Source organism: Streptomyces sp. NPDC034103 (assembly GCF_055575395.1).
Genome location: NZ_JBVISS010000017.1, coordinates 1 through 109,411 on the forward strand (window position 1 = coordinate 1; position 109,411 = coordinate 109,411).

Annotated in this window: 114 protein-coding genes (1 of these 114 cut by a window edge); 66 read left to right on the plus strand and 48 right to left on the minus strand. The window is 70.4% G+C overall.

Features of this window, described 5'->3' with window-relative positions; genetic code table 11:
* Positions 1-170 precede the first annotated feature (170 nt).
* The 3 genes from hemB (at position 171) to ACZ56U_RS32635 (ending at position 3,649) form a co-directional block, all read left to right on the plus strand.
* A complete protein-coding gene (gene hemB, locus ACZ56U_RS32625; RefSeq protein WP_469087532.1) occupies positions 171-1,169 on the plus strand; it encodes a porphobilinogen synthase in 999 nt (332 codons plus the stop codon).
* A 367-nt stretch (positions 1,170-1,536) separates the two neighbouring features.
* Positions 1,537-2,730, plus strand: a complete 1,194-nt coding sequence (locus ACZ56U_RS32630; protein ID WP_469087533.1) for an aminotransferase-like domain-containing protein — start codon at positions 1,537-1,539, stop codon at positions 2,728-2,730.
* A gap of 70 nt (positions 2,731-2,800) precedes the next feature.
* Positions 2,801-3,649: an arylamine N-acetyltransferase family protein gene (locus tag ACZ56U_RS32635; protein ID WP_469087534.1), complete on the plus strand. Its 849-nt coding sequence runs from the start codon at positions 2,801-2,803 to the stop codon at positions 3,647-3,649.
* 27 nt (positions 3,650-3,676) lie between these two features.
* Here ACZ56U_RS32635 and ACZ56U_RS32640 read toward each other — a convergent pair whose 3' ends face one another.
* Positions 3,677-4,453: a DUF4253 domain-containing protein gene (locus tag ACZ56U_RS32640; RefSeq protein ID WP_469087535.1), complete on the minus strand. Its 777-nt coding sequence runs from the start codon at positions 4,451-4,453 to the stop codon at positions 3,677-3,679.
* A 191-nt stretch (positions 4,454-4,644) separates the two neighbouring features.
* On the opposite strand from ACZ56U_RS32640, the gene ACZ56U_RS32645 reads away from it, so the two are divergent.
* Entirely contained in the window at positions 4,645-5,982 is a 1,338-nt protein-coding gene (locus ACZ56U_RS32645) for an RNA polymerase sigma factor (RefSeq protein WP_469087536.1), read from the plus strand.
* On the opposite strand, the gene ACZ56U_RS32650 is transcribed toward ACZ56U_RS32645, so the two are convergent.
* Positions 5,979-6,164 carry a DUF397 domain-containing protein gene (locus ACZ56U_RS32650; RefSeq protein ID WP_469087537.1) on the minus strand — a complete coding sequence of 62 codons (186 nt, stop codon included), beginning with the start codon at positions 6,162-6,164 and terminating at the stop codon, positions 5,979-5,981. The two genes, ACZ56U_RS32645 and ACZ56U_RS32650, sit on opposite strands and share 4 nt — an antisense overlap.
* Positions 6,161-6,988 (minus strand): helix-turn-helix domain-containing protein, encoded by an 828-nt coding sequence (locus ACZ56U_RS32655; RefSeq protein WP_469087538.1) that lies wholly within the window; start codon positions 6,986-6,988, stop codon positions 6,161-6,163. Before ACZ56U_RS32655 ends, ACZ56U_RS32650 begins: the two co-directional genes overlap by 4 nt.
* 113 nt (positions 6,989-7,101) lie before the next feature.
* Here ACZ56U_RS32655 and ACZ56U_RS32660 point away from each other — a divergent pair, with 113 nt between their 5' ends.
* Positions 7,102-7,527 carry an ATP-binding protein gene (locus ACZ56U_RS32660; protein WP_469087539.1) on the plus strand — a complete coding sequence of 142 codons (426 nt, stop codon included), beginning with the start codon at positions 7,102-7,104 and terminating at the stop codon, positions 7,525-7,527.
* Here the strand turns inward: ACZ56U_RS32660 and argS are convergent, their stop codons facing one another.
* Positions 7,528-9,291 (minus strand): arginine--tRNA ligase, encoded by a 1,764-nt coding sequence (gene argS / locus ACZ56U_RS32665; protein ID WP_469087540.1) that lies wholly within the window; start codon positions 9,289-9,291, stop codon positions 7,528-7,530.
* 294 nt (positions 9,292-9,585) lie between these two features.
* Between argS and lysS the strand changes: the two genes are divergently transcribed.
* Positions 9,586-11,319: a lysine--tRNA ligase gene (gene lysS, locus ACZ56U_RS32670; RefSeq protein WP_469087541.1), complete on the plus strand. Its 1,734-nt coding sequence runs from the start codon at positions 9,586-9,588 to the stop codon at positions 11,317-11,319.
* Positions 11,320-11,399: 80 nt separating this feature from the next.
* Here the strand turns inward: lysS and ACZ56U_RS32675 are convergent, their stop codons facing one another.
* From ACZ56U_RS32675 to ACZ56U_RS32685, 3 genes are all read right to left on the minus strand, one after another.
* Positions 11,400-12,650 carry a DUF2637 domain-containing protein gene (locus ACZ56U_RS32675; RefSeq protein ID WP_469087542.1) on the minus strand — a complete coding sequence of 417 codons (1,251 nt, stop codon included), beginning with the start codon at positions 12,648-12,650 and terminating at the stop codon, positions 11,400-11,402.
* Positions 12,651-12,776: 126 nt separating this feature from the next.
* Positions 12,777-13,664, minus strand: coding sequence for a DUF3558 family protein (locus ACZ56U_RS32680; protein WP_469087543.1), 888 nt, complete (start codon positions 13,662-13,664; stop codon positions 12,777-12,779).
* Positions 13,665-13,772: 108 nt separating this feature from the next.
* Positions 13,773-14,567 (minus strand): DUF3558 domain-containing protein, encoded by a 795-nt coding sequence (locus tag ACZ56U_RS32685; RefSeq protein WP_469087696.1) that lies wholly within the window; start codon positions 14,565-14,567, stop codon positions 13,773-13,775.
* A gap of 184 nt (positions 14,568-14,751) precedes the next feature.
* Here ACZ56U_RS32685 and ACZ56U_RS32690 point away from each other — a divergent pair, with 184 nt between their 5' ends.
* A complete protein-coding gene (locus ACZ56U_RS32690; RefSeq protein ID WP_469087544.1) occupies positions 14,752-15,945 on the plus strand; it encodes an RtcB family protein in 1,194 nt (397 codons plus the stop codon).
* 41 nt (positions 15,946-15,986) lie between these two features.
* Here ACZ56U_RS32690 and ACZ56U_RS32695 read toward each other — a convergent pair whose 3' ends face one another.
* Both ACZ56U_RS32695 and ACZ56U_RS32700 read right to left on the minus strand, forming a co-directional pair.
* Positions 15,987-17,243, minus strand: a complete 1,257-nt coding sequence (locus tag ACZ56U_RS32695) for a GNAT family N-acetyltransferase (RefSeq protein ID WP_469087545.1) — start codon at positions 17,241-17,243, stop codon at positions 15,987-15,989.
* A gap of 25 nt (positions 17,244-17,268) precedes the next feature.
* Positions 17,269-18,045, minus strand: coding sequence for an SDR family NAD(P)-dependent oxidoreductase (locus ACZ56U_RS32700; RefSeq protein ID WP_469087546.1), 777 nt, complete (start codon positions 18,043-18,045; stop codon positions 17,269-17,271).
* A 136-nt stretch (positions 18,046-18,181) separates the two neighbouring features.
* On the opposite strand from ACZ56U_RS32700, the gene ACZ56U_RS32705 reads away from it, so the two are divergent.
* The gene (locus tag ACZ56U_RS32705) at positions 18,182-18,616 is read left to right on the plus strand and encodes an ester cyclase (protein ID WP_469087547.1); all 435 of its coding nucleotides are present in this window, start codon (positions 18,182-18,184) and stop codon (positions 18,614-18,616) included.
* A gap of 15 nt (positions 18,617-18,631) precedes the next feature.
* Here the strand turns inward: ACZ56U_RS32705 and ACZ56U_RS32710 are convergent, their stop codons facing one another.
* Entirely contained in the window at positions 18,632-18,967 is a 336-nt protein-coding gene (locus ACZ56U_RS32710; protein ID WP_469087548.1) for a YnfA family protein, read from the minus strand.
* A 96-nt stretch (positions 18,968-19,063) separates the two neighbouring features.
* Here ACZ56U_RS32710 and ACZ56U_RS32715 point away from each other — a divergent pair, with 96 nt between their 5' ends.
* Positions 19,064-19,528, plus strand: coding sequence for a hypothetical protein (locus ACZ56U_RS32715; RefSeq protein ID WP_469087549.1), 465 nt, complete (start codon positions 19,064-19,066; stop codon positions 19,526-19,528).
* A gap of 126 nt (positions 19,529-19,654) precedes the next feature.
* Entirely contained in the window at positions 19,655-20,128 is a 474-nt protein-coding gene (locus tag ACZ56U_RS32720) for a MarR family winged helix-turn-helix transcriptional regulator (RefSeq protein ID WP_469087550.1), read from the plus strand.
* Here the strand turns inward: ACZ56U_RS32720 and ACZ56U_RS32725 are convergent.
* Entirely contained in the window at positions 20,125-20,547 is a 423-nt protein-coding gene (locus ACZ56U_RS32725; RefSeq protein WP_469087551.1) for a winged helix-turn-helix transcriptional regulator, read from the minus strand. The two genes, ACZ56U_RS32720 and ACZ56U_RS32725, sit on opposite strands and share 4 nt — an antisense overlap.
* 123 nt (positions 20,548-20,670) lie before the next feature.
* Between ACZ56U_RS32725 and ACZ56U_RS32730 the strand changes: the two genes are divergently transcribed.
* The 6 genes from ACZ56U_RS32730 to ACZ56U_RS32755 all read left to right on the plus strand — a co-directional run bounded on the left by ACZ56U_RS32730 (position 20,671) and on the right by ACZ56U_RS32755 (position 26,838).
* The gene (locus ACZ56U_RS32730) at positions 20,671-21,579 is read left to right on the plus strand and encodes an NADP-dependent oxidoreductase (RefSeq protein ID WP_469087552.1); all 909 of its coding nucleotides are present in this window, start codon (positions 20,671-20,673) and stop codon (positions 21,577-21,579) included.
* A 382-nt stretch (positions 21,580-21,961) separates the two neighbouring features.
* The gene (locus tag ACZ56U_RS32735; protein WP_469087553.1) at positions 21,962-23,050 is read left to right on the plus strand and encodes an LLM class flavin-dependent oxidoreductase; all 1,089 of its coding nucleotides are present in this window, start codon (positions 21,962-21,964) and stop codon (positions 23,048-23,050) included.
* A gap of 31 nt (positions 23,051-23,081) precedes the next feature.
* On the plus strand, positions 23,082-23,810 hold the full coding sequence (locus ACZ56U_RS32740) for an FMN reductase (RefSeq protein ID WP_469087554.1): 729 nt from the start codon (positions 23,082-23,084) through the stop codon (positions 23,808-23,810).
* A gap of 117 nt (positions 23,811-23,927) precedes the next feature.
* Positions 23,928-24,650: a response regulator transcription factor gene (locus ACZ56U_RS32745; RefSeq protein ID WP_469087555.1), complete on the plus strand. Its 723-nt coding sequence runs from the start codon at positions 23,928-23,930 to the stop codon at positions 24,648-24,650.
* Positions 24,651-26,063 carry a sensor histidine kinase gene (locus ACZ56U_RS32750; RefSeq protein WP_469087556.1) on the plus strand — a complete coding sequence of 471 codons (1,413 nt, stop codon included), beginning with the start codon at positions 24,651-24,653 and terminating at the stop codon, positions 26,061-26,063.
* 343 nt (positions 26,064-26,406) lie between these two features.
* The gene (locus ACZ56U_RS32755; protein ID WP_469087557.1) at positions 26,407-26,838 is read left to right on the plus strand and encodes a hypothetical protein; all 432 of its coding nucleotides are present in this window, start codon (positions 26,407-26,409) and stop codon (positions 26,836-26,838) included.
* 143 nt (positions 26,839-26,981) lie between these two features.
* Here ACZ56U_RS32755 and ACZ56U_RS32760 read toward each other — a convergent pair whose 3' ends face one another.
* Both ACZ56U_RS32760 and ACZ56U_RS32765 read right to left on the minus strand, forming a co-directional pair.
* Positions 26,982-27,668 carry a hypothetical protein gene (locus ACZ56U_RS32760; RefSeq protein ID WP_469087558.1) on the minus strand — a complete coding sequence of 229 codons (687 nt, stop codon included), beginning with the start codon at positions 27,666-27,668 and terminating at the stop codon, positions 26,982-26,984.
* A gap of 250 nt (positions 27,669-27,918) precedes the next feature.
* Positions 27,919-28,803, minus strand: a complete 885-nt coding sequence (locus ACZ56U_RS32765; protein ID WP_469087559.1) for a LysR family transcriptional regulator — start codon at positions 28,801-28,803, stop codon at positions 27,919-27,921.
* 79 nt (positions 28,804-28,882) lie between these two features.
* Here ACZ56U_RS32765 and ACZ56U_RS32770 point away from each other — a divergent pair, with 79 nt between their 5' ends.
* The 4 genes from ACZ56U_RS32770 (at position 28,883) to ACZ56U_RS32785 (ending at position 31,675) form a co-directional block, all read left to right on the plus strand.
* Complete coding sequence (locus tag ACZ56U_RS32770; RefSeq protein ID WP_469087560.1) at positions 28,883-29,821, plus strand: EamA family transporter; 939 nt, start codon at positions 28,883-28,885, stop codon at positions 29,819-29,821.
* A 161-nt stretch (positions 29,822-29,982) separates the two neighbouring features.
* Positions 29,983-30,666, plus strand: a complete 684-nt coding sequence (locus ACZ56U_RS32775; RefSeq protein ID WP_469087697.1) for an NAD(P)-dependent oxidoreductase — start codon at positions 29,983-29,985, stop codon at positions 30,664-30,666.
* 207 nt (positions 30,667-30,873) lie between these two features.
* A complete protein-coding gene (locus ACZ56U_RS32780) occupies positions 30,874-31,233 on the plus strand; it encodes an SCO4225 family membrane protein (RefSeq protein ID WP_469087561.1) in 360 nt (119 codons plus the stop codon).
* A gap of 76 nt (positions 31,234-31,309) precedes the next feature.
* Positions 31,310-31,675 (plus strand): SCO4225 family membrane protein, encoded by a 366-nt coding sequence (locus ACZ56U_RS32785; protein ID WP_469087562.1) that lies wholly within the window; start codon positions 31,310-31,312, stop codon positions 31,673-31,675.
* 102 nt (positions 31,676-31,777) lie between these two features.
* Here ACZ56U_RS32785 and ACZ56U_RS32790 read toward each other — a convergent pair whose 3' ends face one another.
* Together ACZ56U_RS32790 and ACZ56U_RS32795 are read right to left on the minus strand one after the other, a co-directional pair.
* Positions 31,778-32,725 carry a DMT family transporter gene (locus ACZ56U_RS32790; RefSeq protein WP_469087563.1) on the minus strand — a complete coding sequence of 316 codons (948 nt, stop codon included), beginning with the start codon at positions 32,723-32,725 and terminating at the stop codon, positions 31,778-31,780.
* A gap of 291 nt (positions 32,726-33,016) precedes the next feature.
* Positions 33,017-33,454, minus strand: a complete 438-nt coding sequence (locus ACZ56U_RS32795; RefSeq protein WP_003974483.1) for a hypothetical protein — start codon at positions 33,452-33,454, stop codon at positions 33,017-33,019.
* Positions 33,455-33,949: 495 nt separating this feature from the next.
* Here ACZ56U_RS32795 and hemL point away from each other — a divergent pair, with 495 nt between their 5' ends.
* The 7 genes from hemL (at position 33,950) to ccsB (ending at position 41,650) form a co-directional block, all read left to right on the plus strand.
* Positions 33,950-35,266, plus strand: coding sequence for a glutamate-1-semialdehyde 2,1-aminomutase (gene hemL, locus ACZ56U_RS32800; RefSeq protein ID WP_469087564.1), 1,317 nt, complete (start codon positions 33,950-33,952; stop codon positions 35,264-35,266).
* Positions 35,263-35,955 carry a histidine phosphatase family protein gene (locus ACZ56U_RS32805; protein ID WP_469087565.1) on the plus strand — a complete coding sequence of 231 codons (693 nt, stop codon included), beginning with the start codon at positions 35,263-35,265 and terminating at the stop codon, positions 35,953-35,955. The genes hemL and ACZ56U_RS32805 overlap by 4 nt, the downstream gene beginning before the upstream one ends.
* Positions 35,956-36,064: 109 nt before the next feature.
* A complete protein-coding gene (locus ACZ56U_RS32810) occupies positions 36,065-37,348 on the plus strand; it encodes a polysaccharide deacetylase family protein (RefSeq protein ID WP_469087698.1) in 1,284 nt (427 codons plus the stop codon).
* Positions 37,349-37,414: 66 nt separating this feature from the next.
* On the plus strand, positions 37,415-38,038 hold the full coding sequence (locus ACZ56U_RS32815) for a TlpA family protein disulfide reductase (protein WP_469087566.1): 624 nt from the start codon (positions 37,415-37,417) through the stop codon (positions 38,036-38,038).
* Position 38,039: 1 nt separating this feature from the next.
* Positions 38,040-38,813: a cytochrome c biogenesis CcdA family protein gene (locus ACZ56U_RS32820; RefSeq protein WP_469087567.1), complete on the plus strand. Its 774-nt coding sequence runs from the start codon at positions 38,040-38,042 to the stop codon at positions 38,811-38,813.
* Positions 38,814-38,816: 3 nt separating this feature from the next.
* A complete protein-coding gene (gene resB, locus ACZ56U_RS32825) occupies positions 38,817-40,532 on the plus strand; it encodes a cytochrome c biogenesis protein ResB (protein ID WP_469087568.1) in 1,716 nt (571 codons plus the stop codon).
* Complete coding sequence (gene ccsB, locus ACZ56U_RS32830; protein ID WP_469087569.1) at positions 40,529-41,650, plus strand: c-type cytochrome biogenesis protein CcsB; 1,122 nt, start codon at positions 40,529-40,531, stop codon at positions 41,648-41,650. Before resB ends, ccsB begins: the two co-directional genes overlap by 4 nt.
* A gap of 75 nt (positions 41,651-41,725) precedes the next feature.
* On the opposite strand, the gene ACZ56U_RS32835 is transcribed toward ccsB, so the two are convergent.
* The 3 genes from ACZ56U_RS32835 to ACZ56U_RS32845 form a co-directional block, all read right to left on the minus strand.
* Positions 41,726-42,175: a nucleoside deaminase gene (locus ACZ56U_RS32835; protein WP_469087570.1), complete on the minus strand. Its 450-nt coding sequence runs from the start codon at positions 42,173-42,175 to the stop codon at positions 41,726-41,728.
* 93 nt (positions 42,176-42,268) lie between these two features.
* Positions 42,269-43,723: an argininosuccinate synthase gene (gene argG / locus ACZ56U_RS32840; protein ID WP_469087699.1), complete on the minus strand. Its 1,455-nt coding sequence runs from the start codon at positions 43,721-43,723 to the stop codon at positions 42,269-42,271.
* Between the two features lie 98 nt (positions 43,724-43,821).
* A complete protein-coding gene (locus ACZ56U_RS32845) occupies positions 43,822-44,793 on the minus strand; it encodes a quinone oxidoreductase family protein (RefSeq protein ID WP_469087571.1) in 972 nt (323 codons plus the stop codon).
* Between the two features lie 94 nt (positions 44,794-44,887).
* Here ACZ56U_RS32845 and ACZ56U_RS32850 point away from each other — a divergent pair, with 94 nt between their 5' ends.
* The 3 genes from ACZ56U_RS32850 (at position 44,888) to ACZ56U_RS32860 (ending at position 46,959) form a co-directional block, all read left to right on the plus strand.
* A complete protein-coding gene (locus ACZ56U_RS32850; RefSeq protein ID WP_469087572.1) occupies positions 44,888-45,214 on the plus strand; it encodes an ArsR/SmtB family transcription factor in 327 nt (108 codons plus the stop codon).
* Between the two features lie 47 nt (positions 45,215-45,261).
* Positions 45,262-45,909 carry a hypothetical protein gene (locus tag ACZ56U_RS32855; RefSeq protein ID WP_469087573.1) on the plus strand — a complete coding sequence of 216 codons (648 nt, stop codon included), beginning with the start codon at positions 45,262-45,264 and terminating at the stop codon, positions 45,907-45,909.
* A 123-nt stretch (positions 45,910-46,032) separates the two neighbouring features.
* Positions 46,033-46,959 (plus strand): DMT family transporter, encoded by a 927-nt coding sequence (locus ACZ56U_RS32860; RefSeq protein ID WP_469087574.1) that lies wholly within the window; start codon positions 46,033-46,035, stop codon positions 46,957-46,959.
* Here the strand turns inward: ACZ56U_RS32860 and ACZ56U_RS32865 are convergent.
* Together ACZ56U_RS32865 and ACZ56U_RS32870 are read right to left on the minus strand one after the other, a co-directional pair.
* Entirely contained in the window at positions 46,904-47,812 is a 909-nt protein-coding gene (locus ACZ56U_RS32865) for a LysR family transcriptional regulator (protein ID WP_469087575.1), read from the minus strand. The genes ACZ56U_RS32860 and ACZ56U_RS32865 overlap by 56 nt on opposite strands.
* A complete protein-coding gene (locus ACZ56U_RS32870; RefSeq protein ID WP_469087576.1) occupies positions 47,812-48,135 on the minus strand; it encodes a PLD nuclease N-terminal domain-containing protein in 324 nt (107 codons plus the stop codon). Before ACZ56U_RS32870 ends, ACZ56U_RS32865 begins: the two co-directional genes overlap by 1 nt.
* A gap of 87 nt (positions 48,136-48,222) precedes the next feature.
* Between ACZ56U_RS32870 and ACZ56U_RS32875 the strand changes: the two genes are divergently transcribed.
* The 8 genes from ACZ56U_RS32875 (at position 48,223) to ACZ56U_RS32910 (ending at position 54,873) form a co-directional block, all read left to right on the plus strand.
* Complete coding sequence (locus ACZ56U_RS32875; RefSeq protein ID WP_469087577.1) at positions 48,223-49,680, plus strand: menaquinone biosynthesis decarboxylase; 1,458 nt, start codon at positions 48,223-48,225, stop codon at positions 49,678-49,680.
* Positions 49,677-50,579 carry a menaquinone biosynthesis prenyltransferase MqnP gene (gene mqnP / locus ACZ56U_RS32880; protein WP_469087578.1) on the plus strand — a complete coding sequence of 301 codons (903 nt, stop codon included), beginning with the start codon at positions 49,677-49,679 and terminating at the stop codon, positions 50,577-50,579. The genes ACZ56U_RS32875 and mqnP overlap by 4 nt, the downstream gene beginning before the upstream one ends.
* Before the next feature lie 106 nt (positions 50,580-50,685).
* Positions 50,686-51,375: a UbiX family flavin prenyltransferase gene (locus ACZ56U_RS32885; RefSeq protein ID WP_469087579.1), complete on the plus strand. Its 690-nt coding sequence runs from the start codon at positions 50,686-50,688 to the stop codon at positions 51,373-51,375.
* 80 nt (positions 51,376-51,455) lie between these two features.
* Positions 51,456-51,917 carry an Lrp/AsnC family transcriptional regulator gene (locus ACZ56U_RS32890; RefSeq protein WP_391240051.1) on the plus strand — a complete coding sequence of 154 codons (462 nt, stop codon included), beginning with the start codon at positions 51,456-51,458 and terminating at the stop codon, positions 51,915-51,917.
* A gap of 74 nt (positions 51,918-51,991) precedes the next feature.
* Positions 51,992-53,155: an aminofutalosine synthase MqnE gene (gene mqnE, locus ACZ56U_RS32895; RefSeq protein ID WP_391240048.1), complete on the plus strand. Its 1,164-nt coding sequence runs from the start codon at positions 51,992-51,994 to the stop codon at positions 53,153-53,155.
* A gap of 46 nt (positions 53,156-53,201) precedes the next feature.
* Positions 53,202-53,723, plus strand: a complete 522-nt coding sequence (locus ACZ56U_RS32900) for a GNAT family N-acetyltransferase (RefSeq protein ID WP_469087580.1) — start codon at positions 53,202-53,204, stop codon at positions 53,721-53,723.
* Between the two features lie 139 nt (positions 53,724-53,862).
* A complete protein-coding gene (locus tag ACZ56U_RS32905) occupies positions 53,863-54,162 on the plus strand; it encodes a DUF4229 domain-containing protein (protein ID WP_391240042.1) in 300 nt (99 codons plus the stop codon).
* A 60-nt stretch (positions 54,163-54,222) separates the two neighbouring features.
* Entirely contained in the window at positions 54,223-54,873 is a 651-nt protein-coding gene (locus ACZ56U_RS32910) for a TetR/AcrR family transcriptional regulator (protein ID WP_469087581.1), read from the plus strand.
* On the opposite strand, the gene ACZ56U_RS32915 is transcribed toward ACZ56U_RS32910, so the two are convergent.
* Positions 54,855-55,724, minus strand: coding sequence for a MaoC family dehydratase (locus tag ACZ56U_RS32915; RefSeq protein ID WP_469087700.1), 870 nt, complete (start codon positions 55,722-55,724; stop codon positions 54,855-54,857). The two genes, ACZ56U_RS32910 and ACZ56U_RS32915, sit on opposite strands and share 19 nt — an antisense overlap.
* Positions 55,721-56,986, minus strand: a complete 1,266-nt coding sequence (locus ACZ56U_RS32920) for a 3-oxoacyl-ACP reductase (protein WP_469087582.1) — start codon at positions 56,984-56,986, stop codon at positions 55,721-55,723. The genes ACZ56U_RS32915 and ACZ56U_RS32920 overlap by 4 nt, the downstream gene beginning before the upstream one ends.
* Positions 56,987-57,075: 89 nt before the next feature.
* Between ACZ56U_RS32920 and ACZ56U_RS32925 the strand changes: the two genes are divergently transcribed.
* Together ACZ56U_RS32925 and ACZ56U_RS32930 are read left to right on the plus strand one after the other, a co-directional pair.
* The gene (locus ACZ56U_RS32925) at positions 57,076-58,347 is read left to right on the plus strand and encodes an acetyl-CoA C-acetyltransferase (RefSeq protein ID WP_469087583.1); all 1,272 of its coding nucleotides are present in this window, start codon (positions 57,076-57,078) and stop codon (positions 58,345-58,347) included.
* Between the two features lie 220 nt (positions 58,348-58,567).
* Positions 58,568-60,487, plus strand: coding sequence for an AMP-dependent synthetase/ligase (locus ACZ56U_RS32930; protein WP_469087584.1), 1,920 nt, complete (start codon positions 58,568-58,570; stop codon positions 60,485-60,487).
* A gap of 129 nt (positions 60,488-60,616) precedes the next feature.
* Here ACZ56U_RS32930 and ACZ56U_RS32935 read toward each other — a convergent pair whose 3' ends face one another.
* On the minus strand, positions 60,617-61,543 hold the full coding sequence (locus ACZ56U_RS32935; RefSeq protein ID WP_469087585.1) for a LysR family transcriptional regulator: 927 nt from the start codon (positions 61,541-61,543) through the stop codon (positions 60,617-60,619).
* Between the two features lie 228 nt (positions 61,544-61,771).
* Here ACZ56U_RS32935 and kstD point away from each other — a divergent pair, with 228 nt between their 5' ends.
* The 3 genes from kstD to ACZ56U_RS32950 all read left to right on the plus strand — a co-directional run bounded on the left by kstD (position 61,772) and on the right by ACZ56U_RS32950 (position 65,678).
* Complete coding sequence (kstD, locus tag ACZ56U_RS32940) at positions 61,772-63,508, plus strand: 3-oxosteroid 1-dehydrogenase (RefSeq protein ID WP_469087586.1); 1,737 nt, start codon at positions 61,772-61,774, stop codon at positions 63,506-63,508.
* A gap of 180 nt (positions 63,509-63,688) precedes the next feature.
* A complete protein-coding gene (locus ACZ56U_RS32945; protein ID WP_469087587.1) occupies positions 63,689-65,041 on the plus strand; it encodes a PE-PGRS family protein in 1,353 nt (450 codons plus the stop codon).
* Positions 65,042-65,075: 34 nt separating this feature from the next.
* A complete protein-coding gene (locus ACZ56U_RS32950; RefSeq protein ID WP_469087588.1) occupies positions 65,076-65,678 on the plus strand; it encodes a hypothetical protein in 603 nt (200 codons plus the stop codon).
* Positions 65,679-65,697: 19 nt separating this feature from the next.
* Here the strand turns inward: ACZ56U_RS32950 and ACZ56U_RS32955 are convergent, their stop codons facing one another.
* Genes ACZ56U_RS32955 through ACZ56U_RS32965 form a run of 3 tightly spaced genes read right to left on the minus strand, consistent with a single transcriptional unit; the run spans position 65,698 to position 67,387 of the window.
* Complete coding sequence (locus ACZ56U_RS32955) at positions 65,698-66,357, minus strand: class I SAM-dependent methyltransferase (RefSeq protein ID WP_469087589.1); 660 nt, start codon at positions 66,355-66,357, stop codon at positions 65,698-65,700.
* Between the two features lie 41 nt (positions 66,358-66,398).
* Entirely contained in the window at positions 66,399-66,713 is a 315-nt protein-coding gene (locus tag ACZ56U_RS32960; protein WP_469087590.1) for an AzlD domain-containing protein, read from the minus strand.
* Entirely contained in the window at positions 66,710-67,387 is a 678-nt protein-coding gene (locus ACZ56U_RS32965; protein ID WP_469087591.1) for an AzlC family ABC transporter permease, read from the minus strand. Before ACZ56U_RS32965 ends, ACZ56U_RS32960 begins: the two co-directional genes overlap by 4 nt.
* 54 nt (positions 67,388-67,441) lie before the next feature.
* Here ACZ56U_RS32965 and ACZ56U_RS32970 point away from each other — a divergent pair, with 54 nt between their 5' ends.
* The gene (locus ACZ56U_RS32970) at positions 67,442-68,014 is read left to right on the plus strand and encodes a helix-turn-helix domain-containing protein (RefSeq protein WP_469087592.1); all 573 of its coding nucleotides are present in this window, start codon (positions 67,442-67,444) and stop codon (positions 68,012-68,014) included.
* A gap of 122 nt (positions 68,015-68,136) precedes the next feature.
* Here the strand turns inward: ACZ56U_RS32970 and ACZ56U_RS32975 are convergent, their stop codons facing one another.
* A complete protein-coding gene (locus tag ACZ56U_RS32975; protein WP_003992177.1) occupies positions 68,137-68,340 on the minus strand; it encodes a cold-shock protein in 204 nt (67 codons plus the stop codon).
* A 287-nt stretch (positions 68,341-68,627) separates the two neighbouring features.
* Here ACZ56U_RS32975 and ACZ56U_RS32980 point away from each other — a divergent pair, with 287 nt between their 5' ends.
* The 3 genes from ACZ56U_RS32980 to ACZ56U_RS32990 all read left to right on the plus strand — a co-directional run bounded on the left by ACZ56U_RS32980 (position 68,628) and on the right by ACZ56U_RS32990 (position 76,036).
* A complete protein-coding gene (locus ACZ56U_RS32980; RefSeq protein WP_469087593.1) occupies positions 68,628-69,476 on the plus strand; it encodes a menaquinone biosynthetic enzyme MqnA/MqnD family protein in 849 nt (282 codons plus the stop codon).
* A gap of 31 nt (positions 69,477-69,507) precedes the next feature.
* Positions 69,508-71,346, plus strand: a complete 1,839-nt coding sequence (locus ACZ56U_RS32985) for a serine/threonine-protein kinase (RefSeq protein WP_469087594.1) — start codon at positions 69,508-69,510, stop codon at positions 71,344-71,346.
* A gap of 214 nt (positions 71,347-71,560) precedes the next feature.
* On the plus strand, positions 71,561-76,036 hold the full coding sequence (locus tag ACZ56U_RS32990) for an FtsK/SpoIIIE domain-containing protein (RefSeq protein WP_469087595.1): 4,476 nt from the start codon (positions 71,561-71,563) through the stop codon (positions 76,034-76,036).
* Between the two features lie 49 nt (positions 76,037-76,085).
* On the opposite strand, the gene ACZ56U_RS32995 is transcribed toward ACZ56U_RS32990, so the two are convergent.
* Genes ACZ56U_RS32995 through ACZ56U_RS33005 form a run of 3 tightly spaced genes read right to left on the minus strand, consistent with a single transcriptional unit; the run spans position 76,086 to position 78,480 of the window.
* Positions 76,086-76,676 carry a hypothetical protein gene (locus ACZ56U_RS32995; protein ID WP_469087596.1) on the minus strand — a complete coding sequence of 197 codons (591 nt, stop codon included), beginning with the start codon at positions 76,674-76,676 and terminating at the stop codon, positions 76,086-76,088.
* Positions 76,677-76,688: 12 nt separating this feature from the next.
* Positions 76,689-78,152: a hypothetical protein gene (locus ACZ56U_RS33000; RefSeq protein ID WP_469087597.1), complete on the minus strand. Its 1,464-nt coding sequence runs from the start codon at positions 78,150-78,152 to the stop codon at positions 76,689-76,691.
* Positions 78,145-78,480, minus strand: a complete 336-nt coding sequence (locus ACZ56U_RS33005) for an SAV_915 family protein (RefSeq protein ID WP_469087598.1) — start codon at positions 78,478-78,480, stop codon at positions 78,145-78,147. Before ACZ56U_RS33005 ends, ACZ56U_RS33000 begins: the two co-directional genes overlap by 8 nt.
* Before the next feature lie 70 nt (positions 78,481-78,550).
* Between ACZ56U_RS33005 and ACZ56U_RS33010 the strand changes: the two genes are divergently transcribed.
* Positions 78,551-78,853, plus strand: coding sequence for a hypothetical protein (locus ACZ56U_RS33010; protein WP_469087599.1), 303 nt, complete (start codon positions 78,551-78,553; stop codon positions 78,851-78,853).
* A gap of 99 nt (positions 78,854-78,952) precedes the next feature.
* On the opposite strand, the gene ACZ56U_RS33015 is transcribed toward ACZ56U_RS33010, so the two are convergent.
* Positions 78,953-79,213 (minus strand): WXG100 family type VII secretion target, encoded by a 261-nt coding sequence (locus ACZ56U_RS33015; protein WP_469087600.1) that lies wholly within the window; start codon positions 79,211-79,213, stop codon positions 78,953-78,955.
* Between the two features lie 206 nt (positions 79,214-79,419).
* Between ACZ56U_RS33015 and ACZ56U_RS33020 the strand changes: the two genes are divergently transcribed.
* Positions 79,420-79,677 (plus strand): WXG100 family type VII secretion target, encoded by a 258-nt coding sequence (locus ACZ56U_RS33020; protein ID WP_469087601.1) that lies wholly within the window; start codon positions 79,420-79,422, stop codon positions 79,675-79,677.
* 38 nt (positions 79,678-79,715) lie between these two features.
* The gene (locus ACZ56U_RS33025; protein WP_469087602.1) at positions 79,716-80,555 is read left to right on the plus strand and encodes a hypothetical protein; all 840 of its coding nucleotides are present in this window, start codon (positions 79,716-79,718) and stop codon (positions 80,553-80,555) included.
* Between the two features lie 68 nt (positions 80,556-80,623).
* Here the strand turns inward: ACZ56U_RS33025 and ACZ56U_RS33030 are convergent, their stop codons facing one another.
* From ACZ56U_RS33030 to ACZ56U_RS33065, 8 genes are all read right to left on the minus strand, one after another.
* Complete coding sequence (locus ACZ56U_RS33030) at positions 80,624-81,436, minus strand: hypothetical protein (RefSeq protein ID WP_469087603.1); 813 nt, start codon at positions 81,434-81,436, stop codon at positions 80,624-80,626.
* Positions 81,417-81,749 (minus strand): hypothetical protein, encoded by a 333-nt coding sequence (locus ACZ56U_RS33035; protein WP_469087604.1) that lies wholly within the window; start codon positions 81,747-81,749, stop codon positions 81,417-81,419. The genes ACZ56U_RS33030 and ACZ56U_RS33035 overlap by 20 nt, the downstream gene beginning before the upstream one ends.
* Before the next feature lie 19 nt (positions 81,750-81,768).
* Positions 81,769-83,262 carry a C2 family cysteine protease gene (locus tag ACZ56U_RS33040; RefSeq protein WP_469087605.1) on the minus strand — a complete coding sequence of 498 codons (1,494 nt, stop codon included), beginning with the start codon at positions 83,260-83,262 and terminating at the stop codon, positions 81,769-81,771.
* Complete coding sequence (locus ACZ56U_RS33045; RefSeq protein WP_469087606.1) at positions 83,262-83,624, minus strand: hypothetical protein; 363 nt, start codon at positions 83,622-83,624, stop codon at positions 83,262-83,264. Before ACZ56U_RS33045 ends, ACZ56U_RS33040 begins: the two co-directional genes overlap by 1 nt.
* Positions 83,625-83,824: 200 nt before the next feature.
* Positions 83,825-84,451 carry a hypothetical protein gene (locus ACZ56U_RS33050; RefSeq protein ID WP_469087607.1) on the minus strand — a complete coding sequence of 209 codons (627 nt, stop codon included), beginning with the start codon at positions 84,449-84,451 and terminating at the stop codon, positions 83,825-83,827.
* Between the two features lie 13 nt (positions 84,452-84,464).
* Positions 84,465-85,097, minus strand: coding sequence for a hypothetical protein (locus ACZ56U_RS33055; protein ID WP_469087608.1), 633 nt, complete (start codon positions 85,095-85,097; stop codon positions 84,465-84,467).
* 38 nt (positions 85,098-85,135) lie between these two features.
* The gene (locus tag ACZ56U_RS33060; protein WP_469087609.1) at positions 85,136-87,121 is read right to left on the minus strand and encodes a hypothetical protein; all 1,986 of its coding nucleotides are present in this window, start codon (positions 87,119-87,121) and stop codon (positions 85,136-85,138) included.
* Positions 87,122-87,171: 50 nt separating this feature from the next.
* Positions 87,172-87,504, minus strand: coding sequence for a hypothetical protein (locus ACZ56U_RS33065; RefSeq protein WP_469087610.1), 333 nt, complete (start codon positions 87,502-87,504; stop codon positions 87,172-87,174).
* 406 nt (positions 87,505-87,910) lie between these two features.
* Here ACZ56U_RS33065 and ACZ56U_RS33070 point away from each other — a divergent pair, with 406 nt between their 5' ends.
* The 5 genes from ACZ56U_RS33070 (at position 87,911) to ACZ56U_RS33090 (ending at position 91,767) form a co-directional block, all read left to right on the plus strand.
* The gene (locus ACZ56U_RS33070) at positions 87,911-88,483 is read left to right on the plus strand and encodes a hypothetical protein (protein ID WP_469087611.1); all 573 of its coding nucleotides are present in this window, start codon (positions 87,911-87,913) and stop codon (positions 88,481-88,483) included.
* Between the two features lie 77 nt (positions 88,484-88,560).
* Positions 88,561-89,325: a hypothetical protein gene (locus ACZ56U_RS33075; RefSeq protein ID WP_469087612.1), complete on the plus strand. Its 765-nt coding sequence runs from the start codon at positions 88,561-88,563 to the stop codon at positions 89,323-89,325.
* A 114-nt stretch (positions 89,326-89,439) separates the two neighbouring features.
* Positions 89,440-90,699 (plus strand): mucin-2, encoded by a 1,260-nt coding sequence (locus ACZ56U_RS33080; RefSeq protein ID WP_469087613.1) that lies wholly within the window; start codon positions 89,440-89,442, stop codon positions 90,697-90,699.
* A 79-nt stretch (positions 90,700-90,778) separates the two neighbouring features.
* A complete protein-coding gene (locus ACZ56U_RS33085; RefSeq protein ID WP_469087614.1) occupies positions 90,779-91,324 on the plus strand; it encodes a hypothetical protein in 546 nt (181 codons plus the stop codon).
* Positions 91,325-91,515: 191 nt separating this feature from the next.
* Positions 91,516-91,767, plus strand: coding sequence for a hypothetical protein (locus ACZ56U_RS33090; RefSeq protein WP_391239954.1), 252 nt, complete (start codon positions 91,516-91,518; stop codon positions 91,765-91,767).
* A 91-nt stretch (positions 91,768-91,858) separates the two neighbouring features.
* Here ACZ56U_RS33090 and ACZ56U_RS33095 read toward each other — a convergent pair whose 3' ends face one another.
* From ACZ56U_RS33095 to ACZ56U_RS33130, 8 genes are all read right to left on the minus strand, one after another.
* Entirely contained in the window at positions 91,859-92,695 is an 837-nt protein-coding gene (locus ACZ56U_RS33095; RefSeq protein ID WP_469087615.1) for a hypothetical protein, read from the minus strand.
* A gap of 75 nt (positions 92,696-92,770) precedes the next feature.
* The gene (locus tag ACZ56U_RS33100; RefSeq protein ID WP_469087616.1) at positions 92,771-93,349 is read right to left on the minus strand and encodes a hypothetical protein; all 579 of its coding nucleotides are present in this window, start codon (positions 93,347-93,349) and stop codon (positions 92,771-92,773) included.
* A gap of 47 nt (positions 93,350-93,396) precedes the next feature.
* Positions 93,397-94,572, minus strand: a complete 1,176-nt coding sequence (locus ACZ56U_RS33105) for a hypothetical protein (RefSeq protein ID WP_469087617.1) — start codon at positions 94,570-94,572, stop codon at positions 93,397-93,399.
* Between the two features lie 95 nt (positions 94,573-94,667).
* Entirely contained in the window at positions 94,668-95,252 is a 585-nt protein-coding gene (locus ACZ56U_RS33110) for a hypothetical protein (protein ID WP_469087618.1), read from the minus strand.
* A 54-nt stretch (positions 95,253-95,306) separates the two neighbouring features.
* Positions 95,307-96,392 carry a hypothetical protein gene (locus tag ACZ56U_RS33115; RefSeq protein WP_469087619.1) on the minus strand — a complete coding sequence of 362 codons (1,086 nt, stop codon included), beginning with the start codon at positions 96,390-96,392 and terminating at the stop codon, positions 95,307-95,309.
* Positions 96,383-97,054: a hypothetical protein gene (locus tag ACZ56U_RS33120; protein WP_469087701.1), complete on the minus strand. Its 672-nt coding sequence runs from the start codon at positions 97,052-97,054 to the stop codon at positions 96,383-96,385. Before ACZ56U_RS33120 ends, ACZ56U_RS33115 begins: the two co-directional genes overlap by 10 nt.
* Before the next feature lie 214 nt (positions 97,055-97,268).
* Complete coding sequence (locus ACZ56U_RS33125) at positions 97,269-97,610, minus strand: hypothetical protein (RefSeq protein WP_469087620.1); 342 nt, start codon at positions 97,608-97,610, stop codon at positions 97,269-97,271.
* Complete coding sequence (locus ACZ56U_RS33130) at positions 97,607-97,834, minus strand: hypothetical protein (RefSeq protein WP_469087621.1); 228 nt, start codon at positions 97,832-97,834, stop codon at positions 97,607-97,609. Before ACZ56U_RS33130 ends, ACZ56U_RS33125 begins: the two co-directional genes overlap by 4 nt.
* Before the next feature lie 164 nt (positions 97,835-97,998).
* Between ACZ56U_RS33130 and ACZ56U_RS33135 the strand changes: the two genes are divergently transcribed.
* A complete protein-coding gene (locus tag ACZ56U_RS33135) occupies positions 97,999-98,292 on the plus strand; it encodes a winged helix-turn-helix domain-containing protein (RefSeq protein ID WP_469087622.1) in 294 nt (97 codons plus the stop codon).
* A gap of 20 nt (positions 98,293-98,312) precedes the next feature.
* Here the strand turns inward: ACZ56U_RS33135 and ACZ56U_RS33140 are convergent, their stop codons facing one another.
* Complete coding sequence (locus tag ACZ56U_RS33140; RefSeq protein ID WP_469087623.1) at positions 98,313-100,358, minus strand: hypothetical protein; 2,046 nt, start codon at positions 100,356-100,358, stop codon at positions 98,313-98,315.
* 505 nt (positions 100,359-100,863) lie between these two features.
* On the opposite strand from ACZ56U_RS33140, the gene ACZ56U_RS33145 reads away from it, so the two are divergent.
* From ACZ56U_RS33145 to ACZ56U_RS33190, 10 genes are all read left to right on the plus strand, one after another.
* Positions 100,864-101,580 (plus strand): hypothetical protein, encoded by a 717-nt coding sequence (locus ACZ56U_RS33145; RefSeq protein WP_469087624.1) that lies wholly within the window; start codon positions 100,864-100,866, stop codon positions 101,578-101,580.
* A 17-nt stretch (positions 101,581-101,597) separates the two neighbouring features.
* Positions 101,598-102,467: a hypothetical protein gene (locus ACZ56U_RS33150; protein WP_469087625.1), complete on the plus strand. Its 870-nt coding sequence runs from the start codon at positions 101,598-101,600 to the stop codon at positions 102,465-102,467.
* On the plus strand, positions 102,464-103,771 hold the full coding sequence (locus tag ACZ56U_RS33155; protein WP_469087626.1) for a CpaF family protein: 1,308 nt from the start codon (positions 102,464-102,466) through the stop codon (positions 103,769-103,771). Before ACZ56U_RS33150 ends, ACZ56U_RS33155 begins: the two co-directional genes overlap by 4 nt.
* Before the next feature lie 2 nt (positions 103,772-103,773).
* Positions 103,774-104,745 (plus strand): type II secretion system F family protein, encoded by a 972-nt coding sequence (locus ACZ56U_RS33160; protein ID WP_469087702.1) that lies wholly within the window; start codon positions 103,774-103,776, stop codon positions 104,743-104,745.
* On the plus strand, positions 104,742-105,665 hold the full coding sequence (locus ACZ56U_RS33165) for a type II secretion system F family protein (RefSeq protein WP_469087627.1): 924 nt from the start codon (positions 104,742-104,744) through the stop codon (positions 105,663-105,665). The genes ACZ56U_RS33160 and ACZ56U_RS33165 overlap by 4 nt, the downstream gene beginning before the upstream one ends.
* Before the next feature lie 37 nt (positions 105,666-105,702).
* On the plus strand, positions 105,703-105,954 hold the full coding sequence (locus ACZ56U_RS33170) for a hypothetical protein (RefSeq protein WP_361532167.1): 252 nt from the start codon (positions 105,703-105,705) through the stop codon (positions 105,952-105,954).
* A 41-nt stretch (positions 105,955-105,995) separates the two neighbouring features.
* Positions 105,996-106,433, plus strand: a complete 438-nt coding sequence (locus tag ACZ56U_RS33175) for a TadE/TadG family type IV pilus assembly protein (RefSeq protein ID WP_391239911.1) — start codon at positions 105,996-105,998, stop codon at positions 106,431-106,433.
* A complete protein-coding gene (locus tag ACZ56U_RS33180) occupies positions 106,434-106,856 on the plus strand; it encodes a TadE/TadG family type IV pilus assembly protein (protein ID WP_469087628.1) in 423 nt (140 codons plus the stop codon).
* On the plus strand, positions 106,853-107,320 hold the full coding sequence (locus tag ACZ56U_RS33185; protein WP_469087629.1) for a Tad domain-containing protein: 468 nt from the start codon (positions 106,853-106,855) through the stop codon (positions 107,318-107,320). Before ACZ56U_RS33180 ends, ACZ56U_RS33185 begins: the two co-directional genes overlap by 4 nt.
* A gap of 223 nt (positions 107,321-107,543) precedes the next feature.
* Positions 107,544-109,411, plus strand: the 5' portion of a protein-coding gene (locus ACZ56U_RS33190) for a BTAD domain-containing putative transcriptional regulator (protein WP_469087630.1). 1,099 nt of this gene lie beyond the right edge of the window; only the first 1,868 of its 2,967 coding nucleotides appear in the window; its start codon is at positions 107,544-107,546; its stop codon lies beyond the right edge, outside the window.

Below are 109,411 nucleotides of genomic sequence, written 5' to 3' on the forward strand. Positions count from 1 at the left end.
CCGATGGGGGTCTGGGGGCGCAGCCCCCAGGGTTTGGGCGGGGTTGAAGGGGCAGCGCCCCTGGGGATGGGACGGGTAGGGGCGGCGGGGGCGAGGAGGGCTCGGGGGGCGTCCCGGCGGCCGACGTTGCGTCGGTAAAGGGGGGTGGGGGGCGGGCGTAGCGTAGGGGGATGACGACGTACGGAACCTTTCCCGGCAGTCGGCCGCGGCGGCTGCGGACCTCTCCTGTCATGCGACGGATGGTGGCCGAGACCCGGTTGCATGCCGCTGACTTCATCCTTCCCGCGTTCGTGCGCGAGGGGATCAGTGAGCCGGTGCCGATCGGGGCCATGCCGGGCGTGGTGCAGCACACCCGGGAGAGCCTGAAGAAGGCCGCTGCCGAGGCGGTCGAGGCGGGGATCTCCGGGATCATGCTGTTCGGGGTGCCCGAGGAGTCCAAGAAGGACGCGCTGGGGACGCCGGGGACCGATCCGGACGGGATTTTGCAGGTGGCGCTGCGGGATGTGCGGGCCGAGGTCGGGGACGAGCTGTTGGTGATGTCCGATCTGTGTCTCGACGAGACCACCGACCACGGGCACTGTGGGGTGATCGACGCGTCGGGGCGGGTCGACAACGACGCCACCCTGGAGCGGTACGCCGAGATGGCCCAGGTGCAGGCCGATGCCGGAGCCCATGTCGTCGGGCCCAGCGGGATGATGGACGGGCAGGTCGGGGTCGTCCGCGACGCGCTCGACCAGATCGGGCGGGAGGACGTGGCGATCCTCGCCTACACCGCGAAGTACGCCTCCGCCTTCTACGGGCCGTTCCGGGAGGCCGTCGGGTCCTCGCTGCGGGGGGACCGGAAGACCTATCAGCAGGACCCCGCCAATGTGCGGGAGTCGTTGCGGGAGTTGGCCCTCGATCTGGAGGAGGGGGCCGACATGGTGATGGTGAAGCCTGCCGGGCCCTATCTCGACATCCTGGCGCGGGTCGCCGACTCGGTGGACGTGCCGGTGGCCGCCTATCAGATCTCCGGCGAGTACTCGATGGTCGAGGCCGCCGCCGAGAAGGGCTGGATCGACCGGGACCGGGCCATCCTGGAGACGCTGACCGGGATCAAGCGGGCCGGGGCGCAGAACATCCTCACCTACTGGGCTGTCGAGGCTGCTCGGATGCTGGCGGCTCGTTAGGTCCTGCCGGCACGGTCGTGGAGGTTGACGGGCCTTCGTCCCTCAGGCCCTTGCCGTCCTCGCAGCCCGTGAGGGTGAGGGCCAAGGTGAGGGTGAGGGGGACTAGGAGGGTGGCCGGGGCCTTCGGCCTCTTCAGGCGTGGGGTGGGGGTGGGCATGGGGGCTCCGTGGGTCGGGCTTTCGGGAGTGGCCTCAGCCTGGGGGTGGGTGGGTTCGATCGCCATACGTGGGCGGGGATTTGGGACGGGGTGGGGATGAGAGGGCTCTGACCTGCGGGGATTTTCCGTCCCGGGGGAGGGGTGTGGGACGTGTGTCCCGGATTCTGGAAACCTGCTTGTAGGCGGCACTTATTTTTTTAGGGTGCTGGCATGACATCTGCTGCTGTCTCCGCGCCTTCGCTCGCCTCCCGGGTCCGGTCCGTCGGGGGGTCGGCGGTGCGGGAGATTCTCGCCGTCACCTCGCGGCCCGAGGTCGTCAACTTCGCCGGCGGGCTGCCCGCTCCCGAGCTGTTCGACCGGGAGGGGGTCGCGGCCGCGTTCCGGTATGTGCTGGAGGAGATGCCGGGGCAGGCCCTCCAGTACTCCACCACCGAGGGGGAGCCCGGGCTGCGGGAGGCGCTGGCCCGGCGGATGAGCGGGAGGGGGCTGGTCACCGGGGGTGAGGAGCTGCTGGTGACCACCGGGTCGCAGCAGGGGTTGTCGCTGGTCGCCGCCGCGCTCGTCGAGCCCGGGGACTGCGTGCTCGTCGAAGACCCCTGTTATCTGGCCGCACTTCAGGTCTTCGGGCTCGCCGGGGCCCGGGTCGTCGCCGTGCCGGGGGACGCCGAGGGGCCGGACGTCGAGGCCCTGGCCGAGCTGGTGCGGCGGGAGCGGCCCAAGCTGTTCTACACCGTGCCCACCTTCCAGAACCCCAGCGGACGGACCATGTCCGCCGAGCGGCGGGCCGCCGTCGCGGAGGTGGCGGGGCGGTGGGGGGTGTGGATCGTCGAGGACGATCCGTACGGGGAGCTGCGGTTCGATGGAGTACGGCTGCCCTGGATCGCCTCCTACGAGGCGGCGGCCGACCGTACGGTGCTGCTCGGCTCCTTCTCCAAGGTGATGGCGCCGGGGCTGCGGCTGGGCTGGCTGCGGGCGCCCGCCGAGGTGCGGCGGGCCTGTGTCGTGGCCAAGCAGGCCGCCGACCTGCACACCCCGACCGTCAACCAGCTGGCCGCCGCCCGGTATCTGACGGACCGGGACCTCGACGCGCACGTGGCCCGGGTCGCGGGCGTGTACCGGGAGCGGCGGGACGCCATGCTGGCGGGGCTGGCGGCGGCCCTGCCGGAGGGGGCCGTCTGGAACCGGCCCGAGGGCGGCATGTTCCTGTGGGCGCGGCTGCCCTCGGGGTACGACACCACCGCCCTGTTGCCCGAGGTCGTGCGCCACGACGTCGCCTATGTGCCGGGGGCGCCCTTCCACGCGGGCGAGGCCGACCGGACGACACTGCGGCTCTGCTTCGTCACCGAGACGCCGGAGCGGATCGCGGAGGGGCTGCGGAGGATGGGTGTGGGCCTTCGGTCCTAGGACTCAAGGAGGGGTGCGGTTGGGGCCGGGGGCTGCCGACGAGGTGGGGCCGTGTGCCTAGGGTTGAGGCATGTCCGACACAGTGGAGTTCGACCTCGACGCGTACCTCGGCCGGATCGGGTGGGAAGGGAGCAGGGTCCCCGACGCGGCGACCCTGCGGGGGCTGCACCTCGCGCACGCGCGCACGATCCCCTTCGAGAACCTGGACGCCGTGCACGGTACGGCGCCCTCGCTCGAACCCGGTGATCTGCTGGAGAAGCTGGTCCGCAGCCGGCGCGGGGGCTACTGCTACGAGCACAACACCCTTTTCCTGACCGCCCTGGAGGCACTGGGCTTCGGGGTCACCCGGCTGTCGGCGCGTGTCCTGGTCGGTGATGACGGGTTGCTCAGCCGTCCGCGCACTCATATGACCCTGCTGGTGGAGGCGCCGGGGGAGACCCGGCCCTACCTCGCCGACGTCGGCTTCGGGGCGGTCGGCGCGCTGCTGGAGCCCATCCCGGTGGTGTCCGGTGAGGAGTTCGAGGGGGCGGGCCGGCGGCACCGGTTGGCGCGGGTCACGCACCGGGGGCCGCTGGACCTGTGGGTGCTGGAGGCCTTCGAGCCGGGCCCGGCGTGGGAGGGCGGTTGGCGGCGGCAGTACGCCTTCACGCTGGACCCTGCCGAGGCGCCCGACTTCGAGGTGTTCAACTGGTTCGTCGCGACCAGCCCCCGATCGCCGTTCACCCAGCGCCCGTACGTGCAGCGTCTGGACGGTGACCGGCATGTGCTCCTGTCCGGCCGCGAGTTGATCGTGACCTCCCCCGACGGCACCGTCAGCAAGCGGGAGGTGGCCGAGGAGGAGGTCACGCGGCTGCTGGCCGAGGAGTTCGGGATCGATGTCCCCCCGGACCGGCGGAGCGGCGCCCTCCGGTCCCGCTAGGACATCCCCGGTCCCTCCAGGGCCTCCTCAGTCCCACCAGAAGGACCAGACCGGCTGGTCCGGCAACTGGCGGGCGGCGTAGGCCTCCAGGGTCGGGTCGGGGCCCTGCCAGATGGTGTCCGGGCAGAACGCGAAGTGCTCGGCGGCCACCGCCTCCGCCTCGGGGAGCGTCCTTGGCGGGGCCGCGACGGAGAGCACGAGGTGGTCGAAGCCGAGCGCCACGACCCGGATGCCGAAGCGGTCCTCCCAGGAGCGGAGCACCGAGCTCAGGTGTGCCGTGTCCTGGTCGTGGTTCACCGCGCCCGACCAGCCGAGCACCGTCGGGATGTCCGCGCTGTGGCGGGCGGGGACCAGGGCCAGGCGGGGTTCCTTGAGCGGGCCGCCGCCGGCGCAGAGACCGTCGGCGATGCCGCTCGCCACCGCGTCCGGGTCGGCGACGGACGCGGGGGTCGGCTCCGCCAGGCCGGGCCAGGCGCCCTCCTCTTCCGTGCCGCACGCCTCCCAGTAGTCGGCCAGCACCTCCTCCGGGTCATGGTCACCCGGATAGGACATCTCGCCCGGCATCAACTCCCATTCCGCAGGGCCCCCATGGCCCCGCCCGGTGTCCACCAGCACCGGCAGCAGACCCACCGCGCGCGCCGCCCGCCGGAGGGCGGACCAGGTGCCCGGGGTCGCCTGGGCGTCGGCCAGCCAGAGCAGGGGCTCGGACCAGGGGCCCTCGACGGTCATGTCGATCAACTTGCCCGGCGGGAGGGCGAGACCGAGGTCGGCCAGCCTCGGCAGCGGGTTGGGGAGCGTTGCCATGGCGACGACTGTAGGGGCCGCCACTGACAACGGCCCGCGAAGATCTCGCGACCCGTGGTGCACGTGGGGCGCGTGGGGCCGGGGATTGCCGTAGTCGTCCTGTCCGGACAGGAGTTGAGGTTACGGTGGGCCAGACGCCGTGCGCGGGAACGGGCACGCTGCCAGTGTGACCCCGACCGGAGGGAGACGGCGTGAAGGATGCGGGCCCGCCGGTGGACGAGGCCGGGGACTCCAGGGAGCCGCTGCCGGTCGGCGGGGGCGTGGGGGCCCCGCGGGAGCGGGGCGGGTATCCGTCGTACGGTCTGTCGTCCGAGGACGAGGAGGCGTTCGGCCGCTTCTACCGCGCCTGCGTGCCGAGGCTGACCGCGTATCTCGTCCACCAGGGTGCGCCGGTCGACCGGGCCGGTGAGTTCGTGCGGGACACCATGATCGGGGCCTACCGGCAGTGGCGGGACATCAAGTCCCCCGCGAGCTGGGCCTACCAGGTCGCCTACCAAGAGTTCCTGCGGCACGTCATGCGGGCCGAGGAGGGGCCGGGGGAGGGCCCGGAGGAGAAGAGCCCGGTCGAGAAGGGGCCCGCGGCCACCGGCCTGCCGCACGGGCCGGAGGCGGCCGAGGCCGGGTCACGGAAGCGGCGCGGACACGGCGGGGCGCTCGACCGGCTGTCCCGGTTCCTCGACGTGGACGCGGGGCTGCGCGAGGTGCGGGCGCTGGCCCGGGGGGCCGAGGACGCCGAACGCGGCCCGGGACTCGCACCGGACGTCGAGGGCGGCACGGCGGACCCCGGTACGGAGGGTCCCGTGGCGTCGCGTTGGCCGGCGCAGGCGGATGTCGCCGGGACCCTGCGCGCGCTCCCCGCCGAGCGGCGGCTGGCCCTGCGCAAGGACCCCGTGATCGCCGCCTGTGTCGTCGGTGAGCTGCTCGTACGGGCGCTCGTCCTCGTCGACGACCTCTCCCAGGACGCCGAGGGCGACCACGGCGAGCGGTACGCCGGACTCGCCCAGGACTTCGCCCGCGCCCGCAACTTCGACCTCGACGCCGCCCCCACCCGCGAGGTCCGGTCCGTCCTCGCCCTCGCCAGCGTCTTCGCCCGCGCCCTCGTTCACGACCTCGGCCGTGCCGCCCTGCGCCGCGACCATGCCGTCGAGGTCGCCGCCGCCCTCGACGAAGCCGCCCGCTCCCGCAACGCCGGCCGGGTCCGGGGCCTGGAGCTGGACGTCCGTCCCCTCGCCGACGCGGTCGCCCTCGAAGCGGCCCACCGCCTCGGTCTCGCCGCCCCGGAGGACCTCGTCCTCGCCCTCCTCGACGGCGCGCTGGACGACTTCACCGACGCGGACCTCACCGCCGCCCGCCCCAACGACCCCGCCCTGACCGGCATTCACTGGTCCGAGGGGACCAAGTGGCCGCCGGGCACGGACATCAAAGCCCTGCGGAAGCGGTCCGCGGAGACGGCGCCCTTCTCACGCGTGTACGTACTGGGACGCCGACCCGGAGGAACGGGCAGCGCGGGGGCGGGAGTTCGGGCCTAGACGACCGGGGTGGCGGCGAGGAAGGCCGTCCAGGCCGTCGCGTTCACCTGGAAGGTGGGGCCGTCGGGCGTCTTGGAGTCGCGGACGTGGACCGTGCTCTCGGCGTGGGCGACTTCGAGGCATTCGCCGCCTTCGTCGCTGCTGTAGGTCGACTTGAACCACTGAAGTGCCTCGGTCCTCATTGCTCTCCTAGCAGACGGTCCAGCAGGCCCTTCGACTCCAAGGGGGACAAGGCCTGTGCTCGCAGCATCGCATACTTGCGCGCGAGCCTGGACACCTCATCCGCGTCGGAAACCCACTGGCTGCCGCGTTGGCCTTCGATGTAGGCCAAGTGCTGGTGGTCGGGGGTTTCCAGGAGCACGAAGGGGCCCGCGAGCCCTGCGTGGGAGGGGCAATCGTAAGGCAGGAACTGGAGCGCCACACAGGGCAGTTCGGCGCACGCACGCAGGTGGTGGAGCTGTTCCTCGCGGACCTGAGGTCCTCCGATGCCCAGGTTCAGTACGGGCTCCCAGATGACGAAGCTGAGCGTCGGCGGGCTCTTGCGGTGCAGGATCTCCTGCCGTTCGACGCGCGCCACCGTCTTCGGCTCGATCTCCTCTTCGTCGTATGCCGGAACCCGCTCCCGCAGCACCGTCTCCGCGTACGCCCGCGTCTGGAGCAGGCCCGGCAGCACCTGGTTGGCATACAGGGACAGCGCGATCGCCTCCCGCTCATGCTCCATGTACAGCTCCGCCCACATCGGGAACTGGTCGATCTCCGGCAGGTTCGCCACTCCCACGGACAGCATCCCCTTGGTCTGGAGCGCGTCGTCCAGGCGGGCAGCGAGGTCCGGTTTGAGGGCCCTTCTGCCCTGCTCGATCGACGCGAGTGTCTCGTCGTCGACCCGTACGAGTTCGGCCAGGGCGGCTTGCGTGTAGCCCGCGACGCGGCGAGCCGCGCCCAGTTGCTTGCCCAGCATCTTCATCGAGGTCAGGTTCTTCGGCCGCGGCGGCTTCTTCGCGCTCATGCTGGTCTCAATCCCCCAGGGCACCCGTACGTCACCGGGGGAGAGCCCGTACAAAAAAACTGTACGGGTCCACTCGCTGCTGCCGACCGGTGACCCTGCGCGACATTCTTCCCGTGAACGACGACAGTCAAATCCCCTACCAGCGAGATCAGTTCTACGCCCGGGACCGCCGTTCCGTCGCCGCGGCCAGGCGGTTCGCCCGGTGGTCGCTGACGTACTGGGAACTGGCCGACTGGGAGCGCGCCGACGACGTGTCGCTGTGTGTGAGCGAACTGGCGACCAACGCGCTCGTGCACGGCGTGCCGCCGGGACGGGGGTTCCTGCTGCGGGTGCGCTACGACGGCTCTGTGGTGCGGGTCGAGGTGCACGACAGCGGGGGCGGGGAGCCGTACGCCTCGGAGCTGCCCGGCGACGGCGAGGGCGGCCGCGGGCTGTTCCTGGTCGCGGCGCTCGCCGACAAGTGGGGCGTGGGACAGCGCGACCCCGGCAAGGTGGTGTGGTGCGAGTTCGTCCACCCTGCCGGGGTCGCGCTCACCTAGTCAGAGCTTCTCGGGCGTCCGGATGCCCAGCAAGGCCATGCCCTGGTGGAGCGTGCGGGCGGTCAGGTCGCACAGCAGCAGCCGGTTCTCCACGATCTCCTGTGCCGGGCGCGGCTTGATCACCGGGCACTGGTCGTAGAACGAGGTGAACAGCGACGCCAATTGGTACAGGTACGCCGCCAGCTTGTGCGGCGCGTACTCCGCCGTCGCCTCCGCGAGCAGCTCGCCGAACGCGTCCAGGTGCAGGCCCAGGGCCCGCTCCGCCGGGGCGAGTTCGAGCTCCGGGTGGGCGACGGGGTCCGCACCCTCGGCCTTGCGGAGGATCGACTTGATCCGGGCGTACGCGTACTGGAGGTAGACCGAGGTGTCGCCGTTCAGCGAGACCATCTGGTCCAGGTCGAACTTGTAGTCACGGTTCGGCGAGGTCGACAGGTCCGCGTACTTCACGGCGCCGATGCCGACGTACCGGCCGTTCTCGACGATCTCCTCCTCGGTCAGGCCCACCTTCTCGGCCTTCTCGCGGACCACGGCCGTGGCGCGCTCCACGGCCTCGTCGAGCAGGTCCTCCAGGCGGACCGTCTCGCCCTCACGGGTCTTGAACGGCTTGCCGTCCGCGCCCAGCACGGTGCCGTAGCCCATGTTGTGCGCGGTGACCTCGTCGGTCAGCCAGCCGGCGCGGCGGGCCGTCTCGAAGACCATCCTGAAGTGCAGGGACTGGCGTACGTCGACGACGTAGAGCAGCGAGGTGGCGTGCAGGTCGACGACACGGTTACGGATCGCGGTCAGGTCGGAGGCCGCGTAGCCGAAGCCGCCGTCCGCCTTCTGCACGATCAGCGGGACCGGCTGGTCGTCCTTGCCGCGGATCTCGTCGAAGAAGACCACGAGTGCGCCGTCGGAGCGTTCCGCGACGCCCATCTCCTCCAGGAGGCGGGCGGTCTCGGGCATGCCGTCGTTGTAGGCGGACTCGCCGACGATCTCGTCGTCCCGGATCTCCATGTCCAGCTTCTCGAAGACGGAGTAGAAGTAGACCTTCGACTCGTCCACGAACTGCTGCCAGAGCTCCAGCGTCTCCTTGTCGCCGGACTGGAGCGCGACGACCCGCCTGCGGGCGCGCTCCTTGAACTCCTCGTCCGCGTCGAAGACGGCGCGCGAGGCCTTGTACACCCGGTTCAGGTTCGACATGGCCTGCTCGCCGTCGACGTCGTCGGCCGGGGCCAGCTCGCCGGGGTGCTCGAACAGGTACTGGATGAGCATGCCGAACTGGGTGCCCCAGTCGCCGATGTGGTGCCGGCCGATCGTCCGCTCGCCGGTGAAGTCGAGCATGGAGCGCAGGGCGTCGCCGATCACCGCCGAGCGGAGGTGGCCGACGTGCATCTCCTTGGCCACGTTGGGCTGGGCGTAGTCGACGACGGTGACGCCGGGGTTGTCCTTGAGGGGGACGCCGAGCCGGTCGCCGTCGGCGGCGCGGGCGGCGAGCGTCTCGATGATCGCCCTGTCGGTGAGGGTGATGTTGAGGAAGCCGGGGCCGGAGACCTCGACGTCCTTGATCACGTCGCCGGTGGTGATGCGGGCGACGACGTCCGTGGCCAGCTCGCGGGGGTTCGCCTTGTTCTTCTTGGCGAGGGCGAGGATGCCGTTGGCCTGGTAGTCGGCCCGGTCGCTGCGTCGGAGGAGCGGGTCGACGTCGGTCCCCGGCAGGACGGCGGAGATCGCGGACGTGAGCTGCTGCTCTACGGAAGCGGTGAGGGACTTGACCGAGGCCATGGGTGTGGGTGCCGTTCTGGTCGGGGCCGGATTGACAGTGCCCGTCAGTATCCCACGGGGTCGCAAAGGGGTTTTTCGGTATCGATGCCGGGTGCGGGTCCGGTGGGGGCTTGTCGCGCCCGCGCGGCGGAGCCGCATATCGATGCAGCCCCGCGCCCCTGAGTAGGCGGCTGCGCCGCCTATCGGGGGGTGGGGGCTGATAAGGCGTTTTCCTTGTTGCCGGGCTTGCTGGGAGAATGGCCGGGTCGGCCGGAGACCGTACCGGCTGCTTCAGGAGAAAGAAGGACGTGCCCCGTGGCTCAGAGCACCGAGACCACCGACTGGGTCTCCCGTTTCGCGGATGAGGTCATCGAGGAGTCGGAGCGTCGGGCCCCGGGCAAACCGGTCGTCGTCGCCTCCGGCCTCTCGCCCTCCGGGCCGATCCACCTCGGGAACCTGCGCGAGGTCATGACCCCGCACCTGGTCGCCGACGAGATCCGGCGCCGCGGCCACCAGGTCCGGCACCTGATCTCCTGGGACGACTACGACCGCTACCGCAAGGTGCCGGCCGGCATCGCGGGCATCGACGACTCCTGGGCCGAGCACATCGGCAAGCCGCTGACCTCGGTGCCGGCGCCGAAGGGGTCCGCGTACCCGAACTGGGCCGAGCACTTCAAGGCCGCCATGGTCGAGGCGCTCGCCGAGCTCGGGGTCGAGTTCGACGGGATCAGCCAGACCGCGCAGTACACCTCCGGGGTGTACCGCGAGCAGATCCTGCACGCCATGCGGCACCGCGGGGACATCGACGCGATCCTCGACCAGTACCGGACCAAGAAGGCTCCCGCGAAGAAGCAGTCGCAGAAGCCCGTCGACGAGGCCGAGCTGGAGGCCGCGGAGGGCTCCGGCGCCGCGGACGAGGACGACGGCTCCTCCGGCAGCGCCGGATACTTCCCGTACAAGCCGTACTGCGGCAACTGCGAGAAGGACCTGACGACCGTCACCGCGTACGACGACGACAGCACCGAGCTGACGTACACCTGCGACGCCTGCGCCTTCTCCGAGACCGTCCGGCTGAACGAGTTCAACCGCGGCAAGCTGGTCTGGAAGGTCGACTGGCCGATGCGGTGGGCGTACGAGGGTGTCGTGTTCGAGCCCAGCGGTGTCGACCACTCGTCCCCCGGGTCCTCCTTCCAGGTGGGCGGGCAGATCGTCGGGATCTTCGGCGGCCAGCAGCCCATCGGGCCCATGTACGCCTTCGTGGGCATCAGCGGCATGGCGAAGATGTCGTCGTCCAAGGGCGGCGTGCCGACCCCCGGCGACGCGCTGCGCATCATGGAGCCGCAGCTGCTGCGCTGGCTGTACGCCCGCCGCCGCCCCAACCAGTCCTTCAAGATCGCCTTCGACCAGGAGATCCAGCGGCTGTACGACGAGTGGGACAAGCTGGACGCCAAGGTCGCCGACGGGTCCGCGCTGCCCGCCGACGTCGCCGCGCACTCCCGCGCGGTGCGCACGGCCGGCGGCGAGCTGCCCCGGACCGCCCGGCCGCTGCCGTACCGGACGCTGGCCTCCGTCGCGGACATCACCGCCGGGCACGAGGACCAGGCGCTGCGCATCCTCAGCGAGCTGGACCCCGCCGACCCGCTCACCTCCCTGGCCGAGGCCCGGCCGCGGTACGACAAGGCCGAGGCCTGGATCAACACGCACGTGCCCGCCGACCAGCGGACCATCGTGCGCGACGAGCCCGACACCGAGCTGCTGAAGTCCCTGGACGAGGCGTCGGCGGAGTCCCTGCGGCTGCTGCTGGAGGGGCTCGCCGACCACTGGTCGCTCGACGGGCTGACCCACCTCGTCTACGGCGTGCCCAAGGTGCAGGCCGGGTTCTCCGCGGACGCGACGCCCAAGGAGCTGCCGCCGGAGATCAAGACCGCCCAGCGGACCTTCTTCGCGCTGCTCTACCACCTGCTAGTGGGCCGTGACACCGGTCCCCGACTGCCCACGCTGCTGCTGGCGGTGGGCCAGGAGCGGGTGCGGAACCTGCTCGGGGCGTAGGCGCCGGTCCTTCAACGACGACGACGGGGGCGCCCGGTGGTTTCACCGGGCGCCCCCGTCGTCGTACGGGAGGGTGCTGGTCAGGCGATGTGGTCCTCTTCCAGCTCCGCGTTGTAGCGGTTGGTGAAGCGGTTGACCATGCGCTTGGCCTCGTCCGGCGGGAGCAACAGGCTGAACTCGGCCTCGACGTTCTCGCTGAACTCACGCGGCGTGGGGTAGCCGCTGCCGCTTATCGACTTCTTGAAGACCTGGTAGTAGGCCTCCTCGTCCGGCTCCGGGCTGCCGCCGCCCTCGCCGAGCTCGCGCGTGCGGCTCGGGCTCACCGGGATGGGAAAGCTGCCGGTCTCCTCCGGGGAGGGCTCGGCGTACGTCGGCTGCTGCCGTTGCTGGTACTGCTCGGCCTGCTCTTGTTCCGCGTACCACTGGGCGTACTGGTCCGGGTCGTACGCGGGGTCGTAGTCGCCCTGGTACTCGATCTGCTGAGGAGTCTGGAACCAGGGGCTCTCCTCCGGGACCGGCTCGTACTCCGGCTCGGGAGCCGGAGCGGGTGCCGGGGCCGTCTGCCGCTGCGGGGCGGGCGGCGCCTCCACGGCCCGCTGCGGGGCCGGGGCCGCGACCTCCGCCTGCGGCGGCGCCGGCGGCAGCAGCGCGGGCTCTATGCCCGCCGCCGCCAGACCCGCCGGGGCCGTCTGTGCCAGCGGGACGCCGTAGCGGGCCAGGCGCAGCGGCATCAGGGACTCCACCGGGGCCTTGCGGCGCCAGGCACGGCCGAAGCGGGAGCGCAGCCGCGCCTGGTAGACCAGCCGCTCCTGCTCCAGCTTGATGACCTGCTCGTAGGAGCGCAGCTCCCACAGCTTCATGCGGCGCCACAGCAGGAACGTGGGCAGCGGGGAGAGCAGCCAGCGGGTGAGGCGGACGCCCTCCATGTGCTTGTCGGCGGTGATGTCGGCGATCCGGCCGATCGCGTGCCGGGCGGCCTCCACCGAGACCACGAACAGGATCGGGATCACCGCGTGCATGCCCACACCGAGCGGATCCGGCCAGGCCGCCGCGCCGTTGAAGGCGATCGTGGCCGCCGTCAGCAGCCACGCCGTCTGCCGCAGCAGCGGGAACGGTATGCGGATCCAGGTCAGCAGGAGGTCCAGGGCGAGCAGGACACAGATGCCCGCGTCGATACCGATCGGGAAGACGTAACTGAAGTTCCCGAAGCCCTTTTGCAGGGCCAGTTCACGGACCGCCGCGTAGGAACCCGCGAAGCCGATGCCGGCGATGATCACTGCGCCGAACACGACCACGCCGATGAGAACGCGGTGCGTCCGAGTCAGCTGCATTGGCGCGGCCACCCGTACTCCCCTCCCCTTGCGTGTTGTTGCGCGCAACAGAGTGGCACATGCGTGCGGCGCACGGATGGCCGGTAGTGGACGTCAGCCTTCCGGCGGTCCCTCGCAGCCCGGTCGTCAGGCCTTCTTCGCAGCCGAACTGGACGGGGAGGCGGACGCCGAGGGGGACTTGGAGGGGGACGCCGAGGGGGACTTGGAGCCCGACCCGGAAGCGGACTCCGACGGCTTCGCCGAACCGGCCGTGCCGCCGCCCTCGTTCGCCTTGGTGACCGAGGCCACCGCCTCCTTGGCCGCCTTCTTCACCAGCTTCGCCAGGCTGTCGGCGCTCGGCGACTTGTCACCGGCCAGACCGGCGCCGTTGTAGTCGATGGTGACGACGACGTTCTCGACGCGCGTGACCAGCGTCTGCTGCTTGAAGGTGCCTTCCTTCTTCTTCAGCTCGTACGTCACCAGCGTCGCCGCCTCACCGGTACCGGTGACCGGCGCGGCCTTGGCGTCCTTCGCGCCCTCCACCGCCTGGGCGTCCTGGACCTGCTTGTCGAAGTACTCCTGCGCGAGCTTGTCGCCCTCGCCGCGGGTGGCGTCCGAGTCGAAACGGAGCAGCGAGACGTTCAGCCAGCGGAACTGGGAGCCCTTGACGCCGTTGTTGTCCAGGCTCGACCAGGAGCAACTGCCGCGCGTCGCCACATCATCCGACGTGCCCTGCTTGCCGGACTTGGAGGCCTTCGGCACGAGATCGCCGAGCGTGTCCTTCGACAGGGTGTCGCACGCGTCCGGCAGCGAGCTGTACGCCGCCGCCTGCACGGTCGGCGACGGGCTCGCGGAGACCGAGGTCTCGGCGCTCTTCGCGCCGCCCGCGTCGTCCGAACCGGAGTCCGAGGAACATCCGGCCGCCACCAGCATCACCGGGACTGCGGCCGCGCCGAGAAGAACGCGGTTGAGCCGGTTCGTGCGCTTGCCACCGTTGTCTCGCTGTGCTGCTCGCTGCATGGTTCCTTCACTCATGACGCTGCTCGTGCTCCTGCGGTCGGACGGGTCCGAGGGGCCACGGTACGCGGTGGGACACCTGTGCGGCTCTGCTTCGCCTCCATTGCCGACCGGCCCGGGCGACCCTCAGCCGGCCAGTGCGTCCGCCAGCTGAGAGGCCAGTTTCCGTGCCCTGTCCTGCATTTCCTCGCTGTCCGGGACCATCCCGACGGTCGCCGGCTGCTCCTCGTAGGCGATCGTCACGATCACATTCGACGTGCGGAACGCCACAGTCACGGTGCGCTGGCGAGTCGTCGAACCGGAGCTGCTCAACGCGTCGTCGAGGTACGCCTCGTCGCCGAGGTCGTCCAGAAGACGCGGCTGGAGATCGGAGGGGGTGGCGCTGGGGGCGTCGTCGGCGGTGGAGGAGGGGGACGCGCTCGGGGTCGCGGAGGAACTCACGTCGGACAGGACCGACTCCGAGGTCACGGGCTCGGGGAGGTCGGCGGCCTCCTGCATCTGCCCGAACAGCGCCTCCGCCTGGCTGTCGTCGCTCACCGCGGTGTCGTACGAGACCACCCGCTCCAGATCGACGAGCAGCCGGTCCGTGGCGTCCGTGGACTCGACCTTCCAACGGCAGCCGACCTTGCGGTCCGTGTCGAAGGTGACCGTCGGCTCGCCCTCGTACGCCTTCTCGCGCTGCGTCTCGTCCGCGATCTGCGGGATGCCGGGCAGCAGCGAGTCGAGGGTGCTCTGGCCGACCGTGCGGCAGGGCTCCGGGAGCGTGCGGTACCGGCCGGGTTCGGCCACGGCGGACGCGGTGCCGGGGCCGCCGGGGTTGGCGTCGTCCTCGATGTCACCGCCGCCCGAGCCGCCGGAGCAGCCGGCCAGCAACGCGACGAGAAGCGCCGCGGCGCCGGGTACGTACGCCTTCCGCTGCACGGTCGGCTCCTCTCGGTGCTGAATCATCGGTGCTGGTTATTCGCTTGCCGCGCGGGGGTGTCCCCAGGGCACCATGTGTATCGCACGCACAGCCGTGGACGCCGGTCCGTTGTCCCTTTTGTTGACCCTGGCGCCGGTTTTGCGATTTAAGACTTTTGATCACATCCGGGGGAATGAGGACGATATGTCGTACGTGGAAATGCCGGGCGCGAAGGTCCCGATCCGTCTGTGGACCGACCCGGCGACCGTCGAGGACGTCGCCCTCCAGCAGCTCCGCAACGTCGCGACCCTGCCCTGGATCAAGGGCCTCGCGGTCATGCCCGACGTGCACTACGGCAAGGGCGCCACGGTCGGCTCCGTCATCGCGATGCAGGGCGCGGTGTGCCCGGCGGCGGTGGGCGTCGACATCGGCTGCGGGATGTCGGCGGTCAGGACGTCCCTCACGGCGAACGACCTGCCCGGGGACCTGTCCCGGCTGCGGTCGAAGATCGAGCAGGCGATCCCGGTGGGGCGCGGGATGCATGACGACCCCGTCGACCCGGGGCGGTTCCACGGGTTGGCGACCGCCGGGTGGGACGACTTCTGGGGGCGGTTCGACGGGGTGGCGGAGGCGGTCAAGTTCCGTCACGAACGCGCCGGAAAGCAGATGGGAACGCTCGGCTCCGGGAACCACTTTGTCGAAGTGTGCACGGATACGACCGGTTCTGTCTGGCTGATGCTGCACTCCGGTTCCCGGAACATCGGCAAGGAACTCGCCGAGCACCACATCGGCATCGCCCAGAAGCTGCCGCACAACCAGGGCCTGGTCGACCGCGACCTCGCCGTCTTCATCGCGGACACCCCGCAGATGGCGGCGTACCGCAACGACCTGTTCTGGGCGCAGGAGTACGCGAAGTACAACCGCACGCTCATGATGGCGCTCCTGAAGGACGTGATCCGCAAGGAGTTCAAGAAGGCGAAGCCGACCTTCGAGGCGGAGATCAGCGCGCACCACAACTACGTGGCCGAGGAGCGCTACGACGGAATGGACCTGCTCGTGACCCGCAAGGGCGCGATCCGGGCCGGTTCCGGTGAGTTCGGGATCATCCCGGGCTCCATGGGCACGGGGTCGTACATCGTGAAGGGGCTCGGCAACGAGAAGGCCTTCAACTCGGCCTCGCACGGCGCGGGTCGGCGCATGAGCCGCAACGCGGCCAAGCGGCGCTTCTCGACCAAGGACCTGGAGGAGCAGACGCGGGGCGTGGAGTGCCGCAAGGACTCCGGCGTCGTGGACGAGATCCCGGGCGCGTACAAGTCGATCGACCAGGTCATCGACCAGCAGCGGGACCTGGTGGAGGTCGTGGCGAAGCTGAAGCAGGTCGTCTGCGTGAAGGGCTGAACGAAGGGCCCGGGCCGGTGCGGTCCGGGCCCTTCGCCGTGTCATCCGAGCCGCTTCTCCAGCAGTGTCACCGCGTACGGGCTGCCCGTGCCGCCGTCCTTCGCGGGCTGTTCGCCGACCACCTGGTAGCCCGCCGCCTCGTAGTACGCGCGCAGGCGGGGGTTGGTGGCGAGGCAGTCCAGGCGGGCGTGGGGGAGGGAGGCCGCGGAGATGCGGGACTCCGCGTGGGTCAGAAGGGCGCGGCCCGTGCCCGGGGGCGCGGTGTGGGGGGTCGTCATCAGGCGGTGGATGTAGCCGGCGTCGGCGGGGCGCGGGCCCCAGGCGGCCTCGTCGGCCCACCAGAGTTCATAGGCGCCCGCGAGATGGCCGTCGCAGTGGGCCAGCCAGACCTCGCCCTCCGTCATGCGGCACCGGAAGTGGGCCTCGTCCTTCTCGCCGGGCTTCCACTGGTCGATGCCGCGGGCCAGCATCCACAGGGCGACGGAGTCACGGAGGCGGACCAGGGCGGGGGCGTCCTCGGGGGTGGCCCGGCGGTAGGTGAGGGGTGCCCGGGTGGCCGGCGTCGGCTCCAGGAGGCCGGCGCGGAGTCTCGCGGTGAGGTCTCCGGCGTCCATGCCGAGGGCGTCGGCGACATAGCCTTCCACCGAGCCGTAGCGGGCGTTCAGTCGCCGCAGGAACAGGCGCATCACCGCCTCGGGGGCGCGGGCGTAGGCCGGCCAGTTCGGGGCGGCGCCGTTGTTGCGGGCCCTCCAGTCCGCCAGGAGTGCGCGCGTCGCCAGTTCCGTGAGGCTGAAGTCCTCGATGATCGTGGCCTCGTCGACGCCGAGCAGGGCGAGGACCAGGGCCGCCAGCTCGCCGGTGCGGTCCTTGCCCGAGGCGCAGTGGAAGACCAGGGGCCGCGTCGCCCCGGCCACCAGTTCCAGGGCTCGGCCGATCTCCTTCGTGCCGTCCTCGGCGACCTCCATGAAGCGTTCGGCGAGGTAGGGGCCGGGGTCCACGTCCGCGCCCAACGCCGCCTGGTCGTAAGGGCGGTGCTCGATGCCGAGGTGGACGTACTCGAAGGACGGGTCGGACGGCACGCGGCCCCGTCCCTCGATCTCCCAGCCGTGGCGGAGGTCGATCACCGTGCCGATGCCGAGGGACAGGAAGCGGCTCCAGTCGGGGGTGCCCTCGGTCAGCTTGCCGAGCGAGTCGGCGCGGTAGAGGCGGCCCGGACGGACCCGATGGCCGTCGGTCGTCGGATAGCCGCCCAGGTCACGGAAGTTGTGCAGGCCGTCGAAGGCCACATGTCTGTCCACGGTCCGTGACCCTACGTCGGATGCGTCACAGCTCCCGGTGGATTTTCGAGTTGGACGCCTGGGCGCGGGGGCGCAGGACCAGCAGGTCGACGTTGACGTGGCTGGGGCGGGTGACGGCCCAGGTGATCGTCTCGGCGACGTCGTCGGCGGTCAGGGGCTCGGCGACGCCCGCGTAGACCTTCTCGGCCTTCTCCTTGTCGCCGCCGAAGCGGGTCACGGCGAACTCCTCCGTCTTCACCATGCCGGGGGCGATCTCGATGACCCGGACCGGCTGTCCGACGATCTCCAGCCGGAGGGTCTCGGCGAGGACGTGGGCACCGTGCTTGGCGGCGACATAACCGCCGCCGCCCTCGTAGGTGCCGTGGCCGGCGGTGGAGGAGACGACCACGACCGTGCCGTCGCCGCTCGCCACCAGCTTCGGCAGGAGGGCCTGGGTGACGTTGAGGGTGCCGAGGACGTTCGTCTCGTACATCGTGCGCCAGTCGGCGGGGTCGCCGGTGGCCACCGGGTCGGCGCCGAGCGCGCCGCCCGCGTTGTTCACCAGCACGCCGACCGTCCTGAAGGCGCTCGCGAACTCGTCGACCGCGGCCCGGTCGGTGACGTCGAGCTGGTACGCCGTCGCCTGGTGCCCGGCCGCGGTGATCTCCGCCTCCAGGGCCTCGATACGGTCCTTGCGGCGGGCGGTCAGGACGACGCGGTACCCGGCGGCGGCGAGCTGTCGGGCCGTGGCGGCGCCGATCCCGCTGCTCGCACCGGTGACGACGGCGATGCGGGACGCGGGCGACGGTGCGGCGGTGGCCATGGGCTGCTCCTCGGGCGTGCGTACGACAGGCTCCGGCCAGGATAGGCGGAGTGCGGGGCACCTCCCGGGGCTGTCCGTATCCCGGTTCGGTGGGAAAATCGAGAGAGGTGATCCTCTGTTTCCCCGGAGGTGGACCATGGGAGAAGCACGCGAGGTCATGGACCGGCTCACCGACGCGCTGACCACGCACCCGGACCTGAAAGCCATCGCCGAGCTGTACGCGCAGGACGCGGTCGCCTTCACGCCCGACGAGGGGGAGCTGCGCGGGCGCGACAGCATCGTCGCGTACTGGCGGCAGATGGCGGAAGCGGTGCCGGAGGCGAGGTTCGAGACGCTGCACGCCTACGAGGCCGGGGACACGGCCATCGACGAGGGCGTTTTCAGCGGGCGGAACACCGGGCCGATCCAGCTGCCCACCGGGGAGTCGCTCCCCGCGACGCAGAAGGAGATCAGGATCCGCGGCGTGGACATCGCCACGGTGCGGGACGGCAGGATCGTGGACTACCGGCTCTACTTCGACGAGATGGAGTTCCTCGGGCAGCTGGGGCTGCTGCCGGAGGAGTCGTCGTAACCGGCCCCGGGCCGCTCAGTCCCCCCGGGGTGCCCACATGATGACCGCCATGCCGACGAGGGAGATCAGCGCGCCCGCCATGTCCCAGCGGTCGGGCCGGTAGCCGTCCGCGGCCACGCCCCACAGGATCGAACCGGCCACGAAGATCCCTCCGTACGCGGCGAGGACGCGGCCGAAGGGGGCGTCCGGCTGGAAGGTGGCGACGAAGCCGTAGGCGCCGAGGGCGAGCACCCCGCCGGTCATCCACAGCCAGCCCCGGTGCTCGCGCACGCCCTGCCAGACCAGCCAGGCTCCGCCGATCTCGAAGAGGGCGGCGAGGACGAAGAGACCGGCCGAACGCAGCACGAACATGGTCCGCAGCCTGCCATACGGGTGCCACGGCGCCTGTCCTCGGCTTCACGTGGGATACATCCGTGCGTACGACCACCCCGGAGTGAGGAGTGCGGTATGCGGGTTGTTGCTGTGGGCGTCGCGGCCGTGCTGGCGGTCGGTGCCGGGGTGCCGGTCGCCGGTGCCTCCCCCGACCGGCCGGAGGCCGATCTGTCCTACCACGGTCTCGCGTCGATGACCGAGGGGCAGGTGGAGGTGCGGTTCACCCCGCGCAACCACGGTCCCTCCGCGGTACCGGACGCGACGGTACGGCTGCACTGGTCACAGCCGCTCGCCGACCGGCAGGAGCTGCCGACCGGGTGCGCGCGGTCGGGGGCGCGGGTGGTGCTGTGCCGGGTGGGGGCGCTGGCCGCCGACGATCTGGGCGAGCAGATCGGGATGCGGGTACGGATGCGGGGCGCGCCCGCCGAGGTGCTCCTCGGGATCGACACGGTGTGGAGCGGCGGGGTGGTGGACCGCAACCGGCTGAACGACCGCCAGCGGGTGCTGGTGCTGGACACCGGGGACGCGTACCACTTCTGACGGGCCGCCGCCGACCGGGAGGGCGTGCCGCCTCCGGCCGGGAGGGGGGGGCTGCTGTCGGTCGGGAGGGCGTGCCGGGGGTGCGTCGTACGATCTCTGCACGGCGCAGACGAAGGGTGGCACGGGATGGCGGGCACGGCGCGTGAGCGGTTGTTGGAGGAGCTGGCCACCGTGTCGCGCCGGTACATGGCCTCGTACGCCCTCTTCAACCAGGCCGTCGCGGACCATCTGGGGGTCCACCCGACCGACCTGCAGTGTCTGAACCTGCTGGCGCTGGAGGGCGGTCCGGTGGTGACCGGGCGGGTCGCGGAGCTGACCGGGCTGACGACCGGGTCGGCGACGCGGTTGGTGGACCGGCTGGAGCGGGCGGGGTACGTGGTGCGGGAGCGGGACGCGGAGGACCGGCGGCGGGTGCTGGTGGCGACCGTGCCGGAGAGGCTCGCGGAGCTGAGGCGGGTGTGGGACCGGCTGGGGGGCGGGTACAACGCCCTCTTCGACGACCTCGGTGACGGTCAACTCGCGTTGATCATCGAGCACATGAGGCGTACGACGCGGTTCAGCGCCGAGCAGGTGGAGCGGCTGCGGGCGGGGGACGTCTAGCCGGTCACCGGCGTCGGTCGGCGGTCCGCGGTGTCATAGCGCTCGCGGGCCTCGTGGACCTGCTCGATGTGGGTCTCCGCCCAGTTTTTCACCGCGGTCAGCAGGACGGCCAGGCTGTGGCCGAGCGGGGTGAGTTCGTAGTCGACGCGGACCGGGACGGACGGGGTGACCGTACGGGCGAGGATGCCGTCGCGTTCCAGGGCGCGCAGGGTCTGCGTGAGCATCTTGGGGCTGACGCCGGCGATCTTCCGGGTGAGGTCGCTGTAGCGCATGGAGCCGGCGGAGAGCGCGGAGACGACGAGGCTGACCCACTTGTCGCTGAGCCGGTCCAGGAGCTGGTTGGTGGGGCAGCCGCGGATGAACGCGTCGTACTCGGCACGGGCCTGCTCGCGCCGCTGGGCCGCGGTCATGGTCGCCATGACTCACCTCCGGGATGCTTAGGCACTTCCAGGTAACTACTTACGAATAGATAGTAGCTCTTCCTAGGGTTGTGGGCAGTGGGGGCAATCGCCCCAAACCCCAACAGATCCAGGAGAGTTGTCATGCGTGCTGCTGTGGTGAACACGTTCGGCGGTCCCGAGGCCGTGGAGGTCGTGGAGACCGAGGTGCCCGAGCCCGCCGCGCGCCAGGTCCGGATCAAGGTGGCGGCCGCCGCCCTGAACCCCGTGGACGCGGGGATCCGGGAGGGCGTCTTCGGCGGCGCAGGCAAGCGGATCGGCCTCGGCTGGGATGTCGCCGGAACCGTCGACGCGACCGGCGTGGCGAGCGCCTGGAGCGTCGGCGACGAGGTGGTCGGGCTGCACTACGGCATGGTCACGCCGCTGGGCAGCCACGCCGAGTACGTCGTCCTGGACACGGACGCGGTGGCGCTGGCGCCGAGGACGGTGGACGCGATACACGCCGCGACCCTGCCGCTGAACGCGCTGACCGCCGTACAGGCCCTGGATCTGCTGGAGGTGGAGTCCGGGCAGTCGCTGCTGGTGACCGGGGCCGCCGGGGCGGTCGGCGGGTTCGCCGTCCAACTGGCCGCCCGGCGCGGGATCTCGGTGTCCGGGCTGGCCCGGGAGGGGGACGAGGAGCTCGTCCGGTCGCTGGGCGCCGCGGAGTTCCTCACCGAGGGGCGGGCCGGGTTCGACGCCGTGCTGGACGCGGCCGTGCTGGGGGAGGCCGCGCTGGAGTGGGTGCGGGACGGGGGTGCGTATGTGGGGGTGATCCCGCAGGCTCAGCCGGCTTCGGTGCGGGGGGTTCGGACGGTGGCCGTCGAGGTCGCCGCGGACGGCTCGCGGCTCGCGGAGTTGGCGCGGCTCGTGGACGAGGGGGTGCTGACCCTGCGGGTGGCGGAGACCTTCGCGCTGGAGGACGCGGCGAAGGCGCATGCGCGGCTTGCGGAGGGTGGGGTTCGGGGGCGGGTGGTGTTGGTGCCGGGTGCGGTGTCGGCGCCGGGGGCCTAGTGGGGTGGGGTGTTGGGTCGCGGGGCGGGTGCGGGTCTGTTGTGGCTGGGCGCGCAGTTCCTCGCGCCCCTGGGTGGGTGGGGGTGGGGTGCGTGGGGCGGGTGCGGGTCTGTTGTGGCTGGGCGCGCAGTTCCCCGCGCCCCTGGGTGGGTGGGGTGTTGGGGCGTGGGGTGGGTGCGGGTCTGTTGTGGTTGGGCGCGCAGTTCCTCGCGCCCCTGGGTGGGTGGGGTGTTGGGGCGTGGGGTGGGTGCGGGTCTGTTGTGGTTGGGCGCGCAGTTCCTCGCGCCCCTGGGCGGGTTTCTGTGAGGTCTGGAATAGGGGGAGGGGGGTGGTGGTTGGAGGGGTATAGTTGAACAGTCAACAACTTGGAGGGTGAGCGGCCATGCAGTTCGGGATCTTCAGCGTCGGTGACGTCACGCCCGACCCCACCACGGGCCGGACGCCGACCGAGCGCGAGCGCATCAAGGCGATGGTCGCCATCGCGCTGAAGGCGGAGGAGGTCGGGCTCGACGTCTTCGCCACCGGCGAGCACCACAACCCGCCCTTCGTGCCGTCGTCGCCGACCACGATGCTCGGCTACGTCGCCGCGCGCACCGAGCGACTGATCCTGTCCACCGCCACCACCCTCATCACCACGAACGACCCGGTGAAGATCGCCGAGGACTTCGCGATGCTCCAGCACCTGGCCGACGGCCGGGTGGACCTGATGATGGGCCGCGGCAACACCGGGCCGGTCTACCCCTGGTTCGGCCAGGACATCCGCCAGGGCATCAACCTCGCGATCGAGAACTACGCCCTGCTGCGCCGGCTGTGGCGCGAGGACGTCGTGGACTGGGAGGGCAAGTTCCGTACGGCCCTCCAGGGGTTCACCTCGACGCCGCGCCCGCTGGACGGCGTACCGCCGTTCGTCTGGCACGGTTCCATCCGCTCGCCCGAGATCGCCGAGCAGGCCGCGTACTACGGCGACGGCTTCTTCCACAACAACATCTTCTGGCCGGCCGACCACACCAAGCGGATGGTCGAGCTGTACCGCACCCGCTACGCGCACTACGGCCACGGCACCCCCGAGCAGGCGATCGTCGGGCTCGGCGGACACGTCTTCATGCGGCGCAACTCGCAGGACGCGGTACGGGAGTTCCGGCCGTACTTCGACGTCGCGCCGGTCTACGGGCACGGGCCGTCCCTGGAGGACTTCACCGAGCAGACCCCGCTGACCGTCGGCTCCCCGGAGCAGGTCATCGAGAAGACGCTGGCCTTCCGCGAGTACGCCGGTGACTACCAGCGCCAGCTGTTCCTGGTGGACCACGCCGGGCTGCCGCTGAAGACCGTCCTGGAGCAGATCGACATGCTGGGCGAGGAGGTCGTTCCAGTGCTGCGCGAGGAGTTCGCGAAGGGCCGCGCGAAGGATGTTCCCGAGGCGCCGACCCACGCGTCCCTGCTCGCCGAGGTGAAGGCCGGAGCGAAGGCCTGAACAAGGCCGGAGTGAAGAAGGAGACCGCCGTATGAAGATCGTCGTCGTCTCTGCGGGACTGAGCGTGCCGTCGTCCACGCGGCTGCTGGCCGATCGGCTGGCGGCGGCGGTGCGACGGTCGGCCCCGGCCGGGGAGCCGGGCAGCGGCCCTTCCGCCGTCGACGTGCGGGTCATCGAGGTCCGGGACCTCGCCGTGCCGATCGCGCACCAGCTCACCAGCGGGTTTCCCGGACGGGAGCTGGCCGCCGCGCAGGACGCGGTGACGCGGGCCGACGGGCTCATCGTCGTCACGCCGGTGTTCTCGGCGTCGTACAGCGGACTGTTCAAGTCGTTCTTCGACGTCCTCGACAAGGACGCGCTGGTCGGCAAGCCGGTGCTGATCGCGGCGACCGGCGGCAGCGCGCGGCACTCGCTGGTGCTGGACCACGCGCTGCGGCCGCTCTTCTCCCACCTGCGGGCCGTCGTCGTCCCGACCGGGGTCTACGCCGCCTCGGAGGACTGGGGCGCGGAAGGACTGGACGCGCGCGTCGAACGGGCCGCGGGGGAGCTGGCGGCGCTGATCGGGCTCCCGGGGCGGGACGCGGGGCGGGGCGCGGGACGTCCGGCGGACGGGGTGGCGGCGACCACCCCGGTCGCGGGCACTGCGGCCACGGCAACTCCGGCCACGGCCACCCCGGTCGCGGGCACCGTCCCGGCCAGGGCCAAGGACCGCTTCGACGTCGTGCCGTTCGCCCAGCAGCTGGCGGCACTGGCCCTTTGACGCGGCGCGGGGCGGCGTACCCGAGGTTGCCTCTGTGACGGTGAGAGAGGGGTAAAAAGGCTGATCGTCGGGTCGCCCGGTCGGCTGATCCGGCGGTCGGCTTGGCAGTATGGAGGCGTGCCTCAGACCGTGCTGCTCGCCGAAGACGACCGCGCCATCCGTCACGCCCTGGAGCGCGCCCTGACCCTGGAGGGGTACCGGGTCACCGCGGTCGCCGACGGTGTCGAGGCGCTGGCCCAGGCGCACCGCACCCCGCCGGACGTGCTCGTGCTGGACGTGATGATGCCGGGCATCGACGGACTCCAGGTGTGCCGGGTGCTGCGCGCCGAGGGTGACCGGACGCCGATCCTGATGCTGACGGCCCTGGTGGAGACCGCGGACCGGATCGCGGGCCTGGACGCGGGCGCCGACGACTACGTCCTCAAGCCCTTCGACGTCGAGGAGGTCTTCGCCCGGCTGCGCGCGCTGCTGCGGCGTACCGGAGGGGCGAACGGCACCCCCGGCCCCGCGAGCGAGGCGCCGAAGCCGCAGATGCCCGAGCGGTACCTGGAGGCGGCCGGGCTCACCATGGACCCGCAGGCGCGGCGGGCCTGGCGGGACGGCCGGGAGCTGGAACTGACCCGCACCGAGTTCGAGCTGCTGGAACTGCTGGTGCGCAACAGCGGGATCGTCCTCGACCACTCCACGATCTACGACCGGATCTGGGGCTACGACTTCGGGCCCGGCTCCAAGAACCTCGCCGTCTACGTCGGCTATCTGCGGCGCAAGCTGGACGAGCCCGGGGCCCCGCAGCTGATCCACACGGTGCGCGGCGTGGGTTACGTGCTGCGGGAGAACTGAGTGGGCCGGCTCGCCCGGCTGCCGCAATGGCGGCGGCCCGGGCTCGTCTCCCTCGCGACCACGTTCGCGGTGTCCTTCGCGGCGGTCACGGCCGCCGTCACCGTACTGGTCGGCATCCTGTCATACTCGGCCGCCGCCCGGCTGGTCCGGGTGGACCAGCAGTCCGTGTTCGACGAGGTCGTGCAGGACCTGCGGGACGAGGTGCGGCAGCACAGCATGACGCCGGAGGACTTCTCCTCCGCGGAGCCCGGCCACGACCTCGTCCGCCCGGCCCGTACCGACGTGCAGGTCCTCGGACCGGACGGCTCGGTCGTCGACCCCGGCAGCCCGGGGCTCCCCGTCGTCGTCGGCGACCGCCGGGTGGCGGCGGCCTCGACGGCCGGGCAGCTGGTCGAGCACAAGGACGTCGACGTCGGCAGCGACGTCTACCGCGTCGCGACCGTCGCCCTGGGCGGCGGCCGGGGGGCGGTGCAGGTCGCGCAGGAGTTCAGCGACACCGAGGACCTGCTGCGGGCGTTGCAGCAGCGCACCCTGATCCTGATGGCGGCCGTGGTGGTCGCGGCGGGACTGTTCGGCTGGTGGCTGGCCCGGCGTATCACCCGCCGCCTGGTGATCCTCACCTCGGCCGCGGAGGACGTCGCCCGGACCCGTCGCCTCGGCATCCAGGTGCCCGTCACCGGCTACGACGAGGTGGGCCGCCTCGGCCGGGCCTTCGACCGGATGCTGGGCCGTCTCGCGCAGTCGGAGGAGGACCAGCGGCGCCTGGTCCAGGACGCGGGGCACGAGCTGCGCACCCCGCTGACCTCGCTGCGTACGAACATCTCGCTGCTGCGCCGGATCGACGAGCTGCCGCCGGACACCCGCGACGAACTGGTCGCCGACCTCTCCCAGGAGGCCCGCGAACTGACCGACCTGGTCAACGAGCTGGTCGAGCTGGCGGCCGGGCAGTCCGACACCGAGCCGCCGCGGCGGGTGGACCTCGCCGACATCGCCGAGGACGTGGCGGGGCTCGCGCGCCGGCGGACCGGGCGGGAGGTCGTGGTCCGCGCCGCCGGGGACACCACGACCGACGGCCGGCCCGCGATGCTGACCCGGGCGGTGTCCAACCTCGTGGAGAACGCGGCGAAGTTCGACAAGGAGGGCCGCGCGCCGATCGAGATCACGGTCACCGGGCCCGCCCGTCCCGGCACGGTCCGCGTGGAGGTCCTCGACCGGGGGCCCGGCATCTCCGACAGCGACCTGGTCCGCGTCTTCGACCGCTTTTACCGCGCCGCCGACGCCCGCTCCCTGCCCGGCTCCGGTCTCGGCCTGTCGATCGTCCGGGAGGTGGCCCTCGCACACGGCGGTGCGCCGTTCGCGGTACGGCGAGAGGGAGGCGGGACGGTCATCGGGTTCACGGTGGGCGGGGACTGAGACACCCGACCGGGCGCGCCCCACGCTCAGGACGCCGTCCGGGCTCGGGGGACACCCCGGGTGTCCCCGGCGCGGAGGCACCCCGGGACGAGGCGTGGGGACTGGTCGGACGCACCGACGAGGGCACTGACGGACCGACGCTGGTGCTCCAGGGACATGTGGACGTCGTGCCGCCCGGAGACCCCGGCGCCTGGGCGGGCGATCCGTTCGTGCCCAGGGTGGTCGGCGACGTCGTGCACGGGCGGGGGGCACGGTGGGGACGAAGTGACGGGAACCGCCGGGGCCGTTCGCTGATCTTTCTGGGGGAGGCCCTGTCCGGCCTCACGGGGGGAAGGAGCAGCACATGCACACGTCCTGGCGCAGCGCCGTGTCGTACGCGGCGATCGTCACGCTGGTCTCGCTGGTGGTGGGAGAGGCCGTCAACCTCCTCTGGGACACCGAACCGCCCACGCGGGACCAGATGTCGGCCGCTCTCCTCACCCCGGAGCGGCTCGCCTTCCCGCTGGTCGCGATCGTGGTGCTGGTCGAGGCCAGGCTGGTGCTGCCCGCCGGATCACGCTGGATCACCGCGGGCGTCGACACGGGCCTGTACGCCCTGGTCCTGCTGCTCATCACGGCCGCGGAGGCGGTGACCTACGGCGGGCCGCCCGCCGACTCCGCCTTCGTCATGCTGCTCTTCGCGCTGTTCACGCTCCAACTCCCGGCCGTGTTCGCCCTGTCGGCCTGGCGGCACGCGTACCTGGCTCGGCGCGGACGGGCGGCGCTCACGACCTGATCGCGGGCGCCTTCTCGTCGGGTTCGCCCTCGGGGTGGGGCGCCTTCTCGCCGCGTCGGCCTTCGGGTCGCGGTCACCTTCTCGCGGCGTTCGCCTTCTGGTCGCCGCGTTCGCCTTCTCGCGTGTTCGCCTCCTGGGCGCGGTCATTTCCTGGCCGCGCGCTCCAGCAGGCGCTTCACGGTGTGCGCGTCCTCGCCGAGGATCGCCTTCTCGAGGCTGACGTCGGCCTTGCGGGAGAAGAGCTCGCCACGGGCGACGTCCCCCTCGGACAGGACACGCCCGCACCACTCGCCCCGGTCGGCGACACCGTCGTCGAAGGGGACGGCGGCGCCCTCGCCGAGCACGTTCCACCCCTCGGAACCCCAGCGCAGGGCGAGCAGATAGGTGTGGCCGATCTCCAGGCGGGGCGCGTCGGAGGCGGTGCGCTTGGCGCGGTGGCCGTTGGCCCGGTACACCCGCCAGCCGGGGGCCGTCATGTCGAAGCCCTTGGCCACCGGCCGGTCCGGCCGCGCGGTGGAGGACCACAGGACCTCGTCGACGCGGAAGGTCACCGTGCGGTCGGTCTGGTACCGGAACTGGCCCGAGGCGAAGTCCCGCCGGTTGCTCTCCCGTTCCCGCTGCGGGGAGGCGACGACGACATGGTCGGCGTGGGTGACCCAGTCCCGCGCGGTCTGCGAGGGGTGCGGGTCGCTCACGAGCCCGCAGCCGGGGACCGTGGTCAGCCCCTCCCGGCCGATCAGGACCGCCGCGACCACTCCGGCGAGTGCCACGAAGGCGCTGATGACGGGACGGCTCGCTGCGCTGCCGCCGTAAGGCCGATTCCACGGCATGGTGAAGTGCTCCCCCGTAAGCGACGGTGTCCCCCGGTCGCTGTCCGACATGTGCGGCGGCCAGGACCCGGTCAAGATCCACTCGGCGCCGCGCGTTCACCCTCGCACAAGCCCGCGAAGGTGAACAGGAGTCACCTTCGTACTGTCACGAAACTGTCGATCAGGCCCGTGACCTCGGCCCTTCAGGCTCGTGACCTTCCCTTCGGGCCTGATGGTCCGGGAGCCTTCGTGCGCGCCCGAGGTGCCCGGGTCACCGTCTGACCCCGAGGACGTCGAGCATCGCGCGGGTGGCCGGGCTGGGGTTGAAGCGGCTCCAGGCCAGGTACTCGACGCGGCGCGGTCCGTCGATCACCGGGACCAGGGCCAGCTCGGGGTGGTCGGCGGCGAGGAGGCGGACGAACGCCGACGGCAGCAGCGCGACGCCGAGGCCGCGCGCGACCAGCCGGATGATCAGCTCCACGGCGCCCGCCTCGTACGCCACGTCGCGGACCAGGCGCGCGGTGGCGAAGGCCTGGTCGGACTGGGCCCGGCCAGGGCTGCCGTCGGCGAAGTCCACGAAGGTCTCGCCGGCGATCTCGTGCAGGGCGACCCGCGCGGTGCCGGCGAGCGGGTGCCCGGCCGGCACCACCAGGACATGCTCGTCGTGGTCGAGGGCGACGGCCTCCACACCGGCCGGCCCTTCGCCCTCCGGCAGCCCGAGGAAGGCGATGTCGAGGTCGCCCCGGCGGATCGCCGCCGCCAGTTCGTCACTGCGCCCGGAGCGCAGCAGGACACGGACCTCGGGATGCCGGGCGCGATAGCGCTGCAACAGTTCGGGTACGTCGACGGCCGCCGTGGTCACGATGACGCCCACCGCGAGCCTGCCGCGCACCACACCGTTCGCGGCGGACGCGTCGGTGACCGCGCGGTCGGCGGCGGCCAGGCACTCCCGCGCGGCGGCGACGAACGACTCCCCGGCGCTGGTCAGTTCGACCCGGCGACTGGTCCGGGCGAACAGCCTGACCCCCAACTCCCGCTCCAGACCGGCGATCCGGTGACTGAGCGAGGACTGCACCACGTCGCAGCGCTCGGCGGCGCGGGTGAAGTTCCGGGTTTCGGCGACGGCGACGACGTAGCGCATCTGCTGGAGATCCACGTCGTACATGGTCCCTGTTCATGGTTGCGATGAAAAGCATGCGTTGGATTCATGGGGGGCCGGGCCGAGACTTCGGTGCATGCAGAAGACCCAGTGGACCCCGACCGCGAGGACGTCACCTGGGCCGCCCCGGACCCCGTACGCGCGCCGGGCGAGGACCGTGGCGCTGACCGCCCTGGCACCGGCGGCCTGGGGGAGCACGTACGCCGTCACCACCGAACTGCTCCCGCCCGGCCACCCGTTGTTCTCCGCGCTGCTGCGTGCCCTGCCCGCCGGGCTGGTCGCGCTGGCGATCACCCGGGTGCTGCCGCGCGGGGACTGGTGGTGGAAGGCCGCCGTCCTCGGCGTGCTCAACATCGGTGCCCTGTACCCCCTGTTGTTCGTGGCGGCGCAACGGCTTCCCGGCGGCGTGGCCGCCACCCTCGGCGCCACCCAGCCGCTGCTCGTCGCCGCGCTGGCGGTGGCGGTGCTCCACGACCGGCCGTCGCCCTGGCGGTTGAGCTGGGGGGTGCTGGGCGTGCTCGGGGTGGGCCTCGTCGTCCTCGGGCCGCACGCGCGACTGGACACCGTGGGCGTGCTCGCCGGCCTCGGCGGTACGGCGGGCATGGCGGCGGGGGTTGTCCTGCTCAAGCGCTGGGGCCGCCCGGCGGGTGTCGGTCCGCTGACCCTGGCGGGCTGGCAACTCACCGCGGGCGGGCTGCTGTTGCTCCCCCTGGCCCTGGCCGTCGAGGGGGCGCCCCCGGCGATCGGCATGGGAGCGATCGCCGGTTATCTGTGGCTCGGCAGCATGGGCGGACTCATCGCCCACACGCTGTGGTCCCGGGGAGTCGCCGGTCTGCCGGTCGGTGCGTCGGCCCCGCTGGTCCTGCTGTCCCCGCTGGTGGCGGCGGTCGTCGGGACCGCGCTGGGGGAGTCGCTGAACGCGGTGCAAGGCGTGGGGTTCGTGGTGGCGCTGGCGGCCATGGCGGCCGCGCAGGTGGATGGCGGGAGAGGGCGGTGGAGGCGAGGGAGGCGGTGAAGGTGATGAAGACGGTGGAGGCGGTGGAGGCGGTGGAGGCGAGTGAGACGGTGACGGCGAGAGAGGCGGTGGAGGCGGTGGAGGCGACGGATGTCGTGCGGGGGACGGAGATGAGGGAGGCGAAGGGTGCCATGGAGGCCGTGGGCGCGGTGCGGGCGGGGATGACGATCGCCGTGCTCGGTGCCGGCGGGATGGTGGGCAGCCGGGTGGTGGGCGAGGCGGTCGCCCGTGGGCACGGTGTGCTCGCGCTGTCGCGGAAACCCGGGAGAGGGGCGGGCGTGCTGTCCCTGTCCCGGAGGCCCGGGAGTGACGACCCGGCCGTGACGCCGGTCGCGGTCGACGCGGGCGACGCGTCCGCGGTGCGGGAGGCGCTCGCGGGGCGCGGGGTGGACGCCGTGGTGCTGGCGGTGCGGACGTTCCCGGTCGACGAGGGGTTCCTGGTCGGGGCGACCCGCGCGGTCCTGGACGCCGCGGCGGAGGTGGGGACGCGCGTCCTCGTGGTGGGTGGGGCGGGCGCGTTGCGGAGCCCGGGGGAGAGCGGGCTGCTGGTCGCGGACGACCCGGCATACGTTCCGGCCGAGTGGCGGCCCGTCGCCGCGGCCGGCATCGCCCAGCTGCGGGCCTGCCGCTCGCATCCCACCGCCGACTGGGTCTACCTGAGCCCGCCGGCCCTGCTGGAGCCCGGCGACCGCACCGGCCGCTACCGCCGCGGTACCGACACCCTCCTGACCGCCCCCGACGGCCGATCCTGGATCAGTGCCGAGGACCTGGCGGTGGCCGTGATCGACGAGTTGGAGTCGCCGGGCCCGCAGCCCCACATCACGGTCGCCCACGACCACACGTGACGGCCTGAAGCACCCACGGCCTGGATGATCCACGGCCTGGGCGACCACGTACGACAAGGTCAACGGGCCCCGGACGCACGGCAGCCGCATGCGCGACGCACGGGCAGTCACCCAGACGGAGATGAGCACCCGTACTCATGTCCCGGCTCGGCTCTCGGTCCATCGTGGAGCACACACCGAGAACGCACCGACCCGAAGGGACCCGCGATGTCGAACGGCTCGCCTCCGCACCGCTTCTCGAGGCCGCGGCGGTTGCTCGCGCTCGCCACGGACAACTGGCTCGCCCGGGGATACCTGGGGGTGTTCGCCGCCTCCGTGCCGGTCGCCCTGCTCGCTCCGGACAGCTCGTACGCGATGGCGCCGGTGCTGCTGACCGAGCCGCTGTCCATGGCGGGCATCGTCGTCCCGTTCGGGGACGCTCCGGCCGCGGACGCCGGTGGGGCGGCCGTGGTGGCCTCCTCCGTCATGGCGGGTGGCTGGCTGCTCGTGTGCGCGTTGGTCAACGCCGCCGTGGTCGGCGCGCTCGCTCATCACGTCCGCGACGTCCGCTCCGCCCGGCACGCGTGAACCGTTCCGCCCGGCGCGCGTGAACCGTCCCTCTCCATCTCCCTCTCCAGCTCCAGCTCCAGAGAAAGGCACCACCATGGCCCGTTCCGCCCGCCCCCGACTCCCGAGACTGCGTGCCCTGTTGGCGCCCGCCGTCGACAACTGGCTCGCGCGGGGCTACCTCGCCGTGGTCGTGGCGTCGCTGGGGTTCTTCCTGTGGGCCGCCTACCTGTCGGCGGACCCCGGGTTCGCGGCGATCTGGCCGCTCATGACCACGGCCCCGCTCAGCATGGTCGTCAGTGTCCCGCTGCTGGCGCTGGCGCCCGCCTGGGACTCCCCGCTGGAGTGGCTCTCCCCGCTGATCTTCACGGCCGGCATGGCCCTGTGCGGGCTGGTCAACGCCGCGCTCCTCGGCCTGCTCGCCCGCAAGGCGTCGACGCGGGACCCGCACCCCGCCGCCTGAGCCCCGGCGAGGCGGACGGCGGGGCGGGGCTGGCGGCGGGGCGGGGCCGGTTCGCCACCGCGCCGGTTCGCCACCGCCCCGATGCGCCACCGCCCCGGCCCGCTATCGGCGCCCGGCGTCGTCCCCCACAGGCACCGCCAGCAGCACCAGCCCCACCGCGAGTACCGCCAGCCCGCACCAGGACGCGGCCGGTAGACGTTCACCGAGGACACTCACGCCCAGGACCGCCGCGACGGCGGGCTCCGCGAGGGTCAGTGAGGTGGCCACCGACGCCGGGGTGCGGCGCAGCCCGTGGCCGAAGAGCCGGTAGGCCAGGTACACGGTGAACAGGGCGAGATACGCCGTCACGGCCGCCCCGCGGATAGTGCCCAGCCAGTGCGTGCCGAGGATGATCAGGAGCGGCACGACGAGCAGGCCCGCCGCCCCGAACAGCACGCCCATCACCGCGTCGGAGGGGTGGCCGCGCATGATGAGCCGCCCGCCGATCAGCGAGTACACGGCGTACGAGAGCCCCGCGCACGTGGCGAGGACGACTCCCGTCAGGTCCATCGGGGTGGCCGTTCCGGTGAGTTCGGGGCCCAGTACCAGCAGGACACAGCCCAGTACGGCGGCCCCGGTGGCGGCGGTCCAGCGGGCCGTCGGCCGGGCCTGGCCGCAGGCCCAGGACAGCAGCCCGGCGAAGACCGGCGCGCTGCCGAGCGCGATCACGGTGGCCACCGCCACCCCGGTCCGGGCCACCGCCGGATAGAAGGTGACCGGGTACCCGGCCACCGCCGGCGCCCCGAGCAGGAGAAGCCGGCGTTCGCCGCCCGTGCAGGCGGCCGGCAGCGAGCGCGCGCCGCGTGAGGTGAGGAACAGCAGGAGCCCGCCGAGGGCGAGCCCGGCACAGCCGATGGCCGCGGCGGGCGCACCGGCCGGCGCCAGCGCACCGGCGGTCCCGGTCGTGCCCCACAGCACGGCCGAGGCGAGGATGGGCGCGGGTCCGCCGAGGAGCCCGGCGCGGGGGCGGGCAGGGCGTGCGGGAGGCAGAGAGGTCGTACGGTTCGGCACAGTCGTGGTCTTCCGTCGTCGCGTGCGGCTGGGGTTCCGATCCGGAACAGGCGCACGACAACCACCCCTGACCGCCCTGCGGGGCCGGTCGGGGCCGGGGTCAAACGGTCAGACCGCCGAGGTGCCCGCGCCCGTCAGGCGCAGAGCGGCGGCAGAACGACGTGCCAGTAGGTGTTCATCCGTCGATGCTAGCCGGGGGTGACTCGGCGCGGGCCCGGGCGGGGTCCTCCGGGAACGACGAAGGCGGGGTCCGGGAACCCCGCCCGACCTACCGAAAGCCGAAAGCCCAGCTCAGGGCCACACCAGGCAGTACGGCTGATGCCCCGCCTCATGCAGCCGATGGCTGAAGTCCTGCCACTCGTGCAGCAGTTGGTACACGTTGAACGCGTCTCGGGGGCCGCCGCGGTCCGGGACCGTCGACCAGATGAACGCCGCCGCGCCCACCGCCTCCTCGCCGATGCCGCGCAGCGGGTCGACGACCGTCATGGGGAGCTTGACCACGGCGTAGTCGGGGTGCAGGACGACCAGTTCCAGCGGGGGCACCTTGTGCAGGGGGACGCCCTCGATGCCGGTGAGGACCATGGCGGCCATCGTCTCCGGCTTGATCTTGGTGAACATGCCGTTCATCCCGAGCTCGTCGCCGCCGAGTTCCTCGGGACGCATCGAGATCGGGACGCGGGCCGCGGTCGCGCCGTCCGGCGCGCCGAAGTACTTGTACGTCACCCCCACCCGACCACCATTCCTGCTCCCCGCCCCCAGCTGCTCGATCCGACGTTCGATACGTCGATCGTCGCGCTCCGACTCACTCGGTACCGCATGTCCTTGACGGGATTCCGCGGCTTCCTCCGCGTCGCGCCGGTGCCTTCCCCGCCGGGCACGTCGAGGACCCAGGTCGTCAGTCCCCTCGCCCAGTCCGCCACCGCGATGCATATCTCCACCCGACTGCTTTTCTAGGACGCGTGGCCCCCGCCGCGCAACCCGATCATCGTGTCAGTGACCTCCCCCACGGCCGCCCGCCGAAACGTGCGTTGAAACACCTGTCCGGAGGATCCGCACGAGGATCTTCGCAGTCCCCGGACGTCATGGGCCGTACGAGCTGTATGTATCAGGTCTCAGTCTCGCAGATGGCACCGCACCTCAGACCGCCGTCGGCCGGAGCCCCTGGCCTACCCTGAGGAGGAAAGTCGGCAACCGGAGTCCGAGAAGTCGGAGAAGTCGCAGGTCATGAGCGAAACGCCCTATTCATACGATGCGCCTGCCTCACAGGCCCTGTTCGACCGTGCGGCCGCCGTCACACCGGGCGGCGTGAACTCCCCGGTGCGCGCCTTCCGTGCCGTGGGCGGTACGCCCCGGTTCATGGTGTCGGGCCGCGGTCCGTATCTGACCGACGCCGACGGACGGGAGTACGTCGACCTCGTCTGCTCCTGGGGCCCCATGATCCTCGGGCACTCGCACCCCGAGGTCATCGCCGCCGTCCAGGACGCCGTCTCGCGCGGCACGTCCTTCGGTACGCCGGGGGAGGGCGAGGTCGCCCTCGCCGAGGAGATGGTCGCCCGCATCGAGCCCCTGGAGCAGGTGCGGCTCGTCTCCAGCGGCACCGAGGCCACCATGTCGGCCATCCGGCTCGCCCGCGGCTTCACCCGGCGCACCAAGGTCATCAAGTTCGCCGGGTGTTACCACGGTCACGTCGACTCGCTCCTCGCCGCGGCGGGCAGCGGGGTCGCCACCTTCGCCCTGCCCGACACCCCCGGCGTCACCGGCGCCCAGGCCGGCGACACCATCGTCCTGCCGTACAACGACCTCGAGGCCGTGCACGAGGCCTTCCACCGGCACCCCGGTGAGATCGCCTGTGTGATCACGGAGGCCTCGCCCGGGAACATGGGTGTCGTGCCGCCCCGGCCCGGCTTCAACCAGGGTCTGAAGGACGCCTGCGCGAAGAACGGCGCCCTGTACATCTCCGACGAGGTCATGACCGGCTTCCGCACCAGCCGCGCCGGCTGGTACGGCATCGACGGGGTCAGGCCCGACCTGATGACCTTCGGCAAGGTCATGGGCGGCGGCTTCCCGGCCGCGGCCTTCGGCGGCCGCGCCGACGTTATGGCGCACCTCGCCCCCGCCGGGCCCGTCTACCAGGCCGGCACCCTCTCCGGGAACCCGATCGCCACCGCCGCGGGCCTCGCCCAGCTGCGCCTCCTCGACGACGCCGCCTACGCCAAGATCGACGCCGTCTCCGCGCAGATCCAGTCGCTGGTCACCGAGGCGCTCACCAAGGAGGGCGTCGCGCACCGGCTCCAGTCCGCCTCCAACATGTTCTCCGTGTTCTTCACGGACCGTGAGGTGCGCGACTACGAGGACGCCAAGAAGCAGGAGTCCTTCCGCTTCACCGCCTTCTTCCACTCGCTGCTCGCCGACGGCGTCTATCTGCCGCCGTCCTCCTTCGAGTCCTGGTTCGTCTCCACGGCCCACGACGAGCGGGCGGTGCAGAGGATCGCCGACGCCCTTCCGGCGGCGGCCCGAGCGGCAGCGGAGGCACAGGCATGAGCACCCCTGAGACGAACGGCGACATCACCGTCGTCCACCTGATGCGGCACGGCGAGGTCGCCAACCCCGACGGGGTCCTCTACGGCCGGCTCGCCGGCTACCACCTGTCCGAACTGGGGCGGCAGATGGCCGACCGGGTCGCCGAACACCTGGCCCCCCGCGACATCACGTACGTCTGCGCCTCCCCGCTGGAGCGCGCGCAGGAGACCGCCACGCCCATCGCCAAGGCGCACGGCCTCGACCTCGCGACCGACGGGCGGCTCATCGAGGCCGAGAACGTCTTCCAGGGCAAGACCTTCGGCGTCGGCGACGGCGCCCTGAAGAACCCCGACAACTGGAAGCACCTGGTCAACCCCTTCAAGCCGTCGTGGGGCGAGCCCTACGTCGACCAGGTGGTGCGGATGATGGGGGCGCTGGACGCCGCCAGGGACGCGGCCCGTGGGCACGAGGCCGTGCTGGTCAGCCACCAGCTGCCCATCTGGATCGTGCGGTCGTACGTCGAGAAGCGGCGGTTGTGGCACGACCCGCGCAAGCGGCAGTGCACGCTCGCCTCCCTGACGACGTTCACGTACCAGGGCGACAAGATCGTGTCCGTCGGCTACAGCGAGCCCGCGATCGATCTCGTGCCGGCCCATCTGCGGGCGGGTGCCAAGCCGGTGAAGGGCAAGAGCAAGGCCTTCGGGGCGTAGGTCCGGTCCCGGTCACTGTTACGGAATCCGGAAGTATGTGCGGAACCTCCCCGTTCGTCACCGCCTCTGACTGGGTGACCACCAGAGGAACGTGATGAACGGGGACGCCATGCGCGATCTCACCCGCAGGGGAGCAATAGGTCTCGGCGCGGGCGCCGCGGCCACCGTAGGACTCGCGGGGTGCGGCACCCTCGGTACGTCGGACGGGCCGACGCGCGCCGCGGGTTCCCGGCCGAGCCCGAGCGCCACGAAGAAGCCCGCCACCGTCCGCCCCATCGGCGACGGCTCCACCTCCTACACCGGCAAGCAGCCCCACCAGCCCGCCCGGCCCGAGCCGCTGGAGCCGGGGCAGAAGCCGCCGCAGTTCGTCGTCTTCTCCTGGGACGGCGCCGGCGAGGTCGGCAACGGGCTCTTCCCCCGCTTCCTCGACCTCGCGCAGCGGCACGGCGTCCACATGACCTTCTTCCTCTCCGGGCTCTATCTGCTGCCCGAGTCGAAGAAGCGCCTCTACCAGCCGCCCAACAACCCCGTCGGCGCCTCCGACATCGGCTACCTCACCGACGACCACGTCAAGGCGACCCTGGCCAACGTGCGCCGCGCCTGGCTCGACGGGCACGAGATAGGCACCCACTTCAACGGCCACTTCTGCGGCGGCCACGGCACCGTCGGCAACTGGACGCCGAAGCAGTGGCGCAGCGAGATCGACCAAGCGAAGGCCTTCGTCAAGGAATGGCGGACCAACACCGGCTGGACCGACCTGCCGGCGCTGCCCTTCGACTACGACAAGGAGCTCGTCGGCGGTCGTACGCCCTGCCTCCTCGGCCAGGACAACCTGCTGCCCACCGCGCGCGAGCTCGGCTGGCGCTACGACGCCTCCTCGCCCGGCGGCCGCCAGGTCTGGCCGCGGAAGAAGGACGGGCTGTGGGACCTGCCGCTCCAGGCGATCCCGTTCCCCGGGCGCGGCTTCGAGGTCCTGTCGATGGACTACAACATGCTCGCCAACCAGTCGGTCAACTCCACCAACGCCCCCGCCCACAACCACCCGGCCTGGCGCGAGCAGGCAGCCGGCGCCTACATCGCCGGCTTCCAGCGGGCCTACGAGACCAACCGCGCCCCCTTCTTCGTCGGCAACCACTTCGAGCAGTGGAACGGCGGCATCTACATGGACGCCGTCGAGGAGGCCCTGAAGCACATCGCGGCGGAGAAGGAGAAGGGCGAGGACGTGCGCATGGTCTCCTTCCGGCAGTTCGTCGACTGGATGGACGTGCAGAAGCCGGAGGTGCTCGACAGGCTGCGCACGCTCGATGTCGGGCAGGCGCCCGTCGGGGGCTGGAAGTCCTTCCTGAAGGACAGCCCGGCAAGCACGGCCGGGAGCACCGCGAACGCCGCCTGATATGCGGGTTTCCGCCCGCAAGGGGGGCGCGCAAGATCCCCGGAACGGGCATGCGAAACTTTTCACATGAGTGCCGCCAGCCGTGCCCGTCCGGGCTCGAACCGCACCGACCGCCGTGCCGTCCTGCTCACCGCCATCGCCGCCGCAGCCGCGCTGACCCTCAGCGCGTGCGGTTCCGGCGGCAAGGTGGGCGGCAGTGGTGACACCAACTTCATCACCGGCAACGACGGCGTCGACACGGTCGCCCAGGGCAAGCGGGACACCGCGCCGGTCCTGTCCGGCAAGACCATCGACGGCAAGCAGCTGACCACCGCCGACTACAAGGGCAAGATCCTCGTCGTCAACGTGTGGGGCTCCTGGTGCACCCCCTGCCGGGCCGAGGCGAAGAACCTCCAGGCCGTCTCCGAGAAGTTCAAGTCCCAGGGCGTCCAGTTCGTCGGCATCAACACCCGGGACACCAACACCACCTCGGCGATCAACTTCGAGAAGGAGTTCGGGGTCACCTTCCCGAGCCTGTACGACCCGACGGGCAAGCAGATGCTCCGCTTCAAGAAGGGCACGCTCAACCCGCAGCTCATCCCCTCCACGCTCGTCATCGACCGGGAGGGCAAGATCGCGGCCCGGGCGCTGATGGCGCTGGGCGAGGACACGCTGACCGGGATGATCAAGCCTGTGCTCGCGGAGAAGTGACGTGAGCGCAGTGTTCACGCTCGCCGCGACCACGTCCCCCAACGGCACGGTGCTGCACGGGGCCCTGCTGCTCGCGCTGCCCATCGCCGTGCTCGGCGGTCTCGTCTCCTTCTTCTCCCCGTGCGTCCTGCCGCTCGTGCCGGGCTATCTGTCGTATGTCACCGGGGTCAGCGGCACCGACCTCGCCGACGCCCGACGCGGGCGGATGGTCGCCGGTGCCTCCCTGTTCGTGCTCGGCTTCACCGTGGTGTTCGTCTCCGGCGGGGCGCTGTTCGGCTACTGGGGCGAGAACCTTCAGCAGAACAAGGACGTCCTGACGAAGATCCTGGGCGCCCTCATGGTCCTCATGGGCCTCTTCTACATGGGCCTGATGCCCTGGCTCACCCAGCGGGAGTTCCGCTTCCACACCAAGCCGGCCACCGGGCTCGCGGGCGCCCCCCTCCTCGGCGCCCTCTTCGGCATCGGCTGGACGCCCTGCCTCGGCCCCACCCTCTCCTCGGTGACGATCCTCGCGGCCAACGAGGGCAGCGCGGGCCGCGGCGCCCTGCTGACCGTCGCCTACTGCCTCGGCCTCGGTGTCCCCTTCGTGCTCGCCGCAGTAGCCTTCCGCAAGGCGCTCGGCGCCTTCGCCTGGGTCAAGCGCCACTACGTCTGGGTGATGCGCATCGGCGGCACCATGATGATCGCGACCGGCGTGCTGCTGCTGACCGGCGCGTGGGACAGCATCGTGCAGGAGATGCAGGGCTGGTCCGACGGCTTCACTGTGGGGATCTGATCGATGAGCAAGACGACGACCAACGCGCCCGCCGACCCGGCCCCCACCGGCGACGAGGACCTGGGTGCCGCGGGCTCCCAGCTGTCCACCGCGCCCGCGGAGAGCCTGAACATGCCCGCGTTGGGCATCATCGGCTGGTCCCGCTGGTTCTGGCGGCAGCTGACCTCCATGCGGGTCGCGCTGCTGCTGCTCCTGCTGCTGTCGCTGGGCGCGATCCCCGGCTCGCTGATCCCGCAGTCCGGCACCGACGAGACCAAGGTCGCCGACTTCCGTGACGCCAACCCCACCCTCGGGGACGTCTACGACAAGCTCGGCCTGTTCCACGTCTACAGCTCGGTGTGGTTCTCCGCGATCTACATCCTGCTGTTCGTCTCCCTCATCGGCTGCATCGTGCCCCGCACCTGGCAGTTCGTGGGCCAGCTGCGCGGCCGCCCGCCGGGCGCCCCGAAGCGGCTGACCCGGCTGCCCGCCTACACCACCTGGCGCACGCAGGCAGGGCCCGAGCAGGTCCGCGAGGCCGCGCTCACCCTGCTGAAGAAGCGCCGCTTCCGCGCCGACCTGGTCGGGGACGCGGTCGCCGCCGAGAAGGGGTATCTGCGCGAGGTCGGCAACCTCGCCTTCCACATCGCGCTGATCGTGATGCTGATCGCGTTCGCCTGGGGCCAGCTGTTCAAGATGGAGGGCAACAAACTGGTCGTCGAGGGCGACGGGTTCTCCAACACCCTCACGCAGTACGACGACTTCAAGTCCGGCACCCTCTTCACCCAGGACGAGCTGGACCCCTTCAGCTTCACCCTGAACAACTTCCAGGGCACCTACGAGGAGACCGGCCCCAACCGGGGCACCGCGCGTACCTACCAGGCCGACGTCACCTACAGCGTGGGCGCGTACGGCAAGGACAAGCGGACGGTGATCAAGGTCAACAAGCCGATGGAGATCGGCGACTCCAAGGTCTACCTCACCGCCCACGGCTACGCGCCCGTCCTCACGGTTCGCGACGGCAAGGGCAAGGTCGTCTACCGCGATGCCGTGCCGCTGCTGCCGCTGGACAACAACGTCACCTCCTCCGGTGTCGTCAAGGTCATGGACGGCTACCGCGACACCAAGGGCGTACGGGAGCAGCTCGGCTTCGAGGCCTTCTTCCTGCCGACGTACACGCCGGGCAGCGAGACCGCCTCCACCTTCCCCGCCCTGAACAACCCGGTGCTGAACCTCGCGGGCTACCACGGCGACCTCGGGGTCGACGCGGGCATCCCGCAGAGCGTCTACCAGCTCGACAAGTCCCATCTGAAGGCCTTCAAGGACGCCAAGGGCGCGCAGCAGCGGGAGAACCTCAAGCCGGGCGAGACCATGAAGCTCCCGAACGGCGCCGGTTCGATCACCTACGAGTCCACCGCGGAGTGGGCGAACTTCCAGGTCACCCGCCAGCCCGCCAGCGGCTGGGCGCTGGCCGGCGCGCTCGCCGCGATCTTCGGCCTCGCCGCGTCCCTGTTCATCCAGCGCCGCCGGGTGTGGGTGCGGGCGGTCAAGGGGGACGACGGGGTGACGGTCGTGGAGATGGCGGGGCTGGGCCGCAGCGAGTCCGCGAAGGTGCCCGAGGAACTCGGTGAGCTCGCCGGGATCCTGTACGACCAGGCGCCAGGGGCGCCCGAACCAGACGAAGACTCCACCGATACCCCCGAACCCCACGTCGTACCTGCCGAAAGGCCTGAGAAGTGACTCTCGCCGCCGTAACCGACCTCGCCGGCGCGACGACGAATCTCGCCGCCGCCACCAACGAGAACCTCGCGAATCTCAGCAACACGCTGATCTACTCCGCGATGGCCGTCTACACGCTGGCCTTCTTCGCGTACATCGCCGAATGGCTCTTCGGCAGCCGCAGCAAGGTCGGCCGTACCGCCGCCGCGCTCACCGCCGGGGCGGACCAGAAGGCCAAGGCGCCGGCCGTCACGGTGCAGAAGGGCGGCTCCACCGCCGTACTGGAGCGGCCGAAGGTCGTCGTGCGGGCCGCGGCCGGTCAGCGGGACGTGCCGGACGGGCCCGGGGCGCACGGCGGGGACGAGCAGGGGGACCTCTACGGGCGTATCGCCGTGTCCCTCACGGTGCTCGCCTTCCTCATCGAGCTGGCCGGGGTCATCGCCCGCGCGGCCTCGGTGGAGCGGGCGCCGTGGGGCAACATGTACGAGTTCAACCTCACCTTCTCCACGGTGGCCGTCGGGGTGTACCTCGGGCTGCTGGCGCTGAAGAAGAACGTGCGCTGGATGGGGCTGTTCCTCATCACCTCGGTGCTCCTCGATCTCGGTCTCGCCGTCACTGTCTTGTACACCGCCAGCGACCAGTTGGTTCCCGCGCTCCACTCGTACTGGCTCTACATCCACGTCTCCACCGCGATCTTCTGCGGCGCGGTCTTCTACGTGGGCGCGGTCAGCACGATCCTCTACCTGTTCAAGGACTCGTACGAGAACAAGCTCGCCAACGGCGGCAAGCCCGGCAGTTTCGCCACCTCCTTCCTGGAGCGGCTGCCCGCGTCGGCGTCCCTGGACAAGTTCTCCTACCGCGTCAACGCGGCGGTCTTCCCGCTGTGGACGTTCACGATCATCGCGGGCGCGATCTGGGCCGGCGACGCGTGGGGCCGCTACTGGGGCTGGGACCCCAAGGAGACCTGGTCCTTCATCACCTGGGTCGCCTACGCCTGCTACCTGCACGCCCGCGCCACAGCCGGCTGGAAGGGCCGCAAGGCCGCCTACCTCGCTCTCCTGGCGTTCGGCTGCTGGCTGTTCAACTACTACGGCGTGAACATCTTCGTCTCCGGCAAGCACTCCTACGCGGGCGTGTGACCGGGGCGTCCAGCCGACCCTGACCGAGTCCGGCTCCTCCCGCGGGAACGCGGGGGGAGCCGGTCGGGTTTCGTCTCACTCGCCGATGTCCTCGTTCCACAGTGCCGGGTCGGCCTCGATGAAGTCGCGCATCATCTCGACGCAGTCGGCGTCGTCCAGGAGCACGATCTCCACGCCGTGTTCGGCGAGCCAGTCGTGGCCGCCGTGGAAGGTGGTCGCCTCGCCGATCAGCACGCGGGAGATGCCGAACTGCCGGACCAGGCCGGAGCAGTACCAGCAGGGCGAGAGGGTCGTCACCATCGTCGTACCGCGATACGAACGCTGCCGGCCCGCCGCGCGGAACGCCGCCGTCTCCGCGTGCATGGAGGGGTCGTCGTCCTGGACGCGCCGGTTGTGGCCGCGGCCCAGCAGGGTGCCGTCCGCGCCGTAGAGCGCGGCGCCGATCGGGATGCCGCCCTCGGCGCGCCCGGCGCGGGCCTGGGCGACGGCGGTGGCGAGCCACGCCTGTGCCTGTGCCTGATCCATACGGCCATGCTGCTGGGCCCGCGACAGCCGGGCAACCGGGTGTGACGCGAAAAGGCCGGCCCCGTGGGGCCGGCCTCTTTTCGTGGTCGGTGATCAGTCCGTGCCGTACTCCATCGCCGCCCGGTCCAGCAGGGCGTCGTCCTCGGAGACCTCGCCGCGGGAGGCGATGACCTCCGCGCCGCCCTCCGGCAGCTCCGGCATGGTGCCGATGAGACCGGTCGCGGCGGCCTGGGAGGCGCCGACCGTGGGGCTGCCGGTGCCGATCAGACCGAGGCCCGCGTACTGCTCCAGCTTGGCGCGGGAGTCGGCGATGTCGAGGTTGCGCATGGTCAGCTGGCCGATGCGGTCGACGGGACCGAAGGCCGAGTCCTCGGTGCGCTCCATGGAGAGCTTGTCCGGGTGGTACGAGAACGCCGGGCCCGTGGTGTCGAGGATCGAGTAGTCCTCGCCGCGCCGCAGGCGCAGGGTGACCTCGCCGGTGATCGCCGCGCCGACCCAGCGCTGGAGCGACTCGCGGATCATCAGCGCCTGCGGGTCCAGCCAGCGGCCCTCGTACATCAGGCGGCCCAGGCGACGGCCCTCGTTGTGGTACTGGGCGAGGGTGTCCTCGTTGTGGATCGCGTTGACCAGGCGCTCGTACGCGGCGTGCAGCAGGGCCATGCCGGGGGCCTCGTAGATGCCGCGGCTCTTGGCCTCGATGATCCGGTTCTCGATCTGGTCGGACATGCCCAGGCCGTGCCGGCCGCCGATCGCGTTGGCCTCCATCACCAGGTCGACGGGGGAGGCGAACTCCTTGCCGTTGATGGTGACCGGGCGGCCCTGCTCGAAGCCGATCGTCACGTCCTCGGTGGCGATCTCGACCGACGGGTCCCAGAACCGGACGCCCATGATCGGGTCGACGGTCTCGATGCCGGTGTCCAGGTGCTCCAGGGTCTTCGCCTCGTGCGTGGCGCCCCAGATGTTGGCGTCGGTGGAGTACGCCTTCTCCGTGGAGTCCCGGTAGGGCAGCTGGTGGGCGACCAGCCATTCCGACATCTCCTTGCGGCCGCCCAGCTCGGTCACGAAGTTCGCGTCCAGCCAGGGCTTGTAGATCCGCAGGTGCGGGTTGGCGAGCAGGCCGTAGCGGTAGAACCGCTCGATGTCGTTGCCCTTGTAGGTCGAGCCGTCGCCCCAGATCTGGACGTCGTCCTCCAGCATCGCCCGGACCAGCAGCGTGCCGGTGACGGCCCGGCCGAGGGGGGTGGTGTTGAAGTACGCCCGCCCGCCGGAGCGGATGTGGAACGCGCCGCAGGTCAGCGCGGCCAGGCCCTCCTCGACCAGCGCCGCGCGGCAGTCGACCAGGCGCGCGATCTCGGCGCCGTAGGTCTTGGCACGGCCGGGCACCGAGGCGATGTCGGGCTCGTCGTACTGGCCGATGTCGGCCGTGTACGTGCACGGGACGGCGCCCTTGTCACGCATCCACGCGACCGCGACGGAGGTGTCGAGGCCGCCCGAGAAGGCGATGCCGACGCGCTCGCCGGCGGGCAGGGAGGTGAGGACCTTGGACATAGGAAGAGTATGCATGGCAATGCATGGTCATGCAAACCCTGGTGGTCAGTGGCCCCCGTCACTCCCGCCCCCTGCCGCCGCTGCGGTGGTCCGCGGCGCTACCCGCCCACCCTCAGCAGCAGCTTCCCCGTGCTCGCCCGGGTCCCCATCAGCCGGTGCGCCTCCGCCGCCTCCTCCAGGCCGAACTCCGCCGTCACCGGCAGGGACACCGTGCCGTCGGCCACCGTGGCGAAGGCCTGCTCGGTCAGCGCCCGGAGTGCGGCGGGCGCCGTCCGTGCCAGCGTCAGGATCGAGAACCCGGCGACCGAGACGCCGGAGGGGAACAGCTCCGGCTGCCCCACGCTCCACGCCGGCGCCCCGCTCGCGTTGCCGAAGGAGACCAGGCGCCCGAAGACGGAGAGGGCCGCGAGCGAGGCCCGGAAGGTGTCGCCGCCGACCGGGTCCAGGGCCAGGTCGACGCCGCGGCCATCGGTCGCCGCCCGCACCGGCTGCTCGAAGTCGCCTACGAAGATGTCGTCGTAGCCGTGCTCCCGCGCGTACGCCGCCTTCGCCGCGTCCGAGACCACGCCGTACACCGTGCCGCCCGCGGCCTTGGCCAGCTGCCCCACCACCGTGCCGATGCCGCCCGCCGCGCCCTGCACCAGCACGGTCTCGCCGGGTTGGAGCCGGCCCACCGCGTGGACCAGGGCGTACGCCGTCGGTACGACCGTCGGCAGGGTCGCGCCCGTGCGCAGGTCGATGCCGGGCGGGAGCGCGAAGACCGTCACCGCGTTCGCCACAGCCACGTCGGCGTAGCCGCCGCCCTCGGTCAGCGCCGTCACCTCCTGGCCGACGGCGAGATCCGTGACGCCCTCGCCGACGGAACGGACGCGCCCGGAGACCTCCAGGCCGGGCCGGAACGGCAGGGCGGGCACCCGGTACCCGGACTCCCGCGCCTTGAGGTCGGCGAAGTTGATCCCGGCGTAGGCCACGTCGATGCTCACCTGCCCGGGACCGGGCTCGGGGACGTCCCTCTCCTCGGCCTTGAGGACCTCGGGACCGCCGTACTCCTGGATCTCGACCGCGCGCATGCCACACCTCGCCCATGAGTGTTCAATGAAAAGCGAACACTCGTGACTGTATGGTTTTCATCGAACACTTGGCAAGCGGGTACGAGAGGACGCCATGACGAGTCATCGGGCCGCTCCCGAGCACACCCACCCCGACGACGTGCCGGTCCTGACCGCCCTCGCCGCGCTCGCGGACCCCGTACGGGCGCAACTGGTACGGGAGTTGGCCGCCTCCCCCGACTGGTCCCGCAGTTGCGGCACCTTCGACGTGCCGGTCGGCAAGGCGGCCAAGAGCCATCACTTCGCGGTGCTGCGGGCGGCCGGGCTCCTGGAGCAGCGGGACGAGGGGCCCAAGCGGGTCAACCGGCTGCGGCGGGAGGAGTTCGAGGCCCGGTTCCCGGGGCTGCTGGCGCTGGTTCTGCGCGGGGATGTCGTTTCCTGACCCGTTGTGAACCGTTTGGCTCGCTCCGACGTCAGAGTGGCATGAGGATGCGGAGCTGGATCGTGGCGGCGGTGGCGACCGCCGGTGTGGTGGTGGGGTCGGCCCTGTACGTCGACGCGCTGGAGACCGGGCACGGCGAGAGCGACGGCGGGCTGCGGGCCGGGCCGAGGACGAGTGCCCCGGTGGAGGTGAGGTCCGCGGGCCGGGGGCGGGCGGAGGGCGAATGCGTGGGCAGCCGCCCCGGTCCCACGGAGGGCAAGGACACCGACTCCCCGGAGGACACCCCGCTGGAGCGCACCCTCGCCCGCATCGACAAGCTGGCCGCGGGCAAGCACTCCGCCGTCTACACCGGCATGGGCGTCGACGAGGACGAGAACACCGCCGACATCTGGCGCATCCCCTCCGGCGCCTTCGACAAGGCCGCCTGCGACGCCGCAGAGAAGGGCGTGACGCTACGGCTCCACGCCGCCGACGCCGACCGCAGGACCCTCGAGGCCCTCGCCGACCGCGTCAGCGAGGACATGACCCGCTGGGACGGCACCTTCCAGCTGCGTGAGGTCGGCGTCGACGAGCGGGGATTCGTGCGCATCGGCGTCGACGACCCGAAGACGGCCGAACCCCTCGTGAAGAAGGAGTTCGGCGACCGGTACATCAGGGTCGAGCATGTGGCACAGGCGCACGCGGACGCCGGCTGACCCGCTGCCGAGAACCCGCACCGGCCTACGGCCTGCACCTATCGACGCCGCCGATCGGGGTATCGGCAGGACGCCCCACTGGCCCGTGGACCAGCACCTACGCCCGCTCGTAGCGTCCATGGCATGACCCCACAGAACAAGGGCACGGCCCAGTTGACGACCGCGATGGTGCTCTCCGGCACCCTCGGCGTCTTCGTCGTCGAGTCGGGCGCCTCGCCCTTCAACGTCGTCTTCTTCCGCGTCCTGTTCGGCGCCCTGGCGCTCGGCGGCTATGTGATCGCCCGCGGCTGGCTCCGCGGCCACGGCTTCACCCCGCGCACCCTCGGACTCGCCGTCCTGGGCGGGGTGTTCATCGTCCTCAACTGGGTCCTGCTCTTCCAGTCGTACGAGAACACCTCGATCTCGGTGGCGACGGTCGTCTACCACACCCAGCCGTTCTACGTCGTGCTGCTGGGCGCCCTGCTCTTCCGCGAGCGGCTGACGGCCGCCACGATCGGCTGGATCGCGCTGGCCTTCGCGGGCCTGGCCCTCGTATCGGGCGTGACACCCGGGGACTTCACCAGCGGCGGCACCTATCTCCTCGGTGTCGGACAGGCGTTGCTCGCCGCGCTCCTCTACGGGCTGTCCACTCTGGTCACCAAGCGGATCACCGGCGTACGCCCCCACCTCGTCGCGCTCGTCCAAGTCGTCGTCGGCATCCCGCTGTTGCTGCCCTTCGCCGACTTCGGCGCGATGGCGGGCACGGGTACGGACTGGGGCTGGCTGGTCGGGCTCGGCCTCATCCACACGGGCGTGATGTACGTCCTCATGTACGCCGCCTACGCCCAGCTGCCGGTCTCGAAGATCGCCGTGCTCGCCTTCGTCTACCCGGCCGTCGCGATGGTCATGGACTGGGCGGTGTACGGCCACCACATCGGCCTCGTCCAGGCCCTGGGCGTCCCGCTGATCGTGCTGGCCAGCCTGAAGGTGACGCTGGCCAGGGAGCCCCGGGTCGTCACGTCCCGTCGTACGACGTCTGCTCCCGCACCAGCCGCACCGCGGCCTCGATGAACAGCGTCAGATGGCGTGGCAGGCGCTTCCCCGCCCGCCACGCCACCTGCGTGTACAGCTGGAACGGCGGCTCCCACGGCAGCTCGGCCAGCACCCCGGACGCCAGCTCCGCGGCCACCGTCACCCGCGGCAGCAGCGCGATCCCGAGACCGCCCGCCACACCCCGCTTGGTCGCCTCGATGGTGCCGAACTCCATGAACGGCGGCGGGGATCCGGTGCGCCGGACGAGCTCGGACTCGAAGAGGTCGCGGTAGGGGCAGCCGGGTTCGGTGCCGACGAGCTGGACCTCGGTGAGGTCCTCCGTCTTGAGCGCGGGGCTCTTCACGGCGAGCGGATGACCGGGCGCGGCCACCAGCACCAGCGGCTCCGGCGCGAGCACCCGGCTCTCCAGCCCCGGGTGTTCGGTCTCCGGCTCCATCAGGAACCCCACGTCGTACGTCCCCTGCCGCAGCGCCTGCCGGGTCTCGTCGCCGAGGGTGGTGCGCAGGGACAGCCGCACCTTCGGATAGCGGTGGTGGAACAGCTCAAGCAGCGGCGGCAGCCGGTAGGAGGTCAGCGACTCCATCGTGCCCACCGCGAGCGAGCCCGACGGCTCCTCCGCGTCCACGACCGCCGCCCGGGCCTCCTCGCTCAGCTCGATGATCTGCCGGGCGTACGGCAGCAGCCGCTCACCGGCCTCCGTCAGCCGGATACGGCTGCCGAGCCGGTCGAAGAGCGGGGTGCCGAGAAAGTCCTCCAGGGCGCGGACCTGGCTGGTCACGCTGGACTGCGCGTACGTCAGCTCCGCCGCGGCCCGGGTGAAGCTGAGGACGGTCGCGACCTTCTCGAACGTGACGAGCAGCCGCAGCTCCATCAGCTGTCCTTGGAGCCGTCCTCGCCGCGTTCCTTCTTCTCCTCGCCGAGGGACTTCAGGAACTCGGGGTTGTCGTCGGGGGCGACCCACTGGCCGCCGCGCCCACCGCGCTCCCGCACCCCGGACCAGCCCTCGGCGGCCGGGCTGCGCTTCTTGCCCGCGATCATCCAGGAGATCGACCCGACGAGCGGGAACAGCAGCACGAGGATCGCCCACAGCGGCTTGGGCATGTGGCGGACGTCCTCCTCCTTCGTGCTGATGCAGTCGATGAACGCGTACACGCTCAGTGCCAGTGGCACGAGGAACATCAGCACCCGGAGCATGGGCCCTCTCCAGTGGAACGGTTGACGAGCCGGGGGCACGGCCCCCGGGTTCAGGCCCAGGGTAGCCGCTCGGGGATACTTGACCCCATGGCTTACGACGATCTTCGCTCCCTGCTCAGGGCACTGGAGCGCGAGGGCGACCTCAAGCGCATCAAAGCCGAGGTGGATCCGTACCTGGAGGTCGGGGAGATCGTCGACCGGGTCCAGAAGTCCGGAGGCCCGGCGCTGCTCTTCGAGAACGTGAAGGGCTCCGCGATGCCCCTCGCGATGAACGTCTTCGGGACCGACCGCCGGCTGCTGAAGGCGCTGGGCCTGAAGTCGTACGCCGAGATTTCCGAGAAGATCGGCGGCCTGCTCCGGCCCGAGCTGCCGCACGGCTTCGTGGGCGTGCGGGAGGCCTTCGGCAAGCTCGGCGCGATGGCGCACGTACCGCCGAAGAAGGTGAAGTCCGGGGCCGCCCCGGTGCAGGAGGTCGTCCTCACCGGCGACGACGTCGACCTCGACCAGCTCCCCGCCCTGTTCACCTGGCCGAAGGACGGCGGCTCCTTCTTCAACCTGGGCCTGACCCACACCAAGGACCCCGAGTCCGGCATCCGGAACCTGGGCCTGTACCGCCTCCAGCGCCACGACAAGCGCACCATCGGCATGCACTGGCAGATCCACAAGGACAGCCGCAACCACTACCAGGTCGCGGCGCGCCGGGGTGAGCGCCTCCCGGTCGCGATCGCCTTCGGCTGCCCGCCGGCCGTGTCGTACGCCTCCACGGCCCCGCTGCCCGGGGACATCGACGAGTACCTGTTCGCGGGCTTCCTCGCGGGCAAGCGGATCGAGATGGTCGACTGCAAGACGGTGCCGCTCCAGGTGCCGGCGCAGGCGGAGGTCGTGATCGAGGGCTGGCTGGAGCCGGGCGAGATGCTCCCCGAGGGGCCCTTCGGCGACCACACGGGCTTCTACACCCCGCAGGAACCCTTCCCGGCGCTGAAGATCGACTGTGTGACGATGCGCAAGCGCCCGCTGCTCCAGTCGATCGTGGTCGGCCGGCCCCCGACGGAGGACGGTCCGCTGGGTCGCGCGACCGAGCGCTTCTTCCTGCCGCTGCTGAAGATCATCGTCCCGGACATCGTGGACTACCACCTGCCCGAGGCGGGCGGCTTCCACAACTGCGCGATCGTCTCGATCGACAAGAAGTACCCCAAGCACGCCCAGAAGGTGATGCACGCGATCTGGGGCGCGCACATGATGTCCCTGACCAAGCTGATCGTGGTGGTCGACTCCGACTGCGACGTCCACGACCTGCACGAGGTCGCCTGGCGGGCTCTCGGCAACACGGACTACGCGCGCGACCTGTCGGTCGTCGAGGGCCCCGTCGACCATCTCGACCACGCCTCCTACCAGCAGTTCTGGGGCGGCAAGGCGGGGATCGACGCGACGAAGAAGTGGCCCGAGGAGGGCTACACCCGCGACGGAGGCTGGCCCGAGATGGTGCTGTCCGACCCGGAGACGGCGGCGAAGGTGGACCGCCGCTGGAAGGAGTACGGCCTGTGAGCAGCGCCTCCGCCGCGATCCCGCAGCCGGGACGCACGAAAGCCTTCCTGCGGCTGGTGATGATCGAGCACTCGATCTTCGCCCTGCCCTTCGCCTATATCGCCGCGCTCACCGCGATGTTCCAGATGGACAAGAACATCCACTGGGGCAAGCTGCTGCTGGTGACGGTCTGCATGGTCGGCCTGCGGACCTTCGCGATGGCCGTGAACCGGATCATCGACCGGGAGATCGACGCGCGGAACCCCCGCACGGCGCACCGTGAGCTGGTGACCGGCGCGATGTCGGTGAGGCACGCCTGGACCGGCGCGCTCGTCGCCGTCGTGGTCTTCCTGGGCTCGGCGGCGCTGCTGAACCCGCTGTGCCTGGCGCTGGCGCCGGTCGCGGTAGTACCGATGGTGGTCTACCCGTACGGCAAGCGGTTCACGAACTTCCCGCAGGCCATCCTCGGTATCGCCCAGGCCATGGGCCCGATCGGCGGCTGGCTGGCGATCACGGGCGAGTGGTCCTGGGACGCGGTCGTCCTGGGCCTCGCGGTCGGCATCTGGATCGGCGGTTTCGACCTGATCTACGCCTGCCAGGACGTCGAGACGGACCGCGAGGTCGGCGTCAGGTCGGTCCCGGCCCGCTTCGGCATCCCGGCGGCGATCTGGGGCGCCCGGGTGTGCCACACGCTGACGATGGCGCTGCTGGTCTGGTACGCGGTGGCGACCGACGCGGGCGGCTTCTTCTGGGTGGGGCTGATGATCGTCGCGGCGGCGTTCGTGTACGAGCACACCATCGTCCGCCCGCATGACCTGTCCCGCCTGAACAGGGCGTTCTTCAGCGTCAACGGGTTCATCGGGATCGCCCTGTTCGTGTGCGCGCTGCTGGATCTGCTGGTGCGCGGCCTCACGGTGTGAGCGCCGGACAGACCAGGAAAACCCACGACTCCTCGGCCCGGTACCGGAGATCGGTCCGACCCCCTTGACCCGTTCCCACCCTGCGACGCCGGATAGGCTCGGGGGTGTGAACCCAGTCAAGCCAGGAGAGACACGGCGTACGCCTTGGATCGTAGGGGTGTCCGGTGCCTCCGGCACCCCGTATGCCGCGTCCGTGCTGCGCGCCCTTCTCGACGCCGGCGAGAGCGTCGACCTGGTCGTCAGCAGGGCCTCACGGCTGACGCTCCTGGACGAGACGGGGATCTCCTTCAGGGACGCGCACTGGCGGGACGACCTGCGGGAATGGCTGGCCAGGGGGGCGGACGGCAAGCCGGGGAGCTTCGCCGTCGACGCCGCTGTGGACCGCGTGCGGTACTGGGCCGCCGGTGACCTCGCCGCGGGGCCGTCCTCGGGGTCGTACCCCGTGAAGGGGATGCTGATCGTGCCCGCCTCCACCGCCTGTGTGGCCGGGGTGGCGCTGGGACTGTCGAAGGACCTGCTCCAGCGTGCGGCGAGCGTGACCCTCAAGGAGGGGCGCAAGCTGGTGGTAGCCGTTCGGGAGACCCCGCTGAACGGCCAGACGCTCAGGCACCTGGTCACCCTGGACGACGCGGGCGCGACCGTGGTGCCCGCCTCGCCCGCCTTCTACGCGGGGGCGACCCACATCCAGGACCTGGTGGACTTCGTCGCCGGACGGGTCCTCGACGCGGCGGGTGTCGAGCACCGGCTCTACCGCCGCTGGAAGGGCGAGCTCGGCGGGGGGACGCGGGCGACGTGAACGCCGTCTGAGCACGTCGCAGCAGGTCAGCAGTACCTCTCATCACTTCGGGAACTTTTTCATCGGAAGGCTTCGATCGCATGGACGCGGTGGACAGGCAGCTCATCCAGGCCCTGAGGGAGAACGGCCGGGCCTCCTACGCGGAGCTGGGGCGCCTCGTCGGTCTGTCGGGACCCAGCGTCACCGACCGCATCAACCGGCTGGAGGCGGCCGGGGTCATCACCGGTTACCGGGCCACCGTCGACGCGGCCTCGCTCGGCCTCGGCGTCACCGCGCTGATCGGTATCTCGCTGTCCGACGCCGCCGACCACGAGGACGTGGCGCGCCGGATGAAGGACCTCAGCGAGATCGAGGACTGCTGGTTCATCGCCGGCGACGACTCGTTCATGCTCAAGGTGCGGGCCAATGACGTGGACGGCCTGGAGAAGATCATCCGGCGGCTCAGCGGGACCAAGGGCGTCTCCCGGACCCGTACCACCATCGTGCTCTCCACCAAGTGGGAGAACCGGGTCGGAGAACTGCCCGAAGAAGCGGGCGCGTAGGCCCGTACGGGGGTCCCCCCGCCCGGAAGGCGGGGGAGTACGGTTGGCGAAGGTTGTCGAGGAGAGGGACGAGCATGGACGTCGGGCTCAAGCGCGAGCTGGAGGAGAAGGTCCGCTCCGGCGAGCGGCTGACCCGCGAGGACGGTATCGCGCTGTACGCGTCGGACGACCTGGCCTGGCTCGGGGGTCTCGCGCACGAGGTGCGGACGCGGAAGAACGGCGACGTCGTCCACTTCAACGTCAACCGCCACCTCAACATGACCAACGTGTGCACCGCCTCCTGCGCCTACTGCTCCTTCCAGCGCAAGCCGGGCGAGAAGGACGCGTACACGATGCGCATCGAGGAGGCGGTGAAGCTCGCCAAGGGGATGGAGAGCGAGAACCTCACCGAGCTGCACATCGTCAACGGACTGCACCCGAACCTGCCGTGGCGCTATTACCCGCGCTCGCTGCGGGAGTTGAAGGCCGCCCTGCCGAACGTCTCGCTGAAGGCGTTCACGGCGACCGAGATCCACCACTTCGAGACGATCTCCGGGCTGAGCGCGAGCGAGATCCTCGACGAGCTGATCGACGCCGGTCTGGAGTCCCTCACCGGCGGCGGCGCGGAGATCTTCGACTGGGAGGTCCGCCAGCACATCGTGGACCACCGCACCCACTGGGAGGACTGGTCGCGGATCCACCGCCTGGCGCACGAGAAGGGCCTGAAGACCCCGTGCACCATGCTCTACGGCCACATCGAGGAGCCCCGGCACCGCGTCGACCACGTGCTGCGGCTGCGTGAGCTCCAGGACGAGACCGGCGGCTTCCAGGTCTTCATCCCGCTGCGGTACCAGCACGACTTCGTCGACGTGAAGGACGGCAAGGTCCGCAACCGGCTCCAGGCGCGCACCCAGATGGCGACCGGCGCGGAGGCGCTGAAGACCTTCGCGGTGTCGCGGCTGCTGTTCGACAACGTTCCGCACGTCAAGGTCTTCTGGGTGATGCACGGGGTGCAGACGGCTCAGCTGGCGCTGCTGCACGGTGCCGACGACATGGACGGCTCGGTCGTGGAGTACAAGATCACCCACGACGCGGACAACTTCGGCACCCCGAACAAGCTGACGCGTGAGGACCTGCTGGACCTGATCCGGGACGCGGGGTTCCGCCCGGTGGAGCGCAACACCCGGTACGAGGTGATCCGGGAGTACGACGGGCCCGACCCGGCGCGCCGGGAGGCACCCCAGCCGATGCGGGTGTGAGGGGACGCCCCGGGGCCGAGAGGCCGCCGATCTACACTCGGGGCCCATGGAGCTCACGTACCGCCTGGACCCCGACCTCACCCCTGACCTCCTCGACCAGCTGACCCACCTGTGGGTGGCCGTGAACAACGCGGGCGGGGCGGTCGGCTTCCCCGGTACGACGACGTACGAGGACGTACGCCCGGAGGTGGACCGTTACGCCGAGTCGACCGCGGCGGGCCGGCACCGGCTGCTCGCCGGGTTCGATCCGCAGGGCCGGCTGCGGGCCACCGCGTTCTTCGGGTTCAACGCGCACCGGCTCCAGAGCCACTACGCCTGGCTGTACACCGTGATGGTCGACCCGGTCCTCCAGGGCGGCGGTCACGGCCGGGCCCTGCTCGCCGAGGTGGAGACGCACGCCCGTAAGTTCGGGCTGGAGGCGCTGAAGCTGTCCTGCCGGGGCGGGCTGGGGCTGGAGCGGTTCTACGCCTCGGCGGGGTACAAGGAGGTCGGCCGGGTGCCGGGCGGGCTGCGGGTCTCCGCGGACGACTACCGGGACGACATCACGATGTGGCTCCCCCTGACCTGACACCCCTGGCCCGATACCCCCTGGCCCGCCACCTCCTGACCTGACACCCGCTGCAAGATCGCACAGCGGCCGTGCTTCACTGGAAGACGCCCTTGGGGAACTTTGGGACCTTTCAGCCGGAACGGAAGAGTGGATTGAGATGCTCCGCTACACACTGATGCGCCTCGGGATCTTCGTGGGCTGCCTCGTGGTCGTCTGGGGCCTCGTCCACGCCGGTGTCGCCCCGCGCGGCCTCGGCGACTCCAACGGCATGTGGATCGTCCTGCTCTCCCTGGTGATCTCCGCGCCCATCAGCTTCGTCGCCCTGCGCAAGGAGCGCGACCGCGCCTCGATCCAGATCGTCGAGAAGGTCGACCGGGTCAAGGCGAACCTGGACGCCAACCGCAGCCAGGAAGACATCGCCGACGACTCGGCACGGGCCCAGGGCCAGACGTCCTGAACGGCGTCGGGGAAGCACACGGCGTTCCCGCGTCCTGCCGGGCGGCTTAGTCTTGCCCCCATGGGTGCCGTGAAGACCAAGCGGATGCCGCGCGCGGTCCGTGAGCAGCAGATGCTGGACGCCGCCGTGGAGACCTTCGGGCGGCGCGGGTACATGGCCGCCTCGATGGACGAGATCGCCGAACTCGCCGGTGTCTCCAAGCCGTTGGTCTATCTGTACCTGAACTCGAAGGAAGACCTCTTCACCGCCTGCATCCGCCGGGAGGCCCTCGCCCTCACCGAGACGGTGCGCTCCGGTGTCCGTACCGACCAGCCCGCCGACCGCCAACTCTGGGACGGACTGCTGGCGTTCTTCACGCACACCGCCCGGCACCCGGCCGCCTGGTCCGTGCTGCACCTCCAGGCCCGCACGCACGGCGAGCCCTTCGCCGGTGAGGTCGCCGCGATGCGCGAGGAGATCGTCGCGTTCGTGACGCAGCTGATCGTGGTCGCCGCCCGTGAGGCCCACCGCGACCCGAACCTGCCCGAGCGGGAGGTCGCCGGGCTCGCCGAGGCCCTCGTGGGCGCCGCCGAGTCCCTGGCGGCCTGGGCCAACGCCACCCCGGGCGTCACCGCCAAGCAGGCGGCGGCGACGCTGATGAACTTCGCGTGGGCCGGGCTGGGCAACCTGATGGAGGGCCGCCCCTGGGTCCTTCAGGACATGAGCGGGTAGACGGACCCCTCCACATGGGTGCGCTCACCGCCCCGCAGTTCGAACCGCCTGCCCGCCGCCCCGTACGTCACCGTCCCCGGCAGCAGCACCGGCGCCCGGAACTCCGCCCGCACCAGGGCCGCCCGGGGCGTGCCGTGCGCGGCGAGACAGCGGGCCACCGTCCACATGCCGTGCGCGATGGCGCGCGGGAAGCCGAAGAGGCGGGCGGTGAGGGGGTGGAGGTGGATGGGGTTGCGGTCTCCGGACGCGGCGGCGTACCGGCGGCCGATGTCCCCGGCCAGCCGCCACTCGGCGACCGGGGGAAGGGGATCGTCCGTCACGGGGTCCGGCACGGAGTCCGGCACGGGACGCTCGGCAGGTGCGCCGCCCGCGGAGGTGCCGTGCCGTGCCAGATACGTGCTCCGCGACTCCCACACGACGTCCGACCCGATCCGCGCCTCGGTCACGACCCCGGCCTCGGTGCCGCGCCGGTGCGGTGCCAACCCGTCGACGTACACGGTGAGTTCGTAGGTCCCGGTGGCGGGCAGCGGCCGGTGCCGGGTGATCGTGATCGAGGTGTGGACGAGCCCGAGCAGCGGCAGCGGGAAGTCCCGGGCGCTCATCAGCCGCATGGCGAGGGGAAAGCCGAGCACATGCGGATACGTCACCGGCAGGGCGTCGTCGCCCGTGGCGAACCCGCACACCCGCTCGTAGGCCGCGAGGCGGGCCAGGTCGACCCGGACCCCGGGCAGGAGCAGCCGGGTGCGGGCGAACTCGGCGTCCGGGCGGGGCCGTTTGACGGGGGAGAGCAGGGCGCCGCGGGCGAGCAGGGGTGCGAGCGCGGGGGAGCGGGTGAGGACGACGGTCACTATGCCCCCAGCAGGCTCTGGCCGCAGACCCGTACGACCTGGCCGTTCACCGCGCCCGAGGCGGGGTGCGCGAGCCAGGCGGTGGTCTCGGCGACGTCGACGGGCAAGCCTCCTTGCGCGAGGGAGTTCATCCGGCGGCCCGCCTCGCGGATGAGCAGCGGGATCGCGGCGGTCATCGCCGTCTCGATGAACCCGGGTGCGACGGCGTTCACCGTGACCCCGTGCTCGGCGAGCGCGCGCGGCGCGAGCGAGCGCACCAGGCCGACCACGCCCGCCTTGCTCGCGCCGTAGTTGGTCTGCCCCGCGTTCCCGGCGAGCCCGGCGATGGAGGCGGTGGCGACGATCCGGCCGCCGTCGTTGACGGCCTTGGCCGCGAGCAGCGCGTCCGTGGTGCGCAGCACGCTCGCCAGGTTGACGTCGAGGACCGAACTCCAGCGTTCGGCGGGCATGTTGACCAGGCGCCGGTCGCGGGTGACGCCGGCGTTGTGGACCAGCACGTCGAGTCCGTCGGGGAGGGCGTCGGCGATCCGCGCTCCCGCGTCGGCGGCGGTGATGTCGAGCGCGAGGGCGATGCCGTCGAGGCGCTCGGCGAGTTCGCGGGCGTCCCGCTCGGCCTGCGGCACGTCCAGGACGACGACCCGCGCCCCGTCCCTGGCCAGCGTCTCGGCGACGGCCGCGCCGATGCCGCGGGCGGCGCCGGTGACGAGCGCGGTGCGGCCGGCGAAGGGGCGGTCCGGGTCGACGGTGACCGCCGGGGCCCTGCCGACCTCGATGACCTGGCCGCTGACGTAGGCGGACCTGGGGGAGAGGAGGAAGCGGAGGGTGGTCTCGGCGGCGGCGCGGTCGGTGAGCCGGACGAGGTTGACGGTCCTGCCGCGTCCGATCTCCTTGCCGAGCGAGCGGGTGAAGCCCTCCAGCGCCTGCTGGGCGGCGGCCTGGTGGTGGTCGTCGGGGTCGAGGGGCGCGCCGAGCACGACGACCCGGCCGCTCGCGGCGACGGACCTCACGACGGGGTGCAGGGCCGCGTGCACCCCGGCGAGGCCGTCGACGTCCCGGACGCCGGTGGCGTCGAGCACGACGGCGCGGGGGCTGCCGGTGGCGGGGGTGGCGGTCGCGCCCGCGGTGAGGTGGAGCACCGCGTCGCCGTCGAGGGCGGGTTGCCGCGGTGACCAGCGGCGCAGGGTCGCGGGCTGCGGCAGACCGAGTCGGCGGGTCAGGAAGCGGCCGGGCGCGGTGCCGGTGAAGCTCAGATAACGGTCGGGCATGGGCCGTCCCCCCACTCGGTCACAAATTCCTTACTCTGGAGTAAGGTTACCGGAGGTAATCCTATGTCACGCAGGAGGAGCAGGTCGAGATGAGCCCCCTTCCGGCGCCCGTGGCACGACGGGTCGCGATCATCGGCGGCACACGCGTGCCCTTCGCCCGCTCGGACGGCCCCTACGCCACCGCCTCCAACCAGGAGATGCTGACCGCGGTCCTGGACGGTCTGGTGGACCGGTTCGGCCTCCAGGAGCCGGGCGCGGTGGGCGAGTTCGTCGCCGGCGCGGTCCTCAAGCACAGCCGTGACTTCAACCTGGCCCGGGAGACGGTCCTCGGCTCGAAGCTGGCCCCGACGACCCCCGCGTACGACATCCAGCAGGCCTGCGGCACCGGCCTCCAGGCCGTAATCGCCGCCGCCAACAAGATCGCGCTCGGGCAGACCGAGTCGGCGGTCGCGGGCGGCGCGGACACGGCGAGCGACGCCCCGCTCGGCGTCAACGACCGACTGCGGCGGATCCTGCTGGAAGCCCGCCGGGCGAAGTCGGCGGGCGGCCGCCTGAAGGCGCTGACCCGCGTACGCCCCGCGCACCTGGTCCCCGACATCCCGCGCAACGCCGAGCCCCGCACCGGACTGTCGATGGGCGAGCACGCGGCGGTGACCGCCCGCGCCTGGAACGTCTCGCGCGCGGCGCAGGACGAACTCGCGGCGCGGAGCCACCAGCGGCTCGCGGCGGCGTACGACCGCGGCTTCTTCGAGGACCTGGTGGTGCCGTTCCGGGGCCTGGAACGCGACCAGAACCTGCGGCCCGGCTCGACGGTGGCGCAACTCGCCACGCTCAAGCCGGTGTTCGGCGTCGGTGAGCCCGACGCGACGATGACGGCCGGGAACTCCACCCCCCTGACCGACGGCGCCGCGCTCGTGCTGCTGGCCTCCGAGGAGTGGGCCGAGGCGAGGGGCCTGGAACCGCTGGCGTATCTGTCGGCGTACGAGACGGCGGCCGTGGACTTCGTGGACGGCGACGACGGCCTGCTGATGGCACCGGCCCACGCGGTGCCGCGCATGCTGGAACGGACCGGCCTCGGCATGGCCGACTTCGACCTCGTCGAGGTCCACGAGGCCTTCGCCTCACAGGTGCTGGCGACGCTCCAGGCGTGGGAGAAGGCGGGCCTGGCACCGGTGGACCCGGACCGGCTGAACGTGGCGGGCTCGTCGCTGGCGACCGGCCACCCGTTCGCGGCGACCGGCGCGCGGATCGTGGCCACCCTCGCGAAACTCCTCGCCGAGCGGGGCGGTTCGGGCCGTGGCCTGATCTCCGTCTGCGCCGCGGGCGGACAGGGGGTGACCGCGGTCCTGGAACGGCCGTGACCGGTGGCTGACAGAGATTCACGTTGCGTGAGAGGTTGCACAGACCCAGCCCCGGAGCACTGCCGAACCCTCACGAACCCGCCACCTGCACCTCCTAGGATCTCCGGTCTGACTGCCGGTAACCCCCTGAGCCGCACACAACCGGTGAACGCCCGGGTACGCGCGGCGCGTACCTATCCAGCGATGCGGTATCCAGCTGCGCGCGCCCCAGGAGCTGCCCATGTCGTCGTCCCACCCCTATGTCTCCGCGACCGACTACGACGGTGCGCCCGTGCTCGTGGAGCCGGAGATCAAGCGCTTGGACGGCGAGGTCCGGGAGGTGTCGGTGCCGCCGGTCGTGCCGGCCCTGACCCACGGCTCGCTCGCCGACCTGCCGTTCGACAACGCGGCCGCCGCCCCGCAGGACCGGGTGCTCAGCCGCCGCAGCGAGGACGGCGACTGGTCGGACGTGACGGCCGCCGAGTTCGCGGCCCAGGTACTGGCCCTGGCCAAGGGCCTGGTGTCGGAGGGCCTCCAGCCCGGCGACCGGATCGCCGTCATGGCCCGCACGATCTACGAGTGGACGCTGCTGGACTTCGCCGCCTGGGCCGCCGGCCTGGTCACCGTCCCCGTCTACCCCACGTCCTCGGTCTTCCAGACCCGCTGGATCCTCCAGGACTCGGGCGCGGTGGCCCTGGTGACGGAGACGGTCGCCCAGGCGTCGGCGCTCGGCCCCGAGCTCAACCGGCTGCCGGACCTGCGGCACCTGTGGGTGGTGGAGAAGGGCCATGTGGAGCGTCTCGCCGAGCTCGGGCAGGGTGTCGCCGACGCGGAGATCGACGTACGCCGGGGCATGCTCGGCCCCGACACCCTCGCCACGGTCATCTACACCTCCGGCACGACGGGCAGACCCAAGGGCTGCGCGATCTCGCACGGCAACTTCCTCGCCGAGGTCGACAACGCGATCGAGATCCTCCACCCGGTCTTCCGGTCCCGCTCGGACGAGGAACTGGCGACGCTCCTGTTCCTCCCCGTGTCCCATGTCTTCGGCCGCATGGTGGCGGTCGCGTGCGTCAGGGCCCGGGTCCGCCTCGGCCACGCGCCGAGCCTGAAGTCGGAGGACCTGCTGGGCGACCTGGCCAGCTTCAGGCCCACGTTCCTCCTGGTCATCCCGTACATGCTGGAGAAGGTCTTCAACAGCGCCCGGGCCAAGGCGGAACTCGCCGGCCGGGTCGCCGCCTTCGACCGCGCGGTCAGCGTCGCCGTCCGCCACGGCGAGGCGGTCGAGGCCCGCCAGTCGGGCACGGGCAGCGGCCCCGGCACGGCCCTGAAGACGGCCCGCGCCTTCTACGACCCCCTGGTCTACCGCCGCATCCGCAACGCCATGGGCGGCAGGGTCCGCCACATCATCAGCGGCGGCTCCCCCCTGGGCCGCACCCTGCACGCGTTCTTCGCGGGCGCGGGCATGGAGATCTACGAGGGCTACGGCCTCACGGAGTCGACGGGCGCCGCGACGGTCACCCCGCCGCTGAAGTCCCGTCTGGGCACGGTCGGCTGGCCCCTGCCCGGCACCCGCGTCCGGATCGCGGCGGACGGCGAGATCCTCCTGGCGGGCGGCCAGATCTTCCGCGGGTACTGGGACCCGAACGCGGGCGGGGTGACCCCGGCCACGACCGACGGCTGGTTCCCCACCGGTGACATCGGCAGCCTGGACGACGAGGGCTACCTGACGATCACCGGCCGCAAGAAGGAACTCCTCATCACGGCGGGCGGCAAGACGGTGGCCCCGGCTCCCCTGGAGAACTGGCTCCGCCAGCACCCCCTGATCTCCCAGTGCATGGTGGTGGGCGACCGCCGCCCCTACGTGGCAGCCCTCATCACCCTCGACATGGAGGGCATCACCCACTGGCGCCGGATGAACGGCAAACACCCGGTGCCCGCCGAACTCCTTCTGGACGACGACGAGTTGCGCGCCATCATCCAACGCGCGGTGGACGAGGCGAACAAGCTGGTCTCGCGTCCCGAGTCGATCCGCCGGTTCACCATCCTGCCGCGTGACTTCACCGAGGCGGGCGGCCATCTGACGCCGTCGATGAAGCTGCGGCGGGAGAGGGTGATGGAGGAGTTCACCGAGGACATCGAGGGGCTGTACGCGCGCTGAGAGCGGCGGACGCCGGGCGGCGGTGCCGAGGCGGTTGAGCGCTGAGGTGGCGGGCGTCGAGGCGGCTGGTGCCGGGGCGGCGGGTGCCGGGCACGGGAGCGGGGATCACGGCCGCGGGCGCCCGGGAACTCAACGTGGTCGCGGCGCACCCGCAGTAGGGGGCGGACGGCGGGGGTGGCGGCGTCGCCACTCCGCCACCGTGCCCGCGAACGCCCGAGCCGGTGGGCTGAGCGCGTCCCAGCGCCGTACGGCCCACCCCACGGGCAGCGGGGGCAGGCCCGGCAACGGGATCAGCCGCAGGTCCCCGGTCTCGGCCAGCCCCGGCAGCACCGGCACCATCGCCCGGCCCACCCCCAACTCGGCGAGCAGCAGGGCCGTGTCCCAGTCGGCGACGCTCGTGTCGTAGGCCAGGCGTACCCCCAACTCCGCGCACGCCGACTCCAGATGGGCCGCCGACGCCGAGTTCGGCGGCAGCCGTATCGGCCGTACGTCCGTCAGCTCGGCCGCCTCCAGGGCCTCCCGCTCGGCCAGCGGATCGCCGGCCCGCACCGCCAGCACCCACGGCAGCTCGGCCACCACCCGCTGCTCGATGCCCCGCACCGGCGGGCCGATCGTGATCCACGCCAGGTCCAGCGTCCCGTCGGCGAGCGCGTCGAAGCTTCCGCGTCCCGAACTCACCGTCCGGAACTCCAGGTTCACCCGGGGGTGGCGGCGGCGGAACTCGACCACCGCGTCGCCCATGAAGTGCCGTACGGTCGTCGCCCCGGTCGCCACCCGGACGAACCCGCTCGCCCCGTCGACCAGATCCCGCAACTGCCGTACAGCCAGGTCGAGTCCGAAGATGCCCTCGGCCGCCGCCGTCTCCAGGACCCGTCCCGCGGCCGTCGGCACGACACCCCGCGGCTGCCGTTCCAGCAGGGCGACCCCCGTCTCCCGCTCCAGCCGCCTCACATGCTGGCTGACGGCGGACTGGGTGCACCCCAGGTCACGGGCCACCGCACTCAGGCTCCCGGCCCGGCACACGGCCACGAACACCCGCAGGTCGTCGAGGGTCATACACCCAAGCTAACGCTTGGGTGCGGCTACAGAACCCAAGGATTGACTGGAATGTCGACGCTGTACGACGATCCATGCAGGGCCCAACGGGCGGCAACCCGCTCCACCCGGGCGGAGCGGGTGCCGACCCACCCTCGCGCGCCAACTCGTCTGCGTGACCCTTGACTTCACATGGTCACCGCGCCACATTCCCCTTTCTGACACCCCCTCAGAAGGTGGGAGCGGCCCATGAACCCGACCCGAAGGCAAGTGATCGGCACCTCGGCCGCCACCGGACTCTCCCTCGCGGCAGGGGGCCGGCAGACTGCCCGCGCCGCCGACCTCCCCCTCCTCGGAACGTACGACGTCGTCGTCATCGGCTCCGGAGCGGCCGGCATGACCGCCGCGCTCACCGCCGCCAAACGGGGTCTGAGCTGCGTGGTCCTGGAGAAGGCGGCCACGTTCGGCGGGTCCGCGGCCCGTTCCGGCGCCGGGATCTGGATCCCCAACAACTCCGTGATCCTCGCCGCGGGCGTACCGGACACTCCCGCGAAGGCCGCCGCCTACCTCGCCGCCGTCGTCGGCCCCGACGTGCCCGCCGCCCGGCAACAGGCCTTCCTGGCGGCCGGACCCGCCATGCTCTCCTTCGTCATGGCCAACAGCCCGCTGCGCTTCCGCTGGATGGAGGGGTACAGCGACTACTACCCCGAGCTGCCCGGAGGGCTCCCGGGCGGCCGTTCCATCGAGCCCGACTACCTCGACGGCACCATCCTCGGCGCCGAACTCGCCGACCTCAACCCGCCCTACATGCCCGTCCCGGACGGCATGGTCGTCTTCAGCGCCGACTACAAGTGGCTCGCCCTGTCCGCCGTGAGCGCCAAGGGCCTCGCCGTCGCCACGCAGTGCCTGGCCCGCGGCACCAAGGCCCTCGCGCTCGGCCAGACCCCCCTGACCATGGGGCAGTCGCTCGCCGCCGGGCTGCGCAAGGGCCTGATGGACGCGGGCGTCCCGGTCCGGCTGAGCACCCCGCTGACCGAGCTGTACACCGAGGGCGGCGGAGTCGCCGGCGCGGTGGTCCCCGGTGGCCTCTACCGGGCCCGGCGCGGCGTCGTCGTCGGTTCCGGCGGCTTCGAGCACAACCTCGCCATGCGCACCCAGTACCAGCGGCAGCCCATCGGCGTCGACTGGACCGTCGGCGCGAAGGAGAACACGGGGGACGGGATCCGGGCGGGACGGCGGCTCGGCGCCGCCCTCGACCTCATGGAGGACGCCTGGTGGGGCCCGGCGATCCCGCTGCCCGGCCAGCCGTACTTCTGTCTCGCCGAACGCACCCTGCCGGGCGGGCTGCTCGTCAACGCCGCCGGGCGCCGGTTCGTGAACGAGGCCGGGCCCTACAGCGACGTCGTCCACACCATGTACGAGCGCAACCCGACCGACCCCGACATCCCGGCCTGGCTGATCACCGACCAGAACTACCGCAACCGGTACCTCTTCAAGGACGTCGCGCCCACTTTCCCGTTCCCCGAGGACTGGTACACCTCGGGCGCGGTGAAGAAGGCCTGGTCCCTCGACGCCCTCGCCACCGCCATCGGCGTCCCGGCCGCCGCCCTGCGCACCACCGTCGACCGGTTCAACTCCCTTGCCCGGCAGGGCAAGGACACCGACTTCCACCGCGGCGACAGCGCCTACGACCACTACTACACGGACCCCGCGGTCCTGCCGGACTCCTGTCTCGCCCCCCTCTGGCTGCCCCCGTACCACGCCTTTCGTATCGTCCCCGGAGACCTCGGTACCAAGGGCGGCCTGCGCACGGACGCCCGCGCCCGGGTGCTGCGCGAGGACGGCTCGGTCATCCCGGGCCTGTACGCCGCGGGGAACGCCAGCGCGGCCGTGATGGGGCACAGCTACGCGGGCGCCGGTTCGACGATCGGCCCGGCGATGACCTTCGGCTACCTCGCGGCTCTGGATATCGCGGGGGCGCTGTAGGCGCGCCGGTGGGTGCGGCGGACGCCCAGGCCGGACCTCGCCCCTTCGGCCCTGTCCACGGCAGCCCGCTGTCCGTCCGGCACCATAGGGTGAGTTGTGAGCGGCCAAGTCCAGTCCGGTGATCGAGGTACGGGGGCGGAAATGTCGTTTCGGGGGGCGAATCCCGAAGACCTGGAGCAGTTGTCAAAGCTTCTGGACGGGCGCGGCGGCCTGGGGGACGGCCTGGACGAGGTCTTCACCCGGGCCGGCCGACTGGGGGTGAGCGGGCATCTGGCGCCCCTGAAGCCGATGCGGTCCTGGACCCGGGACCAGGCTCAGGACCTGCGTAAACGCGCCACCCTCCTGCGCCTGGAGAACGGCGACCCGACGGCCGGGCTGCTGTGGGCGGGGTTCACCGCGAAGGACCTGGAGTCCTACCAGGGCGAGGGGATCAGGCCGGAGACGCTGCTGCTGGCCAATTCGGTGGCGGCGAGCGACGATCCGCACGCGAAAGAGCTGGCCCGGCAGCCGGGAGAGAAGCTCGGCGACTGGGTCGCGCGGCTGGAGGCGCACGCCCTCTCGACGATCCCCGGCCTGGAGCCGCACGAAGAGACCCTCACCGAGATGATCAAGTTCGGCTCCGATGTGTTCAACGTCGCCGCCGCGACCCAGGTCGCGGTGGCGAGCGGCTTCTCGGGCACGAAGGTGCTGCTGGGCAACGCGGTGAAGACCGGCAAGCTCGGGCCGATGAAGGACGCGCTCGCGGCACGCTGGACCGCGCCCGGCAGCAACCCCGTCCTGCGCTGGGCGGGCACGAAGCTCGGAGGCTACAACCCGCCGATACGCTCGCTGACCGCGCCGGGCAGCTGGCTTCCCGGACAACTCGGCACCATGGCCTCGCGGAGCCAGACGTACCAGAGGGTCGCCAACGTGCCCTTCAGCTCGGGCTTCCTCGGTGACCGCTGGGGCGGCGGGTGGGACGCGCTGCGGGGACGCGGCTTCATGAACGCCAAGCTCCTGGGCTTCACTCCCAACCAGGCCATCAACTTCTTCGCCGGCTCGGACGACATGGCCCGTATGTACGGTGGACTGACCCACTCCGGCCAGGCGGTCACGCGCGCCGGACAGGCCAGCCTGTGGACGGTCGGAAAGGCCGGCGGGTTCGGCGCCGCGGCCAAGACGGCGGGCCTGTGGCGGGGCGCGGGCATCGTCGGCTCGGCGGGCGCGACGGTGTTCTCCGTGGCCAACATCGCCACCATGGACCATGAGGCGGAGTGGAAGAAGAGCAAGGCCGGATACCTCGCCAACTACGCTGAAGCCGGGTTCAACGCCTCCCTGACGATGGCCATGGTGGCCCCGAACCCGGTCACGATCGGTCTCGCCGTGGGAACCGGCATCGTCTACGGGGGCCTGAAGGTCGCCGAGCACTGGGACGACATCACGGAGAAGGCCGACGAGGCGGCGGACTGGGTGGGGGACAAGGCGAGCGACGTCGGAGAGGGCATCGCCAACGGCGCCAAGGCGCTGGGCAGCGCGCTCAACCCGTTCGACTAGCTCCAGACCTACGCGAGAAATGGGCATGCGCGCGATGGCACAGAGTAGTGAGTCCTTGGAGTTCGAGCTGACGCCGTACAGCGTCAGCACCAAGAAGGAGCTGCCCAAGGCCGGACTCGAGGGAGACGTGGGGCAGTTCGGCCACGTCACCGTGGAGCGCTGCCCGATCTACCGGCCGCTGGAGAAGGGAATGGACACCGTTCAGCTGAGCGGGCCGGCCTTCCCGGAGGTGCGCTTCCGCGGGAAGCGGAGGTCGGGGCGGCCCTCGCTGTTCCATGCGGAGCTCACCGTCGACGGCCGCCCCGCGGAGCTGCGGCTCAACACCCGGGCCCTGCGAAAGGAGCGCCGGGCGCTGCGCATCGCGTACGAGGACCGGGAGTACGTCTACTCCGTGGAGGGCCTGGGCAAGGCGAAGGTGCTGGCGAGGGGGGACGTCCAGGTCACGATGGAGTCCGGCCAGTACATCCCGTCGGCCGGGACCGTCCGCACGGGCACGGCCACCGGCCCGTTCGACGCCGTGGACCTGGCCGTCGCCATCGTGCTGGAGGAGGTGGACACCGATGTCCTCACTCTGGGCGGCGCCGTGATGTCGTCCCCCTTCGCCGTGTTGCAGCACTTCTCCGACCGGGCGGAGTAGCGGGCTCGCCCCGCTCTGATCAGTCGGCGTCCGCGTCCGGGGCGGGCTTGCGCGCGATCAGGAAGGCCTGCCGTGTCAGCTCCGAGGGGGCCGGCTCGCGCACCGTCCGCGAGACGAGCGCGAAGCCGGCACCCTCCAGGAGTTCCACGACCGTCTCCGGCTGCCGGCGCAGGAAGTCGAGGATCACGTCGTGGCCGAAGGGCTTGTCGTGCCGCTTGGGCTCGTCACCGACCTGGAAGCCCATGAGCAGGTGGCCGCCCGGTGTGAGCACCCGGCAGAACTCCGCGAACAGGCGCGGGAGTTCGTCCACAGGGGTGTGGATGGAGGAGTACCAGGACACGACCCCGTCGAGCGAGGAGTCGGCCAGGTCCAGCTCCAGCATCGACCCCTGCTCGAAGCGCAGCCCCGGATTCTCCCGCCGGGCGATCGCCAGCATCGACGCCGACAGGTCGAGGCCGAGGACGGACAGCCCGAGGGAGTCCAGATACGCCGTCACCCGCCCGGGCCCGCACCCGAGGTCGGCCACCGCCCCGCCGCTGCCCACGAGTTCGGCGAAGGCGTCGAGCATCGCCCGGTCGACGGGCGAGACCGTCAGCACCTCACGGAACCGCTCGGCGTAGTCCTCGGCGACGGTGTCGTAGAACACCCGGGTACTGGTCAGGAAGTCGGAGTCGGTCATGCCCGGGGACCTTAGCGGCCCCCACTGACACCCGGCCCGGCTCAGGCCAACCCCGCCGCCCGCAGCGCCGCCGCGGTCCCCGCGGCCCCCAGCACCACCACCGCGAACGGCGCCCGCCACCAGGCCAGCACACCCCCGGTCAGCACCCCGAGCGGTCGCGCCCAGCCCGCGAAGTGACCGGCCTCGGTCAGCGCGCCCGTCGCGAGCAGGGCGGTGAGCAGGACGACCGCGCCCGCGGCGAGCAGCTCCCGCACCCGCGCGGGCAGTTCGACGCGGCCGTGCAGGGCGGGACCGACCAGCCGGAAGGCGTACGTGCCGACCGCGAGGGCGAGGATCATCGCGACCGTCGCGCTCATGCCGTCCGCCTCCGTCCGTGGGCGAGGAGTCCGGCCAGGGACGCCAGCACGGGCACGCCCGCCGGGGCGAGCGGGGTGAGGGCCAGGGCCGCACCGGCGCCGAGCAGGGAGGAACGCCGTACCGCCGCGTCGTCCCGCAGGACGGGCAGGACCAGGGCGACGAGGACGGCAGGGAAGGCGGCGTCCAGGCCGTAGCGGGCGGTGTCGCCGAGGGCGTCGCCGGCGAGGGCCCCGGCCAGGACGCCGAGGTTCCAGACGGCGAACAGGCCGAGCCCGGAGACCCAGAACGCCGTACGACGTCGTACCGGATCGGTCTGGGCGAGGGTGAAGGCGACCGTCTCGTCGGTGACGAAGTGCGCGCCGAGGAAGCGGGCGAGGCGGCCGCGGCCGATGTGCTCGGCGACCGCGAGGCTGAAGGCGGCCGTGCGGGTGTTCAGGATCAGCCCGGTGGCCGCCGCGGCGAACGGGCCGCCCCCGGCCAGCAGCACCCCGACCGCGCTGAACTGGGCGGAGCCCGCGTACACCACCAGCGACATCACCACCGGCACCCACACCGGCAGCCCCCCGGCGACGGCGATCGCGCCGAAGGAGACGCCGACGATCCCGCCCGCGAGACAGACCAGGGAGACGTCCCGGACGAGATCCCTGTCGGGTGTTCGCTGTACCGTACGCATGTTCTCTACAATGAACAGAAGAGTCCCCGTTCGTCAAGGCGAACAGTCGTACCGATGGAGCGAACGAACATGTCGGGCAGTCATCTTCCGCTGGAGTGGATCGCCGCCTCCCTGCGCCGTGAGCGCACCCGCGCCGGGCTGTCGCTGTCCGAGCTGGCCAAGCGGGCCGGGATCGCGAAGTCGACGCTGTCGCAGTTGGAGGCGGCGAGCGGGAACCCCAGCGTGGAGACGCTGTGGGCGCTGGCGGTGGCGCTGGGGGTGCCGTTCAGCGCGCTGGTGGAGCCGCCGGCGCCGCCGGTGCAGGTCATCCGCGCGGGCCAGGGGCCGTCGGTGGCGTCCGAGCAGGCGAACTACGTCGGCACGCTGCTGTCCTCCAGTCCGCCCGGGGCGCGGCGGGACATCTACCGGATCACCGCCGAGCCCGGCGCGGTCCGTGACTCGGAGCCGCACATCCCCGGCTCGGTCGAACACCTGATCGTGAGCAGTGGGCGGGTCAAGGCGGGGCCGAAGGGCGAGGAGGTCGAGCTGGAGCCCGGGGACTACATGGCGTACCGCGGGGATGTGGCGCACTCCTATGAGGCGCTGCTGCCCGGGACGGCGTTCGTGCTGGTCATGCAGCACCTGTAGGGCCGTAGGGCGCCGTGCGGGTGCCGTACGGGTGGCCTGCGGAAAAGGCAGGAGCCCCGCTGCCTTGCGGCGCGGGGCTCCTTGGGTACTGCTGTCAGGTTCGGATCAGAGACTCGGGAGTCTCAGACGGGGGTGACGTTCTCCGCCTGCGGGCCCTTCGGGCCCTGGGTCACGTCGAAGGAGACCTGCTGGTTCTCCTCCAGCGAACGGAAGCCGCTCGCGTTGATGGCGGAGTAGTGGACGAAGACGTCCGGGCCGCCGCCCTCCTGGGCAATGAAGCCAAAGCCCTTTTCGGCGTTGAACCACTTCACGGTTCCGGTAGCCATAAGCCCTCCTTGGGCCCAAAGGGTTGCCCTGCTCCAGAACCTGCAAGTGTGAAAACAGTGCCGCACAACTGCATACTTCTGAATACGACTAGAGCCTGCGGTTACATGCTCCGCAGGCTCTGTACTGCAAGGGAAACCAAACTGCAACTTGCGGCCGAGCCTAGCATGAGGGCAGCCGAAAGCAACAGAGGCCAAGATCACGTCACTCGGATGTTTGATCGTGCTCGTGTCGAGTTGACGGAGGGGGTGGCCATCGTACGACAACCCGCAGGGTCTAGCCTCACGATGTGGACAATTCACGCACCCGGCCGCGCGTCGGCCACATCCAGTTCCTGAACTGCCTGCCCCTGTACTGGGGGCTCGCCAGAACGGGCACACTCCTCGACTTCGAGCTCACGAAGGACACCCCGGAGAAGCTCAGCGAGAAGCTGGTGCGGGGAGATCTCGACATCGGCCCCATCACGCTGGTCGAGTTCCTGCGCAACGCCGACGACCTGGTCGCCTTCCCCGACATCGCGGTCGGCTGCGACGGTCCGGTGATGTCCTGTGTGATCGTCTCGCAGGTCCCGCTCGACGAGCTGGACGGCGCGAGGGTCGCCCTCGGGTCCACCTCCCGTACCTCGGTCCGCCTGGCCCAGCTGCTGCTGGCCGAGCGCTACGGCGTACAGCCCGAGTACTACACCTGCCCGCCGGACCTCAGCCTGATGATGCAGGAGGCGGAGGCGGCCGTCCTGATCGGGGACGCGGCGCTGCGGGCGAACCTCCTCGACGGGCCGCGCTTCGGCCTGGAGGTCCACGACCTCGGCTCGCTGTGGAAGGAGTGGACCGGCCTGCCCTTCGTCTTCGCGGTCTGGGCGGCCCGCCGGGACTACCTCGAACGCGAACCGGTCATCACCCGCCAGGTCCACGAGGCCTTCCTCGCCTCCCGCAACCTCTCCCTGGAGGAGGTCGGCAAGGTCGCCGAACAGGCCGCCCGCTGGGAGGCCTTCGACGAGCGCGTCCTGGAGCGGTACTTCACCACCCTCGACTTCCGCTTCGGGGGGCCGCAGCTGGAGGCGGTGGCGGAGTTCGCGCGCCGGGTGGGGCCGACCACGGGCTTCCCCGCGGACGTGAAGGTGGAACTGCTTCAGCCGTAACCTGCATCTGAGTGTTACGGGGGAGGACGCCATGCAGCCGCTCGGAGCCGACGAACCGACCACCGTGGGTCCGTACCGGCTGCTCGGCCGGCTCGGTTCCGGCGGGATGGGCCGGGTCTACCTGGGACGCAGCACGGGCGGGCGCACGGTCGCCGTCAAGATCGTGCACCCGCACTTCGCGCTCGACGAGGAGTTCCGCGCCCGCTTCCGGCGCGAGGTCGACGCGGCCCGGCGGGTGGGCGGCGCCTGGACGGCCCCCGTGCTGGACGCGGACCCGGAGGCAGCGGTGCCGTGGGTGGCGACGGCCTACGCGGCGGGTCCCTCCCTCTCGGCCGCGATCGCGGACGGCGGCCCGCTGCCCGCGCATTCGGTACGGGCGCTGGGGGCGGGGCTGGCCGAGGCATTGACGGCGGTCCACGAACTGGGCCTGGTGCACCGGGACGTGAAGCCGTCGAACGTGCTGCTGACCCTGGACGGCCCGCTGTTGATCGACTTCGGGATCGCCCGGGCCACGGACGGTACCGCGTCCCTCACCTCGACCGGCGTCTCGGTCGGCTCGCCCGGCTACATGTCGCCCGAGCAGATCCTCGGCACGTCGGTGACAGGCGCGGCGGACGTCTTCTCGCTGGGCGCGGTGCTGGCGTACGCGGCGACCGGGCAGCCGCCGTTCCCCGGGGACTCGTCGGCGTCGCTGCTCTACAAGGTCGTGCATGAGGAGCCCGAACTGGGTCTCCTGGTCGGGGACTTGCGCGGCCTGGTCGCGGAGTGCCTGGCGAAGGAGCCGGGCGCCCGGCCCGCGCCGGGTGAGGTGGCCCGGCGACTGGCCCCGGAGGGCGCGGCACGGCTGGTGGCGGGCGGGTGGCTGCCGGGGGCGCTCGTGGAGCGGTTGAGCCGGAGCGCGGTGCGGCTGCTGAACCTGGAGGCGGCGGGGGAGGCGGCTTCGGGGCCGGTGGAGTTCGGCAGTGCGGCGGCGGGCTTCAGCGGTGCGGTGGCGGGCGGGACGGCGGGGGCGGATGCCGGTGCCCCGGCCGCCGGGGAGTTCGGGCCGCCGCCGGTCATGCCGGGGGCCGGGTCAGGGGCCGCCGCCGCGGTCGTGCCGTCCGCGCCCGCGCCGCCCGCCTTCGCCCCGGGGGGACACCCTCCCTCCGTCGCCGTGCCCGAGCCGCGCGGACCGGAGCCCGAACCCCAGGACGCCGCCCCGCCGTCCGACGCCCGCCCGGGCAGACTCACCGTCTCCGTGGCGGCCACCTCGGCACCGGGGACGAACGGACGGGGCCGGCGGATGAGCTGCACGGTGGCGCTCGCCGTGGCGGGGGCGCTGGCGGCGGTGACGGTGGGGTCGGTGTTCCTGTTCGACCTGATGCCGGGCGGGCGCAACGACGACGCGGGCGGCGCGGGTTCGGACTCCTCCACCGCGCCGGGCAGCTCGGCCTCCGCCTCGCAGGAGCCGTCGGCCTCCGTATCGCCCACGGCCTCCGTGCCGCCCACGGCCGACGGGACCAGCGGCGCCGCATCGCCGGCCCAGACGATCCCGGACCGCTACCTCGGCACCTGGGAGGGGGAGGGCAGTGGCTCCGGCATCCCCATGGGCACCTTCCGGCTCACCGTCGAGAAGGCGGCCGTCGGCGAGGAGCTGGGCAAACTCCGGCAGACGGACATCTTCGGGGGCGTCTGCAACGACGTCCTCACGCTGAAGAAGGTGACGGAGACCGAACTCGTCGCCACGTCCGTGGGGGCGAAGGACAACCACGCGGGCTGCAATCCGGCGCCGCACACCGTGCGGATCACGGCGGTGGGGGATGACCTCAGGTATGTGTCGCAGAGCGCGGCGGAGGGGAACCCTGAGGCGCGGATGTCGAAGGTCGAGTAGCGGCCCGCCAGTCCGCCCGCACGGGGGTGAGACGGGCCCGGCAACCGAGGAACACCCGGCCCCCGACGGTGGTGACCCGGCCTCCGCGATGCCGGCCGTCCGACCGTCGTCGGTCCGTCCTGAGGGCGGCACCGCGCGAACGCCGTACAGCCATTAGTCTCCGTTAGCCGAAGTGACGAACGTGGCCCCAGAGGCCGACGGGAGGATGACCACCATGCGGACGCTGGTCACGGTCGTGCAGGAAGGCGGTGAACCGCACGACGTCGTGATCGCGACGGACGACACGGCCACCGCCGGCGACGTCGCGGAGGTGCTGGGCGAAGCCCTCGGGCACCCCGCCCGCCCGACCGGCCCCGGCGCGGGAAACGTGGTGCGGATGCCCGGCACCGCCCTGTCCCCGATGCCCGGACACGGCGCACCGGCGACCCGGGTGCCCTCGCTCTGGGCGGACGGCGAGTACTGCGATCCGGCGGCACCGGCGGCTTCCGTCCTGCGCGACGGCATGCGGGTCGCCGTGGACGACTCCATAGGCCCGCTGCTGCGCAAGGGCGAGCCGGTCGGCCAGTTCGAGCTCAGGGTGGCCGGCGGTCCCGCCTCCGGCCGGGTGATCCGGCTCGGCGTCGGAGCGGCCACCGTGGGGTCGGCGCCCACCTGTTCGCTGCCCGTGTCGGACCCGGCACTGCCGCCGGTCGCGCTGCGCGTGACGATCGACCTCCAGGGCAACACCAAGCTCAGCGCCGAGACCGGCGCCGAGGTGCTGCTCGACGACGAAGCGGTGGAAGCCGGCGCGTCCTGGCCGCTCGGTGGTGTCGTACGCGTCGGGGACTCGCTGCTCGTCCTCGACAAGGTGGTGGAACCGGACGCGCACCTCTCCCTGATGAGCGAGGGAGGCCTCGCCTACAACCGTCCGCCGCGCCTGTCCCCGCTGCGGCCCCGGCGACGCGTGGTCGTCCCCGTGCCGCCCGGCAAGAGCGAGAAGGCCAAGTTCCAGTTCATCCTGGCCTTCATGCCCATGGTCTTCGGCCTGACCATGTATTTCGTCACCAAGCAGATCTACATGCTGCTGTTCTGCCTGATGAGCCCGATGATGATGGCCGCGCAGTGGATCAGCGACAGCCGTGAGGGCAAGAAGAAGGACAAGAACTCGGCGAAGCAGTACAAGAAGGACCTCGCCGAGCACCAGGCCGAACTCGTCGTCCTCGCCAAGGAGGAACAGCGCGCCCGCCGCGCCGACGCCCCCGACCCGGCCGAGATCCTGCTCTTCGCCACCGGCCCGCGCCGCCGGCTGTGGGAGCGCCGCCTCACCGACCCGGACGCGATGCTGCTCAGGGTCGGCGTCGGCGGGCTGGAGTCGGACGTCGAGATGGTCATGGCCCGCGGCGGCGGCTCCTACGACGAGGACCGACCCGAGCCCCCGACCCTCCCGGACGTCCCGGTCACCCTCCCCTTCGGCCGGCTCGGTGTCGTCGGCGTCGCCGGTGACCGGGCCCGGGCGATGGCCACCGCCCGCTGGATCAGCGTGCAGGCGGCCGTCCTGCACAGCCCCCGCGACCTCTCCCTGGTGTCCCTGTCCGCCACCCCCCAGGCCGGCGCCGAATGGCACTGGGTGCACTGGCTCCCCCACACCGACCCCGACCAGGGCCAGGACTGCGTGGCGCTCGTCGGCTTCGACTCCGAAGCCATCACCCGCCGGGTGAACGAACTGCTGAACGAGCTGGCGCGGCGCAAGGCCGCCCGCGAGCAGCAGAACATGCTGGGCCAGCTCTACCCCGACCCCACCATCCTGCTGGTCCTCGACGGCGCCCGGCTGCTGCGCCGAGTGCCCGGCGTCCCCCAACTCCTCACCGAGGGACCGCAGTACGGCATCATCGCGCTCTGCATCGACGAGGACGAGCGGCTGCTGCCCGAGGAGTGCAAGGCCGTCGTCGCCTGGTCCCCCGACGCACCGCACCATGTCCGCGTCCGCGGCTACGGCATGGAGGGCGTCGGCGACATCCTGGCCGACCAGGTCAGCTACGAGTGGTGCGAGCTGCTCGCCCGCTCCCTGGCGCCGGTGCGCGACGTCAGCCGCGACGACGCGGACGCCGCGCTGCCGACCGCCGCCCGGCTGCTGAACCTGCTGAACCTGCCCAACCCCTCCGGCGCGGACGTCGAGCGCATCTGGCAGGCGGGCGGCTCCACGACCGCCGCGCCGATCGGTGTCGCCGCGGACGGCCCGTTCGTCCTCGACATCCGCAGAGACGGCCCGCACGCGCTGGTCGCCGGTACGACGGGTGCCGGTAAGTCGGAGCTGCTCCAGACGATCATCGCCTCCCTCGCGGTGGCGAACCGCCCGGACGCCCTGAACTACGTCCTCATCGACTACAAGGGCGGCAGCGCCTTCATGGACTGCGCCCGGCTGCCGCACACCGTCGGTATGGTCAGCGACCTCGACGCCCACCTCACCGAGCGCGCCCTGGCGTCGCTGGCGGCGGAACTGCACCGCAGGGAGCGGATCCTCTTCGACGCCGCGGCGAAGGACATCGAGGACTACAACGACACCCGCAAGCTCCGCCCCGAGCTGGAGCCGATGCCCCGACTGGTCCTCGTCATCGACGAGTTCGCGTCGCTCGTCGCCGAACTCCCGGACTTCATCGCGGGTCTGGTCGACATCGCCCGCCGAGGCCGCTCGCTCGGCGTGCACCTGGTGCTGGCGACCCAGCGCCCGGCCGGTGTGGTGAGCGCGGACATCCGCGCGAACACCAACCTCAGGATCGCCCTGCGCGTGACGGACGCCGCGGAGTCGATGGACGTCATCGACGCCCCCGACTCGGGAGCGATCGCCAAGTCCACCCCCGGCCGCATGTACGTCCGTTCCGGCGCCCAGTCCCTGGTGGGCGTGCAGTCGGCCCGTATCGGTGGTCGCCGCCCGGCGACCGGCCAGAGCGGCCCGAAGGCGACCCTGACCCCCCTGCCGTGGACCGCGTACGCCCGCCCGCTGCCCAAGCGGCAGGAGGCCGAGGACGACGGCACGATGGTCACCGACCTGGCGGTTCTGGTGGACGCCGTGGCCGAGGGCGCGGCCCGGATGGGCTTCGGGGAGCAGCGCAGCCCGTGGCTGCCGCCGCTGGCGGAGCACGTAACGCTGACGGAGCTGGTCGCGTACGGCACGCGGCAGGAGCCCGCGGACGACGTCGCGCCGATCCCGTACGGCCTGATCGACCAGCCGGCCAAGCAGAGCCGCAAACCCTTGACGCTCGACCTCGTGCACGGCGAGCACACCCTGCTGCTGGGCGGCGCGCGCTCGGGCCGGTCAACAGCCCTGCGCACGCTGGCGGGTTCGCTGGCCCAGGCGACCTCCCCGCACGACGTGCACGTGTACGGCATCGACTGCGGCTCGAACGCGCTGTTGCCGCTGATGCGTCTGCCCCACGTGGGCGCCGTGGTCACCCGCGACGAGCCGGACCGGGCCCGCCGCCTGATCGAGCGCCTGCTCGCCGAGATCGCCCGCCGACAGCAACTCCTCGCGATGGAGGGCGCGTCGAGCGCGGCGGAACAGCGCGCGGCGGCGACCCCCGAGGAGCGCCTGCCCTGGATGGTCCTGCTGCTGGACAGCTGGGAGGGCTTCGCGTCGACCTTCGAGAGCTACAACTACGGGCAGCTGCTCGAAGCCGCGCAGCGCATCTTCCGTGAAGGTGCCGCGGTGGGCCTGAAGGTGGTCATGACCGCCGACCGCAGTGGTCTGAGCGGCCATGTGTCCTCCGCCTTCGGTGACCGTCTGATCATGCGCTTCGCCGACCCGAACGACTACTCGACGGCGGGCCTGTCGGCTCGCGAGGTCCCGAAGAACATGCCGCCGGGCCGCGCGTTGAAGATGACCGACACCGGTGTCGACGAGACCCAGATCGGCCTCCTCGCGGAGGACCCCGCAGGTCAGGCCCAGGTGCGGGCGCTGCGGGAGATCGCGGAGGCGGCGCGCACGCGGTACCCCCGTATCCCGGTGGGCCGCCGGCCGCTCCGGGTCGACGCGTTGCCGTCGCGCATCAACGCCGCCGAGGCGATGGCCCTGGACCCCGACTTCGTCACCCCGTCGCCCCTGTGGGCGCTGGTCTGCGTCGGCGGCGACGAACTCCGCCCGATCGGCATCGACCTGGAGGAGAACGGCCCCGGGTTCGTCATCGCGGGACCGCCCAAGTCCGGCCGCTCCACGTTGCTGCGGGCCGCGACGGAATCCCTGCTGGGTGCGGGTACGCCGGTGGTGCTGATCACCCCCCGCCGCTCCCCGCTGCGCGAACTGGAGGGCAGGGAGGGTGTCCTGGGCGTACTGAACGCCGAGAGTCGCGGGGACGACCTGGAGGACCTCGTGGAGGACCTGCGCGGCGGCTCGTACGTCGTGGTCGTGGACGACGCGGAGCTGCTGTACGACACCAACCTCGACGAAGCGCTGGAGACGGTCATCCGCAAGGGCGCGGACGGAGGCATCGGCCTCCTCGCCGCCGGCACGACGGACAGCCTCTCCGGCCAGTACCGCGGCTTCGCGGTCGAAGCCCGCAAGTCCCGCAACGGCATGCTGCTGACGCCGCAGAGCACGTCGGACGGCGAACTGTTCGGCATCCGCCTCCCCGCGAACAGCGGCGGCGGCCCGGTGGGCAGCGGGCTGTTCATCTCCGGCGGTTCTTATGTACCGGTGCAGGGTGTGATGAACGGCTGACACGTGGCGGCCCCGGCTGGGCGAGCCGGGGCCGGTCGCGTGTGCGCGGCTAGGGCTTGGTGAGGGGGAGGTTTTGGGGGGCGGGGGGTTGGGTTTCTTGCATGCGGACGAGGCGGTGGCGGCGGAGCGCTCCCACTGCGGTTCCGGCCAGGAGAAACACGGCAATTGCCGAAGTGCCGTAGGCAGGTAGGTTCGGCGGTGGATCGTTGACCCAGCTGTGAGCCAGGCTGCGGTGCGGATTGTTCGGGTCGTAGGTGACCAGCATCGAATCGCCCACGTGTACGTCGGGGTACATTCCGCCGTAGTCCCATAGTTTGGTTTCGGTGCCCGACTGGGAGCCTTGCACAAAACGGACCTTCACGTACTTGGGTTTGTTGTCGACAGCAGTTACCTCGGCGGCGACGGTGGCTCCTTTGGAGCGCAGGTGCTGCACCAGAGAATGCCCCGGCAGCCAGAGGGCGAGCGTCATTCCTACGCCCAAAAGAAAGCCGCAGAACACGCCCAGAATAGTCCGGCGTTGCGGGATTATGGGCTGCGGCTTCGCCTCCCTGATCCTGGCGGCCCTTTGACGGTGTTCCTCGATGTGAGGTGGCGTGACATATCCGCGCTGACGACGATTCGTGCGCTGTTTCTTAGACATCTTCGGTCACCCTCAAGAGAACCATCCGCCCACCGTATTCTTCGCGCTCGACGCAGCGTCGCCGATCTCGTTGCCGACGCCCTTTGCCGCGCCCGTGACTGCGTTGACGGCACCTTGGCCCGGCTCGGTCTTGATGATGTACGAGGTGCCATAGCCAATACCGAAGCCCACCACGACACCTGCCGCGATGCCCCAGCCGACCGGGCCCGAGGCAAGCGAAACCGCTCCCATGCCGAGCCACGTTCCGAAAGCCCCACCGGCCATACCCCCGACATTCGCCGCCACGGCAACGTCCGCCTCCGTACCGTGGGTGATATCCCAGGCCGTCGCACCGACCGTGAGCACCGTCCCCACCAACGGCAGCTTCCCGCCCGCCCCGAGCGCCCGCCCGAACAGCGTCGTCGTGTTCGGCGGCCTCAGTCCGGGCACCTTGCCGATCAGCCAGCTGCCACCGTCCGCGACCGACGCCTCCATGATCCGGGAGAAGGACCCCATGCCGTAGCGCGCGAGGATGCGTTCCGCCTCTCGTGCGGAGCGGGCGGATGCCCTCGCGGCCTGCCGGGTGGCCTTCTTCAGCGCCCGCCTCTCTTCCTGAGTCATGGCGTTGAGCCGCTGCTGGTACACACGGGCCGCGTGGTCGTTGAACCTCTGTGACTCCTCCCAGAACTTCCCCGCGTACGTGGCCTGCATCCCGATGACACCGGCCAGCAGACCGGCCGTGTCGGACCAGGTGTCCGCGGGGTCGAGGAGTTTCGCCGCGGCGATCCTGGTGTGTTTCCAGGCGAGGTCCCACAGTTCGGGATCGTCGCTCTGCATGAGCGCCCGATTGAAGACAGCAGCGGGCTCGTCTTCGCCGAACTCGCCGTGGAACAGGGCGGCCGTCTTCTCGAACCCGGGTGCCGGGGAGTCGGCGTTGATCGCGGTGGTGAAGGCCGACCCGAAGATTCTGGCGTCGTTCTCGGCTGTCGGGGCGCCCGCGGCGGCGATCATCACCTGGAGGGTCTTGGCGAGATCCGGACTCATCGTCGCGTAGAACGCGGAGGTGACATCGGGGTCGCCCTTGTGCTGTGCCAGCAGCCCCGCGATCCGATGGAACTCGGCGCCTGCCTGGCCCGCGTCGAGGGAGGCGGCCTTCCCGGTCTCCTCGGCGAGCAGCCTTCCGTCCTCCCGAGCCTCAGCCGCCGTGGGAATCGGTTCCCGAAGCCGCACCATGGAGCCGGGTTTCCGGATGCCTCTCTGGTCCAACTCCATGGCGGCGGCGAGCGCTTGGCGGCGACGAAGCATCGGCAACTCGTCATCGACCCAACCGGCGATTCCGGCGATCTCGGTGAGGGCGCTGGTGTCCAGCCCGAACCTTCGGAATCGGCTCGTGTAGGAGGACTTGGCGCCGTGCAGGCTCTTGCTGCTGGACTCGAGGTTCTTGATGGTCTTCAGCAGGTTGTGCGGATTGATGCCGGAGAAGTCGGGGTCAACCACGGGGGGAATCCCCTTTCCCGTCGGCGTCAGCCAGTCGCGGGTCGAGCAGTACCACTACGGCGCCCGAGCCGCTGAGTGCTTTCGCCATCTCGCCGGCAGGGACGATGACCCAGGGCTGCTCCTCTCCCATGGCCGCGACCAGCAAGGGAACACTGGTGAAGGCCAGAGCCATGAGCGGTTCCCGGCCTGCGTCGCCCGTCATGTGGACAAGCGGCACCTCGATGGTGCCGCCGCTGAGCGGAGAGCCGTCCGGGGCCTGCGGGACCTCGGACATGGTGGGCAGTACGAGGAATTCGGGAGCGTTCTGCGCCGATAAGGTTGCGGTCACCGCCTCAGATTATGGGGTGACCAAGAGGCGGGCATAAACCGGTAAATATGAAAATCAAAAGGTGACTGTCGTGTCGGATACCGAGTCCCGCGTTCTCAATCCGCGGAAAGCCGACCTTGAGCGGCTGCGCGGCGACCTCGTCAAAGAGCTGGAAAGCATCAAGAAGGCGCTCAAGGGGCCGACCGAGGAAATCGGTGGGGACAAGATCTGGGTCGGGAAGAACGCCCGGGCCTGGCACCGCGAACTCGACGGACGGCACCGGAAGTTGGGCGAGCAGGTCGACCAACTACTGCCGCTGGTCGACGCGGCCATCCGCGGCGAACCCGAGAAGGTGCCGGCGAGCGAGGCCCGCGCGTATCGCCAAACGGTGTGAGGCACCGTACCCGTCACGTGTGCCAACGCCACCGGGGTGCTCGATCAAGGTCGGAAGGACCTCGTCGAGCACCCCGGTGAACAGCGCAGCCCCGACGGATCAGGTGGCGCGCTCGATGTTGTCCGCGCTGGTGTTCGCCGACTTGCTGGCCTCGTTCAGCGTGTCGACCCACTTGTCGAAGGTCGGCTTCACGTCGTGCCAGTCGTCACGGAACCGGTCGGCCTTGGGGCCCTTCCAGTAGCCCGTGCTCTCAGTCGTGGCCGTCTCCAGAGCCTTGATGAGGGCCTGGAGGTCCGTGGCCTTGCGATTGAAGAGCTTGGACAAGTCCCGGAGTCGCCCGAGATCTGCACCGCGATCCATAACGTTCCTCCCCGTGTGGTTCATGGGCAAACGGACTGTCCGTTTGCATCAGGGGACGCTACCGCACCATGCGTGGGTTCCGTCCAGGGCCGCCCGGTGATCGGGTTCTCCTGTGAATGATCGGTGTTGAACCGGGTCAGGGGCCCACCGAGGGTGTTCACGGTCGGTCAGTATGCTGTGGTTTTGAGACAGCGGGGGAGGATGCTATGGCAAATCCTGACATACAGGAACTCAACCAGCGTGCCGGTCAGTTGAAGTCGCTCGCCGATGACATCGACGCTCTCGTCAACGCCGCCAAGAACCACAGCACCACCGGTATGAAGACCTGGTCGGGCCCGAACGCGGACCATGTGCGCGGCAAGCTGAAGAGCTGGCAGACGACCTGCGGGACGGTCGCCAAGGCGCTGCGGGACGAGGCCCAGCAGTGCACGCAGAGCGCCAAGGACCTGCAGAACAACAAGTAGTGAGCCGGCCCCGCCGCTTCACGGGAGGACCCACCACCGTGCCCTCGTACGACAGTTCCCGAGCGCGCTTCCGGCTGGCCGACCGCCATGTCGCCGTCTTCGCCCACCTCCTGAACGGCGAGACGCCCCCCGAGGAGCTGGGGGACTCACTGGCCGAACTCCAACGCATCGGACTGGTCGGCGAGGAGGGCGAACTCGCCCCGCTGCTACGGGACTTGCTCGGTGCTCTCACCGCGCCGACGGTCGTCGTCCAGGTGGAGGTCACCGGCGAGCACGGCCCGGTCAACCACGGTGTGGTCGTCGGCCAGGAGGCCGTGATCTCGCACGACGGCTGGCCGGGTGAGGAGGAGTCCGAGTACGTCTCCATCGAGCCCGACACCCTCGTCTGGGAACTTGCCCGCAAGGTCAACCTGCACCGCGGCGAGCGGCCCGAGGAGGGCGCGCCCGAGGTGCGCGTCGAGACGACGATGGCTGCCCTCGACGCCGCTTTCGTCGCCCTGGAGGAGCCGGGGGCGGACGACGAAGCGACCCGTGAGCTGGTCCGCAAGGCGCTGGTCCAGGCGGACGCCCGCCTCACCGAGCCGGCCCTCGGGCAGTTCCTGGACCTTGTCGTCTCGCTCAACGCCACCTGGCGCATCACCACCGCCTGGGAAGGGCAGCACGACGGCAAGCCCTCCACCATGGTCCGTGCTCTCGCCGTCTGGGACTGCGGCCCGCTCGGCCACTGGATCCGCGAACAGCCGGAAGAGCCGATCCTGCCGGGCCAGGTGGGCCCGGCCAGCCCTCTGGTCCTGCTCAGGTCGAACGCGGCGGAGGTCTGGAAAAAGATCACCGACCTGCTGCCCGACCGGGAGGAACTCCAGGCCGGCGGTGAGTGACGGTTCGCCGGTGCCGCCCTGGACACGGGTCGCTCGACGGGGAGGCCGAGAGGAGCCGGACCCCGTGCTCAGCTACTCGTACGCGTCATCCGTACGGCGCTCTCCGTCAGTTCCGAGACCTTGAACTGAACGCCGGTGAACTCGACGGTGTCACCGACGCGGACGTCCTGGTACATGGCCACCGGAATCGCCGCGCAGTTGGCGTTGATGCCCGCCGTCTGTGTCGCGGCGTCCACGGAGGCCGTGATCGACAGCCCTGTGGGGAAGGTCGCCACCCCGCTGTTGTCGAGCACCGACAGGTTGCTGCCCTTCGCCGGGAACCCCTTGGACGCGGCGGACAGGACGGACGGGGCGGTGGTGAAGCACAGACCGCTGTCCGCCTCGCCGCCCTTGGGGTCGAGGGACGCGGGGGCTGCCGCCAGGGCGGCCTTGGCCTGTGCGTCCCGCGGTTCCAGGACGACCCGGTAGGCGCAGATCTGGCTGACGGCGTAGGTGTGCCCGGACACGCGGATGCGCCGGCCGACCTCGACCGTCCGCTGCTTCTGGCCGTCCTCGTACCTCGCGCCGTCGCGCAGCGTCGCCGTACGGGTCGTACCGTCCGCGGTGGCGGCGTCGTACTGCACACCTCCGCCACCCGGCAGCCGGAATCCGCCGCCGCGCAGCACGTGCACGCCATCGGCCGGGGCCGTGCCCACGCACAGCGGACCCTTGTCCTTCGGTGCGGCCTGGGTGGTCGCGGCCGTGGTCGTCGGGTCCGTGCCACCAGTCCCGCCGGTCCCGCCGGTCCCGCCGGTCTCGTCGGCCGACGACCCACAGCCGGTCAGCACCAGCAGGGCGGTCAGGGCGCTCGCGGCGCCGTACTTACTCGCCGGCCTGAGCACCGGTCTCCTCCTTGTCCTCGCCGGAGACGCGCTCCAGCACGACGCGGGTGCGGTAGGCGACCTCCGCGACCCGCCACGCGTCTCCGGTGATCTCCACGATGTCGCCCGGCGTCAGGTCGTCGAACTCCGCGAGGGGGCGGCCCTCGCAGCCGATCTGGATGCGGCCGTGCACCGACGGCTCACGGAAGACCGTCGCCAGGACCTGGTGGGTGCGCCCTTCGTGCTCGACCGTGTACGGGATGTGATAGCGAAGCACCCAACGGCCCTCGAACTCGAAGGGGTACTTCACCTGCGGACGTTCGGGCTCGGACACAACGCTCACCTGCCGGGCATCAAGGGGCATCGAAGGCCTCGGCTCCCCCGAAGTACTGGTTGAACTGTTCCTGCGTCACCGTAATCGGTGGATAGCCCGAGGTTCCCCACGGGTTGCCGAGGATGACCTTGCCGTCGTCCGTGAAGCCACGCACGTAGTACGCGTGGTTGCTGTGGTAGGTGTTGCCCCATTCCTTGGGGTGGTTCTTGTCGAGGCCCTCGTCGGCCGGCGTGGAGACGGTGACGACCTTGCCGGACTCGAACGCCGACCGGAGCGAGTCCAGGTCCTTGTCCTCGCCCTCGCCGATGCCCAGGAAACCGCCGGTGGTCAGGTCCTCGCCCTCCCGACCGGTCAGATAGGGGGCCGACTTCTTGGGGTCGTCGCCCTCGATGCCGCCGTAGCCCCGCTCGTCGTCACCGTCGTCCGAGTAGGCCATCGCGAAGGCCTTCTCGTAGTACGCCGGCCAGGACTCGCCGTTCCCGTACGTGCTGATGGGGTTGCCGTTCTGGTCGGTCGGCAGATCCGGGGTCATGGTCACCCACTGGTAGTTGCCGCCCTTGTCCCAGACGCGGACGCTGACCGTGCCGTTCGGGTTCTGCTTGATGCCGTCCTCGATGAACTTGGGGTCCTTCTGCGCCAGACCGGCCAGCGAGGCGACGTACCAACAGTCCCCGAACTGGCGCTGGTTGACGTCGTCGGCCGAGACGCCGTCCTGGAACAGCGGGTCCGTGGGCGTCTGCCAGTGGATGCCGTTGTTGTTCTGGCCGTTCTGGTTGTTCCCGCCCTCTTCGAACGCGCCGGTGTTGGTGAACGTCGGCTGCGTGCCGGGAAAGGCCGTCTGGAACTTGCCGAAGTTCTCCGGGCTGATCTTGGAGAGCATCCGGCCGAGCGTCCCCCGGCGCGCGTCCTCCGGCAGGCCGTTCTTGTCGAACGGATTCCAGACGGAGTCGTCGGTACAGGTGAGCAGTTCGTTGTAGAAGGCGAGGTCCTTGGGGGAGGCCTGCGACACGAGGGCGTCGAGTTCGGCGGCTGTCAGTCCGTCGAGTTCACCGGAGATCTTCTCCAGGTCGTCGCGGTTGCCGTTGGTCCCGAAGTCCTTGCCCTGCAACTCCCGCAGATGCTTCAGGGCGGCGTCGATCTTCTTCGCGTCGGGCGCGTTCTCGTCCAGGAAGACGCTGCCGTCGCTGATCGGGTAGCCCTTGTCGGCCAGCTCCTGCAAGCCCTCCAGTTGCTTGATGCGGCGCTTCATCGAGGCCTGCATGTCGCCGAGTTCGCCGCCGAGGGCACCGGGCAGCCGCCGTCGCCCGAAGAACGACGGCATCGGGACCACGTCACCGACGAGATCCTGGAGATCGGGGTTCCGGGAGGCGCTCTGGCCGGGGGGCAGGTTCTGCTGGGCGGCGGTCAGCAGCATGGCCAACTGGCTGTGCAGCTTCCCCGAGTTCTGGGCGAGAGCGTCCAGGTCGCCGGCGAGCGCGGTGAGCTTGGTGGCGTCGAATCCCCTGAAGACCATCAGTGACCGCCCCCACCCGTCCCGGCCTTGGCCTTGTCCTTCTCCTTGGCCTGCCGGTCGAGTTCATCGGCCTCGCGCTCCCAGCGGGTGGCGTCGACCAACAGGGAGCTCGCCATGCCGTTCAGGGTCTGCTGCCGCTTCTGCAAGGTGGCGGTGCACTCGTCGGCGAAGGGACCCTGCCAGATCGCCCCCTCGTCACCACCGGTACGGAACGCGGTCGCGCGAGGGGTGGCCTTCTTCACGGCGGCATCGAGATAGGGACCGAGCCGACGCGCGATCGACCTCGCTTCCCGCGCCAGATTGCGCAGCTGCGCCGCCCGCTTCTTCAACTCGGCCGCGTCGCCGCCGTCCGTGGGCGCCATGTGCGCTTCCTTCCCCCGTTTGCCTACTGCTGCTCGGTCGTCGGCTGACCTACGACATCGCTGGTGAAGCATAGGAAGGGGGGTGCGGGCGGTGACGATCGGGGGCGGGAATCTCCTTGACCGTCACATGGTCGCCACATGGATGGGGGGTGCCGGCTCCTGCGGTGCGGCGCACCGGCCGTGTGCGCGGCTGGCGGCCTTCAGTTGGGCAGCTTGGACGGGAGGTCGCACTTCGCGTCCTTGTGGGCTTGGCGGGCGAAGGATGTGGCCAGGTCGATGAGAGCCTGCCGTGACTCCTTGTCCGATGCCTCAAGTGGCTTCAGTGCGTCGGCGAACACGGTCATGTTCCAGGGCTGCTTGCTCTCCTGCTCTTTTGCATAGCAGGGCACCCAGATCGCGGCCACTTCCGTGTTGGAGACCCCTTTGAGGCCAGCGTCAAAGTAGGTGAACTTTCCTCCGTCGTTCGGAGGGACGTCATCCTTGACCCAGTCCTGCCAAGGCCTTGCTGATCCCATTTCTGCCGACAGGGAGAAGAGGGAAGCGCCATCGTCTCCTGTCGCGAAGCATGTGCTCCTGAACCCTGAATCTTGGTCCGGCCTCCAGGTGCCGTCGAACTGATAGTCGGAGGCCTTGGGTAACACGGAGTTGAGAATCTTGGCGACTTCTGGACGATCAGGCACCTGTCGGCAAATATCCTCGGCCTGAATGTCCATACGCTTCTCGAAGTCGCCGAAGAGGTAGGTGATGAGCAGGGCGAGCACGCCAACCGCAACTGCAGTGCTGTAGAGGAAGATTCGATGCCAAAGCTTGCGCTTTATCGTGGCCATTGCGGCAAATTACCTAGTCGTTGCCGCGAGGCAGCTTGGATGGGAGGTCACATTTCGCGTCCTTGTGTACGTAGCGGCCGAAGTCTGTGGCCAGATCAACGAGCGTCTGCCGTACCTTTTTGTCCGAGCCCTGAAGCCCTTTCGGGGCCTCGGCGTAGACGGTCAGGCTGTACGGCTCCTTGCTCACCTTTTCCTTTGAATAACAAGGCACATAAATTGCGGCCAGATTCGAGGCTGAGATTCCCTTAATGCCGGAGGCAAAATACGCGATCTTACCCTCGGTGGGGGGCAGCTCGTGATCGGCCCACCGTCGCCATGACACAGTAGAAACAGCGTTGGCATGCAGGTTGAGGAGGGATTTTCCGTCGCCCTTTGCGAAGCAGTCGTTGGTGTAGTGCCAGTCGGGTGTTGTTGAGGGCCCTGTAGTGAAGTCGTAGCTAGCAGCTCGCGGCAGTTCCGAGTTGAAGATGCTTGCGGCTGCCTGACGGTTGGGAAGGTTGCTGCATACGTCATCCGCGCTAATATCTCCACGCTGTTCGAAGGCGCCGAGAAGATAGGCGACGAGCAGTCCCGCGGCGACGATCGCGGCCATCGCGCCGTAGATCAGGGGTTTTCTTGTGGTGCTGCGGTCACTTGCTTCCGTCAAGGTCGATCACCCTAATCATTTTCGAACCGGCTGAAAACCTACTGAGCGGCCCTGGTGCGCTCGATCAGGGAAGTGGCGTCGCGGAATCCTCTGCCCGCCTCGTCGCCGGCCCTGGATGCGGCTGCCGCGTCGCCCGTGGCTGACTTGACAGACTCCTGGGTTGTCAGGATGGCTGAGTGCTCGACCTGATCCGCGCGTTGTACGTTCTTGTAGACCTGCTCTTTCTCCTCGGATCCGTCCCCGTCGAATCCATCAAGAATCCCGTTGAAGATCTCTCCTGCGGCTGTGCCCACCAGGCCACCGCCGTAGACACCTGCCGGGCCAGTGAACGACGCCGTCGCGATGGTCACCGTGCTGCCGACCAGAGAGCCACCCCACAGACTTGCCTGGTCTTTCCATGCGTCGTCTCGTGCATTCGCATCAGCGTCGTTCTTGTCGGCCTGGAACTGCTGACCGTCACCGATGACACCTTGGAACAGGCCGGTTTCATAGGATATTTCATTGATGGCGGCATTCGTACTCTGCGGATAGGCGTCAGGATGATTTTTCTGAGCCTCCATCAGTGCGGCAGCGTACACATGCTGAGAGATGTTGAGCCTGTCGTACCCTTCTTGATTGCGGGAAACTGCGTGCAAAAAGCGCACGGCATCGTACTTGTCAATCTGAGCCGAAGCCCCTGATGTCGGATAGAGCTTGTCTCCATACATGATGTCCGACCCCAGTCCGCGATGCAGATCGGGCATGTACTCGGCCGAAATGTTTGCGAAACTGTCAGACATATACTCGTGGTCACGCAGGCGGTCTTGATCCGCGGAGACGGACTTCACGATGGCCGTGAACAGGTCGACCTGTTCCTTCGAGTGCCTGATGTCCTCTGCGCTGGCCGGCTCGCCCGGCCGGTGGCCGGTGGTGGCGGCTTCAAGGGCATGCCCCATCGAGTTCCGCCCCGTCACGCTCTCCTTGCCCGGCATGCTGTCGTCCGGCCACTTGCGTTCCTCGAAGAGGTACTTGAAGTGGGTCTCCGACTTGCCGTCGTCGCCCTTCTGTTTGGCGGCGAAGAACGCGGTCGCTGCGGCAGGGCTGTTCGCGAGGGCCTTCATGTAACCGGTGAGAGGGTCGTTGCCCTCGTCGTTGCCCAGGTGGTTGACCGTGCTGGCGGTTCCCCAGCCGGATCCGTAGAGCTGGTCGGCGCCCTCCATGATCCGTTTGTCCTCCTTGATGAGGGCCGTGCCGTAGTCCTCGAGGAACTTGTCGTCGTAGTCGCCGTACCGCATGAGGTTGCTCATGACGATGAAGCCCTCGGGGCCGCCGGAATCGCCGTAGGGAGGCGCGCCGCGCTCTCCGATCGGGTCGTCGCCGATCGCGACCATGTCCTTCTTCCACTTCATCATGGCCGACGAATCGGAGTGGGTGGCCGCGGCCACGGTGAGACTGAGGTTCTTCTGCATCTCGTCGAGGTCGTCGGCACGTGCGAAATCGGAGGTCTCGCCGTACCCGGCCGGCTTGTCGAGGTTGCTCATCTTCTCCCAGAGTTGCAGCGTCTTCTGGGCGCCGAGCGCTCCTACGACCTTCTCGGCGAAGGGGTATTCGTCGTAGTTCTCGGCGAAGAGCGCGTTGAGTTCGTCGAACTCCTCGGGGCTGAGGTCCTCGGGGTTCTTCTTCGCCAGTTCCGTGGCACGCTTGGCGGCTTTGGTCGCCGCCGCGTTGGCGGCCCGGCTCACCGCGGCCTCGTTGATCTGGACCATGCCCTTGAAGCCGGGGTACGGGTCGTTGTCCATGTTCAGGGCCAGGTGGTAGCGCCGTTTCAGCATGGGGAGTTCGTCCCTGGCCCAGTGGGACACACGCAGGACGGCGAAGAGATCCTCGCTCCCGATGCCGTACCAGGCCAGCTCCGTCTTGTAGTAGGAGGCCCGGCTCTCGAGGGTCTCCTGGTCCCGCCGCACAGAATCGATCGTCTCGTTGAGTCTGTCCGGGTCAATCCCGGAAAAGACACCCCCGCTGCTTCCCCCGTCGTCCGGGCGCATGCCGTTCCCCGTTCGCCTCGTGTCGGTTCCGCTGTCGCTCTTGGGTCGTGTCAGTACATGCGTCTGTTGCGGTTCATCGAACTGGCTTCCTCGGACGTGACCTTCTCGGGCATGCTGTCGATCTCGCGCTGAATGTCCTCAAGTACCTTGTCCACGTGCGATTGCACCATTTTGCGGTGTCCGGCGACATCCTGGTGCCATTTATCGGCATTCTTTCCCACCCACGACTTCGCCGAGTCACGGCCGCCCTTACCGATGTCGACCGCCGCCTTTTTCAAGGCGTCGACCAGGGCGGGCCGATCCTTTTCGAGCTGTCGCTTCAGGTTCTTGAGTCGCTCCCGTTCAGGATTGTCCACCTTTGGCTTCTCGCCGTCGGCTGCCATGCCCTACCCCCTTATCCGGTGGCACTTTACCGAGCGGGTGTAAAAGGAACGCCAAATCTGTGAGGGCTTTCCGTGGAGACGGTGACCGGCCGGCTACATGGCCGTGCGCGGCGTGACACCCGGCGTCGGGAACATAGGCTGTCACGTGCTCAGTCGCGGTCGAGGTCAACGGCGTTCCGTTCCGGCCAAGTTGGGGTGGGTCCTCAGTCGGGCTCAACCGGACTTGGTGAAGTTCCGTAGTCCCTGTTGGTGTCGGCAGTGGGGCCAGGGGCGGTTATCCAGCCCGATTACCTGCCTTTTAAGATGTCTTGATGTATCGGTCGGTCGGTCGGGGCTGGGCCTCGGTTCGCGGTAACCCCGCCTTCTGCTTCCCTGCTGTCGACGGAGAAACAGGGGGTGTCAGGGTATGAGCGCGGTCACATTCGAGCTGCGGCGCGCGGAGGCCGTCAAGGGTGCCCGAGGCGAGGTTCTCTCCTGGGTCGGGGACGTCGAGGGGCTCGGTCGTATCGAGCTCGTCTTTCCCGCGGACTACAGCCACTATCCGTCGGAGTACACCGAGGTGGCGGTGAGGGGGGACAGCGTTCCGCTCACCACGTATATCGGCCTGGGCTACCTGCAACGGCCTCTTCTGGCCAGAGGGGAGCTCAACATCGACTGGGAGCCGGCCGAACTCTCCAGGCACGCCTGGCTGTTCGGCCGGGACGCGCGCGCCCTGCGGATTCGGATCAAAGGGCGTACGTACACATACGTTCAGCGAGGTGGCAAGCGGCGCCATGAGCTGGCGCGTCCCGGCGCCGCCGTGCACATGAGGCGTTCCAGCTGGGTGAAACCCCGGACCATTACCGGGACTTGCCTTGGAGAGGCCGATGCCCTCGACATCAGTATCGCGCTCGTCCTTGAGGGCGTGTACACCCGAAACCTGTCGGTGGCGGGGGCCCTGGTTTCGTTGCCTGGTCGACTTCTCAATCGGTTTAACTGATCCTTAGGGGGAAAGAAGTAATGCCTTCTGTAGATGGGGCTCGGCGCCGGGTACGGCTGGCTGATGCTCATGTCAGCGTGCTGGGTCTTCTTGTGGAAGAGGGACAGCTTCCCGGCGAACTGGCGCAGGCGCATGCTGAGTTGCAGGAAGCCGGAATCATCGAGGGCGATGGCAAGATCGTGGCCGATCTCTATCCTCTCGTCGCCACGCTCATGGAGCCGCACGTCATTGCCCGCGTCGAGGTGACCGGCCCGGGTGGCGTCACGCAGAGCGGTGCCGTCGTCGGCGACGACTTCATCTACACGCATGAGAACTGGCCCGGTGAGGCCGAGTCGGAGTATGTACCGGCAGAGCCCGAGATGTTGGTGTGGGCTCTGGCCAGGATGGTGGATCTGCACCGCGACTTCACCGACGGGGCCGACCACGACGAGGTGATCGTGTCGACAATGGGCGCGTTCGACGATGTCGTCGCCCGTATGGAAGCAGGGCAGTTGGAACCCGCGGCCGTGGCCGAGGCGACGGCCGCGCCGGTGCGGCTTGCGGAGGTGCTGTCCCAGCTGAACTGCATGTGGCGCATGACGGTGGTATGGAAGGGCGCTGAGGCGCAGAGGACACTGAACAACGGACTGGCCGTGTCGACCCTCGCGGTCTGGGACTGCGGGCTCGAAGGTTACTGGTTGCGCGAGTTGCCGACGGAGCCGGCGGTCGAGGGACGTGTGGACGAGAACAGCGAGCTGAGGGTGCGGCGCACCTCTGCCAAGGAGCTCTGGCCGATGATCACCAATCTGCTGCCCGACGGGGTGCAGCTCGCCTCCACGCAGCAGGGGCAACCCGTTTCCTGAGGCCGCATCGCGTATGTCGGCGGCCACCCGAGCCGACGGCGTCGCTTCTGCCTCTGCCTCTGCCTTCCGACACGTGTACTTGTACGCGGCGCATCACATGATCACGGGGAAAATATGAGCGACAGTTCCAAGCGCATGGCCAATCCGGAGGACATGGAGCACCTGGCCAAGCTGTTCGACGGCAGAGGCAGTCTGCGGGACAAGTTGGACGAAGCCTTCACCCGGGCGTCCCGGCTTGGGGTGTCGGACAAGCTGGCCGCTCTCAAGCCCATGCGCGGCTGGACCGTCGACACCGCGGTCGATCTGCGTCGACGGGCCGCCGTCCTGCGGGCTGACAAGGGTGACCCCAAGGCCGCGGCGCTGTACGCGGGCTTCACCCCGGAGGAGCTGAAGGGCGTGATCCTTCCGCCTGACGCGATGCTGATCGCGAACGCTTCCGTAGCGAACGGCAGCGAGTTCGACACCAAGTGGTTGGAGCGGCAGAAGGGTGAGACGCTCACCGACTGGATCGAGCGCATCAAAGGTGATGCCGTCGCCAAGGTGACGGGTGACGAGAACCTTGGGGAAGTGGTCGGGGACTACATCGACATCACGGCGATGGCCTCCACGGTTCCAGGCGCTTTCAAGATGACGGCGATGGGGACGCTTCAACTGATCAAGTATTTCAAGAGTCTCAAGAATGCCGGAAATGTTGAATTCCTCAAGGCGCCCGGGTCCACACTCGCGCAGCTCTTGAAGGGGCAGTCGACGTCCCGTTTCATTCCTGCGAACATCAAGGCCCTTGCTGCATTCATCGGGTCCCGTACTCCGGCGCCGATCCTCAACGCACTCACCGGAAAAGACAGTCTCGCGGCCCTTTCAGGAAGGCAGTGGGCCTGGGAGGCGAACCTCCTCAAGGTCGGCAAGAACGCCGGTGCCTTGAGTAGGGCGACGGGGGCGAGCCGGCTGGGTGCCTTCGCCTCAGGAGCAGGGACCGCGATGCGTACCGCTGGCTGGTGGCGTGCGGCTGGTGTCGGTGGCAGTGCGGTGTCCACGGTGATCGGTGGCGTCGACCTCGTTCAGGAAGGACATCCGGTCGAGGCATTCAAGCGCGACAAGGCCGGATATGTAGCGAAAGCATCCGGCGTAGCCTTCAACGCCTCTCTTACGGTGGCGATGGTGGCTCCCACCCCGATCACGATCGGCGCCGCGGTCGTGACGGGTGCCGTCTATGGTGCTGCATCGATCGTCGACAACTGGGAGAAGGTCAAGGAGTTCCCCGGAAAGGTCGCCGACGCCGGAGCCTGGGTAGGGAACAAGGTCAGTGAAGGGACTGGGAAGTTTGTAGACGGGGCGAAGAGTGTTGGCAAGGCCATTGGCGGCTGGTTCGACTAGGTGTGCATCGACTGAGTGCGAGATGACTGTGAATGAATTTGAGTTCAGGCTTGAGCGTTCTACGAACACAGTGACTTCGATGAACCAACGGCATGTGAGCTTTTGGCGAGGTGACGTCGGAGGGCTGGGATTCGTGGAGCTCGTCGTTCCAGCCCTGGAGGTCGTTCCTATCGCCGAGCGTGCCGAGTATGAAGGCGTCATGGTGACTGGCGATAATATTCCGGTCTCCACTTTCAAATCCCTTCGGTACGGTGGGCGCCCCCGCATCGCCGAAGGAAAGTTGAGCGTAGCGGGGCAGCACGCGTCGTTCACGCGGAAGACCTTGCGGATGAGCAGGGGAGGTCGGGCTCTGAAGATCTCGGCCGTGGGGCGGGAGTACCGGTACAGGGAGGATGGGAACCGGCGGCATCACGTGTTGGAACGCGCTGAAGCGCGGATCGTGGTGTCCCGTTCCAGCTCGTCGGAACCGAAGAGTATTTCCGGAACGGCTCACGGAGCCGTCGACTCCGTCGACATCAGCCTCGCGATCCTCTTCGAGGGCGTGTACACACGCAACCTGTCGTTCCGAGGTGCACTGATCTCGGCTCCTGGGAGGTTCCTGGATTCGCTCGCCAAGCTCTCTTGATCGGCACGATCTAGGGTTGATCGTCCGATGTCGTCAACACATCATCTGGAGATCCGATGCGGAAGCGCCAAGTCGCTCGTGGGGCCGTCGCCGTGGCCGGAGCTGTCGGGCTTGTCCTGGGGGCGACGGGGGCCGCCAGTGCCGCTGACACCACGCTGACCCTGAAGCGGGGTGGGTACACCATCGGCACCATGACGCACCTCGACCCGGACCCCGACACCTTCCGTGTGTGCGACAAGCGGGCTGATGGTCACGGGGTGACCGGCAAGCTCTATCTGTACATGGGCGGATGGCAGTTGAAGGAGACGAAGTCGGATGGCGGCGACGCTGGTTGCGACTACTTCGACTACAACGTCGTTCCCTACGCGGCCAAGTACATGATGAAGCTGTGCTGGAACGGTCCCGGTGAGGTCTGTGTCCAGAAGGAGTTCACCGAGGACTGAGGTTCACCGGCGTTTCTCCGCCCTTCACTTCCCCCGGCGACCCCGGACACGCTCGCGCAGCGGGTCCGGGGTCGCCTGGGGCGGGGCCCGCTCACCTCGCGCGCGTCGTCGCGAACTCCTCGGTGCCGGGGAGGAGATCGGTGATCAGCCGCCAGATCTCCTTGGCGTCGGTCCGGACCAGCTTCAGCGCAGTGGTGCCGTCGACCTGGCCGGGCAGGATCGGCTCGGCGGGCAGTTCACGACGCCAGTAGCCGAGCGGGCCGCAGTCCCACACCGCGATCCCGCGTACCTGGAGGGCAGGCGTCCCCTCATCGTGTCCCTGCCACGCGGCGGTCATCCGCCAGCTGGATCGCATCCCGGCGAGCAGCCTGGCGAGGGTGCTGACCTGTGACCTCCGGGTGAGACCGGCGCCCTTCAGCACCTCTGCGATCCGGTCGATGCCCTCCTCGGCGCTCAGGCCCGCGAGGCCGTCCAGAGCGTCGAGTCCCGCGTCGAGGACGGCCATGGTGGTCTCGACCTCGGGCGTGGCGACCTGCACGGTGTCCTCTCCCTGGAGGTTGACCATCCGCGCCAGCGCCCAGACGAGCATGGTCGGCTCCAGCCGGACGTACTCCGACTCCGTGGAGCCCGGCCAGGACTCGTGGGAGTAGACGTAGCCGTCGCCGATGGTGACGCCGTGGTGGAGGGTGCCCTGCGCACCGAGCGCCTCGACATGAAGGACGACGGCGGGCTCCCGCAGTGTGCTGACCAGCGGGGCCAGCGCGAGTTCGAGGTTTCCGGTCTCGTCGGTCAGGCCGGCCTCGCGTAGCTCGCGGTCGGCCTCGGCCAGCTCCGGGGGCACCTCCTCGCCATCGGTACGGTGGCGGAGGACGGCCAGGTGGTTCTCGGCGAGCCGGAACCGACCTCGCGTGCTGTCATACGAGGGCATTGCGTGTCGCTTTCGTCGGCGGAAACGGCTGGCGCGCAGCCAGGGGGCGGCGAGGCCCGGGGGAGTTCGCGAGCATCACTGGAAGGCCTCCAGCCAGTCCATCGACCTGTGGAAGAAGGCGCGAACGGCTCCGCCCCGGGTGAGGTTGCGGGTGTTGACACCGCACATCACGGCGGCCAGGGCGAGGTCGGTGCCATCGGCCGGGCCCAGGACGGTCAGCGTGGCCTTCTTCCGCGCACCCCTGCCCCGTCGGCTGGTCCGGATCTCCACGCCGTCGCGGACCAGCGCCCGCTCGGCGTGCCTGGAACTGGTCGCGAGGTAGCGGTACTCCCGCCCGTCGACCCGCATCCGCAGCGCCCGGCCGGCCTTGGTCTGTGCCCAGCGGTTGCGCTGGAGCCGGATCCCGGCCCCGGCCACACTGAGCCGCGCCAAGTGGAGGGAGGGCTTGCGTCCGTAGGCCCAGCCGTCGAAGGAGGCCGTGGGCACCCGGTCCCCGCTGACCTCGGTGGTGTGGCGGTCGCCGTGGCGTCTCGCCGGGTAGACGACCTCGATCCTGCCGAACTCCCCGGCCGTGCCCCGATACCCGAACTTCCAGGTCAGCCGGTGGCCGGAACGATCCTCCCAGTGATCGAGGGTGTACGTCTGTCGCTGCATGGTTCCTTCCCCTCGCGCCGCTCGGCGCGGATGTGCCTCGGTCGGCATCAGTCGAACGGGTTGAGGGCGCTGCCGACTGCCTTGGCGCCGTCGGAAATGGCCTCGCCGGCCTTGTCGGCCTTGTCACCGACCCAGTCCGCGGCCTCCTCCGCGCCCTTGCTGATGCTGTCCCAGTTGTCCCAGACCAGGGTTCCGGCATAGGCGACGCCGGTGCCGACGGCCAGGCCGATGGTGACCGGGTTGGGGGCGATCATCGCGGCGGTGAGGGAGGCGTTGAAGGCCGTACCGGTCCAGTTGGAGAGGTACTTGGCCTTGTCCTCCTTCCACGCCTTGCCGTGGTCCATGGTCGCGAGGTTGGCCACACCCCAGGCGGTGGCGGCGGCGGAACCGACGATGCCCGCGCCGCGCATCCATCCGGCGGCCTTGGCCGCGTTGGCGAGACCGCCGCGCTGGGCGATGCGCAGCAGGTTGGCCTCGGTCGCGGTCGGCATGTAGAAGGCGCCGTTGCGCATGTAGCCGGCGAGCATCGCCGCCTCGTCGGAGCCGGCGAGGGCGGCGGTTGGCACCCGGGTCAGCCAGCTTCCGGCCTTGGGAATCCTGGACAGCTTGTCCCAGTGGCCGTTGATCATGCGGGCGGTGAAGGTGCCCGGAGCGTTGAGCACCTTGGAGGATTTGAAGTACGAGATCAGCGACTTGCCGCCGAGTAGCGCCGTGGTCGACGACGTGAAGAACGCCGACAGGTTGGCGGCCCCCTCGATGTACGTCGACACCGCCTTGCCCAGTTTCTCGTTGCCCGTGAGCTGGGTGACGGCATCCCCCTGGATCCGGACGAGCCAGTCGTCGAGGGTCTCGCCGTCCTTCTTCTTCAGCCAGCCGTCGTCGAGTTCGCCGTCGGCCGCGGTCGCGTTGGCGACCAACAGGATGTCCGGCGGCAGATCCTTGTTCTTGAGCTGCTCGGGGGTGAAGCCGGCGAGCAGGAGTCCGGCCATCGGATCGCCGTCCTCCAGACGGGCATACGCGGCCTTCCTGCGCAGGTCGGGCGCGGTCTCTCCCACCCAGGAGCGCATCGGCTTCAGCGCACTCAGCTTGTCCGACACGCCCAGTGTCGAGGCCCGAGTGAACACCTCGCCGAGTTTGTCCCCCATTCCGCCCCGCCCGTCGAGCAGCTTGGCCAGCTGCTCGAGGTCCTGCGGGTTCACCACTCTGCTCGGCTTGCCCGTCACAAAGCTCCTTCAGATGATCAATGTCGGCTGTTTCCCGCACAGGAAACAGCACCGGCACGCGAACAACGTATCGAAACCGTGCGGGGGCCTCAGCGTCAACAATCCTGGACGCGGCGGGCTCGCGTCAGTGCGTCCAGCAGGGCCTCGCGGTCGTGCGTGGCGATCAGCAGCGGTTCGCCCCGCACGGTCTCGACCATGATCTGGTCCATGCCCATCGGCACCGACCATCCGCCCCCCATGACCCGCGGCTGCTGGGTCGTATGGCTCGCCCGCCGCAACTCCGCGAGCTCCTCACGCGACCGGGAGGCCAGGGACGCGACGAACTCCGCGTCCGTGGGCTGCTCACGGGCTTCCCGCAGCGAGTCGGCCGCCAACGACTCCACCGCGATCGTCGCCCGCCCCACGGTCAGTTGTCCGTCCCGAATGTGGATGCGGTGATAAATGCGTTTGGAAATCGGCACGGCATTGAATACGACCGCGAGAAACGCCGCAGAACCGAGAATGACGAACCAGACCGTGCTGTCCTCGGGCAGCAGGATGCTCCCCTGGTAGGCGACCCAGACACCGAGAACCAGCAACGTGGCGACGGTCCAACGCCTGGGCAGCTTCTCCTTGTACACCACCGCCCGCCCGTACGACGCTGTCGCTTCGCCCGCTCCACGGCTCTCGGCGCCTTCCACAGCTGCTCTCCTCGATTCGAACGGCCTCGATCCCGGTCAGGCTACGCCGGGCATTCAGCGGTTGACGGCCTGGATTTCCTGGACGGTGACGGCTTGTTCGTTGCCGAAGGTGCCGTTGGGAAGGTCGCCGCCGGCGCCGCCTGTGCCGGTCCAGGCGATGTCCCAGGTGATGGTGGCGCGGAGTTTGTAGGTGCTGTCGCCGGAGGAGCGGAGGTATTTGAGGCCGCAGGGCGGCGTCTGGTCGGCCTTGCCCTTGGCGTAGGGCTCGCCGATGGAGCCGTCGGCGTTGATGGTGCACTCGCCGGATGCGGGGTAGGTCGTGGCGTCGGCCGTGCCCGGTTCCAGCTTCAGGGACACCGGTTTCGCGGTGGTGGTGGCCTGGATGTTGAAGCCGGGGACGTTCAGGGCCGCTGTGGCGTGGACCTCGTCGAAGACGGCCTTGTCGAGCCAGGCCCAGGTGGGGAGGTTCACCTTGGTCGTCGCTTCGGGGGCGAGGGTGACCTTGGTGTCGGGCAACTCCATGTGCTGGTAGGCGAGGGCGGCGAGTATCTCCGGGGTGATCGCTTCCTCGTACTGGGGTGGCGGGGCTTCGCCGTTGTCGACCCAGAAGGGAATGTCGTTGCAGGAGCTGCGCTTCAGCAGGTCGGGCTCGTCGGGGTTCTCGACGCCGGCCCAGAACATGCCCTCGCCGTCCTTGTCGACGTTGTAGTCCTTGTAGCCGGGGGTGTCGGTCCAGCCGTACTCGTCCTCGTAGTGCCGTTGCAGCTCACCGATCGCCGCGCCCGCGGTTCCGCCCATGCCGGGGGTGTTCATGGCGCTGTCGATCGACTCGGACATCTTCTTCTTGAAGTCCTTGGCGCCGAGGTAGGGGGCGTACCAGCAGGGTGGGGGCGTCCAGTTGACGTCGGCGGACGTCACGTTGCCGGTGCCGCCGTTCTTGGCTACGGAGCCGGAGTACTGGATCTTTGCGGCGGCGTAGATGCCGGTGCCGTCGCTGCCACCCGACTTCTCCGTGCTGGCGCCCTGGTCCTTGCCCGTCGGTCCTGCCGCGTATGCCGGTTCCGTGAGGACGAGAACGCCGAGAGCCAGCGTCAGAGCTCCGGTGCCGATCAGAACGCGTCGCGATCCGCTCACTGGCACTTCGCCGCCTTCGTCTGCACGTAGACCTTGGATGCCTGCCACAGGTCGTCGGCTGTGGGGTACTTGACCATGACGATCTTGAAGTAGTCGAAATCCGCGAGGCTGGGCTCGGTCTTCAGGACCTTCCCCGTCTTGATCTCCTTGCCATAGAACTTGCTCGAGTCCACGCAGAACGCCACCTCCACAGCCTGGTCGTTCGTGGTGGACCGGGTGCTGACGTCGTAGTGGCGTTCCGTGCCGGTCGCCGTCCAACCGCCCTTGATCCAGGCCTTGATCTGCACCTCGCCGTAGTGGAGCCCGTCGCCTGTGGCGTACGTGGCCAACGCCGCTTCCTTGGTCGAACGCTTGTCGATGCCGTGGTAGATGGCGCGAAGGAAGTTCGCGGCGTCATCCATCGCGGCCGCCTCGTTCTTGTCCTGCGGCTTGTCCCAGTCGAAGACCATGGTCAGGTCTTTCGGCAGCGACACATCCACCCCGTCCGGCTTGTCCTCCGCCGGTGCTCCCGAGGCCGAAGCGGAGGCCTTCGGTGACTCCGAGCCCTGACCGGCGCCGGCGATCTTGTCGTTGTCGCTGGCCTTGTCGTCTCCGCTGCCGCAGGCCGTCAACAGCAGGGCTGCCGTTGCTGTCAGAGCGGCAGCAACGGGCAAAGAGCGGCGCTTCACTATGAACTCCCCGTGAGACATCAGTTCAGTCAAGTGATCCGACGCTATCGGTGAGGTTCCTGCTTTCGCCAGAGCGAACTTCGCAGTAAATGGGGGCGATCCGGGCGTATGGGTATGTGACCCGTGTCCTGATCGTGCCGAACGGGCGACGCCCTCGGACGCGTTGAGGGAGGGGCGTCCGAGGGTGTCGCGGCGTCGATGGCGTTTCGCTTTGCTATCGCCGGGTTCTGCATCTCGGGCACGCGCACGGGGGATACGCCGACGTGCGCGGCAGTGGCGCCGCCCGTCCGCCCGCCAGGATCTCGCGCTTGCCCCGGTCCTCGGTCACCGTGCCTTCGGCGTCGAGCGTGTAGACGCGCAGGGTGAGGCGCGAGCGGCGGTCGGCGCTGTCGAGGATGTCGAGTACGTCCGTCGGGGGCGGGTAGTGCATGGCGCATTCCTGGCACGCGTACACGTTGAAGCCGGGGCCCGTCGGGGCGTGGACCTCGTGCACCAGGACCGGTTCCTCCGTGACGCGTTCGCAGCGGGCGCACATGCGGAGCGCCGGGCGGGTCATCGGGTGGCCGCCGGGAGTCGTACGCCGTGGATATGGGTCGGGCCTACGTCGATACCGAGGGTGGCCAGGTAGGCGGCCCGGCGGCGTGCGCGTTGGAGGTGGGAGGCGGGCGGGGTCGGGATGTAGCGCAGGGGTGGCAGGGCGCCGAGGCGGTGGCGGCCCCTCGGGCGCGGGGTACAGAGGGTCAGGACCCAGGCGAGGGCCCGGACGATAAGGTCCAGCATGTCGGCGCTCCTGGTTAGCGTTGGCCATGCCCCGGGACGGCTCCACCCGTCGCCGGGGTCTTCGATTTCCGTCGATCAGCCTACATTGCTGCGCATGTCAGTGCATAGCAGTGCGCAGCAATGCGTCCATCGCTGCAGCTCAGGGCTGTTTTACGGTGGTGGTTATGGCAGCAGACAGAGGCGATTCACCGATCGACCCCAACAAGATCGCGTACGTCTATATGCAGGTGGCTGACCACATCGCTGCCCGCATCGCGTCCGGAGAGCTGCGACCGGGGGCGCGGCTGCCCGGCGAGCGGGATCTCGGCTCCGAGTACGGCGTTGCCTATCTGACCGCTCGCCGGGCCATCCGCGAGCTCCGCGAACGCGGCCTCGTCGTCACCCTCCCCGCCAAGGGAACGTTCGTCGCGTACCCCGCTGAGCCGGACGGCCCCGCGGACGACGACGGCGGTCGGTGACGAGGGTGCCGGTCCCCGCGTCAGTGGACGACTGACGACTCCCGCACCTTGCGGCCGAGCTTGGTGAAGCCCTCGGGGGCGGCGGAGAGCAGGTCGTCCTCGTAGTACGGGGTGCGTTCCGACTCGTCGTCCGGGCCAGGCAGCGTCAGGAGCAGGGCGGGATGGTCGTTCGGGGCCGTGTCGTTGAGGCAGCGGTCGCAGAGCGGGAGCATCTTGCGGCGGTTGCCGTCCGTCGACACCCGTACGTGGCGGCTGGACCTCGCCGGGCCGTGCAGGGGGTTCACGCCGCAGCAGCGGGTCGTTGTGTCGCCGGCGAGGGCCGCGCGGGTGGCCCGGGCGAGGACGATGAGTGCGACGAGGGGTGCGGGACCGAGGTCGTCGACGCCCTGGTCCGCGAGCAGCATCGTCGCGTCGTAGCGGTTCCGGGCGCGGGTGTCCGCGGTCTCGCCGGTGCCGTAGGCGGTGGTCATGGCGCGGGTCTCGGTCTTCGCCGTCTCGCGCAGATACGACAACGACGGCGCCGCCGGGGAGACCTGGGGCAGGACCGAGGCCGGGAGCGGTTCCGGATGGCGGCGCCTCAGCAGCACGCGGACGATGCCCAGGACGGCCGCCGCGAGGCCGAAGAACAGGAACGCGGCGAGGACGCCCAGGAACAGGCCCGACCAGAACTCACCGTAGTAGAGCGGCCGCAGCTCGTCCTCGGCGATCGGGTCCGTGGCCGGGTACGGGTCGCCGGGGGTGGTCGGCTCGTCCGTGCGGGCGGTCTTGTCGAGGATGACCATCAGGTCGTCGAGACGTTCGCCCACGAGGTGGTCGTCCGTCTCGTCCGCCTTGGAGTCGCCGTACGAGAGGGACTCCGGGAGGTCGAAGAAGGGGCTGTACGTGTCCAGGCCCAGGCCGTAGTTGTAGGCGCTGATGTGGCCGTCCAGCGGATCGGCGACGATGTAGACGCCGTCCTTGTCGCCGAGCTTGTCGCGGACCGCCGCCGTGAACGCCTTCTCGTCGCCCTGGGACTCGTCCTCGTAGAGCTGCGGGACGAGCGCGACGAAGGCCGGGCCGCCACCCTCGGAGGAGCTGAACTTCTCGATGCGGTCGTGGAGTTGTGCCAGCTGTGCCGTGTCCAGTACCCGGGGGCTCTCCGGGTCCGCGTACACCGGGTCCTCGGCCAGGCCCTTCGCGACGCGGTCGAGGCGGGCGTTGAGGTCGATCGCCCGGGGTGGGGGTGAGGCGCTCGACCTGGTCTGGTCGAAGACGAGGGGGGCGGTGAGGGTGATCGCTACGGCGGTGGCCAGGGCGAGTGCGGGGAGGATCCAGCCTCCGGAAGACTTCCCCTTCGCCTGCCCGCCCTTCGCCTGCCTCCCCTTCGCCGGCTTGCCCTGCTTGCGGGGGGCCGCTCCGGGGCGGCGGCGCCACCATCGCCGTACATAGGGAACCAGCAGCAGCATCAGCAGGGGTACGCCCGTGATCGCCATCCCCGTGAGGGTCGACTGGTCCTCGCGGTCGGACGGGCCGATGTACAGGTCGGCCGGCTCGTCGCCCTCCGCGTACTTCTCGCGTGCCGCCTCCGCGCGGGCCGCGGCCTTCTCGGCGCCCTGCGCGACGGCGTCGGCGAAGCGCTCGAAGCTGCGCAACGGACCCGCGTCATAGGGGAGCTCGTAGAAGGCGACGGTCGCCGCGTCCTTCGCCGGGGCCTGTACCCCGTACGCCTCGGCCGCCGTGACCGTCGACTCGTCGATCAGTACGTACAGGCCGTCCTTGCCGAGGCGGTCGTGCACCGCGTCGAGCAGGCCCACGCCGGTGGCGGCCCGGGCCGGGAGGACGAGGACGTAGGTCGGCATGCCGGTGCGCTGGGCGAGTCTCGCGAAGTCGCGTGCGGTGGACTGCGGTATCTCGCGGGGGAGTTGGTCGGTGACGTAGACCGGGTCGGCGCGGAGCTGGGCAGCGAGGTAGGCGGCCTGGGCGTCCGTGGCGGGAGCGGCGGCCCGGGCGGCGGGCGTGGCGGTTGCGAATGCCGTGACGAGCAGGGCGAGAAGGGTGAGCGGGGTGAGAAGACGAGCTCTGATCACACCGTTCTTCCTCGCTGCCGCCCTCATCGCCGTGCGCCCCCGTACCCCGCCTGCCGTCACGCGCGGCACTCTACTGGGGGTCTGTGCCGGCGAAACGGCGTCGCGCGGTGCTGAACCTTCTGCGCCGAGGGGAAGACGGTTGGTCGCGATTCCCGCCCTCGTGAGCGAATCGTGCAGGCCTCATGGGCGGACCGTGACGAAAAACTCCCCGCGCGCAGAACGAGGTGGCTGTCATTGATTCGCTCCCGCACAGCCCGCGGCCCTTCTGGGGCTCCCGCACAACTGGGCATCGCGCGCCCGAAGTTGCAGATGGATAACGGGGAGCGGGGTGAGGCGTATGACTCCGGACGCGCCTTGAGGGGCTTATGTGCGGCTGATACGGTGCCATGGCTTGACACTCCCCCCAGCGATGGCTATCCGTGAAGGATCGGGCGAACGCGGGTGAAGTGTCCTAATTTGCAGAGAATTTGGCAGACAATTTCTTGGGCGTACGGGGAGCAGTCGCGTGAAGATCCAAGAGCGTACGGGGGCGGGTCAGGGTCGTTCCGCCGCTCCTGCTCAGCCGTCGGTCGGTGACCGGCTTCCCACGCCGCCTCGCGAGCGCAAACCGGCGTTGGCCGCGTTGGCGGTGCTGCTGATCCTGGTCGGTGCGCTGGGGGCGACGATGCTCGTGCTCCAGGCCGGGGACCGGATCGAGGTCGTGAAGGTCACGCAGGCCATCCCGGCGGGTGGCTCGGTGACCGACGGCAACGTGACGTCGGTCCTGGTCGCGGAGAACAGCGACATCCACTACATCAAGTGGTCGCAGCTGGACACGCTGAAGAAGCTGAAGGCCCTCGACGCCATCCCGAAGGGCGCCGTGCCGGTTGGTGAGATGTTCGGCGACAAGGTCACCGCCGCCCAGGGCAAGACCCTCGTAGGCCTCTCCCTCAAGGCCGGCCAGTTCCCCGCCGGTATCAAGGAGGGCGACACCGTCGCCGCCTACCGCGTCACCGAGGGCGGCTCCACCGGCAACAGCTCGGCCTCGTCCTCCGGCAACAGCAACGCCGTACTCGCCGAGAAGGCCGTCGTGACCGCCGTGCCGGTCAAGGGCGGCGACGAACTCGTCGCCAGCACCAACTCCGCCTACACGCTCGCCGTCGACAACGACCAGGCCGCCGCCCTCGCCCAGGCCGCCGCGAACGGCGAAGTCGCCCTCGTCCTCGTTCCCAGCAGCAACTAGAAGGCGGCCCCCGACCCATGGCGCTCATCGCTCTCGCCGCCGACAAGGGTTCCCCCGGCGTCACCACCGCGGCCGTCGCCCTCGCGGCGGTCTGGCCGCGGCGTGTCCTGCTCGCCGAGACCGACCCGGCGGGCGGCGACCTCGTCTACCGCAGTGCCGCCGCGCACGGCGGGCCGCTCAACCCGAACACCGGCATGCTCTCCATCGCGGCCACCGCGCGCCGCGGCCTGGTACCGGACCAACTCTGGGACCACGTCCAGCCGTTGAGCGGTGGCCTCGAAGTCCTCGTCGGGCTCGGGAACGCCGAGCAGGCCGCCGGTCTCGCCGGGCTCTGGCCGACCCTCGGGCACTCCTTCGCCGCGCTCGCCGAGTCCCCGAACGCGGCCGCCGACGTCATAGCCGACTGCGGCCGGATAGCCGGTGACACGCCCGCCGTGGAGCTGTTCCCGCACGCCGCCCTCGTCCTGCTGATCTCCCGTACCGAACCCGAGGCCATCGCCCGGGTCCGGGACCGGGCCGCCGCCCTCGGCAACAAGCTGCACGGCGGTCAGCGCGGGGTCGCGACCATGGGCAACCCGATGATCGGGGTCGTGCTCGTCGCCGACACCAACAACGCGGCGAAGATCTCCGGCCAGGTCAACGACATGCTCGTGCACGCCCAGACCGGCGCCCGTGTCGTGGGCACCATCGCCGACGACCCGGCCGGCGCCGAGCAGTTGGCCGGTCGCAAGCGCGGACGGCTCGACAAGTCGCTGCTCATCCGCAGTGCCCGCAAGGTCGCCTCGGACCTCTACCAGCAGTACGGCGCCGCCTGGTCCGTGCCCACCCAGGCCCAGCAGGGTCAGATGCACGGCGACATGAACGGCCGTGCGGGGGCCGGGCGATGACCGCTGTCGACCATCAACTGGTCAAGCGGTTCCGGCAGGAGGCAGGCGACCGGATCGCCGAGCAGCGGCGCCTGGACCAGGTGTCCGGCGTCACCCCCATGTCCCCCGAGGACGAACGGCACTACGCCCGCGCGGTCATAGCCCAGATTCTGGAGGACCACGCCCGCACGGAGATCAACGCCGGGCGCACCCCTCTGGACGCGGAGACCGAGGAGCAGTACGCCGCCGCGGTGCACGCCGCGCTCTTCGGCGTCGGGCGGCTCCAGCCGCTGCTGGACAACCCCGAGGTCGAGAACATCGACATCAACGGGTACGACCAGGTCTTCGTCGGCTACTCCGACGGCCGCGAGGTCAAGGGCGACCCGGTCGCCGAGTCCGACGAGGAGCTCGTCGAGCTCATCCAGGTGCTCGGCGCGTACTCGGGCCTGTCGTCCCGGCCCTTCGACTCCGCCAACCCCCAGCTCGACCTCCGGCTCCCCGACGGCTCGCGTCTGTCGGCCGTCATGGACGTCACCCGGCGCCCGGCGCTGTCCATCCGTCGCGCGCGCATGGGCAAGGTCTTCATCTCCGACCTCGTCGGCAACGGCACGCTGAGCCCGGAGGTCGCGCACTTCCTGGCGTGCGCGGTGCGGGCCCGCAAGAACATCATGATCGCGGGCGCGACCAACGCCGGTAAGACCACGCTGCTGCGGGCCCTGGCGAACGAGATCCCGCCGCACGAGCGCCTCATCACCGTCGAACGCGCCCTGGAACTCGGGCTCGACACCTTCGCCGACCTGCACCCCAACGTCGTCGCCTTCGAGGAGCGGCTGCCCAACTCCGAAGGGCAGGGCATGATCTCGATGGCGGAGCTGGTGCGCCGGTCGCTGCGTATGAACCCGTCCCGCGTCATCGTCGGTGAGGTCCTCGGCGACGAGATCGTGACCATGCTCAACGCCATGTCGCAGGGCAACGACGGCTCGCTGTCCACGATCCACGCCAACAGCTCCAGCGAGGTCTTCAACCGTATCTCCACGTACGCGTTGCAGGCCTCCGAGCGGCTGCCCATCGAGGCAAGCCAGATGCTGATCGCGGGCGCCGTGAACTTCGTCGTGTTCATCCAGCGGCGCAACGACTATCAGACGGGCGGGCGCCTGCAGCGCATGGTCACCTCCATCCGCGAGGTGAACGGCGTGGACGGCCGCGTGCTGTCCAGCGAGGTGTTCGCCGAGGCCCACGACGGCCGGATCGTGCCGCACGCGCCCATCGCCTGCGTCGACGACCTGATCGCACAGGGCTACCGGCCCACGGGAGCGTGGGGATGATGATGAATCTCGCGGCTTTGGACTCGCTCGGATCCCTGGGCGGGCTGTTCTCCACGACCGTCCTCTACTCGATCGCCTCCGGTGTCGCCGTCGGCGGTGGCATCGCGCTGTTCGCCATCGCCGTGCGCGGACTGCCCGCCAAGCCCGAGCACGAGAAGCAGAAGGCCGCCGAGCGGGCGAACGAACTGATCCGGTTCGCCGGGCAGCGCGGTTCGCTCGCCGCCATCATCGGCATGGCCGTGCTGCTGCTCACCCAGTGGGCGGTGGCCGGGATCGCGGCCGGAGTCCTCGTCTTCTTCTGGGACCGCCTCTTCGGCGGTGCCGCCGAGGAACGCGCCGCGATGAAACGGGTGGAGGCGCTGGCCGGCTGGACCGAGTCGCTGCGGGACACCATCGCCGGCGCGGTGGGTCTGGAGCAGGCGATCCCGGCGTCCGCGCGCGCCTCGGCCCCGGTGCTGCGGCCCCATCTGGACGCCCTGGTCGACCGGTTGCGGGCCCGCACGCCGCTGCCGGACGCGCTCCAGCACCTCGCCGACGAGATCGACGACGCCTCCGCCGACATCATCGTCGCGGCCCTCATCCTCAACGCCCGCCTCCGCGGCCCCGGTCTGCGCCAGGTGCTCGGCGCGCTCGCCAAGTCGGCGCGCGAAGAGGTCGACATGCGCAACCGCGTGATGGCGCAACGGGCCTCCACCCGGCGCTCGGTGCAGATCGTCGTCGCGGTGTCGGTCGCCTTCGTGCTCGGACTGTCCGTGTTCAACCGGGAGTTCGTGGAGCCGTACGGCACCGCGATCGGCCAGGTCGTCCTCGCCATCGTCTGCGGGCTGTTCGCCCTCGGCTTCTGGTGGCTGCGCAAGCTGTCGACGATCGAGACCCCCGAACGCTTCCTGGTCAAGGACGGGTCGAACGTCCAGTTCGTCCGCCCGCGCACACCGTCCCCACAGACGCTTCCGGAAGAGGGGGCACGCCGATGAGTGACATCACCATGCCGGTCGTCGTCGGCGCCGTCATCGGGCTCGGCATCTACGTCCTGGTCCGCGCCCTCATGCCGACCAAGCGCAGCGCCGTCGCGCAGGTCGCGCGGATCGACGCCATGCGGGCGCGCGGAGCGTCGTACGACACTCCGCGGACCGCCGCCGACACCGGGCGCCTGGGCTCGCTGCGGGCCGAAGTCGGTCTGCGCGTCGCCGAGTTCTACGTGCAACAGGGCTGGGAGCAGCGCTCGCTGCGCGCGGACCTCGCGGTTCTCGACCGCAGCTGGGAGAAGTTCCTGGCGACGAAGGTGCTGCTGGCGACGGTGGGCCTGTTCTTCGGCCCGATGCTGTTCGCCGTGGTCTGGGCGTTGACGCTGGCCGACAGCCCGATCGTCCCGGTCTGGCTGGCGCTGCTGTGCGCGGCCCTGTTCTTCTTCCTGCCCGACCTGGAGGTACGGCGGGACGCCGCCGCCAAGCGACGCGACCTGCGGCGCGTGATCGGCGCCTACCTGGACCTGGTGTCCATGAGCCTCGCCGGCGGCCGCGGTCTGCCTGAGGCGCTGATGGCGGCGGCCGAGATCTCGGACGGCTGGGCCACCCAGCGCATCCGCAACGCCCTCGCCGACGCCCGTATCACCGGCATCAGCCAATGGCAGGCGCTGGGCCAGCTCGGCGAGGAACTGGGCGTGGAGGAGCTGAAGGACCTCTCCGCCTCCCTCGCCCTGGTGGCGGACGACGGCGCGAAGGTCCGTGAGTCGCTCGCCTCCCGCGCCGAGACCATGCGGCACCGCGAGATGGCCGAGATCGAGGGCAGCGCGGGCGAGAAGTCCCAGTCGATGCTCGTCGCCCAGCTGCTGCTGTGCGCGGGCTTCCTGGTGTTCCTGATCTATCCGGCCGCCATGCGGGTCTTCCAGGTCTGATGTCGACCACCCTTACGTCTTGAGAGGACAACTGACCATGAACCAGCGGAACTTCAACACCGGAATTCCGGCAGTCGACTTCCTCGTCACCTTCCTTCAGGGCCGCGTGCAGCGCGCCCGTTCCGGCGAGCTCGACCGTGGTGCCTCCGCCGTCGAGTGGGTCATCATCTCCGCGGTCGTCGTGGCGATCGTCGGCGTGGTGGCAGCGATCATCAACGCCGCACTGGAGAAGGGTGCGACGAAGGTCGGGACGTGCATCGACGGCGCCAAGGCTTCGGGCACCTGCTGAAGCAGGGGGGTCGAGGAGGGTACGGGGGTCTGGTGCAGCACATGCGGGCCTGGGTACGCCGCCGACGGGAAGCCGCCATGACGCGCGGCGACTCCGGCATGACCGCGATCGAGTTCGTGCTGCTCACCCCCGTCCTGTTCTTCATGATCTTCGCCACCGTGCAGTTCGCGCTGTACTTCTTCGCCGATCACGTGGCCCAGGCGGCCGCCCAGGCCGGCGCCCGCAAGGCGCGTGCCACGGCACACGACGAGCCGGGCGCGTGGCGGGGCAAGGCACGGGACGTGGTGGACGACTACATCAGCCAACTCGGTCCGCGCCTGGTGCTGTCGCCGGACGTGGCGATGCTCCAGCCCGAGCAGAACACGGTGGGCGTGGAGATCACGGCACGTGTCCCGTCGGTGTTCCCGGGGCTCGATCTCACCGTGCACGCACAGTCGGTGGGGCCGGTGGAGCGGTTCGTGACGGAGGACGGGAACTAGATGTCGTCCTTCGAGCGACGCCTGCGCGGCGACGACCGCGGCCTGTCCGCCATCGAGGTGGTCATCCTCGCCCCGGTGATGATCCTCTTCATCCTCGTCCTGGTCGCCTTCGGGCAGATGGTGGAGGGCCGGGGCGCCATCGACGGCGCCGCCCGCGACGCGGCCCGCGCGGGCTCGCTCCAGTGGGACGTGGGCAACGCGATGGCCGAGGCGCGGCGGGCGGCCGAGGCCGACCTGACCGACGTCTGCGTCGGCCCGGTGACGGTCGACAAGACCAGCGCGGGCTTCGAGGACGCCGAGCTCTTCACGGTCGAGGTCAGCTGCCGGGTCAAGGGCCTGGGCATGCTCGGCCTCGACATCAAAACCACGATGTCGGGTTCCTTCACGTCCCCGCTGGACCCGTTCAAGAGGAAGGCGGGATGAGGAAGTTGACGCCTTTTCTCCGCCGGCTGGAGTCCCGCCGGTCCCGTCTGGACGACCGCGGCTCCGGCGCCGGCGCGGTCATCATCTTCGCGCTCGTCTTCCTGTCCCTGTCGGCGTTCGTGATCGACGGCGGCCTGTCCATCTCCAAACGGGAACGCGCGGCGGACATCGCCGAACAGGCGGCCCGTTACGCGGCCCAGGACATCGACACCGAGGCCCTGTACGAGAACGAGGGCGGCGACGCCCCGATCAACTACGAGAACTGCGACGCCCGCGTGAAGGCCTTCGCCCGCGAGATGGACATGTCCGCCGCGGACATCGCCGGCACCCACTGCGTGACCGCCGACACCCAACAGGTCCAGGTCGAGGTGCGGTTGACGTACTCGCCGGTGTTCATCGGCATGTTCTACGGCGGTGACGTGATCGTCCACGGGCAGGCGGTGGCGGAGAACCAGGTCGGGTGACGGGAGCTTGAAGGCCAGGCGTGGTGGTGCGAAGAGTGCCCACTGAATGGCGGGCCGCATCTGCGACTCGGGCATATCGCGCGGGTCGTCAGGGATCCCGGCCGGTGGTTGTCCACAGGCCCCTGCCCGGGCTTCGACTCCTTACATAAGATCTCTGTAGTCTCATTGCACCCCCGTACCCCCTCACCTCACAGCCTCGCCACACGACCCCAGGACGCCCGCCATGGCACGACGCCGCAGCTCAAGCTCGTCAAGCTCGACGGGAAACACGACCGCCTCCTCCACCCCGAGGAACCGGACCCCGCAGGCCGTGCGGATCCGGCGGCGTACGTTCGGGGACTTCGTCAAGGCGTTCCTCGCGTTCGTCGCGCTGGCCGTGCTGGTGGTGGGAGTGCCCGGTGCGCTGGCCGTGGCGGTCGGGTGGCCCCTGCCCAGCGGGATGCCGGAGCTGGGCTGGCTGCAGAGGCCCATCACCACCGGCACCTTCCTGAACATCCTGACCGTCATCGTCTGGTTCGCCTGGGCGCAGTTCACCGCCTGTGTACTGGTGGAGATAAAGGCCGCCGTCTCCGGCATCGGGGTCCCCGGCCGCGTCCCCGGCGCCGGGCCGAGCCAGCTCCTCGCCCGGCAGCTCGTCGCCGCCCTGCTGCTCGTCGGAGCCACCGCCGCGAGCCTCACCCCCGGGCTGTCCCAGCTCGGGCACAGCCTGGAGGGCAACCAGCGCGGGACCGTCGCCGCCGCCGAACAGACGCCCGGCGGCGGGCTCTTCGCCCAGCAGCAGGAGCAGGCCGCCAGCACCGCCGCCGCCCTCGCCGAACAGGCCACCCACGCCGCCGCGCAGGCCGACGCGGGGGGCGGCTCGGCTCGAACCGGCGACACGAAGTACTACCGGATCCAGCCGCCCGAGGGCCGTCACCACGACTCCCTCTGGGAGATCGCCGAGCGGCACCTCGGCGACGGACGCCGGTACAAGGAGATCTTCGAGCTCAACAAGGACCGGGTGCAGCCCGACGGCTCCAAGCTGTCCGAGGCGAGCCTCATCCGGCCCGGCTGGATCATGGAGATGCCCGGCGACGCCCGCGGCGGCGACCTCGTCGAGATGCCCGAGACGTCCGGCGGCTCCGCCGCCCAGCAGCAGCTCCACGACTACGCCAAGGCCGGCGGCGACCACGCCGGAGGGGGCAGCGGCCACGCCCAGGGCGGGGGCACCGGCGCCGGCCAGGCCTTCCTCCCCGAACAGCGCCCCGCCCCGGACCAGCCCGGCCACCAGCAGCAGACGCACGCCGGCTCCACCGACGCAGGATTCGGTCTCCCCGAGGCCCTCGTCGGCGCCCCCCTCCTCGCCGCCGGTCTCCTCGGAGCCCTCGGACGGCGCCGCCGACAGGCCCTGTGGCAGTCGGCCTTCGGTGCCGTCAGCGGGCGGCGCGGCATGGAACCGCCCACGCCGACCGGGGACGCCGCCAACGCCCAGGACGCCCTTCTGGTCGGCGCCGACCCCGAGGGCGTACGCCTGCTCGACCGCTCCCTGCGCGGACTGGCCGCGTCCCTCGCCGCCGAGTCCCGCCCCCTGCCCACCGTCTACGCCACCTGGCTCGGCAACAACGGCGACCTCCACCTCCAGCTCGCCCAGCCGTCCGGGAACCCGCCGGCCCCCTGGCAGCTCGGCCAGGACCAGACGTTCTGGATGCTCGCGCGCACCGACGCCGAGCGGTACGAGGACGTCGACGCCGCGGCCCCCTACCCGGGCCTGGTCAGCCTCGGCACCATGGACGACTCCCGGCTGCTGCTCAACCTGGAGTCCGTGCCCGGCCTCGTCTCGCTGAGCGGCAGCGAGACCGACCGCGCCGCCGTCTTCGCCTCCGTCGCCGCCGAACTCGCCACCAACGGCTGGTCGGACCGCATGACCATCACCCTCGTCGGCTTCGGCGAGGATCTCACCCCGCTCGCGCCCAACCGGCTGCGCCACCTCGACGGCATCGACGACCTCCTGGAGACCATGGAGGCCGAGACCCGGCAGCGGCGCGGCGCGCTCGGCGCCGCCGGACACGACTCCGTGCTCATCGGCCGCACCGGGCCCGCCCAGCACACCCG

Coding starts and splice junctions, on each gene's coding strand:
- hemB (WP_469087532.1), top strand. CDS start 171: ATGACGACGTACGGAACCTTTCCCGGCAGTCGGCCGCGGCGGCTGCGG.
- ACZ56U_RS32630 (WP_469087533.1), top strand. CDS start 1,537: ATGACATCTGCTGCTGTCTCCGCGCCTTCGCTCGCCTCCCGGGTCCGG.
- ACZ56U_RS32635 (WP_469087534.1), top strand. CDS start 2,801: ATGTCCGACACAGTGGAGTTCGACCTCGACGCGTACCTCGGCCGGATC.
- ACZ56U_RS32640 (WP_469087535.1), bottom strand. CDS start 4,453: ATGGCAACGCTCCCCAACCCGCTGCCGAGGCTGGCCGACCTCGGTCTC.
- ACZ56U_RS32650 (WP_469087537.1), bottom strand. CDS start 6,164: ATGAGGACCGAGGCACTTCAGTGGTTCAAGTCGACCTACAGCAGCGAC.
- ACZ56U_RS32655 (WP_469087538.1), bottom strand. CDS start 6,988: ATGAGCGCGAAGAAGCCGCCGCGGCCGAAGAACCTGACCTCGATGAAG.
- argS (WP_469087540.1), bottom strand. CDS start 9,291: ATGGCCTCGGTCAAGTCCCTCACCGCTTCCGTAGAGCAGCAGCTCACG.
- ACZ56U_RS32675 (WP_469087542.1), bottom strand. CDS start 12,650: ATGCAGCTGACTCGGACGCACCGCGTTCTCATCGGCGTGGTCGTGTTC.
- ACZ56U_RS32680 (WP_469087543.1), bottom strand. CDS start 13,664: ATGAGTGAAGGAACCATGCAGCGAGCAGCACAGCGAGACAACGGTGGC.
- ACZ56U_RS32690 (WP_469087544.1), top strand. CDS start 14,752: ATGTCGTACGTGGAAATGCCGGGCGCGAAGGTCCCGATCCGTCTGTGG.
- ACZ56U_RS32700 (WP_469087546.1), bottom strand. CDS start 18,045: ATGGCCACCGCCGCACCGTCGCCCGCGTCCCGCATCGCCGTCGTCACC.
- ACZ56U_RS32705 (WP_469087547.1), top strand. CDS start 18,182: ATGGGAGAAGCACGCGAGGTCATGGACCGGCTCACCGACGCGCTGACC.
- ACZ56U_RS32710 (WP_469087548.1), bottom strand. CDS start 18,967: ATGTTCGTGCTGCGTTCGGCCGGTCTCTTCGTCCTCGCCGCCCTCTTC.
- ACZ56U_RS32715 (WP_469087549.1), top strand. CDS start 19,064: ATGCGGGTTGTTGCTGTGGGCGTCGCGGCCGTGCTGGCGGTCGGTGCC.
- ACZ56U_RS32720 (WP_469087550.1), top strand. CDS start 19,655: ATGGCGGGCACGGCGCGTGAGCGGTTGTTGGAGGAGCTGGCCACCGTG.
- ACZ56U_RS32725 (WP_469087551.1), bottom strand. CDS start 20,547: ATGGCGACCATGACCGCGGCCCAGCGGCGCGAGCAGGCCCGTGCCGAG.
- ACZ56U_RS32730 (WP_469087552.1), top strand. CDS start 20,671: ATGCGTGCTGCTGTGGTGAACACGTTCGGCGGTCCCGAGGCCGTGGAG.
- ACZ56U_RS32735 (WP_469087553.1), top strand. CDS start 21,962: ATGCAGTTCGGGATCTTCAGCGTCGGTGACGTCACGCCCGACCCCACC.
- ACZ56U_RS32740 (WP_469087554.1), top strand. CDS start 23,082: ATGAAGATCGTCGTCGTCTCTGCGGGACTGAGCGTGCCGTCGTCCACG.
- ACZ56U_RS32755 (WP_469087557.1), top strand. CDS start 26,407: ATGCACACGTCCTGGCGCAGCGCCGTGTCGTACGCGGCGATCGTCACG.
- ACZ56U_RS32760 (WP_469087558.1), bottom strand. CDS start 27,668: ATGCCGTGGAATCGGCCTTACGGCGGCAGCGCAGCGAGCCGTCCCGTC.
- ACZ56U_RS32770 (WP_469087560.1), top strand. CDS start 28,883: ATGCAGAAGACCCAGTGGACCCCGACCGCGAGGACGTCACCTGGGCCG.
- ACZ56U_RS32775 (WP_469087697.1), top strand. CDS start 29,983: ATGACGATCGCCGTGCTCGGTGCCGGCGGGATGGTGGGCAGCCGGGTG.
- ACZ56U_RS32780 (WP_469087561.1), top strand. CDS start 30,874: ATGTCGAACGGCTCGCCTCCGCACCGCTTCTCGAGGCCGCGGCGGTTG.
- ACZ56U_RS32785 (WP_469087562.1), top strand. CDS start 31,310: ATGGCCCGTTCCGCCCGCCCCCGACTCCCGAGACTGCGTGCCCTGTTG.
- hemL (WP_469087564.1), top strand. CDS start 33,950: ATGAGCGAAACGCCCTATTCATACGATGCGCCTGCCTCACAGGCCCTG.
- ACZ56U_RS32805 (WP_469087565.1), top strand. CDS start 35,263: ATGAGCACCCCTGAGACGAACGGCGACATCACCGTCGTCCACCTGATG.
- ACZ56U_RS32810 (WP_469087698.1), top strand. CDS start 36,065: ATGCGCGATCTCACCCGCAGGGGAGCAATAGGTCTCGGCGCGGGCGCC.
- ACZ56U_RS32815 (WP_469087566.1), top strand. CDS start 37,415: ATGAGTGCCGCCAGCCGTGCCCGTCCGGGCTCGAACCGCACCGACCGC.
- resB (WP_469087568.1), top strand. CDS start 38,817: ATGAGCAAGACGACGACCAACGCGCCCGCCGACCCGGCCCCCACCGGC.
- ACZ56U_RS32835 (WP_469087570.1), bottom strand. CDS start 42,175: ATGGATCAGGCACAGGCACAGGCGTGGCTCGCCACCGCCGTCGCCCAG.
- argG (WP_469087699.1), bottom strand. CDS start 43,723: ATGTCCAAGGTCCTCACCTCCCTGCCCGCCGGCGAGCGCGTCGGCATC.
- ACZ56U_RS32845 (WP_469087571.1), bottom strand. CDS start 44,793: ATGCGCGCGGTCGAGATCCAGGAGTACGGCGGTCCCGAGGTCCTCAAG.
- ACZ56U_RS32850 (WP_469087572.1), top strand. CDS start 44,888: ATGACGAGTCATCGGGCCGCTCCCGAGCACACCCACCCCGACGACGTG.
- ACZ56U_RS32855 (WP_469087573.1), top strand. CDS start 45,262: ATGCGGAGCTGGATCGTGGCGGCGGTGGCGACCGCCGGTGTGGTGGTG.
- ACZ56U_RS32860 (WP_469087574.1), top strand. CDS start 46,033: ATGACCCCACAGAACAAGGGCACGGCCCAGTTGACGACCGCGATGGTG.
- ACZ56U_RS32865 (WP_469087575.1), bottom strand. CDS start 47,812: ATGGAGCTGCGGCTGCTCGTCACGTTCGAGAAGGTCGCGACCGTCCTC.
- ACZ56U_RS32870 (WP_469087576.1), bottom strand. CDS start 48,135: ATGCTCCGGGTGCTGATGTTCCTCGTGCCACTGGCACTGAGCGTGTAC.
- ACZ56U_RS32875 (WP_469087577.1), top strand. CDS start 48,223: ATGGCTTACGACGATCTTCGCTCCCTGCTCAGGGCACTGGAGCGCGAG.
- ACZ56U_RS32890 (WP_391240051.1), top strand. CDS start 51,456: ATGGACGCGGTGGACAGGCAGCTCATCCAGGCCCTGAGGGAGAACGGC.
- mqnE (WP_391240048.1), top strand. CDS start 51,992: ATGGACGTCGGGCTCAAGCGCGAGCTGGAGGAGAAGGTCCGCTCCGGC.
- ACZ56U_RS32900 (WP_469087580.1), top strand. CDS start 53,202: ATGGAGCTCACGTACCGCCTGGACCCCGACCTCACCCCTGACCTCCTC.
- ACZ56U_RS32905 (WP_391240042.1), top strand. CDS start 53,863: ATGCTCCGCTACACACTGATGCGCCTCGGGATCTTCGTGGGCTGCCTC.
- ACZ56U_RS32910 (WP_469087581.1), top strand. CDS start 54,223: ATGGGTGCCGTGAAGACCAAGCGGATGCCGCGCGCGGTCCGTGAGCAG.
- ACZ56U_RS32920 (WP_469087582.1), bottom strand. CDS start 56,986: ATGCCCGACCGTTATCTGAGCTTCACCGGCACCGCGCCCGGCCGCTTC.
- ACZ56U_RS32925 (WP_469087583.1), top strand. CDS start 57,076: ATGAGCCCCCTTCCGGCGCCCGTGGCACGACGGGTCGCGATCATCGGC.
- ACZ56U_RS32930 (WP_469087584.1), top strand. CDS start 58,568: ATGTCGTCGTCCCACCCCTATGTCTCCGCGACCGACTACGACGGTGCG.
- ACZ56U_RS32935 (WP_469087585.1), bottom strand. CDS start 61,543: ATGACCCTCGACGACCTGCGGGTGTTCGTGGCCGTGTGCCGGGCCGGG.
- kstD (WP_469087586.1), top strand. CDS start 61,772: ATGAACCCGACCCGAAGGCAAGTGATCGGCACCTCGGCCGCCACCGGA.
- ACZ56U_RS32950 (WP_469087588.1), top strand. CDS start 65,076: ATGGCACAGAGTAGTGAGTCCTTGGAGTTCGAGCTGACGCCGTACAGC.
- ACZ56U_RS32955 (WP_469087589.1), bottom strand. CDS start 66,357: ATGACCGACTCCGACTTCCTGACCAGTACCCGGGTGTTCTACGACACC.
- ACZ56U_RS32960 (WP_469087590.1), bottom strand. CDS start 66,713: ATGAGCGCGACGGTCGCGATGATCCTCGCCCTCGCGGTCGGCACGTAC.
- ACZ56U_RS32965 (WP_469087591.1), bottom strand. CDS start 67,387: ATGCGTACGGTACAGCGAACACCCGACAGGGATCTCGTCCGGGACGTC.
- ACZ56U_RS32970 (WP_469087592.1), top strand. CDS start 67,442: ATGGAGCGAACGAACATGTCGGGCAGTCATCTTCCGCTGGAGTGGATC.
- ACZ56U_RS32975 (WP_003992177.1), bottom strand. CDS start 68,340: ATGGCTACCGGAACCGTGAAGTGGTTCAACGCCGAAAAGGGCTTTGGC.
- ACZ56U_RS32985 (WP_469087594.1), top strand. CDS start 69,508: ATGCAGCCGCTCGGAGCCGACGAACCGACCACCGTGGGTCCGTACCGG.
- ACZ56U_RS32990 (WP_469087595.1), top strand. CDS start 71,561: ATGCGGACGCTGGTCACGGTCGTGCAGGAAGGCGGTGAACCGCACGAC.
- ACZ56U_RS32995 (WP_469087596.1), bottom strand. CDS start 76,676: ATGTCTAAGAAACAGCGCACGAATCGTCGTCAGCGCGGATATGTCACG.
- ACZ56U_RS33015 (WP_469087600.1), bottom strand. CDS start 79,213: ATGGATCGCGGTGCAGATCTCGGGCGACTCCGGGACTTGTCCAAGCTC.
- ACZ56U_RS33020 (WP_469087601.1), top strand. CDS start 79,420: ATGGCAAATCCTGACATACAGGAACTCAACCAGCGTGCCGGTCAGTTG.
- ACZ56U_RS33040 (WP_469087605.1), bottom strand. CDS start 83,262: ATGGTCTTCAGGGGATTCGACGCCACCAAGCTCACCGCGCTCGCCGGC.
- ACZ56U_RS33045 (WP_469087606.1), bottom strand. CDS start 83,624: ATGGCGCCCACGGACGGCGGCGACGCGGCCGAGTTGAAGAAGCGGGCG.
- ACZ56U_RS33050 (WP_469087607.1), bottom strand. CDS start 84,451: ATGGCCACGATAAAGCGCAAGCTTTGGCATCGAATCTTCCTCTACAGC.
- ACZ56U_RS33060 (WP_469087609.1), bottom strand. CDS start 87,121: ATGCGCCCGGACGACGGGGGAAGCAGCGGGGGTGTCTTTTCCGGGATT.
- ACZ56U_RS33065 (WP_469087610.1), bottom strand. CDS start 87,504: ATGGCAGCCGACGGCGAGAAGCCAAAGGTGGACAATCCTGAACGGGAG.
- ACZ56U_RS33070 (WP_469087611.1), top strand. CDS start 87,911: ATGAGCGCGGTCACATTCGAGCTGCGGCGCGCGGAGGCCGTCAAGGGT.
- ACZ56U_RS33080 (WP_469087613.1), top strand. CDS start 89,440: ATGAGCGACAGTTCCAAGCGCATGGCCAATCCGGAGGACATGGAGCAC.
- ACZ56U_RS33085 (WP_469087614.1), top strand. CDS start 90,779: ATGAACCAACGGCATGTGAGCTTTTGGCGAGGTGACGTCGGAGGGCTG.
- ACZ56U_RS33090 (WP_391239954.1), top strand. CDS start 91,516: ATGACGCACCTCGACCCGGACCCCGACACCTTCCGTGTGTGCGACAAG.
- ACZ56U_RS33095 (WP_469087615.1), bottom strand. CDS start 92,695: ATGCCCTCGTATGACAGCACGCGAGGTCGGTTCCGGCTCGCCGAGAAC.
- ACZ56U_RS33100 (WP_469087616.1), bottom strand. CDS start 93,349: ATGCAGCGACAGACGTACACCCTCGATCACTGGGAGGATCGTTCCGGC.
- ACZ56U_RS33125 (WP_469087620.1), bottom strand. CDS start 97,610: ATGACCCGCCCGGCGCTCCGCATGTGCGCCCGCTGCGAACGCGTCACG.
- ACZ56U_RS33130 (WP_469087621.1), bottom strand. CDS start 97,834: ATGCTGGACCTTATCGTCCGGGCCCTCGCCTGGGTCCTGACCCTCTGT.
- ACZ56U_RS33135 (WP_469087622.1), top strand. CDS start 97,999: ATGGCAGCAGACAGAGGCGATTCACCGATCGACCCCAACAAGATCGCG.
- ACZ56U_RS33150 (WP_469087625.1), top strand. CDS start 101,598: ATGGCGCTCATCGCTCTCGCCGCCGACAAGGGTTCCCCCGGCGTCACC.
- ACZ56U_RS33155 (WP_469087626.1), top strand. CDS start 102,464: ATGACCGCTGTCGACCATCAACTGGTCAAGCGGTTCCGGCAGGAGGCA.
- ACZ56U_RS33160 (WP_469087702.1), top strand. CDS start 103,774: ATGAATCTCGCGGCTTTGGACTCGCTCGGATCCCTGGGCGGGCTGTTC.
- ACZ56U_RS33165 (WP_469087627.1), top strand. CDS start 104,742: ATGAGTGACATCACCATGCCGGTCGTCGTCGGCGCCGTCATCGGGCTC.
- ACZ56U_RS33170 (WP_361532167.1), top strand. CDS start 105,703: ATGAACCAGCGGAACTTCAACACCGGAATTCCGGCAGTCGACTTCCTC.
- ACZ56U_RS33175 (WP_391239911.1), top strand. CDS start 105,996: ATGCGGGCCTGGGTACGCCGCCGACGGGAAGCCGCCATGACGCGCGGC.
- ACZ56U_RS33180 (WP_469087628.1), top strand. CDS start 106,434: ATGTCGTCCTTCGAGCGACGCCTGCGCGGCGACGACCGCGGCCTGTCC.
- ACZ56U_RS33185 (WP_469087629.1), top strand. CDS start 106,853: ATGAGGAAGTTGACGCCTTTTCTCCGCCGGCTGGAGTCCCGCCGGTCC.